Annotated in this window: 105 protein-coding genes, 3 tRNA genes, 2 pseudogenes and 1 riboswitch (2 of these 111 cut by a window edge); of the genes and pseudogenes, 60 read left to right on the top strand and 50 right to left on the bottom strand. The window is 71.3% G+C overall.

Annotated features, from left to right (window positions below):
* Together IE290_RS18715 and IE290_RS18710 are read right to left on the bottom strand one after the other, a co-directional pair.
* Positions 1-164, bottom strand: the start of a protein-coding gene (locus tag IE290_RS18715) for a YciI family protein (protein WP_191245919.1). The gene continues 259 nt to the left of window position 1, outside the view; 164 of the gene's 423 nt are visible here — the first part of the coding sequence; its start codon is at positions 162-164; its stop codon lies beyond the left edge, outside the window.
* Between the two features lie 103 nt (positions 165-267).
* A complete protein-coding gene (locus IE290_RS18710) occupies positions 268-1674 on the bottom strand; it encodes an aldehyde dehydrogenase family protein (protein ID WP_191245918.1) in 1407 nt (468 codons plus the stop codon).
* A gap of 83 nt (positions 1675-1757) precedes the next feature.
* On the opposite strand from IE290_RS18710, the gene IE290_RS18705 reads away from it, so the two are divergent.
* From IE290_RS18705 to IE290_RS18695, 3 genes are all read left to right on the top strand, one after another.
* Entirely contained in the window at positions 1758-3164 is a 1407-nt protein-coding gene (locus IE290_RS18705) for a PucR family transcriptional regulator (RefSeq protein ID WP_444541894.1), read from the top strand.
* Positions 3151-4086: a ribonuclease Z gene (locus IE290_RS18700; RefSeq protein ID WP_191245916.1), complete on the top strand. Its 936-nt coding sequence runs from the start codon at positions 3151-3153 to the stop codon at positions 4084-4086. Before IE290_RS18705 ends, IE290_RS18700 begins: the two co-directional genes overlap by 14 nt.
* Positions 4087-4895: 809 nt before the next feature.
* A complete protein-coding gene (locus IE290_RS18695; protein ID WP_191245915.1) occupies positions 4896-5735 on the top strand; it encodes a mechanosensitive ion channel family protein in 840 nt (279 codons plus the stop codon).
* Between the two features lie 49 nt (positions 5736-5784).
* Here the strand turns inward: IE290_RS18695 and IE290_RS18690 are convergent, their stop codons facing one another.
* Positions 5785-6177 carry a DUF6401 family natural product biosynthesis protein gene (locus IE290_RS18690; protein ID WP_191245914.1) on the bottom strand — a complete coding sequence of 131 codons (393 nt, stop codon included), beginning with the start codon at positions 6175-6177 and terminating at the stop codon, positions 5785-5787.
* 150 nt (positions 6178-6327) lie between these two features.
* Here IE290_RS18690 and IE290_RS18685 point away from each other — a divergent pair, with 150 nt between their 5' ends.
* Positions 6328-7185 carry an alpha/beta fold hydrolase gene (locus tag IE290_RS18685; protein ID WP_191246312.1) on the top strand — a complete coding sequence of 286 codons (858 nt, stop codon included), beginning with the start codon at positions 6328-6330 and terminating at the stop codon, positions 7183-7185.
* Positions 7186-7213: 28 nt separating this feature from the next.
* On the opposite strand, the gene IE290_RS18680 is transcribed toward IE290_RS18685, so the two are convergent.
* The 3 genes from IE290_RS18680 to IE290_RS18670 are packed head-to-tail and all read right to left on the bottom strand — an operon-like array spanning position 7214 to position 8784.
* Entirely contained in the window at positions 7214-7567 is a 354-nt protein-coding gene (locus IE290_RS18680; RefSeq protein ID WP_191245913.1) for a hypothetical protein, read from the bottom strand.
* Between the two features lie 49 nt (positions 7568-7616).
* Complete coding sequence (locus IE290_RS18675; RefSeq protein WP_229874592.1) at positions 7617-8084, bottom strand: hypothetical protein; 468 nt, start codon at positions 8082-8084, stop codon at positions 7617-7619.
* A gap of 25 nt (positions 8085-8109) precedes the next feature.
* Positions 8110-8784 (bottom strand): TetR family transcriptional regulator, encoded by a 675-nt coding sequence (locus IE290_RS18670; RefSeq protein ID WP_191245912.1) that lies wholly within the window; start codon positions 8782-8784, stop codon positions 8110-8112.
* 91 nt (positions 8785-8875) lie between these two features.
* Between IE290_RS18670 and IE290_RS18665 the strand changes: the two genes are divergently transcribed.
* From IE290_RS18665 to IE290_RS18655, 3 genes are read left to right on the top strand one after another with little or no spacing between them, the layout of a single operon-like run.
* The gene (locus IE290_RS18665; protein WP_191245911.1) at positions 8876-9922 is read left to right on the top strand and encodes a ferredoxin reductase; all 1047 of its coding nucleotides are present in this window, start codon (positions 8876-8878) and stop codon (positions 9920-9922) included.
* An 11-nt stretch (positions 9923-9933) separates the two neighbouring features.
* On the top strand, positions 9934-11061 hold the full coding sequence (locus tag IE290_RS18660) for a fatty acid desaturase family protein (protein WP_191245910.1): 1128 nt from the start codon (positions 9934-9936) through the stop codon (positions 11059-11061).
* A gap of 10 nt (positions 11062-11071) precedes the next feature.
* Positions 11072-11266 carry a hypothetical protein gene (locus IE290_RS18655; RefSeq protein WP_094004476.1) on the top strand — a complete coding sequence of 65 codons (195 nt, stop codon included), beginning with the start codon at positions 11072-11074 and terminating at the stop codon, positions 11264-11266.
* A gap of 629 nt (positions 11267-11895) precedes the next feature.
* On the opposite strand, the gene IE290_RS18650 is transcribed toward IE290_RS18655, so the two are convergent.
* Positions 11896-13521, bottom strand: coding sequence for a class I adenylate-forming enzyme family protein (locus IE290_RS18650; protein WP_191245909.1), 1626 nt, complete (start codon positions 13519-13521; stop codon positions 11896-11898).
* Between the two features lie 41 nt (positions 13522-13562).
* On the bottom strand, positions 13563-14570 hold the full coding sequence (locus IE290_RS18645) for a hypothetical protein (protein WP_191245908.1): 1008 nt from the start codon (positions 14568-14570) through the stop codon (positions 13563-13565).
* Positions 14571-14776: 206 nt separating this feature from the next.
* Here IE290_RS18645 and IE290_RS18640 point away from each other — a divergent pair, with 206 nt between their 5' ends.
* On the top strand, positions 14777-15862 hold the full coding sequence (locus IE290_RS18640; RefSeq protein WP_191245907.1) for a calcium:cation antiporter: 1086 nt from the start codon (positions 14777-14779) through the stop codon (positions 15860-15862).
* On the opposite strand, the gene IE290_RS37935 is transcribed toward IE290_RS18640, so the two are convergent.
* Positions 15852-18320, bottom strand: a complete 2469-nt coding sequence (locus tag IE290_RS37935; RefSeq protein ID WP_229874591.1) for a helix-turn-helix transcriptional regulator — start codon at positions 18318-18320, stop codon at positions 15852-15854. The genes IE290_RS18640 and IE290_RS37935 overlap by 11 nt on opposite strands.
* A 108-nt stretch (positions 18321-18428) precedes the next feature.
* Here IE290_RS37935 and IE290_RS18630 point away from each other — a divergent pair, with 108 nt between their 5' ends.
* From IE290_RS18630 to IE290_RS18620, 3 genes are all read left to right on the top strand, one after another.
* Entirely contained in the window at positions 18429-19007 is a 579-nt protein-coding gene (locus tag IE290_RS18630) for a dihydrofolate reductase family protein (RefSeq protein WP_191245906.1), read from the top strand.
* A gap of 112 nt (positions 19008-19119) precedes the next feature.
* On the top strand, positions 19120-21633 hold the full coding sequence (locus IE290_RS18625; protein WP_191245905.1) for a GmrSD restriction endonuclease domain-containing protein: 2514 nt from the start codon (positions 19120-19122) through the stop codon (positions 21631-21633).
* Positions 21634-22001: 368 nt separating this feature from the next.
* Positions 22002-23561: a hypothetical protein gene (locus IE290_RS18620; protein ID WP_191245904.1), complete on the top strand. Its 1560-nt coding sequence runs from the start codon at positions 22002-22004 to the stop codon at positions 23559-23561.
* A 332-nt stretch (positions 23562-23893) separates the two neighbouring features.
* Here IE290_RS18620 and IE290_RS18615 read toward each other — a convergent pair.
* Positions 23894-23966 (bottom strand) — tRNA-Arg (locus IE290_RS18615).
* 211 nt (positions 23967-24177) lie between these two features.
* On the opposite strand from IE290_RS18615, the gene IE290_RS18610 reads away from it, so the two are divergent.
* The 8 genes from IE290_RS18610 to IE290_RS18575 all read left to right on the top strand — a co-directional run bounded on the left by IE290_RS18610 (position 24178) and on the right by IE290_RS18575 (position 31728).
* Positions 24178-24831 carry a response regulator gene (locus IE290_RS18610; protein ID WP_191245903.1) on the top strand — a complete coding sequence of 218 codons (654 nt, stop codon included), beginning with the start codon at positions 24178-24180 and terminating at the stop codon, positions 24829-24831.
* A gap of 41 nt (positions 24832-24872) precedes the next feature.
* Positions 24873-25565 (top strand): response regulator transcription factor, encoded by a 693-nt coding sequence (locus IE290_RS18605; protein ID WP_094004502.1) that lies wholly within the window; start codon positions 24873-24875, stop codon positions 25563-25565.
* 8 nt (positions 25566-25573) lie between these two features.
* Positions 25574-26986 (top strand): sensor histidine kinase, encoded by a 1413-nt coding sequence (locus tag IE290_RS18600; RefSeq protein WP_373300467.1) that lies wholly within the window; start codon positions 25574-25576, stop codon positions 26984-26986.
* A gap of 64 nt (positions 26987-27050) precedes the next feature.
* Positions 27051-27848: a DeoR/GlpR family DNA-binding transcription regulator gene (locus IE290_RS18595; protein ID WP_191246308.1), complete on the top strand. Its 798-nt coding sequence runs from the start codon at positions 27051-27053 to the stop codon at positions 27846-27848.
* Positions 27845-28930 carry a galactose-1-phosphate uridylyltransferase gene (gene galT, locus IE290_RS18590; RefSeq protein WP_191245902.1) on the top strand — a complete coding sequence of 362 codons (1086 nt, stop codon included), beginning with the start codon at positions 27845-27847 and terminating at the stop codon, positions 28928-28930. The genes IE290_RS18595 and galT overlap by 4 nt, the downstream gene beginning before the upstream one ends.
* A 75-nt stretch (positions 28931-29005) precedes the next feature.
* The gene (locus tag IE290_RS18585; protein WP_191245901.1) at positions 29006-30457 is read left to right on the top strand and encodes a trypsin-like peptidase domain-containing protein; all 1452 of its coding nucleotides are present in this window, start codon (positions 29006-29008) and stop codon (positions 30455-30457) included.
* 600 nt (positions 30458-31057) lie between these two features.
* Complete coding sequence (locus tag IE290_RS18580; RefSeq protein ID WP_017984989.1) at positions 31058-31558, top strand: MogA/MoaB family molybdenum cofactor biosynthesis protein; 501 nt, start codon at positions 31058-31060, stop codon at positions 31556-31558.
* Positions 31558-31728, top strand: a complete 171-nt coding sequence (locus IE290_RS18575) for a hypothetical protein (RefSeq protein WP_191245900.1) — start codon at positions 31558-31560, stop codon at positions 31726-31728. The genes IE290_RS18580 and IE290_RS18575 overlap by 1 nt, the downstream gene beginning before the upstream one ends.
* A 765-nt stretch (positions 31729-32493) precedes the next feature.
* On the opposite strand, the gene mscL is transcribed toward IE290_RS18575, so the two are convergent.
* The 4 genes from mscL to IE290_RS18555 form a co-directional block, all read right to left on the bottom strand.
* Positions 32494-32931, bottom strand: a complete 438-nt coding sequence (gene mscL / locus IE290_RS18570; protein WP_191245899.1) for a large-conductance mechanosensitive channel protein MscL — start codon at positions 32929-32931, stop codon at positions 32494-32496.
* Between the two features lie 25 nt (positions 32932-32956).
* On the bottom strand, positions 32957-33433 hold the full coding sequence (locus IE290_RS18565) for a hypothetical protein (RefSeq protein WP_191245898.1): 477 nt from the start codon (positions 33431-33433) through the stop codon (positions 32957-32959).
* A gap of 135 nt (positions 33434-33568) precedes the next feature.
* A complete protein-coding gene (locus IE290_RS18560) occupies positions 33569-33880 on the bottom strand; it encodes an FmdB family zinc ribbon protein (protein WP_191245897.1) in 312 nt (103 codons plus the stop codon).
* Positions 33881-33969: 89 nt separating this feature from the next.
* On the bottom strand, positions 33970-34563 hold the full coding sequence (locus tag IE290_RS18555; protein ID WP_191245896.1) for a 5-formyltetrahydrofolate cyclo-ligase: 594 nt from the start codon (positions 34561-34563) through the stop codon (positions 33970-33972).
* A gap of 24 nt (positions 34564-34587) precedes the next feature.
* On the opposite strand from IE290_RS18555, the gene IE290_RS18550 reads away from it, so the two are divergent.
* The 7 genes from IE290_RS18550 to IE290_RS18520 all read left to right on the top strand — a co-directional run bounded on the left by IE290_RS18550 (position 34588) and on the right by IE290_RS18520 (position 39210).
* Positions 34588-35490, top strand: coding sequence for a UTP--glucose-1-phosphate uridylyltransferase (locus IE290_RS18550; RefSeq protein WP_191245895.1), 903 nt, complete (start codon positions 34588-34590; stop codon positions 35488-35490).
* Positions 35490-36755, top strand: a complete 1266-nt coding sequence (gene glp / locus IE290_RS18545; RefSeq protein WP_191245894.1) for a molybdotransferase-like divisome protein Glp — start codon at positions 35490-35492, stop codon at positions 36753-36755. Before IE290_RS18550 ends, glp begins: the two co-directional genes overlap by 1 nt.
* Before the next feature lie 9 nt (positions 36756-36764).
* Positions 36765-37424, top strand: a complete 660-nt coding sequence (locus IE290_RS18540; protein WP_191245893.1) for a GNAT family N-acetyltransferase — start codon at positions 36765-36767, stop codon at positions 37422-37424.
* 142 nt (positions 37425-37566) lie between these two features.
* The gene (gene sepX / locus IE290_RS18535) at positions 37567-38334 is read left to right on the top strand and encodes a divisome protein SepX/GlpR (protein ID WP_191245892.1); all 768 of its coding nucleotides are present in this window, start codon (positions 37567-37569) and stop codon (positions 38332-38334) included.
* 66 nt (positions 38335-38400) lie between these two features.
* Positions 38401-38473: transfer RNA gene (locus IE290_RS18530), tRNA-Ala, on the top strand.
* A 180-nt stretch (positions 38474-38653) separates the two neighbouring features.
* On the top strand, positions 38654-38896 hold the full coding sequence (locus IE290_RS18525; protein WP_229874590.1) for a hypothetical protein: 243 nt from the start codon (positions 38654-38656) through the stop codon (positions 38894-38896).
* A 176-nt stretch (positions 38897-39072) separates the two neighbouring features.
* The gene (locus IE290_RS18520) at positions 39073-39210 is read left to right on the top strand and encodes an ACT domain-containing protein (RefSeq protein WP_229874589.1); all 138 of its coding nucleotides are present in this window, start codon (positions 39073-39075) and stop codon (positions 39208-39210) included.
* A 9-nt stretch (positions 39211-39219) separates the two neighbouring features.
* Here IE290_RS18520 and IE290_RS37930 read toward each other — a convergent pair whose 3' ends face one another.
* Both IE290_RS37930 and IE290_RS37925 read right to left on the bottom strand, forming a co-directional pair.
* The gene (locus tag IE290_RS37930; RefSeq protein WP_268246378.1) at positions 39220-39723 is read right to left on the bottom strand and encodes a LysR substrate-binding domain-containing protein; all 504 of its coding nucleotides are present in this window, start codon (positions 39721-39723) and stop codon (positions 39220-39222) included.
* Between the two features lie 21 nt (positions 39724-39744).
* The gene (locus tag IE290_RS37925) at positions 39745-40137 is read right to left on the bottom strand and encodes a LysR family transcriptional regulator (protein WP_229874587.1); all 393 of its coding nucleotides are present in this window, start codon (positions 40135-40137) and stop codon (positions 39745-39747) included.
* 168 nt (positions 40138-40305) lie between these two features.
* Between IE290_RS37925 and IE290_RS18510 the strand changes: the two genes are divergently transcribed.
* The gene (locus IE290_RS18510; protein ID WP_191245891.1) at positions 40306-40503 is read left to right on the top strand and encodes a hypothetical protein; all 198 of its coding nucleotides are present in this window, start codon (positions 40306-40308) and stop codon (positions 40501-40503) included.
* Between the two features lie 193 nt (positions 40504-40696).
* Here IE290_RS18510 and IE290_RS18505 read toward each other — a convergent pair whose 3' ends face one another.
* Both IE290_RS18505 and IE290_RS18500 read right to left on the bottom strand, forming a co-directional pair.
* Positions 40697-41566 carry a cupin domain-containing protein gene (locus IE290_RS18505; protein ID WP_191245890.1) on the bottom strand — a complete coding sequence of 290 codons (870 nt, stop codon included), beginning with the start codon at positions 41564-41566 and terminating at the stop codon, positions 40697-40699.
* Positions 41567-41589: 23 nt separating this feature from the next.
* Positions 41590-42705, bottom strand: coding sequence for an amidohydrolase family protein (locus IE290_RS18500; RefSeq protein WP_191245889.1), 1116 nt, complete (start codon positions 42703-42705; stop codon positions 41590-41592).
* Positions 42706-42866: 161 nt separating this feature from the next.
* On the opposite strand from IE290_RS18500, the gene sigJ reads away from it, so the two are divergent.
* From sigJ to IE290_RS18485, 3 genes are all read left to right on the top strand, one after another.
* Complete coding sequence (sigJ, locus tag IE290_RS18495; protein WP_191245888.1) at positions 42867-43739, top strand: RNA polymerase sigma factor SigJ; 873 nt, start codon at positions 42867-42869, stop codon at positions 43737-43739.
* A gap of 80 nt (positions 43740-43819) precedes the next feature.
* Positions 43820-44752, top strand: coding sequence for an ATP-binding cassette domain-containing protein (locus IE290_RS18490; protein WP_191245887.1), 933 nt, complete (start codon positions 43820-43822; stop codon positions 44750-44752).
* Positions 44749-45492 (top strand): ABC transporter permease, encoded by a 744-nt coding sequence (locus tag IE290_RS18485; protein WP_191245886.1) that lies wholly within the window; start codon positions 44749-44751, stop codon positions 45490-45492. The genes IE290_RS18490 and IE290_RS18485 overlap by 4 nt, the downstream gene beginning before the upstream one ends.
* On the opposite strand, the gene IE290_RS18480 is transcribed toward IE290_RS18485, so the two are convergent.
* From IE290_RS18480 to IE290_RS18465, 4 genes are all read right to left on the bottom strand, one after another.
* On the bottom strand, positions 45476-48607 hold the full coding sequence (locus tag IE290_RS18480; protein WP_191245885.1) for an ATP-binding protein: 3132 nt from the start codon (positions 48605-48607) through the stop codon (positions 45476-45478). The two genes, IE290_RS18485 and IE290_RS18480, sit on opposite strands and share 17 nt — an antisense overlap.
* A 101-nt stretch (positions 48608-48708) precedes the next feature.
* Positions 48709-50184 (bottom strand): PH domain-containing protein, encoded by a 1476-nt coding sequence (locus IE290_RS18475; RefSeq protein WP_191245884.1) that lies wholly within the window; start codon positions 50182-50184, stop codon positions 48709-48711.
* Positions 50181-50672: a PH domain-containing protein gene (locus IE290_RS18470; RefSeq protein ID WP_229874586.1), complete on the bottom strand. Its 492-nt coding sequence runs from the start codon at positions 50670-50672 to the stop codon at positions 50181-50183. The genes IE290_RS18475 and IE290_RS18470 overlap by 4 nt, the downstream gene beginning before the upstream one ends.
* Before the next feature lie 16 nt (positions 50673-50688).
* Complete coding sequence (locus tag IE290_RS18465) at positions 50689-51045, bottom strand: ArsR/SmtB family transcription factor (protein WP_191245883.1); 357 nt, start codon at positions 51043-51045, stop codon at positions 50689-50691.
* Positions 51046-51116: 71 nt separating this feature from the next.
* Between IE290_RS18465 and IE290_RS18460 the strand changes: the two genes are divergently transcribed.
* A complete protein-coding gene (locus IE290_RS18460; protein ID WP_191246305.1) occupies positions 51117-52916 on the top strand; it encodes a heavy metal translocating P-type ATPase in 1800 nt (599 codons plus the stop codon).
* Between the two features lie 4 nt (positions 52917-52920).
* On the opposite strand, the gene IE290_RS18455 is transcribed toward IE290_RS18460, so the two are convergent.
* Positions 52921-53487 carry a TetR/AcrR family transcriptional regulator gene (locus tag IE290_RS18455; RefSeq protein WP_191245882.1) on the bottom strand — a complete coding sequence of 189 codons (567 nt, stop codon included), beginning with the start codon at positions 53485-53487 and terminating at the stop codon, positions 52921-52923.
* Positions 53460-54269, bottom strand: a complete 810-nt coding sequence (locus IE290_RS18450; protein WP_191245881.1) for an SGNH/GDSL hydrolase family protein — start codon at positions 54267-54269, stop codon at positions 53460-53462. Before IE290_RS18450 ends, IE290_RS18455 begins: the two co-directional genes overlap by 28 nt.
* Positions 54270-54410: 141 nt before the next feature.
* Here IE290_RS18450 and IE290_RS18445 point away from each other — a divergent pair.
* Positions 54411-55153: pseudogene (locus tag IE290_RS18445) on the top strand (SDR family oxidoreductase).
* On the top strand, positions 55147-56067 hold the full coding sequence (locus IE290_RS18440) for an RNA polymerase sigma-70 factor (RefSeq protein WP_229874585.1): 921 nt from the start codon (positions 55147-55149) through the stop codon (positions 56065-56067). The pseudogene IE290_RS18445 and the gene IE290_RS18440 overlap by 7 nt, the downstream one beginning before the upstream one ends.
* 684 nt (positions 56068-56751) lie before the next feature.
* Here IE290_RS18440 and IE290_RS18435 read toward each other — a convergent pair.
* Together IE290_RS18435 and IE290_RS18430 are read right to left on the bottom strand one after the other, a co-directional pair.
* Positions 56752-58323: a beta-N-acetylhexosaminidase gene (locus IE290_RS18435; RefSeq protein ID WP_191245880.1), complete on the bottom strand. Its 1572-nt coding sequence runs from the start codon at positions 58321-58323 to the stop codon at positions 56752-56754.
* Between the two features lie 241 nt (positions 58324-58564).
* Entirely contained in the window at positions 58565-60478 is a 1914-nt protein-coding gene (locus tag IE290_RS18430; RefSeq protein WP_191246303.1) for a propionyl-CoA synthetase, read from the bottom strand.
* 1277 nt (positions 60479-61755) lie between these two features.
* Between IE290_RS18430 and IE290_RS18425 the strand changes: the two genes are divergently transcribed.
* Positions 61756-63471, top strand: a complete 1716-nt coding sequence (locus IE290_RS18425; protein WP_191245879.1) for a serine/threonine-protein kinase — start codon at positions 61756-61758, stop codon at positions 63469-63471.
* A 543-nt stretch (positions 63472-64014) separates the two neighbouring features.
* Here IE290_RS18425 and IE290_RS18420 read toward each other — a convergent pair.
* Together IE290_RS18420 and IE290_RS18415 are read right to left on the bottom strand one after the other, a co-directional pair.
* Complete coding sequence (locus IE290_RS18420; RefSeq protein ID WP_191245878.1) at positions 64015-64662, bottom strand: class I SAM-dependent DNA methyltransferase; 648 nt, start codon at positions 64660-64662, stop codon at positions 64015-64017.
* A pseudogene (locus IE290_RS18415) lies at positions 64659-66206 on the bottom strand (dolichyl-phosphate-mannose--protein mannosyltransferase). Before IE290_RS18415 ends, IE290_RS18420 begins: the two are co-directional and overlap by 4 nt.
* 64 nt (positions 66207-66270) lie before the next feature.
* Here IE290_RS18415 and rsmI point away from each other — a divergent pair.
* From rsmI to IE290_RS18395, 4 genes are all read left to right on the top strand, one after another.
* The gene (rsmI, locus tag IE290_RS18410) at positions 66271-67098 is read left to right on the top strand and encodes a 16S rRNA (cytidine(1402)-2'-O)-methyltransferase (RefSeq protein ID WP_191245877.1); all 828 of its coding nucleotides are present in this window, start codon (positions 66271-66273) and stop codon (positions 67096-67098) included.
* A gap of 726 nt (positions 67099-67824) precedes the next feature.
* A complete protein-coding gene (locus tag IE290_RS18405) occupies positions 67825-68463 on the top strand; it encodes a DUF1989 domain-containing protein (RefSeq protein WP_191245876.1) in 639 nt (212 codons plus the stop codon).
* Positions 68464-68468: 5 nt separating this feature from the next.
* Entirely contained in the window at positions 68469-69071 is a 603-nt protein-coding gene (locus tag IE290_RS18400; RefSeq protein ID WP_191245875.1) for a flavin reductase family protein, read from the top strand.
* 39 nt (positions 69072-69110) lie between these two features.
* On the top strand, positions 69111-70460 hold the full coding sequence (locus IE290_RS18395; protein ID WP_191245874.1) for an MFS transporter: 1350 nt from the start codon (positions 69111-69113) through the stop codon (positions 70458-70460).
* Positions 70461-70464: 4 nt separating this feature from the next.
* Here the strand turns inward: IE290_RS18395 and IE290_RS18390 are convergent, their stop codons facing one another.
* Positions 70465-71706, bottom strand: coding sequence for an aminodeoxychorismate synthase component I (locus IE290_RS18390; protein WP_191245873.1), 1242 nt, complete (start codon positions 71704-71706; stop codon positions 70465-70467).
* A 27-nt stretch (positions 71707-71733) separates the two neighbouring features.
* On the opposite strand from IE290_RS18390, the gene IE290_RS18385 reads away from it, so the two are divergent.
* Positions 71734-72717: a glycoside hydrolase family 183 protein gene (locus tag IE290_RS18385; protein ID WP_191245872.1), complete on the top strand. Its 984-nt coding sequence runs from the start codon at positions 71734-71736 to the stop codon at positions 72715-72717.
* Here the strand turns inward: IE290_RS18385 and IE290_RS18380 are convergent.
* The 5 genes from IE290_RS18380 to IE290_RS18360 form a co-directional block, all read right to left on the bottom strand.
* Positions 72706-73320, bottom strand: coding sequence for a glycoside hydrolase family 25 protein (locus tag IE290_RS18380; RefSeq protein ID WP_191245871.1), 615 nt, complete (start codon positions 73318-73320; stop codon positions 72706-72708). The genes IE290_RS18385 and IE290_RS18380 overlap by 12 nt on opposite strands.
* 244 nt (positions 73321-73564) lie before the next feature.
* Complete coding sequence (locus tag IE290_RS18375) at positions 73565-75052, bottom strand: alpha/beta hydrolase domain-containing protein (RefSeq protein WP_229874583.1); 1488 nt, start codon at positions 75050-75052, stop codon at positions 73565-73567.
* 312 nt (positions 75053-75364) lie between these two features.
* On the bottom strand, positions 75365-76132 hold the full coding sequence (locus IE290_RS18370; protein ID WP_191245870.1) for an ABC transporter permease: 768 nt from the start codon (positions 76130-76132) through the stop codon (positions 75365-75367).
* A complete protein-coding gene (locus IE290_RS18365) occupies positions 76122-77108 on the bottom strand; it encodes an ATP-binding cassette domain-containing protein (protein ID WP_191245869.1) in 987 nt (328 codons plus the stop codon). The genes IE290_RS18370 and IE290_RS18365 overlap by 11 nt, the downstream gene beginning before the upstream one ends.
* Positions 77109-77194: 86 nt before the next feature.
* Positions 77195-77803: a PadR family transcriptional regulator gene (locus tag IE290_RS18360; RefSeq protein WP_191245868.1), complete on the bottom strand. Its 609-nt coding sequence runs from the start codon at positions 77801-77803 to the stop codon at positions 77195-77197.
* A 62-nt stretch (positions 77804-77865) separates the two neighbouring features.
* Here IE290_RS18360 and metG point away from each other — a divergent pair, with 62 nt between their 5' ends.
* The 5 genes from metG (at position 77866) to IE290_RS18335 (ending at position 84496) form a co-directional block, all read left to right on the top strand.
* Positions 77866-79662 carry a methionine--tRNA ligase gene (gene metG / locus IE290_RS18355; RefSeq protein ID WP_191245867.1) on the top strand — a complete coding sequence of 599 codons (1797 nt, stop codon included), beginning with the start codon at positions 77866-77868 and terminating at the stop codon, positions 79660-79662.
* Positions 79655-80485 (top strand): TatD family hydrolase, encoded by an 831-nt coding sequence (locus IE290_RS18350; RefSeq protein ID WP_191245866.1) that lies wholly within the window; start codon positions 79655-79657, stop codon positions 80483-80485. The genes metG and IE290_RS18350 overlap by 8 nt, the downstream gene beginning before the upstream one ends.
* 273 nt (positions 80486-80758) lie before the next feature.
* A complete protein-coding gene (locus tag IE290_RS18345; RefSeq protein ID WP_191246301.1) occupies positions 80759-82168 on the top strand; it encodes a resuscitation-promoting factor in 1410 nt (469 codons plus the stop codon).
* 106 nt (positions 82169-82274) lie between these two features.
* Positions 82275-83135: a 16S rRNA (adenine(1518)-N(6)/adenine(1519)-N(6))-dimethyltransferase RsmA gene (rsmA, locus tag IE290_RS18340; protein WP_191245865.1), complete on the top strand. Its 861-nt coding sequence runs from the start codon at positions 82275-82277 to the stop codon at positions 83133-83135.
* A 65-nt stretch (positions 83136-83200) separates the two neighbouring features.
* A riboswitch (SAM riboswitch) is annotated at positions 83201-83292 on the top strand.
* A 190-nt stretch (positions 83293-83482) separates the two neighbouring features.
* A complete protein-coding gene (locus tag IE290_RS18335) occupies positions 83483-84496 on the top strand; it encodes a methionine ABC transporter ATP-binding protein (RefSeq protein ID WP_191245864.1) in 1014 nt (337 codons plus the stop codon).
* Positions 84497-84548: 52 nt separating this feature from the next.
* Here IE290_RS18335 and IE290_RS18330 read toward each other — a convergent pair whose 3' ends face one another.
* The gene (locus tag IE290_RS18330; RefSeq protein WP_191246300.1) at positions 84549-85940 is read right to left on the bottom strand and encodes a DHA2 family efflux MFS transporter permease subunit; all 1392 of its coding nucleotides are present in this window, start codon (positions 85938-85940) and stop codon (positions 84549-84551) included.
* A 167-nt stretch (positions 85941-86107) separates the two neighbouring features.
* On the opposite strand from IE290_RS18330, the gene IE290_RS18325 reads away from it, so the two are divergent.
* The 3 genes from IE290_RS18325 to IE290_RS18315 are packed head-to-tail and all read left to right on the top strand — an operon-like array spanning position 86108 to position 89400.
* Positions 86108-86677: a TetR/AcrR family transcriptional regulator gene (locus IE290_RS18325; RefSeq protein ID WP_191245863.1), complete on the top strand. Its 570-nt coding sequence runs from the start codon at positions 86108-86110 to the stop codon at positions 86675-86677.
* A 9-nt stretch (positions 86678-86686) separates the two neighbouring features.
* Positions 86687-87649 carry a 4-(cytidine 5'-diphospho)-2-C-methyl-D-erythritol kinase gene (locus IE290_RS18320; protein ID WP_191245862.1) on the top strand — a complete coding sequence of 321 codons (963 nt, stop codon included), beginning with the start codon at positions 86687-86689 and terminating at the stop codon, positions 87647-87649.
* Positions 87649-89400, top strand: coding sequence for an ABC-F family ATP-binding cassette domain-containing protein (locus IE290_RS18315; RefSeq protein ID WP_191245861.1), 1752 nt, complete (start codon positions 87649-87651; stop codon positions 89398-89400). The genes IE290_RS18320 and IE290_RS18315 overlap by 1 nt, the downstream gene beginning before the upstream one ends.
* Before the next feature lie 42 nt (positions 89401-89442).
* Here IE290_RS18315 and IE290_RS18310 read toward each other — a convergent pair whose 3' ends face one another.
* Positions 89443-90072, bottom strand: coding sequence for a TetR/AcrR family transcriptional regulator (locus IE290_RS18310; protein ID WP_191245860.1), 630 nt, complete (start codon positions 90070-90072; stop codon positions 89443-89445).
* A 90-nt stretch (positions 90073-90162) separates the two neighbouring features.
* Between IE290_RS18310 and IE290_RS18305 the strand changes: the two genes are divergently transcribed.
* Together IE290_RS18305 and IE290_RS18300 are read left to right on the top strand one after the other, a co-directional pair.
* Complete coding sequence (locus tag IE290_RS18305) at positions 90163-90807, top strand: CatB-related O-acetyltransferase (RefSeq protein ID WP_191245859.1); 645 nt, start codon at positions 90163-90165, stop codon at positions 90805-90807.
* Positions 90804-91421 carry a DUF5701 family protein gene (locus tag IE290_RS18300; protein WP_191245858.1) on the top strand — a complete coding sequence of 206 codons (618 nt, stop codon included), beginning with the start codon at positions 90804-90806 and terminating at the stop codon, positions 91419-91421. The genes IE290_RS18305 and IE290_RS18300 overlap by 4 nt, the downstream gene beginning before the upstream one ends.
* Positions 91422-91462: 41 nt before the next feature.
* Here the strand turns inward: IE290_RS18300 and IE290_RS18295 are convergent, their stop codons facing one another.
* Positions 91463-91831, bottom strand: a complete 369-nt coding sequence (locus tag IE290_RS18295) for a YciI family protein (protein WP_191245857.1) — start codon at positions 91829-91831, stop codon at positions 91463-91465.
* Between the two features lie 100 nt (positions 91832-91931).
* On the opposite strand from IE290_RS18295, the gene IE290_RS18290 reads away from it, so the two are divergent.
* Entirely contained in the window at positions 91932-93620 is a 1689-nt protein-coding gene (locus IE290_RS18290) for a fatty acyl-AMP ligase (protein WP_191245856.1), read from the top strand.
* Positions 93621-93670: 50 nt separating this feature from the next.
* Here the strand turns inward: IE290_RS18290 and IE290_RS18285 are convergent, their stop codons facing one another.
* The 3 genes from IE290_RS18285 to IE290_RS18275 form a co-directional block, all read right to left on the bottom strand.
* Entirely contained in the window at positions 93671-94030 is a 360-nt protein-coding gene (locus tag IE290_RS18285; protein WP_191245855.1) for a DivIVA domain-containing protein, read from the bottom strand.
* Between the two features lie 136 nt (positions 94031-94166).
* A complete protein-coding gene (gene pth, locus IE290_RS18280) occupies positions 94167-94760 on the bottom strand; it encodes an aminoacyl-tRNA hydrolase (RefSeq protein ID WP_191245854.1) in 594 nt (197 codons plus the stop codon).
* Positions 94761-95366, bottom strand: coding sequence for a 50S ribosomal protein L25/general stress protein Ctc (locus tag IE290_RS18275; RefSeq protein WP_191245853.1), 606 nt, complete (start codon positions 95364-95366; stop codon positions 94761-94763).
* Positions 95367-96011: 645 nt separating this feature from the next.
* On the opposite strand from IE290_RS18275, the gene IE290_RS18270 reads away from it, so the two are divergent.
* Positions 96012-97001, top strand: a complete 990-nt coding sequence (locus tag IE290_RS18270; RefSeq protein ID WP_191245852.1) for a hypothetical protein — start codon at positions 96012-96014, stop codon at positions 96999-97001.
* Here the strand turns inward: IE290_RS18270 and IE290_RS18265 are convergent.
* From IE290_RS18265 to IE290_RS18245, 5 genes are all read right to left on the bottom strand, one after another.
* Positions 96990-97841 (bottom strand): TIGR03621 family F420-dependent LLM class oxidoreductase, encoded by an 852-nt coding sequence (locus IE290_RS18265; protein ID WP_191245851.1) that lies wholly within the window; start codon positions 97839-97841, stop codon positions 96990-96992. The two genes, IE290_RS18270 and IE290_RS18265, sit on opposite strands and share 12 nt — an antisense overlap.
* A gap of 71 nt (positions 97842-97912) precedes the next feature.
* A complete protein-coding gene (locus tag IE290_RS18260; RefSeq protein ID WP_191245850.1) occupies positions 97913-98893 on the bottom strand; it encodes a ribose-phosphate diphosphokinase in 981 nt (326 codons plus the stop codon).
* Complete coding sequence (gene glmU, locus IE290_RS18255) at positions 98883-100364, bottom strand: bifunctional UDP-N-acetylglucosamine diphosphorylase/glucosamine-1-phosphate N-acetyltransferase GlmU (RefSeq protein WP_191245849.1); 1482 nt, start codon at positions 100362-100364, stop codon at positions 98883-98885. Before glmU ends, IE290_RS18260 begins: the two co-directional genes overlap by 11 nt.
* A 44-nt stretch (positions 100365-100408) precedes the next feature.
* A complete protein-coding gene (locus tag IE290_RS18250) occupies positions 100409-102049 on the bottom strand; it encodes a GGDEF domain-containing protein (RefSeq protein ID WP_191245848.1) in 1641 nt (546 codons plus the stop codon).
* A 139-nt stretch (positions 102050-102188) separates the two neighbouring features.
* Positions 102189-102260: transfer RNA gene (locus IE290_RS18245), tRNA-Gln, on the bottom strand.
* A 185-nt stretch (positions 102261-102445) separates the two neighbouring features.
* Here IE290_RS18245 and IE290_RS18240 point away from each other — a divergent pair.
* From IE290_RS18240 to IE290_RS38270, 3 genes are all read left to right on the top strand, one after another.
* Positions 102446-103372, top strand: a complete 927-nt coding sequence (locus tag IE290_RS18240; protein ID WP_229874581.1) for an acyl-CoA desaturase — start codon at positions 102446-102448, stop codon at positions 103370-103372.
* 81 nt (positions 103373-103453) lie between these two features.
* Positions 103454-104047, top strand: coding sequence for a TetR/AcrR family transcriptional regulator (locus tag IE290_RS18235; RefSeq protein ID WP_017984892.1), 594 nt, complete (start codon positions 103454-103456; stop codon positions 104045-104047).
* A 53-nt stretch (positions 104048-104100) separates the two neighbouring features.
* The gene (locus IE290_RS38270; RefSeq protein ID WP_191245846.1) at positions 104101-106968 is read left to right on the top strand and encodes an AfsR/SARP family transcriptional regulator; all 2868 of its coding nucleotides are present in this window, start codon (positions 104101-104103) and stop codon (positions 106966-106968) included.
* Here IE290_RS38270 and IE290_RS18225 read toward each other — a convergent pair whose 3' ends face one another.
* Positions 106969-107325 (bottom strand): MerR family transcriptional regulator, encoded by a 357-nt coding sequence (locus IE290_RS18225; protein WP_191245845.1) that lies wholly within the window; start codon positions 107323-107325, stop codon positions 106969-106971.
* A 109-nt stretch (positions 107326-107434) separates the two neighbouring features.
* Between IE290_RS18225 and IE290_RS18220 the strand changes: the two genes are divergently transcribed.
* From IE290_RS18220 to IE290_RS18210, 3 genes are all read left to right on the top strand, one after another.
* Positions 107435-107755: a DMT family transporter gene (locus IE290_RS18220; protein WP_191245844.1), complete on the top strand. Its 321-nt coding sequence runs from the start codon at positions 107435-107437 to the stop codon at positions 107753-107755.
* Position 107756: 1 nt separating this feature from the next.
* The gene (locus IE290_RS18215) at positions 107757-108137 is read left to right on the top strand and encodes a DMT family transporter (protein ID WP_191245843.1); all 381 of its coding nucleotides are present in this window, start codon (positions 107757-107759) and stop codon (positions 108135-108137) included.
* An 81-nt stretch (positions 108138-108218) separates the two neighbouring features.
* Positions 108219-109430, top strand: coding sequence for a cytochrome P450 (locus tag IE290_RS18210; protein WP_191245842.1), 1212 nt, complete (start codon positions 108219-108221; stop codon positions 109428-109430).
* Here IE290_RS18210 and IE290_RS18205 read toward each other — a convergent pair.
* Both IE290_RS18205 and IE290_RS18200 read right to left on the bottom strand, forming a co-directional pair.
* Positions 109420-110136 (bottom strand): glycoside hydrolase family protein, encoded by a 717-nt coding sequence (locus tag IE290_RS18205; protein ID WP_229874580.1) that lies wholly within the window; start codon positions 110134-110136, stop codon positions 109420-109422. The two genes, IE290_RS18210 and IE290_RS18205, sit on opposite strands and share 11 nt — an antisense overlap.
* A 236-nt stretch (positions 110137-110372) precedes the next feature.
* A complete protein-coding gene (locus tag IE290_RS18200) occupies positions 110373-110930 on the bottom strand; it encodes a PadR family transcriptional regulator (RefSeq protein WP_191245841.1) in 558 nt (185 codons plus the stop codon).
* Between the two features lie 101 nt (positions 110931-111031).
* Between IE290_RS18200 and IE290_RS18195 the strand changes: the two genes are divergently transcribed.
* Complete coding sequence (locus IE290_RS18195; RefSeq protein ID WP_191245840.1) at positions 111032-112411, top strand: amino acid permease; 1380 nt, start codon at positions 111032-111034, stop codon at positions 112409-112411.
* On the opposite strand, the gene IE290_RS18190 is transcribed toward IE290_RS18195, so the two are convergent.
* Complete coding sequence (locus tag IE290_RS18190; protein WP_191245839.1) at positions 112395-113588, bottom strand: PQQ-dependent sugar dehydrogenase; 1194 nt, start codon at positions 113586-113588, stop codon at positions 112395-112397. The genes IE290_RS18195 and IE290_RS18190 overlap by 17 nt on opposite strands.
* A gap of 4 nt (positions 113589-113592) precedes the next feature.
* Positions 113593-114369 carry a helix-turn-helix transcriptional regulator gene (locus IE290_RS18185; RefSeq protein ID WP_191245838.1) on the bottom strand — a complete coding sequence of 259 codons (777 nt, stop codon included), beginning with the start codon at positions 114367-114369 and terminating at the stop codon, positions 113593-113595.
* A 69-nt stretch (positions 114370-114438) separates the two neighbouring features.
* Between IE290_RS18185 and IE290_RS18180 the strand changes: the two genes are divergently transcribed.
* Together IE290_RS18180 and IE290_RS18175 are read left to right on the top strand one after the other, a co-directional pair.
* On the top strand, positions 114439-114606 hold the full coding sequence (locus IE290_RS18180; protein WP_191245837.1) for a hypothetical protein: 168 nt from the start codon (positions 114439-114441) through the stop codon (positions 114604-114606).
* A 52-nt stretch (positions 114607-114658) separates the two neighbouring features.
* Positions 114659-115343, top strand: partial view of an LLM class flavin-dependent oxidoreductase gene (locus IE290_RS18175; RefSeq protein ID WP_191245836.1) — the 5' portion only. The gene runs 245 nt beyond the window's last position; only the first 685 of its 930 coding nucleotides appear in the window; it begins with the start codon at positions 114659-114661; its stop codon lies off the right edge, out of view.

Genomic DNA, 115343 nt, shown 5'->3' with positions numbered 1-115343 from the left:
ACCCGCGCGCCCTTCGAGGTGGGGTGCAGGCCCTCCCCGGCCAGCATCACGCCGGCTTTGACCAGCTCCTCGTTGAACTTGGTCATCGCGGCCAGCTCCTGCTCGGTCGGCATCACGCCGGCCTCGGTGTTCTCGTCGCCCTTGACCAGAACCATGAACTTCATCGTCTTCTCCCTGCTCTCGTGGTGTCCCCGCGGGACCGTCACGATGACATCGATCGAGCATCGGGCGAATCGACAAGTGCGGACAATTTTCTTTCGGAAATTCTCAGCGGACCCCGGTCAGCACGAGAACGCGCTGCTCAGTGAGGTCGTCCATGGCCGCGCGGAGCCCCTCCCGGCCGGTGCCGGACTCCTTCACCCCGCCGTAGGGCATCTGGTCCGCGCGGTAGCTCGGCACGTCGCCGACCACCACACCGCCGACCTCCAGCCGCGCCGACGCCTCGAACGCGATCCGCAGGTCGTGCGTGAACACCCCGGCCTGCAGGCCGAACCGCGAGGCGTTGACGCGGTCGAAGGCCTCCTCGACCGAGTCGACCGGCGCGAGCGAGAGCACCGGGCCGAAGATCTCCTCGGCGTTGACCGCGCAGTCCTCGGGCGCACCGGCGAGCACGGTCGGCGCCACCGTCGCGCCCTGCCGCGTCCCGCCGGCGAGCAGCTCGGCGCCCGCCGCGACCGCGTCGTCGACCCACGACTGCACCCGCACCGCGGCCGCCTCGTTGATCAGCGGGCCGACCTCGCCGTCCACGTCCAGCTTGCGCACGTGCGCGACCACCCGGTCGGCCAGCTCGGCGTACACGTCGCGGTGCGCGTAGACCCGCTGGACCGAGATGCACGACTGGCCGCCCTGGTAGGTGCCGAAGGTCGCGATCCGCTGCGCGGCGAACTCCAGGTCCGTCCAGTCCGGGCAGACGATCGCCGCCGCGTTCCCGCCCAGCTCCAGCGTCACGTGCTTGCGCGGCACCCGGTCCTGGATCGACCAGCCGACCGGCCCGGACCCGGTGAACGACACGACCGGCAGCCGCGGATCGGCCACTAGTTCGCTCGCCGCCTCGTTCGGCATCGGCAGCACCGACCAGGAGCCGGCGGGCAGGCCGGTCTCGGCGAGGAGTTCACCGAGCACCAGCGCGGTCAGCGGCGTCGCGGGGGCGGGCTTGAGCACGATCGGGCACCCGGCGGCGATCGCCGGGGCCACCTTGTGGGCGACCAGGTTGAGCGGGAAGTTGAACGGGGTGATCCCCAGGACCGGCCCGCGCGGGGCGCGCCGGACCAGCGCCAGCCGGCCGGCCGAGGCCGCGTCGGTGTCCAGCCGCTGCAGCTCGCCGGAGAAACGGCGGGCCTCCTCGGCGGCCCAGCGGAAGGTGGAGACACCACGGCCGACCTCGGCGCGCGCCCACTTCAGGGGTTTGCCGGACTCGGCGTGGATCAGGGTCGCGATCTCGTCGGCGCGCTCGGCCAGGCGCCGGGAGACGTGGTCGAGGGCGTCCGCGCGCACGTACGCGGGCAGCTGGGCGACCTCGTGCCGGACGTCGTGGGCGGCCGCGACGGCGGTTTCGACGTCCTCGGCGGTCGCGTTGCTGGTGGTCCCGGCGAGGGCGCCGTCGCGGGGGCTGCGGACTTCGACGAGATCGTCGCTCGACGCCGGGCGCCCGGCGACCCAGTAGGGGAAGGTCATGCGTCCAGCATCGGCTCGTGTGGACCGGACGGAAATGGCCGGTCTGGCCAGTTCGATGTCCGGGAACTGGACGAAGTGGCAGAGTGGTGGACATGCCGGTGACCCTGCGGCGGCTGCTCGCCGACCCGACGCTCGGCTTGCGCGTGCTGGCCGGGCAGTCCGGTGTGGACCGTCCGGTGGGCTGGGTGCACGTCAGTGAGCTGGACGATCCGACGCCGTTCCTCGAAGGCGGCGAGCTGCTGCTCACCACGGGGCTGCGTCTGTCCGGGGAGGCCGAGTACGTCGACCGGCTGACGGCGCGCGGCCTGGCCGGGCTCGGCTTCGGTATCGGGCTGAGCCACGACGAAGTGCCCGCCGGCCTGGTGCGCGCCGCGGCCGCGGCCCGGCTGCCGCTGCTCGAGGTGCCGCGGCGGACGCCGTTCATCGCGATCAGCAAGGCCGTGTCGGCGGCGCTGGCGGCGGACTCGTACGCCGAGGTCACGGCGACGAACGCGGCGCAGCAGGAGCTGACCCGGGCGGCGTTGCGCGGGCCGGACGCGGCGGTACGGCGGCTGGCGCGGCTGCTCGACGGGTTCGTGTTGCTGGTCGGCCGCAGCGGTGAGCTGGTGCGTGCCGCGCCGGCGGCGGCCGCCGAACGGCTGGCCTCCGTCGCGGGCGAACTCGCGCGGCTGCGCGGCGGGCCGGCGAGCGCGAGCTTCGCGGTGGACGGGCAGCACGTGGTCGTCCAGGTGCTGCGCAACCAGGGGTTCCTCGTCGCCGGACGTCCGCAGCCGTTCGACCGGACCAGCCGGCACGTGCTGAGCGCGGCCGCCTCGCTGCTCACCCTGACGTTGACGCGGGCACACGGCGTGGAATCGGAGCGGCGCAAGATACATACGGCATGTATGTCTTTGCTGCTGGCCGGGCAGCACGAGCTGGTGGCGGGAATCGTCGATCTGCCGCCGGAGCCGCTCGAGGTCTTCGCGTTCACCGGGCCGGCCGGGCGCGTGCTCGACGCGCTCGAGGGGACTCCGGTGTTTCCCGCGGAGGTGGACGGGGTCGTCGTGGCGATCGCGCCGGCGGGCTGGCCGGCCCCGTCCCTGACCGGCGGGGTGGCACCGGCGGCCGGGTACGGCGAGCTGGCTGCGGCGCACCGGCAGGCGGTGGGCGTGGCCTCGGCGACCGAGCTGGTGCGGTTCCGCGGTGACCTGGTCTCGCTGTTGTCCGCCGAGGAGGCGCAAGCGTTTGCCGCCACGGTGCTGGAGCCGTTGGTGCGCCACGACGAGGCCGGGCGGGGCGATCTGGTGACGTCGTTGGCGGAGTGGCTGCGGCGGCACGGGCAGTGGGACCCGGCGGCGGCGCGGCTCGGCGTCCACCGGCACACCCTGCGCAACCGCATCGCGAAGGTCGCCGAGCTGACCGGCCGGGACCTCGACGACCCGGACGTGCGGGCGGAGCTGTGGATGGCGCTGCGGCTGCGCGGCCTAGGGTCGGGGAGTGTCCGTGCGTGAACTGGTGGTGCTGGGGACCGGGAGCCAGGTGCCGACCCGCACCCGAAACCACAACGGCTACCTGCTGCGCTGGGACGGCGAGGGGCTGCTGTTCGACCCCGGCGAGGGCACGCAGCGGCAGATGTTGTTCGCCGGGGTGGCGGCCAGTTCGATCACGCGGATCTGCCTGAGCCACTTCCACGGCGACCACTGCCTGGGCGTGCCGGGCGTGGTGCAGCGGCTGTCGCTGGACGGGGTGCGGCACCCGGTGGTGGCGCACTACCCGGCGTCCGGCGCGGAGTACTTCGCGCGGCTGCGGCACGCGAGCGTCTTCCACGAGACGGCCGAGCTGGTGGAGTCGCCGGTGGCGGAGCCGGGCGTGATCGCGCAGGGGCCGTTCGGGCAGCTGGTGGCGCGGCGGTTGTCGCACCCGGTCGAGTCGTTCGGGTACCAGCTGGTCGAACCGGACAGCCGGCGGATGCTGCCGGAGCGGCTGGCGGAGCTCGGCGTGCGCGGGCCGGCGGTCGGGCGGTTGCAGCGGGAGGGCTCGATCGAGGTCGACGGGCGGCGGGTGGAGCTCCCGGAGGCGAGCGAGCCGCGCCGGGGCCAGCGGTTTGCGTTCGTGATGGACACCCGGCTGTGCGACGGCGTTTTCGAGCTGGCCGACCGGGCGGACCTGCTGGTGATCGAGTCGACGTTCCTGTCCGCGGACGCCGCGCTGGCCACCGAGTACGGCCACCTGACGGCCGCGCAGGCCGGGCGCGTGGCGGCGGAGTGCGGGGTGCGGAAGCTGGTGCTGTCGCACTTCTCGCAGCGGTACGCGGAGCCGGAGGCGTTCCGCGCGGAAGCGGGGGAGTTCTTCGGCGGCGAGATCGTGGTGGCGTCGGACATCAGCCGAGTGCCGGTACCGGCGCGGCGGCCGGAGCCCTCGACGGCGGGCTGACCGCGACGGAAATGCTCGGGGCGGCGGGTTTTGGTGCGGCTGGTGCCTCTCTCGGTGGTCTTCGGCATCGGCGTGCGTGGCGGCGGGGGCCCGTGGTGGCGGGGTGACTGCGCCGGAAAGGCTCGGGCGGCGGGTTCCGGTGCGCTCGCGCTTCTCCGGCATCAGCGGGCGCGGCGGCCGGAGCCCCCGGACGGGGCTGATGGTAGGCCGTGCGGTGGCCGAGATCAGCCCGTCGGCAGTCGTGTCGGGGCCGAGGTCGGGGTTCGTTCAGCGCGGTCCACAGGGCGGCCGAACCGCGGGGCTGCCGGGTTCGGTGCCGCTCGCGCTTCTGTCGGCTGTGCGGGCGCGGAGTCGTTCCGCCGCGGCGGCCCGATCAGTCGGCGGCGGGCTGGCCACGGCCGCGATGGTCGAAGCCCCCGGCAGGGGCTGATGGTAGGCCGCGCGGTGGCTGAGATTCGCCCATCGGGCCGCAGTTCGCGCCGAGGCGGGGTTGGTTCAGTGCCGCCCGCCGGGGCGGCCAAAAACCGCGCCCCTCGCCCGGTGATACGCGGTCCCCGGCAGTCGCCGGGCGTGGCGCCCGGCTGATCGGCGCACTCTTTTTCCGCCGTTCGGCGCGGCCCCCAGAACAACCGAAACCCGCCGGTCGAGCGCATCTTCGTACCCCCTCAGCGGTGGGCTCTACATCACACTTGTGGGGGATATTCGCAGGTCACTCAGGTGTGGCCCTCCCGGGGCTGGGTAGCCAGTCCAGCGGAAGCGCTTCAGAAACGGGGCGCAGGTTGCTCCTGCAACGGAAGGGAGAGAGGCCAGTGGCAACGTCCAACCTGGCGGCCGTCGACTTCGGCCAGGGTGTGTCCAACGCCTGGAGCGCGGTGGCGACCTTCGTGCCGAAGTTCGTCGCGTTCCTGGTGATCCTCGCGATCGGGTGGTTCGTCGCGAAAGCACTGGGCAAGATCGTCAACAAGGTGCTCGAGAAGGTCGGCTTCGACCGCGTCGTCGAGCGCGGCGGCATCAAACAGATGCTCGCCAAGAGCAAGTACGACGCCTCGGACATCATCGCCAAGCTGGTGTACTACGCGGTCCTGCTGATCGCCCTGCAGATCGCCTTCGGGGTGTGGGGCCCGAACCCGGTGAGCGGCCTGCTCGCGGGCATCGTGGCGTGGCTGCCGAAGGCCGCGGTCGCGATCATCATCGTGGTCATCGCCGGCGCCATCGCCCGTGCCGTCAAGGACCTGATCAGCAGCGCCCTGAGCGGCCTGTCCTACGGCAAGACCCTCGGCACGATCGCTGCGGTGTTCATCTGGGCGCTGGGCATCATCGCGGCGCTGAACCAGATCGGCGTGGCCACCACGGTCACCACTCCGGTGCTGATCACCGTGCTCGCGACCGTCGCCGGTGTGGTCATCGTCGGCGCCGGTGGCGGCCTGGTGAAGCCGATGCAGCAGCGCTGGGAGCGCTGGCTGGGCCGCGCCGAGGAGCAGATCCCGGCCGCCAAGGCGCACGCCGAGGCCTACCAGCGGGGCCGTGAGGACGCCACCCGCGCCACCACGCCGACCGCGGAGGAGGCCACGCAGGAGATGCGCCAGCCGACCGGTTCCGCCGGCTCGGACCGCGGCGCGACCATGCGGCCGCCGGAGAGCTTCCGGTAGCACACCGGGGAACGGCCGGTCCGGCGACGGACCGGCCGTTCTCTCGCGTCTAGCGCAGTTCCAGTTCGAAGCCCTGGCGGTAGTGCGGATCGTCCATCGAACTGGCCAGCGTGCACACCGCGAGCAGGCGGAAGGTGAGCCAGTCCATCGGCCCGGACTCGGGCCCGTGCGGCACGGTCAGCCGCCACCCGGCTTCACGGGCGTGGTCGAGCAGGCCGCGCGCGTAGCCGGCGAGCAGCACGACACCCGCCACGGCCGCCGAACCCTCGACACCCGCGGCCAGGATGTCGCGCACCGCGGCCGCGTGCTGGTCGACCACCGCGGCCAGGCCGGGCGCGGTGGCCACGGCGGCCACGAGCCCCGCGGCACCCAGCTGGCTGTGCAGATGATTCAGCGTCCGGCGGGACGACCGTTCCGCCCAGACCGCGGCCAAACCGAACATGCCTCCCACGGTAGCCCCCGGATTCGACCTTGTGGACGGGGGCGGCGACGATCGACATGGCCGTTTTCCTCGGTGCCGGGACGCGGTGTCAGCGTGGCGTCACTCACGGCTTCCGTTACAGGTGCCGAACTTCACGATGGCGAGGTGGAAATGGGGCGCGTCGGCGGGTTTCGGTCGCCCAGCAACCGGGCACGCTACGACGCCGTTTACGACGAAGGCCTGCGCGCCCTGCCCGAGCCGGCCGCGGTGCACGACGTGCCGACGTCCTTCGGCACGGTCCGCGTCTACCGCTTCGGCGCCGGCGACGACCCGCTCGTCCTGCTGCCCGGGCGCTGCGGTACGAGCATCCTGTTCCGGACGCACCTCCCGCGACTGGCCCGCCGGCACCGCGTCCACACCGTCGACCTGCTCGGCGAACCGGGCCGCAGCGAGCAGACCGCGTCCATCCGCGACGCGGAGGACCAGGCGCGCTGGCTCGACGAGACCCTGGCCGGACTGGGCCTCGACACGGCGCACCTGCTCGGTGTCTCCTCCGGCGGTTGGCTGGCCGCCAACCTGGCGATCCGGCGGCCCGCCCGGGTCCTGTCGGTGACGCTGGCCGACCCGGTCGCCACCTTCGCGCCGCTGCCGCCCGCGCTGGTGCTGCGGGCCATCCCGGTCGGCCTGCCGTACGTGTCCAGCTGGGCCCGCCCGCGGTTCCTGGCCTGGATCACCGGCGCGGACCCGGCGGACGCCGTGGAGGGGCGCCTGGTCAGCGCCGGGTTCCAGCACTTCCGGATCGCGCTGCCCCGGCCCGTCCCGTTCACCGGCGAGCAGCTGCGTGGGATCGGCGCGCCGGTCCTCGCGCTCATCGGCGGCCGCAGCGTGGTGCACGATCCGCGCCGCGCGGTGGCCCGGGCCCGCGAACTCCTGCGGCACGGGGAGGCCGAGCTGTGGCCGGACGCCGCGCACGCCATGGCGGCGGACGAGGTCACCGAGCGGACGCTGCGGTTCCTGTCCGGCGGCTGAGGTGTCGCGAGTGGACGGTCACGGAACGTCACCGCTGCCGGCCGGGTGGCCGGGGTTCCTCGAGCAGCATGGCGCGCAGCAGTTCGCGTGCCTGGCGGCGGATCTGTACCGAGTCGCCGTGACCGCCGATGGTCCACAGCAGCTCGGCCAGCGCGCAGCCCGCCGTCTTCTGCAATGAACCCAGGTACTGCGCGAAATGCTGGGCCCAGCGGCCGTGCAGGGTCACCAGCAGCTCGTCGCCGAACTGGTTGCGCAGCACGATTTCGTCGCCTTCACGCGTCTCCGTCCAGAACGGCAGCGCGCCCGCGAGCGAGCGCCACTGGTCCGCCAGCTCGGCGATCCGTTTCCGCTCCAGGCGGTCTTCCTCGTCCTGCCGGTTCATCGTGCACTCCTCACCCTCCGTGCACGACGCTAGAACAGGTGTTCGATGATCACAAGCTCGGGGTGGGAGCCGTCTCAGGCTCGCCCGGCTGCACCTGGACCTCGAAACCGTAGCCGGGCGAGGGCGGGAAACCGGCCTCGCCGACGGCCTGGATCGAGACGCTGTCCCCGGGGAAGAGATAACCGGATCCCTTGATCGGCTCGGGATTCGTGCCGCACGGGAACATTTCCGTGTGCCAGTTCTCGCGCGGCGATCGGTATCGGACACCCATTTTCGGGGTGCTCAGCATGTGCGCCGCCGGGCACGCGCCGGAGACGGTCAGCTCGATCGAGTAGGCCTGGTCGCCGTCCTTGGTCACGGTGCCCGCGACCTGCAGGCTCCACCCGTTTCCGTAGTAGGACGTCAGAAACGCCGGCTCGGCGGCGGCGGGCGCCGTGGTCAGCAGGAACGCGGCGGCGGTCAAAGCGGCGATCTTTCGCATGAATTCGACGTTCGCAAGCGCGATCGGAGTGCGCAAACCGCCGGTGTCCCTCGAATGAGGGTCACGTCCAGTGCGCGGCGCCCCGGGCGATCAGTTTCAGCCGGTTCTCCGCGGTGGCGAGAATGCGTTCGTCGGATTCCGCGCTGCGCGGCACGGTTTCGATGAGTTCCACCGCGGTGGACAACAGCATGGTGACGATCATGTCGGCGAGCATCCGCAGGTCCTCGGTCCGCCAGCGGCGCAGGCAGTCGAACCGGGCGAGGTCGACGGCCAGGTCGCCGGCGAACATGCGCAGCTCGGTGCGCGCGGCCTGCGGCACCGCGCCCCCGCCGCCGTGCCGCTCGCGGGTCAGGAAGCGGAAGTGGGCCTCGTGCGCACGGGTGTACTCGTGCAGCGTCCGCACGACGGTGTGCACGACCCGGTCGAAGTCGGTGCCGGTGTCGCGCGCCGCGTCCAGCATCCGGCGCAGGACGTCCATCGACTCGCCGAGCAGCACCAGGCCCAGCTCGTCCATCGAGGTGAAGTGCCGGTAGAAGGCGGTCGGCACGATGTCGGCCTGCTTGGTCACCTCACGCAGGCTCAGCACGGCGAACGGGCGGTCCGCGAGCTGGGCGAGCGCGGCGTCCAGCAACGCCTGGCGGGTGCGCTGCTTGCGTTCCTGCCGGCTCACGGGCTTGACGGACTCGGCCGACACATCGCCGATCTTACGTCCGGTTCCGGGTGCGACCTGCGTCACGCCCGCACCTCCTTCGGTTGACAGCGCCCCCGGCGGGTACGCCACCATTGAGTGTACAAGTGTTCTCCGAAAATGATCCCGGGGAGGAATCATGCGGCTCGCCGCGTTCGCCGAGGCGCTGCTCACCCCGCACGGCATCGACCGCTACCTGGAACTGATCGACCCGATGCTGGTCCGCCGCGAGATCCGCGGCGAGGTCACGGCGGTCGAGCACCAGACCGCCGACACCGTCACGCTGACGCTGAAGCCCAGCGCGGCCTGGCGCGGCTTCCAGGCCGGCCAGTACGTGCGGGTCTCGGTGGACATCGACGGCGTGCGGCGCACCCGCTGCTACTCGCCGGCCGGCTCGCAGCACCGCGACGGTTGGGTGGAGCTGACGATCAAGGCGCAGGGCCTGGTGTCGCAGCACCTCAACCGCGCCCGGCCGGGCTGGGTGCTCGGCCTGTCCCAGGCCGAGGGCACGTTCACCCTGCCCGAGCCGCGGCCGGAGAAGCTGCTGCTGATCAGCGGCGGCAGCGGGATCACCCCGCTGATGTCGATGCTGCGCACCCTCGCCGACGAGGGGCACACCGGCGAGGTGGTGTTCCTGCACTACGCGAACACCCCCGAGGACGTGCTCTACGCCGGTGAACTGGCGCGGCAGGCGCCGAACGTGCGGGTCGTGCTGGCGTGCACCCACGCCGAGGGCGGCGAGCTGAGCGGGTTCTTCTCGCGGGACCACCTGGTCGAGGCCGCGCCCTGGTACGCCGACGCGCTGACGTACCTGTGCGGTCCGGCGCCGCTGATGGACTCGGTGCGCGCTGTGTACGACAGCGAACAATTGGGTGAACAACTGATCACCGAAGAGTTCACGCCGCCGGAGCTGGTGATCGACGAGTCGGCGGCCGAGGGGACGGTGCGGTTCGCGCACAGCGGTGTCGAGTTCCCCAACTCGGGCCGCCCGCTGCTGGAACAGGCCGAGGAGGCCGGGCTCAGCCCGGAGCACGGTTGCCGCATGGGCATCTGCTTCTCCTGCACGAAGGTCAAGGCCCGCGGCCGGGTGCGCAACGCGAAGTCGGGCGAGGTGTCCGGCGAAGAGAACGAAGAGATCCAGCTGTGCATCTCCGTCCCCGCCGGGGACGTGGAGATCAACGCGTAGAGGAGCTTCCCATGACCGGCTTGCAGGACCGGCTCACGCCGGAGCAGATCGAGGAGTTCGGCCGCGAGATGGACGCGATCCGGCAGCGGATCGTCGCCGACCTCGGCCAGGACGACGTCGACTACATCAGAAACGTCATCAGGACCCAGCGGGGTCTGGAGGTCGCCGGGCGGGCGCTGCTGTTCGGCGGGTTCTTCCCGCCGGCCTGGCTCGCCGGGGTCGGCGCGCTGTCGCTGGCGAAGATCCTGGACAACATGGAGATCGGCCACAACGTGATGCACGGCCAGTACGACTGGACGCGCATCCCGGAGCTGAGTTCGCAGAAGTTCGAGTGGGACACGATGGCGCCCGCCGAGAACTGGCGGCACTCGCACAACTACATCCACCACACGTTCACCAACGTGCTCGACAAGGACCGCGACATCGGGTACGGCATCCTGCGCATCGACCCGGCGCAGAAGTGGCACCCGTACTACCTGGGCAACCCGGTGTACGCCACGGTGCTGGCGTTCATCTTCCAGTGGGGCGTGATGCTGCACGACCTGGAGTTCGACCGGATCGTGCGCGGTGAGCGGAAGTGGTCGGACCCCGAGCTGAAGGAGATGCGCTCGCGGATGGTGCAGAAGGCGGTGAAGCAGGTCGGCAAGGACTACGTGCTGTTCCCGCTGCTCACCGGCCCGCTCGCGCCGCTGACGTTCCTCGGCAACGCGACGGCCAACCTGACCCGCAACCTGTGGGCGTTCGCGATCATCTTCTGCGGCCACTTCCCGTCGGACGTGGAGAGCTTCACCGAGGAGGAGACCGAGAACGAGACGCGGGGCCAGTGGTACCTGCGGCAGATCCTCGGCTCGGCGAACATCACGGGCGGCCCGTTGTTCCACATCCTGAGCGGGAACCTGTCGCACCAGATCGAGCACCACCTGTTCCCGGACATCCCGGCGCGGCGGTACCCGGAGATCGCCGCGGAGGTGCGGGCGGTGTGCGAGAAGTACGGGCTGCCGTACAACACCGGGCCGTTGCACAAGCAGCTGTGGTCGGTGGCGAAGAAGATCGTGAAGTTCGCGCTGCCGCCGCGGCCTCGGCGGGAGGAGCCGTCGCCCGATACGCTGGCGTCCGACAGGATTTCCGCGGCGGCGTGAAGGACGTGTGATGGTCGACCCGATCGAAAGCGGCAAGGACACGGTCCAGGTGCTCACCGAATCCGCGGCCACGCACATCGGCAACATAGCGACGATCATCACCGGCGCGGTGCGGGACATCGCCCGGGAGACGGGCGATTGGCTGACGGACCTGTTCGAGATGAGGGAAGCAGCAAGGCGCGCCAACGCCGACGAGCGGGAGTAGGGCGGGGGCCGGAAACGGCAGTGGACCGGGACCAACCCGGGCCGCACCCCACCTCACCAACCGCAAGCCGGCAACGGGAGCGGGCCAAGCACGACCCGGGCCGCACCCCACCTCACCAACCGGCGGCCGGCAACGCAACGCCACCGACTACCCCAACCAGACCTCCCCCGCCCCCGATCCACAGCCGATCTTTGGTCGCCGATCAGCGGGGTCAAGGTACTCTTTCCCGCCTTGACGCCGCTGCTCGGCGACTGAAACACAATCAGGCATCGGGGGCGGGGGTGGTCGTAAGGTGACCTTTGGCGCCGTGAGGCGCTTTTTATCCGCCCGCAGGGCGGGCTCTTCGCCTGCCCCAAGGCAAGACTAAAGATCAAAAGATGTCCTCGCCGGACGGGCAGGCTCCGGGATGACAGAAAAGCCCCTCGTCTCACCTTGTCGAGGTGGTCGCTGGGTGGTCATCCCGTCGCCTTCCGGTTTGTGCATATCACCTTGAGCCAGGGCCGCAAGGTTGGCATGTCAACTCGCGCTGGCAGCGGAGGTTGCGGCCCTGGCTCAAGGTGATCGTCACGTGTCAGGCGACGGGATGACCACCCAGCTCCGGGTTGGTGCAAAGCGCCGGCTGCGCGCCGTCAGCGGAGTGCGCGCCGCAATAGCTTTCCCGATACCGTTTTCGGTAGCTCCTCCAGGAATTCCACCTGCCGTGGATACTTGTACGCCGCCATTCGTTCCCGGCAGAAATCGATCAGTTCCTCCGCCGTGGCCGAAAAACCCGGGCGCAGGCTGACGAAAGCCTTCACCGTCTCCCCGCGGTACTGGTCCGGGACACCGATCACCGCGGCTTCCCGGACCGCCTCGTGTTCGTACAGCACGTCCTCGACTTCGCGGGGCCAAACCTTGTACCCGCCCGCGTTGATCTGGTCCTTCTTCGGGTCCACCACGTAAAACCAGCCCTGGGCGTCCATGTATCCCACATCGCCGGTGTGCAACCGCCCGCCGGGGAGCGCTTTCTCCGTCTCCTCCGGCTTTTCCCAGTACCCGGCCACCACCTGCGGGCCGGACGTCACCAGCTCGCCCACCTCGCCGACCGGCACCTCCCGGCCCTCCTCGTCGACGACCCGCACCACCGTGTCGTACACCGGCACCCCGACCGACAGCGCGCCGGAAGCCGGGTCCACCGGTGCCTCCGCGCCGAACGGGACCGCGTGCGACGGCGACGTCGTCTCCGTCAGGCCGTAGCAATTGTGGATGTACGTACCGAACGCCGCCTGGAAAGCCTTCACCGTGCTCGGCGGGATCGGCGCTCCGCCGGAATAGATCTTCCGCAACGAAGCCAGCGCCTCCCGCTCGACGCCGGGCACGTTCATCAACGCGATGAACACCGTGATCGACCCGACGGTGAACGTCGCGCGCTCCGCACGCACCGTCTCGATCGTCCGCGCCGCGTCGAACCGGCCCATCAGCACCAGCGGCGCGCCCACCAGCAGCGCCACCGCGATGTGCCCGATCAGCCCGGTGATGTGGAACAGCGGCGCCACCCCGAGGATCACGTCGTCGCCGCTCAACCCCACCCAGTCCCGGTACGTCTGCGCGTTGAAGACGACGTTCCGATGTGTCGTCATCGCACCCTTCGGCGGGCCCGTCGTGCCCGAGGTGTACGTCAGGAACGCGATGTCGTCCGGCCCGAGCGTCACTTCCGGCGGCGCCACCCCGCGAAACCGCGCGAGCATCCCCGCCAGGTCCACGGTCCCCGGACACTCCACCGGCGAGCCGGGCTCGGCACGGTACTCCAGTTCGGACGTCGTCAGCACCGTCCGTACCGCGGTCTCCGGCACGACCTTCGCCGCCACCTCCTGCCACAGCGACTGCAGCGTCACGAGCACCGTCGCCCCGGAGTCGGCCAGCAGCTGGCCCAGTTCGCGTTCCCGGTTCATCGGGTTGACCGACACCGCGATCCCGCCCGCCTTCCACGTGCCGACCTGGGCGATCACGAACTGCGGCACGTTCTGCGCGAAGATCGCGACCCGCTCACCCGGCCGGAACCCGGCGTCGGTGATGCCCACGGCGAAAGCGTCGGTCAGCTCGTCCAGCTCGCGCAGGGTGATCCGGCCGCCGCAGTACCGCAGGATGTCCCCGTCGGGATTCCGGGCCACCGCGGCGCGGAACATCGCCAGCGCGCTGTCGTGCTCGACGGTGATCCCCGCGGGCTGCCCCGGCGCGTACCGCGCCAGCCAGAGCCGGTCGTCGTAGACGCTCATCACCGGCGATGATCCGCCGCCGCCGGTGGGGCGTCAACAGCTCAGCGGTGCCGGTGGCCGTGCCGGTCGTCGTAGCGGTCCCGGCCGTAGTCGTAGTCGTGCCCGTAGTCGTAGTCGAACTCGCGCTCGTACTCGCGCCAGTCCCGGTCGTAACGCGGGATCTGGTACTGCGGAACGGAGAACTGTGGCTTCGGCGCCTGCTGGGTCTGCTTCGGCGCCGCCTGCCGGGTCGGCTTCTTCGTGGTCGGCGCGGCGGCCTTCGGCGTGGCCGTCTGCGGCGCCGCCTGCTTCGTCGCGGCGACCGGCAGGATGCCGGTGAACCGGCCCTGCGGCGGGACCGCGTCGGCCTGCTCGCCCTGGTCGGCCACGGTCGGCTCCTGTGGCGCGGCGTGCCCACCGGACAGGCTGACCGGCTCGGGCGCGTCACCCGGCCCGGCGATCCAGCCGCCGACGAGCATCGCGCCGGCCAGCGTCAGCCCGGCGCTCGCGGTGGCCAGGATCAGCGGCCGGTTCCGCCGCTCCTTCGCCGGCTGCACGTCGGCGTCCTCGTCGACCGGCACGATCAGCGGCTCGGCCGGCTCGTCGTCCACGACGCAGGCCTCGAAGACGATCGTCTGGGCCGCCTTGACCTCCGCGACCGGCGAATCGGCAGGCGGGTCGGCCGGTGGCGGCGGGGCGACCGGGGTCGTCGCGAGCGCGGCCGGCGTCTGCTCGCCGGTCATCGCGCCAGGAGCCGTCGTCCGTCCGGCGCGGCCACCTTGGTCGCTGCCGCGCAGGGTGGCACCGACCGTCCCGGCCGAACCGAACGAGCCGGTCCCGAACACGCGCATCCCAGCGGTGCTCGCCACCGGCGGGCGCTCCAGGCGGCGCGGGGACTTCGAGTCGAGCACGGAGATGGCGGCGACCATGTTCGGCATCGTCATCTCGACCGGGGAGGGTTCGGCCGCCCGGGAGTGACGCTGCCGAACCGGGCGATCACTGCGCGCGAGCAGTTCGGCGACCGTCGTCGCCCCGCTTCCGGTTCCCAGGCTGTGGGCACCTGTCGTCACAGGGCGTACCTTCCTCGTCACTCGTCCAGTGTCGTTCCGCGCCGAGTCGTCGCGCTTTCTATCGGCCGGGACCCCAAGATCGGTACCCCGGTGTGATGCAGATCGCTCGATCGCGTGATAACAACCACCCAGGGGTGACAGGGCACCACAGACCGGCGGCGCGCGCAAGCCCGGCTGGGAGTTGATCGCTGTGGCAGGGTGGGCCTGTGGGCGCCCGAATTCGATCCCGGCTGACCGACTGGACCGTACTGGGCCCGCTGGTGGCCGTCCTCGCACTGGTGCTGAGCTGGGGCCGGAAACTCCCGTTGCCGCTCGTCATCGTGGTCGCGCTGTGCCTGGCTGCGGCCGTCCTCGCCGCGGTGCACCACGCGGAGGTCGTGGCCCACCGGATCGGTGAACCGTTCGGGTCACTCGTGCTGGCCGTCGCCGTCACGGTGATCGAAGTCGCGTTGATCGTCACTCTGATGGCTGACGGCGGCGGGAAGACCGCCACCCTGGCGCGGGACACGGTGTTCGCCGCCGTGATGATCACCTGCAACGGCATCCTCGGCGTGTCGCTGTTGGTCGGCGCGTTGCGGCACCGGGTCGCGGTGTTCAACGCCGAGGGTGCCGGCGCGGCGCTCGCGACCGTCGCGACGCTGGCCACGCTGAGCCTGGTCCTGCCGACCTTCACCACCAGCCGTCCCGGCCCGGAGTTCTCCCCGGCGCAGCTGGCGTTCGCGGGCGTGGCGTCGCTCGTGCTGTACGGCCTGTTCGTGGCGATGCAGACCTACCGGCACCGCGACTACTTCCTGCCGGTCAAGCAGGGCGCCGACGAGCACGCCGAGCCGCCCAGCTCCGGCGCGGCCTGGTTCAGCCTGGTCTTCCTGCTGATCGCGCTGGTGGCCGTGGTCGGCGACGCGAAGGTCGTCTCCCCGGCGATCGAGGCGGGTGTGGACAACGCCGGTCTGCCGCACGCGGTGGTCGGTGTGGTGATCGCGCTGCTGGTGCTGCTGCCGGAGACCATCGCCGCGCTGCGGGCCGCCCGGCGCGACCGCATCCAGACCAGCCTCAACCTCGCGCTCGGCTCGGCGATGGCGAGCATCGGGCTCACCATCCCGGCGATCGCGCTCGCCTCGATCTGGCTGCCCGGCACGCTCGTGCTCGGCCTCGGCAGCACGCACCTGGTGCTGCTCGCGCTCACCGTGGTGACCGGCGTGCTGACGGTGGTGCCGGGCCGGGCGACACCCCTGCAGGGCGGCGTCCACCTCGCCCTGTTCGCGAGCTTCCTCTTCCTGGCCGTCAACCCTTGACCGGGGCGTCGGGTGCCGCCGAGCGGTCGGCACTGGCGGCCGCCAGCTCGGTGCGGTTGGTGACGCCGAGCTTGGCGTAGATGTGCGACAGGTGCGTCTTGACCGTGCTGCGGCTCATGAACAACCGGGCGCCGATCTCCGGGTTGTTCAGCCCCTGCGCGGCAAGGCGCACCACGCTCTCTTCGGTCGGCGTCAGGCTCGCCCAGCCGCTCGCCGGTCGGCCGCGCTTCCCCCGCGCGCGACGGGCGTAGTCGATGGCCTCCCGCAACGGCATCGCGTTGTCGGGCACCGGGCCGTGTGGCAGGCCCATGTCCCGCTTCGCGCGCTCGCACGCCTGCTGGAGCGGCTCGCCGGAAAGCGCTTCCAAGCTGCTCACGCAACACAGCCACAGCCCGTGTTCCGCCCGGATCGCCAGCGCTTCGTGGTGCAGATCCGCCGAGTCGGACAGGATCGCGGACTGCTCCAGCGCGTCGGCGATCACCTTCGGCATCCCCGCCTGCCGGGCGGCGGCGAGGGCGCGCTCGGCCACCTCCGCCGCCTCGTCGAGGTCCCCGGCCAGCCGCAGCGCTTCGGCGAGCCCGACCAGCGCCGTCGGGGTGCTCTCGCGCCGGAACCAGCCGATCGCCTCGGCCGGCGAACCGGACCACAGGTGCAGGTACCCCACCGCGCGCGCCAGCCCCGGCACGAACGGCGGCGATTCGGCGCCGTGGACGAGCCGGACCATCGGATCGAGCACGGCCCGCGCCTCGTCGAGGTTGCCGGCGGTGCCCTCGACCACCGCGAGGACGCTCGTCGCGGAGCCGATGCGGTGGTAGTCCTCCAGCGGCCGGGCCACGCGCACGCCCTCGGCCGCGAGCTCGCGAGCCCGCGCGACCTGCCCGGTGTACAGCGCGCTCGTCGCGAGGAAGGACAACGCGGTCGACGCGACTCCGCGGTCCCGCCGTCGCAGCAGTCCCTCCACTGCGGCTTCCAGCAACGGAACAGCAACCGCGTGGTCGTCGCGCAGGTGGGCGATGATGCCGAGCAACGCCGTCGCGCCGTCCTGGACGAAGCCATCCTCGCTCACCCGCGCCCGCTCGGCGAGCTTCGCCGCGGTGTCGAAGTCGCGGACCAGTTCACCGAGCGCGCACAGCAGCGTGGCCAGGCCGTCGTCCGGGACGATCTCCAGCGCCGCCCGCGCCGGGTCGTGGTCCAGGCCCATCGTGTCGGCGACGAGCGCGAGCCCGGTCAGCAGCCGGGCCTGCAGCTCCGTGCCGGCCGGGCCGCGGTCGACGGCCTGGCGCAGCAGGGTCATGCCCTCGTGGCCGCGGCCGTTGAGGTGCCACAACCAGGCCAGCCCGGCCGCCAGCCGCCGGCCGCGGTCCGGGTCCTCGGCGGCGAGACCGTGCTCGATCGCGGCCCGCAGGTTCTCCTGCTCGGGGCCCACCACCGCGCGCCAGGCGTCCTTGTCGGTGCCGAGCAGCGGCGCGGCTTCCTCGACGATCGCGAGGAACGTGTCCAGGTGCCGGTCGCGGATCGCGTCCTCCTCGCCGGAGGCGGCCAGCCGGGCCAGGGCGTACTGACGGATCGTCTCCAGCATCCGGTACCGGGTGGCCGGCCCGGTCGTGTCCGCGATGACGAGCGACTTGTCGACCAGCCGGCCGAGCCCGGTGAGCACCGCCATCCGGGACCCGCACACGCCGGCGGCCGCGTCGAGCGTGAAGCCGCCGTGGAAGACACCGAGGCGGCGGAAGAGGACGCGGTCGGGTTCGTCGAGCAGGTCGTGGCTCCACGCCATGGACGCCGCGAGGGTCTGGTGCCGCGCCGCCACGCCGCGCGGGCCGCGCACCAGCAGGGCGAACCGGTCGTCGAGGCCGTCCAGGATCTCGGGGACGGACAGGGTGCCCGACCAGGCGGCGGCCAGCTCGATCGCCAGCGGGATGCCGTCCAGCCGGGCGCACAGGGTGCTCGTCGCGGTGGTCTCGCCGGTGCCCGACCGGGCCTGGAAGAGCGCGACGGCGTCCGCGGCCTTGAGCGAGGGCACCCGCCAGACGCGCTCGCCGGGCACGCCGAGGGGTTCGCGGCTGGTGGCGAGGACGGTGACGTTCGGGCAGGTGGTGATCAGCTCGAGGGCGGCGTCGGCGGCGGCGGTGAGGACGTGTTCGCAGTTGTCCAGGCAGACCAGCATTCGGCGGTCGCCGATCTGCCGCGCGAGTGAGCCGTGGTCCGGGGTGAGCAGGGTGTCGGTGGCGGCGGCGAGGAGCTTCGGCACGACTGTTCCGTCGGTGGTGGCGGTGAGGTCGGCCCAGCGGACGTCGTCGTGGGTGCCGGCCACCTGCAGGGCCAGCCGCGTCTTGCCGCACCCGCCCGGCCCGGCGACCGTGACCAGGCGATTCGCGGCGAGTTCCGCGGCGAGCGCGCCCAGTTCCTCGTCCCGCCCGACGAACGGGGTGAGCTGCGGCGGCAGGGTGGCTGACATCGCGGATCAGTGTGCCACCCCGGATGGTGGCCAGGTGGCCGATATTTCCGGCGCGCCCGGGCGGCAGAGTCATGGCTGTCCGGTTCACGCGACGAAGGAGAACGGAAAATGAGCAAGGTCATCGCCAACATGTCCATGTCCCTCGACGGTTTCATCGCCGACCCCGGCGACGGCATCGACCTGCTGTTCGGCTGGATGGGCAACGGCGAGGTGGAGGTCCCGACCGCCGTGGAGTGGGCGACGTTCCGCATGTCCCCGGCGAGCGCGGAGTACATGACGGCCGCGATGTCCCGGGTCGGAGCCCTCATCGCGGGCCGCCACCTGTACGACATCACCCACGGCTGGGGCGGCAAGCACCCGATGGGGGTCCCGGTGGTGGTGGTGTCGCACTCGACACCCGCCGACGCACCGGCGGGCTTCACGTTCGTGTCCAGCGTCGAGGAAGCGGTGCGGGTGGCGTCGGAGCTGGCGGGTTCGAAGGACGTGGTGATCGCGAGCGCGAAGATAGCCCAGCAAGCCCTCGACGCGGGCCTGCTGGACGCCATCAACGTGGACCAGGTACCCGTGCTGCTGGGGGAAGGCGTCCGCTGGTTCGAGAACCTGGCAAAGACCCCCGTGCGGTTGAGCAACCCCACGGTGGTGGAGGGCAATGGGGTGACACACCTGGCGTACGAGGTGGTGCGTTAGCGGCCGGCCCGTGCGTAGAACGTTGTTATGATCTTGTGCCCGTTTTCGTGCTAACGGCGTCCACGGGTTTCTCCGACAGATTCATCGTCGGTCGTGGACGAAGGGGGACCAAGTGGTTGCGGCGCGTGAGACGACCCTGCAGGAACTACTGGAGGGTTCCAAGCAATACCAGGTGCCGCTGTACCAACGGACCTACTCCTGGACCAACGATCAATTGCAGCGGCTCTGGGACGACATCACCCAGCTCGCGGACGACCGGGTGCAGGATCCCGAGTTGACGCACTTCATCGGTTCCCTGGTCCTCGCTCCCAGTCCGAACAACGGTCCGGCCGGTGTGCAGGAGTTCCTCGTCATCGACGGGCAGCAGCGCCTGACCACCTTGTCCATCCTCCTTTGCGCTCTGCGTGACTACCGGGCGGAAAAGGAGAGCGCGGAACATCGGGAGCGCATCGACCAGCAGTACCTGATCAACAAGTGGAAGCCCGAGCAACAGCGGCTCAAGCTCGTGCCGACCCAGGCCGACCGGCCCGCATACCTGGCGTGCTTGACCGGCGCGCCGGACAAGGGTGGGGCTGACCGGGTCGGCGCGGCCTACCGCTTCTTCTCGGCCCAGCTGGCTGGCATTGATGACCCCGACGACCTCGATGACATCGAGCGGATCGAGAACGCCGTGATCTCCGGCCTCGCCCTGGTGTCGGTGACAGCTCAACGCGGCGACAACGCCCATCGGATCTTCGAGTCGTTGAACAACACCGGGTTGCGGTTGACGCAGGGCGACCTGCTGCGGAACTACCTCTTCATGCGTTTGCCCACCCGCGGCGCAATGGTCTACGAGTCCCTGTGGCTCCCGCTGCAGGAGCGCCTCAGCAGCAGCGAACTCGAGTTGTTGTTCTGGCTCGATCTCGTCCAGCAGGACCCGCGGATCAAGCAGGCCGACACCTATGCCGGACAGCAGCGCAGGCTCGACAAGTTGCGGACCGAGGAGGAGATCGAGAGCGAGGTCGCCCGGTTCGGTCGTCTTGGTGAGCTGTTGCGGACCATCCTCGACCCTTCGCGGGAGGAGGACGTTCTGGTTCGCCACCGGCTGCAACGGCTCGGAGCCTGGGGCACCACGACTGTTTACCCGCTCCTGCTCCACCTGCTTGACCGCCGGCAGCGTGGCACCGCCAGTTCGGAAGAGATCGCGTCGGCGATGCTCTACGTGGAGAGCTACTTCGTCCGGCGGTTGTTGATCGGTCGGGCGACCGCAAGCATCAACCGGGTCCTCCTCGCCGTCGTCACCGAGATGGACACGGACGTACCAGTGGACGAAGCGGTCCGCCGGTACTTGTCGACGGGGCGCAAGTACTACGCCAGCGACGAAGAAATCCGGGCGGCGGTCCGGAGCGTCCCGTACTACCTCAACGGGCGTCCGCACCAGCGTGCTCTGGTGCTCCGCTGGCTGGAGGAGACGTACGGCAACAAGGAGCCTGTCGACCTGACGTCACTGACGATCGAGCACGTGCTCCCGCAGACGCCGACGCGCGAGTGGCGGGAGATGCTCGGAGCGGACCTGGCGCCGGGCGAGAGCTTCGCCCAGGTGCACGAGTCACTCGTCCACACCCTGGGGAACTTGACTCTGACGGGCTACAACTCGAAGCTCAGCAACAGTTCCTTCGCGGTCAAGCGGAAGCAACTGTCCGCCAGCGGTGTACTGATGAACCAGGAAATCGCGCGGCAGGAACGCTGGAGTCGCCGTGAGATCGAGGACAGGGCGAGCGCCCTGGCCGAGCGTGTGATCGCCGAGTGGCCGGGCCCGAAGGTGGAGGTCAAGAGCCCGTCGGGGACGGCTTGGGACGTGATGAACCGGGCGCTCGCCGAGCTTCCCGCTGGCTCGTGGACGACCTATGGCGATCTGGCCGCGTTGATTGGCACCCACCCGGTCGCCGTCGGGCAGCGGCTGGCCACGACCACCGCGCCCAACGCACACCGGGTGCTGCAGTCCGATGGCAAGGTCTCGCCCAACTTCACCTGGCTGAACGCGGAGCGCGCCGACGACCCGCGGGAACTCCTCGCCGCCGAGGGGGTTGCGTTCGACAGCCACGACCGGGCTGACGACGCGCAGCGCATAACCACCGACGAGCTCGCGCTGCTGCTCGACGCCGAGGTACCGGGGCCGGTCCCCGATCTCGATCCCGGACAGGATCCCCAACTCCGGGACCGATTCCTTGCTCAGCTCACGGAACAGCAGGGCGTCGAAGTGGCCCAAGCCGTGGTCGCGCTGCTCAGTTCGTGGACTTCTCTCGGCGGGCACCTTTCCTACGGCCTGGGCGGGGAGACGTCGTGCTTCCTGATGTCCCGCGCAAAGGACGACCCGCGCGGCGACATCTGGCCTGCGACGATCTACCCGAGCGGGAAGTTCGAGGTGGTCTTCCAGCACCTCCGCAGTCGCTCGCCGTTCGAGGACATCGCTCAGCGGGAAGAGCTGCGCCTGCGGCTGAACAAGGTCGACGGGGTCAACCTCCCCCTTGCGAAGCTCGACCTGCGCCCCGGGTTTGGACTGGACGTCCTCGTCAAGCCCGAAGCACGCAGCGGCCTGGTCGAAGCGCTCGACTGGTTTCACCAGCAAGCGGTAGGGGATCGATGACTGACCTCAAAAATTGGCGGCTACAGCGGCGACGCTGGTGACTTGTGCGCGTTGTCGCGGCGGTCCTATAGACCCTGATCTTCACTCAGACCCACGTTGCGAGATCACGGTAGTGATGACTATTGGGGGGCCGGTGATGTTGCAATATCGGCTGTTTGTCGAGGTCAACAATGCTCGACGCGATGTAAAGAAGATGACCGTTGAACAGCTTCACTCGTGGCTTCGGAAGAAGGATCTTGCTGCTGACGCTCTGAAGATCGGATCGGAAACCGTCCTCGGTGCACGCGCTACTGGCTCACTTGCGGTGTCAGAACGTCGCGATGGCTCCCGGTCCCTGCGTGCGGTGATCACTGAGCAGAACACTGCTGGTGCGTGGGTTACGCAGCTCACTCTGGACGTTCCAGGAAACGTTCGATCCAAGCCTTGGCTTTGGCTCGATCTCGATGGCCCGGACAACATCAACGCCAAAGTGCCCGGCCTGGCGCGACAGCTGCTCGAGGTTTTCGATGCGTCCCGCTCACGATATTCGGCATGGACAGGCGCAGCCTGTCCAGACGCGCGAGGATGTCCACGCACTTGTCGAGGCGGTTTGCGATCCAAATCGCCGCACCCTTGTCTTTGTTGCTGGATCTGAGCCACGTCTGCCTTTCGACAGATGGCTCCTGCTCGTACGAAACCTGCTCAGCGAGACGGTTGGTCTTGCCGGCGCCTACGTATTATCTCCAGAAGCAACGAGAATCTTCAACAACGCGATCGGGCCGGCTCACAACATAGATCCCTGGACAGTTCGTACATTCAGGCCCGGCGTCGAACCAGATGATGTCGAGGATGCAAGGCGTCACAAGGTTCTCGGAATGGATCGTATCGCCAATGATCCGGTCCGCCGTCTTGCGCCTATGCTTGGTCGACGTGCGCGAGAAGCCGCACTCCAGACGCCACTTCCGGGCGTTGCGATGAAGGTCGACCGCATATTTGCGCAGATGACGAACGCCAGCCTTCTCGCCAAGCTTGACACGCCTACCCCATCGCGGTCAGCAGCGCAACGGGCCGTTTCTCAACCGGAACGCGATCGTGAAACGAAGGCGGCGCCGGCGGCGCTTCTGTCCGAGGACATAATTCACGCCTTGGATCTTGTCCTGGGGGGATCGATCACCGTCGAGGGCGTACTTGAGCTTGGAGAGCTAGCTGCTGTCGCTCGAAGTGCACAAGCCGGCCGCGGAGCTATTGAGGCTCGGCTGAACACGTACGAATCCCAGGTGGCCGGCCTCCGTGGCGACCTTCGTGAGGTGAGTAGGCGGCTGGAAGACACGCAGCTCGACGCAGCAGTCGCGGAAGAGGGATATGCGAAGGCCGCTGCCGAAGTGCGCAGGCTGCAAAAGTTACTAATTGTTACTGACCAGGCGGCGCGAATCTGGGTTCCGGACGAGGAGTCAACGGAACGGCGGCCTGTGGCGTATGAAGAATTGGCGGACAGGCTCGAAGAATGGTCGAACGTATCATTTACAGGTGAGGTCGACAAGTTGCTCGAGCTTGATCAGTACGACGAATCCGGCGGGTGGGCGGGTAAGATCTGGGACATTTTTGGAGCGCTTAACGACTATGCTCAGGCTATACTTGAACAGAAGTTCACCGGTGGCGTTCATCTCTACCTAACCGACACGCCGCCGGGATGTCGTAGCTACTCTGCTACGCGTCACGCGCCTGATGAGAGCGAAGATGTGACAAACAACCCGTATTATCGCTTGCGAATGCTGCCAGTACCTCTTGATGTTTCTCCCGATGGAGAAGTCTTTATGGGGGCGCATTTCAAGATCGCTCAGTACGGCATGATAAGTCCCCGTCTGCACTACTACAACGATGTGCGCGCAACAGGGCGAGTTTACGTCGGATACATTGGAAAGCATCTCAGGACGTCTCGCACGAACTAATTTCCACGTCGGCCAATACGAGAAAGCGAAGCGGGTCTTCCCTGTCCTGGATCGAGGAGTCAGCCGGTTGTGGGGTCGCAGCATCCCGTAGCGCTGCCTCCTCGTCGCGTCGACATTCAGCACCGCCAGCTACCGCTGGCACACGGTTGCGCGCTCGTCCGCGGGTTGCGGCCCAGGCGCACGCGCTGATCGACAGCTTTCCCTATTTGGCCTCGCGACCATTCGCTGAGCACGACCCCCAGCAGTGGTCATTGTGCGAGGATACGTGGTTCGCACCACATGCGGCACCACGTGCAAGCGGCTTGATCAGCAAAAACCGCCTCTGAGCTGTGTGCCCCCGGCAGGATTCGAACCTGCGACACCCGCTTTAGGAGAGCGGTGCTCTATCCCCTGAGCTACGAGGGCTGGCTGCCTCAGGGTAGCGGGTCCGGGGCGCCTCCATGTGCGTGACCTCCGCCTCCGCCGGGCTCGGCTCGCCGCAGGCCGGCCGCGCGAGCACCGACGAAAGGCGCAACCACCCCGGGTGATCAGCGTATCGACGGCAGCGCTACCACTGGGTAACCTTCCGTGACCGGGACGCGGAAACCCCGCTCCACCGACCGTTCGGAGGGCTTAGTTGATCAAGCTCATGTTCGCCGACGACGAGGATCTCGTGCGGGCCAGTCTCCGCGGCATGATGGTCGGCGCACCGGACATCGAGGTGGTCGGCGAGGCGAACGACGGGCGTTCGGCAGTCGAGACGGCACGGCGTCTACACCCGGACGTCGTCCTGCTCGACATCAAGATGCGGGCCCCCGACGACGGCATCCGCGCGCTCCGGGCGATCCTCGAGCTGCCCAACCCGCCCGCCGCGGCCATGCTCACCACCTTCGACATGGACGAGTACGTCAGCCTGGCCCTCCGGCTCGGCGCCAACGGCTTCCTCCTCAAGGACATCGAGCCCGCGGCGCTGCTCCGCGCGGTGCGGGACCTCGCGCGGGGCGGCGCCGTCCTGGACCCCGGCGTCGCGGCGCGCATGGTCCGCGCCCACCGCGAGGGACAACGCGCCGCCCAGCCGGCGCGCAAGTTACTCGCCTCACTTTCCGAGCGGGAACGCGAAGTGGTCGCCCTGATCGGGCAGGGCCTGTCCAACGCCGAGATCGGCGGCAAGCTCCACCTGTCCGAGGCCACCGTCAAGGGCTACGTCTCGGCGGTCCTGTCCAAGATCGGCGCCGCGAACCGGGTCCAGGCCGCCCTGCTCGCCTACCGCGGCGGGCTGCTCGACCAGTGACTTCTTAGGCGGGTCTCAGCACCGTCGGCGACACTGTCCACATGCGCATTCTCGTTGTCGACGACGATCGGGCGGTCCGGGAGTCGCTCCGGCGGTCGCTGGAGTTCAACGGCTACCAGGTGGAGCTCGCGGGCGACGGCGCCCAGGCTCTGGAGCGCGTGATCGCCGACCGGCCGGACGCCATGATCCTCGACGTCATGATGCCCCGGCTCGACGGGCTGGAGGTGGCCCGGCGCCTGCGCAGCACCGGCGACGACCTGCCGATCCTGGTGCTCACCGCGCGCGACACGGTGTCCGACCGCGTCTCCGGTCTCGACGCCGGCGCCGACGACTACCTCCCGAAGCCGTTCGCGCTGGAGGAGCTCCTCGCCCGCCTCCGCGCGCTCCTGCGCCGCGCCTCCCGCGAGGCCCAGACGCCGCCGGACGCCGAGAAGCTCACCTTCGCCGACCTGACGCTGGACCCGGGCACCCGCGAGGTCCGCCGCGGCGACCGCGACATCAGCCTCACCCGCACCGAGTTCGCGCTGCTCGAGCTGTTCATGTCCTACCCGAAGCACGTCCTCACGCGCGGCCGCATCCTCGAGGAGGTGTGGGGCTACGACTTCCCGACCTCGGGCAACGCGCTGGAGGTCTACGTCGGGTACCTGCGCCGCAAGACCGAGGCCGGCGGCGAGCCGCGCCTGATCCACACCGTCCGCGGCGTCGGGTACGTCCTGCGGGAAACCCCACCGTGAGCCAAGCCGTGACCGAACCGGTGCCCGTGATCCGCGTGGACGGCGGTTCCGCTCCCCGGCGGATGTCGCTGCGGGCGCGCGTCACCCTGCTGGCCGCGGCGTGTGTCGCGGGGGTGCTGGCGCTGGTCTCGCTGGGCGCCTACATCACCGTCTACAACAACCTGTACCAGCAGGTCGACGACGAGCTGATCCAGCAGGCGAACAGCGTGATCAACGATCCGCAGGTCGTGCAGACCGGCGGTCTGCGCATCCCCACCTACATCACGCGCCTGGTCGACGTGCGCTTCGACCTGATCGTGGGCGACGGCTCGTCCGCGTTCGAGTCGGCGCCGTCGATGCGGCCGCCGATCGGGCTGGACGAGCGCGAGGTCGCCAGCGGCCAGAAGACGTCGTCGATCCGCACCGACCAGAACACCGACTCGCGCGTGCTCGCCGTGCCCTACCGCTACCAGCCGGGCGTGGCGCTGGTGCTGTCGCAACCGCTCGACGCGACCAAACAGACCCTGCGCGAGCTGGCGGTGGTCCTCGCGTTGATCGGCGGTGGCGGGATCGTGGTCGCCGCGCTCGCCGGAACGGCTGTGGCCCGCACGGGGCTGCGGCCGGTGGAACGGCTGACGTCGGCGACCGAGCACATCGCCCGGACCGGTGACCTGCGCCCGATCCCGATCAGCGGCGACGACGAGCTGGCCCGGCTCACGCACAGCTTCAACACGATGCTCGGCGCCGTCGCCGAGTCGCAGGACCGGCAGAGACAGCTCGTCGCCGACGCCGGTCACGAGCTGCGCACCCCGCTCACCTCCCTGCGCACCAACCTGGAGCTGCTGCTGTCCGCCAGCCGCTCGGGCGCGCCGTCGCTGTCGGAGAAGGACCGCGCGGAGATCGAGACCGACATCAAGGCCCAGCTGGACGAGCTGACCCAGCTCATCGGCGACCTCGTCGAGCTGGCCCGGCAGGACGAGCCCCGCACCGAGTTCGAGCGCGTCGAGCTGGTCGAGGTCGTCGAACGCGCCCTGGACCGGGCCCGCCGCCGGGCCGGGGAGATCGAGTTCGACGTGGCGCTCCAACCGTGGGTCGTCACCGGCGACGCCGGCGCCCTCGAACGCGCGGTGCTGAACCTGCTGGACAACGCGGTCAAGTTCTCCCCGCCGGAGTCCCGCGTGCGGGTCCGGATGTATCCGCTGGGCGACGGCACCGCGGTCATCGAGGTCGCCGACTCCGGTCCGGGCATCGCCGACGAGGACCTGCCGCGCGTGTTCGACCGCTTCTACCGCTCGTCCGAGGCCCGCACCCTGCCCGGATCCGGCTTGGGGCTGGCGATCGTGAAGCAGGCCGCCGAACGCCACGGCGGCGCGGCGTACGCCGGCCGTGCCTCGGAGGGTGGCGCCCTGCTCAGCCTGCGCCTGCCCGGCACGCCCGGCTGATCCGCGACGTCCTACGTGTGTTGATTCGTGTAGGATTTTGTGTAGTTGTTGGGCGATGGGAGCGATGGTGCTGGCGCGGCAGCGGCAGGCGATGATCCTCGAAGAGGCGCGGCGGACCGGCGCGGTCCGGGTGAGCGACCTCGTCAGCAGGCTCGGCGTATCCGACATGACCATTCGCCGCGACCTGGACGTGCTCGCCGGCCGCGGTCTGGTGGAGAAGGTGTACGGCGGCGCGACCGCGGTCGTCGGCCCGAGCACGGAGGAGCCCGGGTTCGAGGCCAAGTCCGTGCGGCAGCAGGCCCAGAAGGAGGCCATCGCGAGCGTTGCCGCCGAACTGGTCCAGCCGGGCACCGCGATCGGCCTGTCCGCCGGCACCACCACGTGGACGCTCGCCCGCGCGCTGGACGGTGTGCCCGGGCTGACGATCGTCACCAACTCGATCCGAGTCGCCGACGTGCTGCGCGCGTCGTCCGCGCCGGACCGCACGGTGGTGCTCACCGGCGGCGTCCGCACGCCCTCCGACGCGCTGGTCGGGCCGGTCGCCGTGCACAGCCTGCGCCGCCTGCACCTGGACCAGGTGTTCCTGGGCGTACACGGCATGGCAGAGGGCGCCGGGTTCACCACCCCGAACCTGAACGAGAGCGAGACCGACCGCGCGCTGGTGGAGTCCGGGCGGCGGCTGGTCGTGCTCGCCGACTCGTCGAAGTGGGGCGTGGTGGGCATTTCCACGATCGCCGAGCTGGACGAGGCGCACGTCGTGGTCAGCGACGACGGACTTTGCGAGGCGGCCCGCGACGTTCTGGCCGAGCATGTGGGTGAGCTGAAGGTCGCACCCGTCAACGAGGACACGGAGGAAGAGTGAGGCGAACGCTTCGCCACCTTGCCGACGGCAGGGAGATCATCTACTTCGACGAGGGCGAGAACACCCCCGCCCGCACGGCGGAGGACACGCGCGACCTGCCCGCGGTGGCCGCCAGCTCGGAGATCCGCCTCGACCCGCTGACCGGCGAGTGGGTGGCGATGGCCGCGCACCGGCAGACCCGCACCTACAAACCGCCGGCGGACCTGTGCCCGCTGTGCCCCAGCAAGCCGGGCAAGCCGAGCGAGATCCCCGAGCCCGACTACGACGTGGTCGTGTTCGAGAACCGCTTCCCGTCCTTCGAGGAGGGCGCCACCGGCGAACGGTCCACGTTGGACGGTCTCGGGCTCGTGCAGACCGCGCCGGGCAAGGGACGCTGCGAGGTCGTCTGCTTCACCAGTGACCACAATGGATCCTTCGCGCAGTTGACCCCGTCGCGGGTGCGCACGGTCGTCGACGCCTGGGCCGACCGCACGGCCGCGCTGTCCGAGATCGACGGGCTGGAGCAGGTCTTCCCGTTCGAGAACCGGGGCGAGGAGATCGGCGTGACGCTGCACCACCCGCACGGCCAGATCTACGGCTACCCGTTCGTGACGCCGAAGACGCGCCGCATGCTCGACGTCGCCCGCGCCTACCAGGAGGAACACGGCCGCCCGGTCCTCGGTGACGTGCTCGCCGCGGAGCGCGAGGCCGGCACGCGCGTGATCGCGGAGGGACAGCACTGGACGGCGTTCGTCCCGCCCGCGGCGCGGTGGCCGGTGCACGTGCAGGTCGTGCCGCACCGCCAGGTGCCCGACATCCCGGCCCTGACCGACGCCGAGCGGGACGACTTCGCCGAGGTCTACCTGGACGTGCTGCGCCGCTGCGACGGGCTCTACGACCGGCCGCTGCCCTACATCGCCGGCTGGCACCAGGCGCCCGTCCGGATCGACCGCGAGCTCGGCTGGCTGCACCTCGAGCTGTTCTCGATCCTGCGCGCGCCGGACAAGCTGAAGTACCTCGCCGGGTCCGAATCGGGCGAGGCGGTGTGGATCAACGACGCCACACCGGAGCAGATCGCGGAACGTCTCCGCGCGGTGGGCTGACACCGGCGGCATACTCATGCGTGACCCTCAGGCTGGGCTCAGCCCGCTCTCAGGACCGACACGCATGGTAGGGACATGACCGAGAACGACCCCAGCGCACCGCACGACGGCGGTGCCCAGCGGGACCCCGGCGCGCAGCAGTCGCCGGAGGACGCGAAGACGCCCCCGCGCGGAACGCCGCTCGGCTCAGGGCCGCAGCCGAGCCCGTGGTCGGCGCAGGGAGCCGCGCAGCAGGCCGCCCACGCGCAGGCCGGGCACGCCCAGGCCGCGCATTCGCCGTCCGGGCATGGACAGTCCGGCGCTGCGCAGTCTGGGCAGGCGCAGGGCGCGTACGCGCAGAGTGGGCAGCAGCAGGCTGGTGGGCACCCGTGGACGCCGCCGGGTGCGCAGCAGCAGTCGCCGTACGCGACGGCGACGATGCCCGCGCCGGCCGTGCCGCAGCAGCGTCGTGGCCCGGGCAAGCTCGTGGCCGGCGTCGCGGTGCTCGCGTTGATCGTCGGTGGCGGAGCGGGTGCCGCCGGGGGGTACCTGACCGCGCAGAACAGCGGTGGCGCGTCGTACAACGCGCTCGAACAGCCAGTGCCCGCGCAGCAGACGGCGTCCGCGCCGGCCGGGTCGGTCGAGGCGGTGGCGCAGAAGCTGTCGCCGAGCGTGGTGGAGCTGCAGGTGTCCGGGCGGAGCGGGCAGGGCGAGGGCTCCGGGTTCGTGCTGTCGACCGACGGCTACATCCTGACCAACAACCACGTCGTGGAGGTCGCCGCGGAGGGCGGGTCGATCCAGGCGGTGTTCCAGGACGGCACGAAGGCGGCCGCGTCGATCGTGGGCCGCGACCCGACGACCGACGTCGCCGTGGTGAAGGTCGACGGGGTGAAGAACCTGACGCCGGTGGCGCTGGGCAATTCCGACGACCTGAACGTGGGGCAGTCGGTGGTGGCGATCGGGTCGCCGTTCGAGCTGGCCGGGACGGTCACGTCGGGCATCGTGAGCGCGTTGCACCGTCCGGTGCGGGCCGGTGGCAGCGAGGGCGACCAGACGACGGTGATGAGCGCGATCCAGACGGACGCGGCGATCAACCCGGGCAACTCGGGTGGTCCGCTGGCGAACCTGTCGGGTCAGGTGATCGGCATCAACTCGGCCATCTACAGCCCGCAGTCGTCCGGAATGGGCCAGACGGAGGCGACGAACGCCGGCATCGGGTTCGCCATCCCGATCAACCAGGCGCGGCGCACGGCGCAGGAGATCATCGACACCGGCAAGGCGACGCAGACGTTCATCGGGGCGAACGTGAGCGATGCGCAGCAGGGTGGCGCCCTGATCGCGGGCGTGCAGGCCGGGAGCCCGGCCGAGCAGGCGGGCCTGAAGCAGGGCGACGTCGTGACGAAGGTCGAGGACCTGGTCATCAACGACGCGGACGGCCTCATCGCGGCCGTGCGAACCCGCGCCCCGGGCGACAAGGTGACCTTCACGCTGAGCGATGGGCGCACGGTGCAAGTCACCCTGGGCGGCCAACCGGTGCCAACGAACTGACGTCGCGGTGCCCGGCCGCTCGGGGTGGCTGGAGGGGCGTTCGGCCGCTCGGGGTGGCTGGTGCTTGGCCGCTTGGGAGTGGCTGGAGGAGCGCTCGGCTGGTTCGGGGTGGCTGGAGGGGTGTTCGGCCGCTGGGGGCGGCTGGAGGGGAATGACAGGCGCTCGGCCGCTTCGGAGTGGCTGGAGGAGCGTTCAGCTGGTTCGGGGTGGCTGGAGAGGCGTTCGGCCACTCGGGGTGGCCGGAGGGGTGTTCGGCCGCTCGGGGTGGCCGCAGGGGAATGACAGGCGCTCGGCCGCCCGGGGCGGCCGAGACCACTTGGCCGGCTCCACGGGGTTGAGCCGGCAACCGAACCGCGTGCGACTGGAGAACTCCGGTCGCGCGCGGTTTCTCTTTGGTCCTTGGGGCCGGGCTGTGGCTGGTGACCGTCGTTTGGTGGCAGGTCGCGTCCACTTCGGACAGCAGCTTGCGCAGTGGCCTGGGCCGGAGGTCGGCGACGTGGGAGCCGGTAAACCGGCCTGCGTGACGAGTATCCGCGGGCTACCTCGCAGTAGTGGCGACGTGCCCGTCGGACTTCGGTAACAACCGGATACCGTGTGCTCATGGAACGCAGTGCACAGCGGCTGGGCCGCGCGCTCGTGGTGATCGTGGACGACCGCGCGGCGCACGGCGAGCATGAGGACACCTCGGGGCCCCTGGTTCAGGAGCTGCTGGAGGAAGCCGGCTTCATCGTGGACGGCGTGGTGCTGGTGCACGCCGACACCGTGGCGATCCGCAACGCGCTCAACACCGCCGTGATCGGTGGTGTGGACCTCGTCATCACCGTCGGCGGCACCGGCGTGTCGCCGCGGGACGTCACCCCCGACGCGACGATCGGGGTGCTCGACCGGCCCATCCCCGGGATCGGCGAGGCTCTGCGCTCCTCCGGGCTCGCCGCCGGCGCGGTCGACGCGGGCATCTCGCGCGGCCTGGTCGGCGTGTCGGGCAGCACGCTGGTGGTCAACCTGGCCGGCTCGCGCGCCGCGGTGCGCGACGGCATGGCGACGCTGTCCTCGCTCGTGCCGTACGTGATCGACCAGCTCTCCGGCCTCGACGAGTCCTGATGTCCGGGGAGGACCGGGAGCGCAAGCCGCCCCGCGACCGGCGGAAGCTGGAGGAGATCTTCGGGGAGGTCCTCCCGGACACGACGTCCGACGAGCGCGAGCCGGAGCGCCCGCCCCACGACGAGGACGCCTGGTACCGCGAGAACCGCCCGCCCCACCACGGCGGCTAGGCCGCCCCGGAGGGAGGCCTTCCACCGGGGAGGCGGTGCGGGTGGTGCGACCAGGTGTCCGCGCGCGGGGGGCTTGCTCGCCGCGCGGGTTGGGGCCCGTGGGCGGCGCCTCGGGGCTGGGTCGTGGTCGGGCTGGCCGCGGGGCCCTCAGGGCGCTGACGGGCTCGCCTTCGGGCAACAGCTGCGGGTGTAGAGGACGCCCAGTGGCTGCGGGGCCTCCGGGTGCGGATGGGCCGGCGCGGGTGCGCTCAGGGTTGATGGGGCTCGCCTTCGGGTTGCGGTCGCGGCCTTCGGCGGGTGCCGAGGGGCTTGCGCCGCGGGTGCTGTCGCCGAGGGGGCTTGCGCCCCGCTGGAGCCGACGCCGAGAGGGCTTGCGCTGCGCGGGTGCTGTTGCCGAGACGGCTTGCGGCGCGCTGGAGCCGACGCCGAGAGGGCTTGCGCTGCGCGGGTGCTGTTGCCGAGAGGGCTTGCGCTGCGCGGGTGCTGTCGCCGAGGGGGCTTGCGGCGCGCTGGAGCCGACGCCGAGGGGGCTTGCGCCCCGCTGGAGCCGACGCCGAGGGGGCTTGCGCTGCACTGGAGCTGTCGCCGCGGGGGCTTGCGCCGCGCCGGAGCCGACGCCGAGGGGCTGACGCCGCGTCTGAGCCCGCGCTGTGGTGATTGCGCCGAGCTTTCGCCGGCGGGGCGTGGCGCCCCGGGGCGAGTGCGCGCACGGCACCAGCCCGGCCTGCTCCGGGACGGAAGTGGCCCGGAGCAGGCGGGAGTGCGTCAGTCGCGGGCTTCGGTGCGGCTGCCGGTGACCTGGCCGTTGGCCCCGCTCTGTTGCCGGAGCAGGTCGCGGATCTCCGTCAGCAGCTCGACGTCCGTCGGCTCCGAGGGGCCCTCCTCCTGGCCGCGCTTGCGGCGCTCCTGGATCTTCTTCATCGGCAGGACCAGCAGGAAGTAGACCACCGCGGCCACGATCACGAAGTTGATCGCCGCGTTGATCACGCCGCCGAAGTCGAGGAACGTGGAGTCGTTTTCGCTCAGGACGTTGAACCCCAGGCCCTTCGCGGCGTCCGATCCGCCGATCGCGTTGATCAGCGGCTTGATCAGGCCGTTCGTGAACGCGGTGACGATCGCGGTGAACGCCGTCCCGATGACGACCGCGACGGCCAGCTCGATGACGTTGCCGCGCATCAAGAAGTCTTTGAAGCCCTTGAGCATGTGCACTCCTCTCCTCCGGAAACGGCTAACGGAGGGTAACCGCTACCGGGTTCAGGAGTGACATCGCGGCCACCTCCCTGGCCGTGTCCTCCGGCAACGACAGGACGACCAGCGGGCCGTCGCGCGCGCTCGTCAGGCGTCCGGCCGAGGCCGGCGGCGGTCGCACCGTCAGCACCGTTGCCATGCTGGCCAGCACTTTTCTGCTCCGCGCGGACTCGTCAAGCGTGACCACGTCGACGCGCATGCCGGGGCTCAGCAGTTCGGCGACACCGGTGTCCGCGAGCCGGACCGGCACCGCGGCCAGCGCAAGATCACCCGTGAAGGGGACAGGTGCGGAGGGTGGTGGCGGCGCGGCCCGGGGCTCGGCCGCGTCCGGGCGCGCGGCCAGCACCGCCGCGGTGATGAGCAGACCGGCGGCGACCAGCTTGCGCAGCCGGTGCCACCGTCGTCCGCCGAAGCGTGGCCGGAGCCGGTTCCAGCGGGCACGCGGATCGAAGCGCATGGCGAAGCACCCCCAGTCGTCGAGTGCGACGGCGGCGTGCCGTCGACGGAATCGACGCTAGGGGTGCTGACACCCGGCGGAAAGACGCGGATCTGGCAGCTGTGGATAACTGGGTACTTGTGGATAACTCGGCGGTCAGGAGGCCGCGGCGGCCGCCGTTGTCGTACCGCTCGACGAAGATGAGGACGCGGAGCTGCTCTTGCTCTCGCTGGACGTGCTCGACGAGCTGGACGAGGAGGTGGACGACGTCGATGACGACGACGAAGACGACGAACGCGAGTCGGTCCGGTAGAAGCCGGAGCCCTTGAAGATCACGCCGACCGCTCCGTAGAGCTTGCGCAGCGGGCCGGTGCACTCGGGGCACTCGGTCAGGCTGGCATCGGAGAACGACTGCACGGCCTCGAAACGGTGGCCGCACTCCTTGCAGGCGTACTGGTACGTGGGCACAGGTGCTCCTTCGCGCATTGGCACTCGATCCGCAAGAGTGCTAACGCAATTGTGCTGGACACCATTCCCTCAGCGCAAACAAGGGTTGGTCACAGTGGCAGCCGCACGTGCCCGCGGCCGGGGGTGAGGGCCCCGGTCATGAGCACGTCGTGCTCCTCCGCCGGCAAGCGTTCGACCAGCTCAGCGTCCCGGACCACGGCCACCAGATCGGCGTCCGGCGCGGCGTGCGCCAGGGACCGGTCGTAGAACCCGGCGCCCCGGCCCAGCCGCACGCCGCGGTGGTCGACGGCCATGGCCGGGAGTAGCACGAGCCCGGCCTCGGCCAGCGCGTCCGGGCCCAGGAACGGGCCGGTCGGCTCGAGGATGCGGCGCAACCGGCCCGCGCGCAGGCTCGCGGTGCCGGTGTACTCGGCCCACTCCAGCGGCCCGGGTTCGGCGGGAATCGCCGGGAGCAACACCCGCGCGCCGCGCTCGCGCAGCACGTCGAGCAGGCCGATCGAGCCCGGCTCGGTGCCGAACGGGACGTAGCCGCACACCGTGTCCGGGAGTGACATCGCGGACACCGCGCGGACCAGTGCGGCGGCCTCAGCGACCCGCTGCTGCACGGAGACGGCGGCGCGGGCCGCGGACAGCTCGGCGCGCCACTCGGCCTTCGTCACCTCGTCATTGCGCTGCGCACCCATGTACGCAGGTTAGGCTTGGCGCCTATGACGGGCGCCTTCGACAACCATTCGTTCCGAACCGCAATCGTCCCCGCCGCAGGCCTGGGGACCCGGTTCCTGCCGACGACGAAAGCGGTTCCCAAGGAGTTGCTCCCGGTGGTGGACACGCCGGGGATCGAGATCGTCGCGAGCGAAGCCGCGCAGGCGGGGGCGAAACGGCTGGTGATCGTCACCTCGCCGGGCAAGGAGTCGGTCGTCAACTACTTCCGGCCCGCGCCCGAACTGGAGGCGAACCTCGAGCGCAAGGGCAAGTCCGCGCTGCTGGAGAAGGTCCGGCGCGGTCCGGAGCTGATCGAGGTCGAGGTCGCGATCCAGGAGGAGGCGCTCGGCCTCGGACACGCGGTCGCGCAGGCCGAGCCGAACCTGACCGATGAGGACGAGGCCGTCGCGGTGCTGCTGCCCGACGACCTGGTGCTGCCCGCCGGCGTGCTCTCCAAGATGGCCGAGGTGCGTGCCGAGCACGGCGGCAGCGTGCTGTGCGCGTTCGACATCCCGAAGGAGCAGATCTCGCCCTACGGCGTGTTCGACGTCACCGACACCGGCGACCCCGACGTCAAGCAGGTGCACGGCATGGTCGAGAAGCCCTCGCCCGAGGAGGCGCCGTCCACCTACGCCGCGGCCGGCCGCTACCTCCTCGACCGGGCGATCTTCGACGCCCTGCGTCGCATCGAGCCGGGCGCGGGTGGTGAACTGCAGCTCACCGATGCCGTCGCGCTGCTGATCGAGGAGGGCCACCCCGTGCACATCGTCGTCCACCGCGGCGGACGGCACGACCTGGGCAACCCCGGCGGTTTCCTCAAGGCGGCCGTCGACTTCGCCCTCGACGACCCGGACTACGGGCCCGAGCTGCGCAACTGGCTGACCGAACGACTCGGGACCGATCGCTGATGACCGACCCCATCCCGGAGCCCGACCAGGCCGAGCAGGACCTCCGCTCGGTCGACGAGCAGATCGCCCGCGTCCTGCAGGCCGCGGTGCGCCCGCGACCCGTCCGCGTCGCGATTTCCGAGGCGCAGGGCCTGCTCTGCGCCGAGGAGGTCGTGGCCGAGCACGCGCTGCCCGGCTTCGACCAGGCCGCCGTCGACGGGTACGCGGTGCGCAGCGTGGACGTGCGCATCGACGGCGACGAGCCCGTCCAGCTCCCGGTGGTGGGGGAGATCCCGGCCGGCTCACGGCAGCCCCGGCGGCTGCAGCCCGGGCAGGCCGTCCGGGTCGCCACCGGGGCGCCGCTGCCGACCCTCGCCGACGCCGTCGTGCCGACCGCCTTCACCGACGGCCACCCGGCCAAGGTGACGATCCACCGGTCCGTGCCGTCCGCCGCCTACGTGCGGCGGACCGGCGAGGACGTGCAGATCGGCGACGTGGCCGTCCGCCAGGGCGACACGATCGGCGCGGCGCAGGTCGGCCTGCTCGCGGCCGTCGGCCGCTCGAAGGTGCTGGTCTACCCGCGGCCGCGGGTTTCGATCGTGTCCGTCGGCGACGAGCTGGTCGACATCGACCGCACCCCGAGCACCGGCCAGGTCTACGACGTCAACTCCTACGCACTCGCGGCCGCCGCGCGCGACGCCGGAGCCGAGGTCAGCCGGGTGGGGATCGTGCCGAGCGACCCGAAGCGGCTGCGTGAGGTGGTCGAGGGCCGGCTGCTGATGTCCGAGGTCGTCGTGGTCGCGGGCGGGGCGGGCGGCACCGCGGGCGACGAGGTCCAGGCGGCCCTGTCCGACCTGGGCGAGATCGACATGACCCGCGTGGGCATGCACCCGGGTTCGGCGCAGGGCTTCGGGCGGCTCGGCCCGGACTCCGTGCCGACCTTCCTGATCCCGGCCAACCCGATGAGCGCCCTGGTCGTGTTCGAGGTGCTGATCCGGCCGCTGATCCGCGCCGCGCGTGGCACCCGCAACCCGCACCGCCGCACGGTCAGCGCACGGCTGCTGTCGCCGGTGTCCTCGACCAAGGGCCGGCGCGGCTACCTGCGCGGCCAGCTGCTGCGCGACGAGAGCACCGGCGAGTACCTGGTGCAGCCGCTCGGCACGTCCGGCGCGCACCTGCTCGCGTCGCTGGCCGAAGCGAACTGCCTGGTCAACGTGGACGAGGACCTGACCGAGGTGCCCGCGGGCGAGCAGGTCAAGGTGACCTTCCTGGCCCAGCGGGGTTAGAACTGTCCGGTGCAGCCAGCAGCGTATGACCTGGAGTCCCGCCACCCCGGGTGGCCGGCCCGGCTGGGTCCGCTCCGCGTGGCGGCCGGTGAGGTCGCGGTGCGGCCGATCCGGCTGCGCGACGCGGGTGACTGGAGCCGGATCCGGCTGCGCGACCAGGAGCACCTCGAGCCGTGGGAGCCGACCGGGCCTGGGCCGTGGCGCGACCGGAACAGCTACTGGTCCTGGCCCGCGCAGTGGACGGCGCTGCGGTCGCTGGCCCGGCGCGGTCAGTGCCTGCCGTACACGATCACCGTGGACGGCGAGTTCGCCGGTCAGATCACGATCGGTAACGTGATCCGCGCCTCACTCCGCTCGGCCTGGGTCGGTTACTGGGTGTCCTCGCCGGTCGTCAAGGGTGGTGTCGCCACGGCCGCTGTCGCCCTGGTGGTGGACCACGCGTTCACCTCGGCCGGACTGCACCGGATCGAGGCGACCGTGCGGCCGGAGAACACGCCGAGCATCAAGGTGCTGACCAAGGCCGGGTTCCGGCAGGAAGGCCTGTTCAAGCGGTACCTCGACGTGGCGGGCGACTGGCGCGACCACTACTGCTACGCGATGACCGTCGAGGAGGCCGGGCCGGGGCTGGTGGCGCGGCTGGTCGCGGCCGGTCGCGCGGAATACCTGTGACCAAGTTCGTTACCCAACGGCGAGATTTTCACTAGATCAAGTGACCCTTTTTCTGGTCACGAGCGGCGTGGCTCCGTCCCATCTGTTACTCCTGTGACTAGCGTGACGACATGTAGCAGTGAACGGGGGAGGTGAGAGGGGATTGCCCAGCTCGCTGATCATCGTCGCCTTGGCCGCGGCCTGGCTCGTCGTGCTCGTGCCGATGGTCGCCCGCAAGCGCCAGGCGGTCACGCGGACGGCCGACGCCGAACTGGCCGCCCGCGTGGTCCGCAGCGGCGGCGGCGCAGACGACGCGGAGGAGGAGTTCGCGATGTCCGAGACCACCCAGCAGGTCGCTGAGGCCGACGACCGCGTCGACTACGACGACGTCGAAGAGTACGAAGAGGAGCCGGCGCGCCCGCCGCGCGTCCACGAGTCGGCGTCGGAGCGGCGCTACCGGCCGGGTCGTGGAGGGTTCGACCCGGAGGCCGCGGAGATCGCCGCGCGCGCCAAGTACGCGTTCCGCCAGCGGGTCGTCCTCTGCCTGTTCCTGCTCGCGGTCGTCACGGCCGCGGGCGCCGGGTTCCTGACCTCGTCGCTGTGGTGGCTGCACGGCGCCGTCGACCTGATGCTGGTCGGGTACCTCGCCTACCTGCGACGGCAGGTGCGCATCGAGGCCGAGATCCGCCAGCGGCGCCTGGCCCGGCTCGGATCCCGCCCCGCGACGCGCCCCGCCCGCCGCGAGCGCCCGGCCGAGGACTTCGAGGTCGTCGAGCCGCCGCGGGAGGTGCCCGGCGTCGAGCGCCGTCCGTCGCCGGCGGCCCGCCTGCGCGGCCGTGCGGTGGTCGTCGACGTCGAGGACGAGGACCCCGCGTTCCACGACCTCGACGACCCGGACCAGCTCCCGTTCCGGCGGGCGGTCGGAGAGTAGACCCCCTCGCCGACCGCGTCCGGGCACTTGCTATGCTTCTGGAGCTTCCTTCGGGAAGTCCAGTAAGGGGCTGTAGCGCAGTTGGTAGCGCGTCTCGTTCGCATCGAGAAGGTCAGGGGTTCGATTCCCCTCAGCTCCACTGTAGAAGTTTTACGAGAACGCGACGCCTGAAGGCGAGCAAGAGCCACCCGTATCGCGGGTGGCTCTTTTGTTTGTGCCCTCCGCGCTGGTTGACCTTGGATGGCGTGGAGGCGAGGCCGGCGTTGTCAGTGTCCACAGCAGAGCGACCCCGTGGGGCGACCGGTGCCACAATGCCTCCGTGATCACGGACCTTCCCGAGGGCTTGGTGGCCCGGCATCCCGTACCGGACGACCACCCGCGGGTGCTGGCGGTGCTCGACAGGTGGTGGGCGGACCTCAAGGGTGACGCGGGCGCGCGGGAGCGGGCCCTGCTGCTGCCGCGGCTGTACTTCCAGCACTTCACCACCACCAGCTTCGTGGTCGAGGACGGGAGCGCGCGAGCCCTGGACCGTCGTAGTCGGGGACGACCTCGCTCGCGGTGAACCCGACACTGGCGACGCCGAAGAACGCGCGGTAGAGCGCCCGTCCCACGCCTGCCCCTGCAGGGCGGGGTCGACGCCGACGAAGTGGATGTACGCCGTGTCCAGCTCGGTCTGCGACAGGAAACCCACGAGGAAGGCCGCGAGCTCCCCGCGACGAGCCGGGTCTGCTCGCCGCCGTGCTGACGCCGCTGGCGCGGGCGGCCGTGCCGGTCTTCGTCGCCTCGACCTACCTCGCCGACCTGGTCCTCGTCCCCGAGGAGCGCGTGGAGGCCGCCCTGTCGGCGCTGCGCTCGTCCGGCTTCGCGATCGCCTGACCCCCGGGATCAGGCCACCCGCACCCGCCGGCCCTCGCCCAGCACGCTGCGCACTTCGGCGACGAGCCGCCCGACCAGCGCCTGCGGGGCGCGGTCGGTCCACACCACGGCGAGGTCGAAGGGCTCGGCGTCCTCGACCTCGACCCACCGCAGGCCGCCGAGCGGGATCACGGCGCTCAGCGGCTGCGGCGCGAACCAGACGCCGCGACCGCGGGCGACCTCCAGCAGGGCGTCCTCCACGCAGGGCAGGACCGGCCCTCGCGGCGCGGGCCGGCCGCCGGGGCGGGGGTCCGCCAGCCAGAACCGCTCGGCCTCGGCGGAGGTCAGCACCGCCGGACGGACGACCGGCTCGTCGGCGAGGTCGGCGAGCGTGAGCGTGGCGCGGCCGGCCAGGCGATGGCGCGGGGGAAGCGCCACGGCCCGGCGGTCTCGGCGTACCACCGCGTGGTGGAGCCCGACCTCGCCGAGCGGCAGCCACATGAACGACGCGTCCGCACGACCGGCATCGAGCAGCTCGAGCTCCTCCCGAGGACTCTACGCGGTTGTCATCGTGACCTGTAGTCCCGGGACCGTCGCCTCCAGCGACTCGACCACGGCAACGGCGAAGAGGGCGGTGGTCGCGGGACAGCACACCAGCCGCAGCGTGCCGGACTCGGCGCCGCCCGCCGCCCGCGCCCGCTCGGCCACCCGGCCGACGTCGTGGAGCAGGGCCGGTGCATCGGCGGCCAGCTGCTCCCCGGCCGCGGTCAGCAGGACACCGCGAGAGGTGCGCACCAGCAGCGTGACGCCGAGCGAGCGCTCCAGTTGCCGCACGTGCTTCGACACGGCCTGCTGCGTCAGGTTGAGCGCCACGCCCGCACGGGTGATCGAGCGCTCCCGCGTCACGGCCAGGAACGATCGCAGCTGCCCGAGGTCGAGGTCGTCCACAGTCGACACCGTAGCCGCCACACCGATGCGTGGTGCCCCGCACGCCAGATCGTTGTTTCCCTTCACGGCACCGCCCGCCGCAGACTTCAGTCGACGGCCGTGCCCGACGCCGCATCGGCGTACCGCACGACCACACGGACCGCAGTGATCGAAAGGAACCCCATCCCCGTGACCACCGACCCCAAGATCGAGGCCATCGCGCGGTTCTTCTCCCCCTACGCCGCCGGCGACCTCGACGGCATCCGCGCCGTGCTCAAGTGGACAAGGTGCAACCTCTCCGGCGACCAGCACCAAATGGACGCCTTCGTCTGGGCCAACTACGCCCTCGCCCCCATCCCCGCCCGGCTGGCCGACGGGACGCGGTGACCCACGACGCTTGGGCGAGCACCTCGTCCATGTTGTCCTGAGGCCTCGCGCCGGTGCCGGCATCGCCGTCGGCATCTTGGTCACCGGCTGCGGCCCCACGGCTCGCGCGCCTCGTCGTCGACGCCGCGGGGTCCACTGTGGTCGGTAAGCCCCGGCGATGGCGACGAGGCTCAGCAGCTCCCGCTCCGGTCCGTCAACGACGCGGCCGCTCGCGGCCGGTGGTGAGTGCGCTGCCGGCTTCGGCCACGTAGGTTACGTGGTGGGGGCGGGTGTAGCGGTTCAGTGCGGCTGGGTCGAAGCGGCCCGCTTTACTCACCTCCGTCCGGTGTTCGATGAGTGCTTCCACCACGTGTTCCCAGCCGCCGGGTGCGGAGATCTGCACGACCCGCGGCGGTGGCGCCGAACCCGGCCGCAGCGCGTGCGGTTGTCCGTGTGGCAGCAGGACGAACTGGCCCTTCCCGGCGGTGTGGGTCCGGCCGCCGAAATCGATCTCCAGTGCCCCGTCGAGGACGTAGACGCACTCGTCGGCGACGTGGTGCGTGTGGCGCGGAATCGGCTGGGCCACGGTGACCTCCAGCAACGAGAACAGCCCGCCGGTGTCAGCGGCGCGGGCCTTCACGCTGAACGCGGGCGGCACCGGGATCCGGCCCGGCCGCGCCTCACCTCGCGCCAGCACGTAGCCGCGATCCACCTCGCCCCACTCCTCGCCCGTGGCGTCACCCTCGATACGCGCAGCACCGGGCGAGAGCAGGTGCAACGCGCGCGCCGGCGCGACCGGGGTGCGGATGGCGTGGGGCACGCCGCGCGGCACCATCAGGCACATCCCGGCGGTGAGGTGGTGCGTGGTGCGGTGGATGTCCACGTCGAGTCCGCCGTCGATGACGTAGACGAACTCGTCGGCGACGTCGTGCACGTGTTCGGGCAGCTCGACCTCGCCGTGGACCTCCAGCAAGGTGAAACGGCCCTGGGTGTCCTCGGCCGTGGCCTTGACCATCGCCCAGGACGGGGCCGGAGCCGGTCGTGAGCCGTCGGCGGGCAGCAGGAAGAAACGGTTGTCGGGCATGGGGGTTCCTCTCGGGATGGTGGTCAGCGGGACTGGCGAACGCCGCGCCGCCAGACGTCGACGATCGAGCGGGTGGCGGTGATGTCGTGTGTCGGGTCGCCGTCGACCAGCACCAGGTCGGCGCGCAGGCCCGGTGCGACGCGGCCGCGGTCGCTCAGCCCGAAGTGGCGAGCCGGCACGCTGGTCGCCGCGGCCAGTGCCTCCTCCGGGGTGAGTCCCGCTTCGGTCAACAGGACCAGTTCGCGGTGCAGGCTTTCGCCGTGGATCGGCGCGAACGGGGTCGAGTCGGTGCCGGCCAGCAGCGGCACACCCGCCGCGCGAAGGGCGCTCGCCACCCGCACCGCGCCCGTCCCGCTGCCGGGAAGTGCGTGATCCGCGCCTGCCTGACCGCTGATCACCTCGAAGTACACCAGGGTGCTCACCACGAACACACCCTGCGCCGCCACCCGTTCCGCGAGGTCGGCAGTGCCCGGTCCCGCGTCGACCCAGACGTGCGCGAGGCCGTCCACACCGGCGTCGAGCGCGATCTCGACCTCGGCCGCGGTGATCGCGTGTGCGATCACCGCCAGCCCCGCCGCGTGCGCGGCCTCGACGAGCGCGGCCACCACCTCCGGCGCCAGTACCGGCAGGTCGGCGCCGTGCACGGTGCCGTCGTCGACGACCACCTTCAGGTAGTCGGCTCCTTCCGCACGCCGGGCCGCGACGAACGCCGCCGCCTGATCGGCCGTCGCGACGGTGTCGAACGGCCCGGCGGCGTCCCCCAGCGCGTCGCCGAGCGCGGACATCAGCTGGCTGGGGTGCCCGCCGGGCGCGGTCGCGAGAACGCCGGAGCTGCGGATGTCCGCGACGTCGTCGCGCTCGGCGGCCAGGGCGCGCTGCCGGGACAGGTTCGCCGGCAGGCAGAACATGTCCAGTTCGGTCGTCACGCCGAACTCCAGTGCCTGTGCCAGGTTCCCGTCGAACGTGTGGGTGTGCGCGTCGATCAAGCCGGGCAGCAGGGTCCGCCCGGTTCCGTCCACCAGGACGTCGGCGGGCCTGCCGTCGGGCTCCGCGATCCGGTCGCCGTCGATCAGCACGTCGGTGCGGGTCGTGGTCTGCTCGCCGTCGAACACCCGGACGTCGCGAATGAGGGTTCGCATCATCGCCTCCTCGAACACGGCCGGGTCCGTCCCGGCTCGCGTCAACCAAGTGCTCGGCGGGGCGGCGGGACGTGACACGACGAGACGTGGGCCACATTCGCGACCGGGATGTCACGTTCCGGACGCCGGCGCCGCTCTCAGACCTGCAGGAGGCAGACACCATGACAGACCCGGATTTCGCCACGCGGACGTTCGTCGAGCACCGCGAACTGCTGTTCGCGATCGTCTACGACATGCTCGGCAGCGTCGCCGACACCGAAGACGTGCTCCAGGAAACCTGGCTCGGATGGGAGGCCGCCGACAACGCGCAGGTCGGGACTCCCCGCGCCTACCTGGTGCGCATCGCGGTCAACAAGGCCCTCGCCCGCCGGACCGCGCTGAGCCGCCGCCGCGAGACCTACGTCGGCCAGTGGCTGCCGGAACCGGTCGTGACCGATCCGCCCGACCCCGTGCTGCGCGCCGAATCGTCCTCGATGGCGCTGCTGGTCGTACTGGAAACACTCAGCCCAGCCGAACGCGCGGTGTTCGTGCTGCACGACGTGTTCGGCTACCCGCACGGCGAGATCGCGGACATCCTTGGCCGCAGCCCCGAAGCCGTGCGCCAGCTCGCCCACCGCGCCCGCGAGCACGTCCGGGCCCGGCGGCCGCGATACCGCGTCGACGCCCGCGTGCAGCAGGAGGTCACCGAACGGTTCGTCGAGGCGGCCATGGGCGGCGACCTCGAAGCGCTTCTCCGTGTGCTCGCCCCGGACGTGACACTGTGGACAGACGGTGGCGGCAAGGGCGCGGCCACCAGCCGGCAGCCGGTGCACGGCCGGGACGCGGTCGCGCAGCTGCTCGTCGGCGTCACGGCGAACGCGCGGGGGACCTTCGACATCCGGTACCGCCGGGTGAACGGCGACCCGTCCGCGTTGTTGTTCTCCGGCGACTCGCCGTTCGCCGTGCTGGTCCTCGACCTGACCCCGGCCGGCGACCGGGTGCGGGGCATCTACTCCGTGACCAACCCGGACAAGCTCACGAGGATCCCGCGGTAGCGAGTCGGCTTCCGCCGGTGTCAGGACCGGTGTCAGGGCGGGGACAGGGTGGTGTCAGCGCGCGCCCCGACAGTGGTCCCATGACAGACGCGATCACCGCTTCCGGGCTCCGGAAGGCCTACCAAGACAAAGTCGTGCTCGACGGCATCGATCTGAACGTCCGGGCGGGCACCATCTTCTCCCTGCTCGGCCCCAACGGCGCCGGCAAGACCACGACCGTCAACGTGCTGACCACGCTCATCAAGGCCGACGGCGGCACCGTCCGCGTCGCCGGGCACGACATCGCCACCGAGGCCAAGGCGGTGCGCGCCGCGATCGGCGTCACCGGCCAGTTCGCCGCCGTGGACGACCTGCTGACCGGCCAGGAGAACCTGCAGCTGATGGTCGACCTCAACCGCGCGAAGGGCGGCAAGCGGATCGTCGCGGACCTGCTGGAGCGCTTCGACCTGGTCGAATCGGCCCGGAAGCCCGCGTCGACCTACTCCGGCGGGATGCGCCGCAAGCTGGACCTGGCGATGACGCTCATCGGCAACCCGCGGATCATCTTCCTGGACGAGCCGACGACCGGTCTGGACCCGCGCAGCCGCCGCACCATGTGGGACATCATCCGCGACCTGGTGGCCGACGGCGTGACCATCTTCCTCACCACCCAGTACCTCGAGGAGGCCGACCAGCTCGCCGACCGCGTCGCGGTCCTGGACAAGGGCCGCCTGGTCGCCCAGGGCACGCCCGACGAGCTCAAGCGGCAGATCCCCGGCACCCACGTCCGGTTCCGGTTCACCACGGCCGACGAGCTCGACTCGGCCGCGCGGATCTTCCCCGGCTCCAGCCGCGACGACGACGCCCTGACGCTGCGGGTGCCCAGCGACGGCGGCACGAAGTCGCTGCGGTCCCTGCTCGACCGGCTCGACGAGTACTCGCTCAGCGCCGAAACCTTCACCGTCCACACGCCGGACCTCGATGACGTCTTCCTCGCCCTCACGGGCCACACCACGGAGGTGGTCGCGAAATGAACTCCCACTCGCTCGTCATGTTGCGCCGCAACTTCAAGCACATCGCCCGCAACCCGGTCACCGTCTTCAACGCGGTCCTGATGCCGGTCGTGGTCATGGTGATGTTCGTGTACATGCTCGGCGACGCGTTCAGCGTCGGTGTCGACTACGTCGACTACGCGACGCCCGGCCTGATGCTGATGGCCGTCTGCTACGGACTCGGGGGCGTCGCGACGGCGGTGAGCTCGGACATGACCAAGGGCATCATCAACCGGTTCAAGGTCATGGACGTCTCCCGCGGCGCGGTGCTGAACGGCCACGTCATCGCCAGCGTGCTGACCAACCTGCTCGCCATCGCGGCACTCGTCGGCGTGGCGTTCCTGCTCGGGTTCAGCCCGTCGGCGAGCTTCCTCGACTGGCTCGGCGTGCTCGGCGTCGTCGTCCTGCTCGGTCTCGCGACCGGCTGGCTGACCGTCGCTCTGGGCCTGGCGGCGAAGTCGGTGGAAACCGCGGGCATGGCGTCGGTGCCGCTGGTGATGCTGCCCTTCTTCAGCAGCGCGATCGTGCCGGCCGAAAAGATGGGGCCTGGCCTGCGGGAGTTCGCCGAGTACCAGCCCTTCACGCCGATCATCGAAACCCTGCGCGGGCTGCTGAGCGGTGGGCCCGCCACCGGTGACCTGATCGCCGCCCTCGCCTGGTGCGTCGGGATCGCCCTCGTCGGCTACCTGTGGGCGTCCGCCACGTTCAAGAAGCGAGCGTGACCGCGACCAACTCGCGCCAGTCCGCGTCCCGCCCCTCGCCAGTCGCCTCGGTGAACCGCGTGTCACCGAGGCGACTTCGCGTTGCCTGCTCGATCCGCGCCACGTCCGGCTGGGCGCGGTCCAGCAGGCCGCGCAGGCCGGTGCTCGCCCCGAGCAGCCGCGCGGCCCGCTCGGGCTGGTCGTCGCGCAGCGCGAAGTCGGCGACCCCGACCAGCACCTGGGCGATCATGAGCGGGTGCCCCGGCTCGGACGCCGCCTCGACGGCCGCGCGGCGGTGCTTCCGGGCCTCGCCGAGATCCTCGGCGAGGTAGCCGAGCAGGTCGTGCCACACGGCGCGGTGGTTCGGCCGCTCGGCGTCCTCGCCCAGCAACTCCATCGCGACGTCGAGCTCCCGGCGGGCCTGCTCGGCGTCACCGCGCCAGCGCGCGAGTTCCGCTTTCGCCAGCGCCAGCTCGGCCAGCGCTTCCGGCCAGGCCACCCGGTCCGCGTACTGCTGCGCCTCGGCCATGGCGGCCGCGCTCCGCTCCGCATCGCCCAGGAACCAGTACAGCTGCGCCTGCCGCGACCGCATCCGCACGACGTCCTCGATGGCGCCGACCTCGGTGACGACCACGATCGCCTGTTCGTAGTGCTCACAGGCCCGGGCGAACTCGCCGCGCGTGGCGATCCGCTCCGCCAGCTCGGTCAGGGCGAACGAAATCCCCCACCGTTCGCCGAGCGCGCGGAATTCGTTGAGGGCCGCCTCCAAGTAGGTGTCGGCGTCCCAGCCGCCGTGGCCGAGCTGGACCCGCATCTTGCCCAGCTGCAGCCGGGCCAGGGCACGCACCCACGGGTCGTCGTCGGTGAGCTGGGGCTCGAACGCGGTCAGCATCGCGTCGGCGCCCTCCAGCAGGCGTTCCATCGCGCCGGCGAACCTCATCGACGGGTGCTGGTTGCGCACCCGCAGGCTGATCTCGTACGCCTTGTGGATCCACTCCACCGCGTTGAACTGGTCGCTGCCCCGGCCGGACGTCATGAACCCGGAGACGAACGCGTACACCACGCCCCGGATCTCGTCGTCCACCTCCCCGGGCAGCGTGGTGGCGGCCAGGATCAGCTCGTTGCCCTCCGCCTTGTGCCCGGCGAGCCACCAGTACCAGCCCGCGGCGGCGGCGAGCCGCATCGCCCCGGCCGCCTCCCCGGCCGCGAGCGCGCCACGCATCGCCGCGGCGATGTTGTCGTGCTCGGCCTCGAGCACCGCCAGCCATTCCAGCTGCTCGGCGCGGCGGAGGTGCGGCTCCGCGGTTTCGGCGAGTTCGGTGAAGTACGCCAGGTGCGCGCGGCGCGTGGAATCGTTTTCCCCCGCCTCCGCGAGGCGCTGGTCGGCGTACTCCTTGATCGTGCCGAGCATCCGGTAGCGCGGCGCGCCCTCGCCCTCGGCGACCACCAGCGATTTCTCGCTCAGCGCGGTCAGCAGCTCGAGGACCTCCCACGACTCGATGGCGTCGTCGGAGCAGACCCGCTCGGCCGCTTCCAGGCTCGCGCCGCCGGAGAACACCGAGAGCCTGCGCAGCACCGTCCGTTCGGCGTCGCTGAGCAGTTCCCAGCTCCAGTCGATCAGGGCCCGCAGCGTCCGTTGTCGCGGCAGCGCGGTGCGGCTGCCGCCGGTGAGCAGGCGGAACCGGTCGTCCAGGCGGTTGGCCAGCTGGTCCAGCGACATCGTGCGCAACCTGGCCGCGGCGAGTTCGATGGCCAGCGGGATCCCGTCCACCGCGCGGCAGATGCGCGCCATGGTCGCCAGGGTCCCGGCGTCGTCCGGGAGGTCCTTGCGCACCGCGCCGGCCCGGTCCCGCAGCAGCTGGACGGCGGGAGCGGATTCGATCTTGCCCGGGTCGGCGTCCTCGGCGGGCAGGGCCAGCGGCGCGACCGGCCAGAGCGCTTCCCCGGTGATGCCGAGGGGTTCCCTGCTGGTGGCGAGGATCCGCAGCCGGCGACACTCGCCGAGCACCCGGTGGGCGAACTTCGCCGCGGACTCGATCACGTGCTCGCAGTTGTCCAGCACCAGCAGCACCGCCCGCTCGCGGAGCGCGGCGACGACCCGGTCGGCCGGGTCCGCGTCCGGCGCGTCGCCGAGCAGCGCGTCACGCAGCTTGAGCGCGGCGAGCGTGGCCTGCGCGACGTCCCCGTCCGGGCCGAGCGGGGCGAGTTCCACCAGCCAGGCCCCGTCCGGCAGGTCACCGAGCAACGTGCGCGTGGTTTCCGCGGCCAGCCGGGTCTTCCCGGCGCCGCCCGGGCCGATCAGGGTGGTGAGCCGGTGCTCGGCGACCAGTTCGCGGACCGCGGCGACATCGGCGTCCTTGCCGACGAAACTGGTCAGCTCGGCGCGCAGGTTGGTCTTCTGCTTCTCCGCCGGCCGCTCCACCTCGCCCCGCAGCAGCGCGACGTGCAGCGCGGAGAGCTCCGGCGACGGGTCGACGCCCAGCTCGTCGGCCAGGGTTTCCCTCGTCCGCTCGTACACCCGCAGCGCGTCGGTGTCGCGGCCGGTCGCGACGAGGGCACGCATCAGCGCGGCGACGAGCCGTTCGCGCACCGGGTGCGCGGCCACCAGGTCGGTCAGCTCGGTGACCAGGCCGGCGGCGTTGCCGAGGCGGATCTCGGCGTCGAACCGGTCCTCCAGCGCGGCCAGCCGCAGGCCCTCGAGCCGGGTGATCGCCCCGTCGAAGGCGCCGCTGTCCGGCAGGCCGACGTCCTGCATGGCCGGACCGCGCCACAACGCGAGGGCCTCACGCAGCCGCTGCGGCTCGTCGTCCGCGCGGGCCTTGGCGACGAGGCGTTCGAACTTGACCGCGTCGACGTCGTCGGGCTCGATCCGCAGCCGGTAGCCGTCCGGCTGCCCCTCGACCAGTCCGGCGGGCAACGCCTTGCGGAGGCGGGAGACCAGGCGTTGCAGGGCGTTGGCCGCGTCCGCGGGGGGCTGCTCACCCCAGATCCAGTCGATGAGCGCCGCCTTGGGCACGACCCGGCCGGCTTGCAGCGCGAGGGCAACCACCAGCCCGCGCAGCCGGGCGCCCGGCACGTCGGCGAGGGCGCCGTCGTCCGTGCGCACTTCGAAGGGGCCAAGCATCCCGACCTGCACCCGGCCGATTCTGCCAGTTGATCGACGCGTGGCGCTGTCCGCTCGAGCAGATCAGCGCAAGGAGCTGCACGGCCTGCCGCACCTCGCTCGGTGTGCTCCGGTTAGCGGCGGAGATCCCGGACGGGCTCGGCGACTGACCGGATGAGGAACGGCTCCAGCAGACCGGGTTCGGCGGCGTCGGCGAGGGCGATGGCTTCGGCCGCCGGGATGTCGACGCCGGTGTAGTGCTGCCGGCCCGCGGCGGTGGTCGCGGTCAGCGAGATCAGCCCGGCCCGCCGCTGGAAGAACGACCGGTGGAACACCCAGCCGATCACCCCCTCGGCCGACAGCACCTGCCGCCGCCGCACCAGGCTGCCCTGCCGGAACACCAGCTTGCCGTCCCGCAGCGCGTGCCCCAGGTTGCGGTAGCGGTCCTCGGCCAGCAGCGCGCCGGCCGGGAACAGCGCCAGCGCGACCTGCCACAGCCACGCCGGCCAGTCCGCGAGCCACCACAGCAGCACGAACAACCCGGTGACAGCGGCGGCGAACAGGAACGCCCGCGTGTAGCGCCTCAGGTGGGCCCGCGGACCGTGCCGGATCAGCTCGGCGGAGGCCGCCGCGGGATCCTCGAGCACGTCGCCCGCCACCCGGTGCGCCACCGCGCGCGGCGCGGGCGGCAGCAGCACGGAACTGCTGTGCTCACCACGCAACCCGGTGGTGATCGCCGAGCACCGGGCACCGCGGGCCGCCCGCAGCAGCAGCGGCTCGCTGATCTCGGCCCCGCGCAGGCGGCGCAGTTCGATCGTCGTCTGGCGGGTGGTCAGCAGGCCGCGCGTCACGCGCAGCGTGCCTTCGCCGCGGGCGAGCCGGAAGTTCCAGAACGCCAGGACGTAGGCGATCACCGACAGCACGGACACCAGCACCGCGGTCAGCACCACCAGCCCGGCCACGATCACCCACACCGGCGCCGAGGCGACCTGGCCGATCAACGACTGCAGCGTCCCGAAGTCGTCCTCGTCGATCTGCACCTCGTTGAACAGGTTCGCCAGCGACCCGGCCACGACACCGATCGCGGCGATCCCGGACAGCGTGAACGGCCCGAACCGCACCCACGACAGCTGCAACTCGGCCAGCACGTCGACCAGGCCCGCGGACTGCTCGGTGCGCCGGTGCAGCAGTTCTTCCCGCAACCGCGCGGCATCCGCGGTCGCCAGGGAGTCCAGCGTGACGCCTGCCGCGCCCTGCCAGTCGCCGCGGCCGGTGCCGATCACCACCCGGCTCAGCCCGAGGATCCGTTGCAGCGGACGGGAAGTCAGGTCGACCGTGCGGATCCGGTCGCGCGGCACGGACAGCTCCTTGCGGCTGAGCAGCCCGCGCCGCACCCGCACGTGCTCGGCGGTGATCTGGTAGGTCGTGGTGAACCAGCGCAGCAGCCCGGCCGCGATCGCCAGGCCGAGGCCGACGAGGCTCCAGATCTGCCCCTGGCCGCCGCGGCCGATGAACAGCACGCCGATCAGCACCGGCAGCAGCCGCACGACCTCCTGCACCGGGTGGACCGCGAGCATGCGGGCGCTGAGCCGGTGCCAGTCCTCGCTCACGTCGCGTCCCCCGGCGTGGCCTGCGTGAGCGTGGCGAGTTCCTGGGTCAGCCGCTGCGCGACCTCGTAGTCCAGGCCGTGGATCTGGACCGGGCCACGCGCCGACGCCGTGGTGACGGTCAAGTTCGCCAGCCCGAACAGCCGCTCCAGCGGGCCGCGCTCGGTGTCGACGGTCTGGATCCGCGACACCGGCGCGATGCGGCGCTCCTGGTCGATCCAGCCGGACTGCGTGTAGACGACCTGGGGCGTGGTCTCCCAGCGGTGCACGCGGAAGCGCCACTGCGGCATGACGGCCAGGTGCGCGACCGCGAGCACCCCGGCCACGACGAGGGCGACGACCAGCGGGAACCAGCCGGTCAGCGCGAGCCACACCCCGCCGCCGGCGAGCACGACGACCCAGCCGATCGCCGCGCGCGTGGCCCAGAACAGCACGGCCTTGCGGCTGACCAGGTTCGCGGGCGGGCGCAGATCCACCACGGGCGTTGTCACGCCACCACTTTGCCAGTCAGGCGCTCGTGCTGTCCGGAACGCCGAGGCGGAGGTGCTCGATGTGGTAAACGGCCTCGTCGAGCAGCTGGGCGACGTGGTTGTCGTAGAGGCTGTAGACGATGCTGCGGCCGGATCGCTGCCCGGTGACCAGGCCGAGGTTGCGCAGCAGCCGGAGCTGGTGGCTCACCGCGGACTGCTCCATCCCGACCGCCTCGGCCAGCTCGCCGACCGCGCACGGCCCCTGCCGCAGCCGGGTCAGCATCAGCAGGCGGCTCGGCGTGGCCAGCGCCTGCAGGGTCGCGGCGACGGTCGCCGCGCTCTGGGCGTCCAGCGACGCCGCCGGCCTGTCCTTGCCGTTGACTCCGTGACCCACGAGACGATTCTAGTCGAAGAACACATGTAGACGTCTTCATGTGTTCCGGTATGCTTCGGCTCGTGGTTCAGGTGATCGACAAAGCGACCCCCGTCCGTCCGGTCCGGCGGCTGCTGCTGCCCGAGGTCCGGTGGGCGCTGGCCGCCCTGGTGCTGTTCCTGGCCGGTCTCGCGGCCGACCTCGGCGGTGGCCCGGTGTGGCTGTACTGGGCCCTCTACCTGGGCTGTTACGCGGCCGGCGGGTGGGAGCCGCTGCTCGCCGGGCTGCAGGCGCTGCGGGAGCGGACGCTGGACGTGGACCTGCTGATGGTCGTCGCCGCCGTGGGGGCGGCGGCGATCGGGCAGGTGCTCGACGGCGGCCTGCTGATCGTCATCTTCGCGACCTCCGGCGCGCTGGAGGCCGTCGCGACGCAGCGGACCGCGGATTCGGTGCGCAGCCTGCTCGACCTGGCCGGGGAGGCGGACAGCTACGAGGTCGGCGACGAGTTCGTGGTCCGGCCGGGGGAGCGCATCGGCGGGGACGGCGTCGTGCTGGACGGCGCGAGCGAGGTGGACCAGTCGTCGATCACCGGTGAGTCGATGCCGGTGCCCAAGGCCGTCGGCGACGAGGTGTTCGCCGGCACGCTGAACGGCACCGGGGTGCTGCGGGTCCGGGTCACGCGTGATTCGTCGGACACGGTGCTGGCGCGGATCGTCACGATGGTCGAGGAGGCGTCCGCGACCAAGGCGAAGACGCAGATGTTCATCGAGAAGATCGAGCAGCGCTACTCGGTCTGCGTGGTGGTGGCGACCCTGGCGTTGTTCCTGGTCCCGCTGGCCTTCGGCGCCGGGCTGCAGGAGACGCTGCTGCGCGCGATGACGTTCATGATCGTCGCGTCGCCGTGCGCGGTGGTGCTGGCGACCATGCCGCCGCTGCTGTCGGCCATCGCGAACGCCGGACGGCACGGCGTGCTGGTCAAGTCGGCCGTGGTGCTGGAGCGGCTCGGCACGACCGAGCGGGTCGCGTTCGACAAGACCGGCACCCTGACCGAGGGATCACCGCGGGTGGTCGAGGTCCGTCCACTGGGGATGTCCGAAGAGGACGTTCTGCGGTACGCGGCCGGTGCGGAGCAGTCGAGCGAGCACCCGCTGGGCCGGGCGATCGTGGCGGCCGCGGACCGGGTGCCGGTGGCGCGGGACTTCCGCGCGGAGCCCGGTCGCGGCGTGCATGCGGTGGTCGACGGGCGGCAGGTGTTCGTCGGCCGGGACGACAGCGACGTGGTGCGTGAGGTCGAGGCCGGTGGACGGACCGCGGTGCTCGTGCGGGTCGACGGCGAACCGGCCGGGGTGCTCGGGCTGGCCGACCGCGTGCGCCCGGACGCGCGTGCCGCGGTGGCTGCGTTGGCCGGGACGTCGCCCGTGCTGTTGACCGGGGACAACGCGCAGGCCGCGGCCCGGGTGGCGGCCGAGGTGGGCATCACCGACGTACGGGCCGGGCTGCTGCCGCAGGACAAGGTCGCGGCCGTCCGCGAATTGGGCGAACGGGTCCTGGTGGTCGGCGACGGGGTGAACGACGCGCCCGCACTGGCCGCGGCGAGCACCGGCATCGCCATGGGACGCGCCGGCTCGGACCTGGCGCTGGAGACGGCCGACGCGGTCGTCGTGCGGGACGAACTGACGGCGATCCCCGCGGTCGTCGCGCTGGCCCGCCGCGCGCGCCGGCTCGTGCTGGCCAACCTCGCGATCGCTGCCGCGTTCATCGTCGGGCTGGTGCTGTGGGACCTGTTCGGCGAGCTGCCGCTGCCGCTCGGCGTTGCCGGTCACGAGGGCTCGACGGTGCTGGTGGCGCTGAACGGCTTGCGGCTGCTGCGCGAGAAGGCCTGGCGCGGTTGAGACGTCAGGGGCGCAGGTAGGTGTTGAGCGTGACGGCCAGCGTGTGCTCCACATCGGACGATTCCGCCGCCGAGGGGAGCCCGCCGCGCAGCCACAACGCGGCCAGCCCGTGCAGGGACGCCCACAGCGACGCGGCCAACGGGCGCGAAGCGGTGCCCCGGCGCCAGCCGCCGGCCTGGGCCTGGGTGACCAGGTCCAGGAACTGCTCGAACACCGCGTTGGAGAGCCGGGCCAGTTCGGGTTCACGCACGTCGATCAGGTCCGGCCGGAACATCAGCTCGAACATGGCCGGGTTCGCCAGCGCGAAGTCGAGGTAGCGGCGGCACGCGGTCAGCAGCCGTTGCTGCGGACTGTCGTCGGGCAGGTCGGCCGCCCGGTCGCGCAGCTCCGCGAACCCGGACGCGGCGACCGCGGCGAGCAGTTCGGCCCGCCCGGCGAAGTGCCGCAGGGGCGCGCCGTGCGAGACGCCGGCTTCGCGTGCGATCCGCCGCAGGGTGACGGCCTCGACACCCTCGCTCGTCAGAACGGCGATCGCGCTGTCGATCAGGCGCTGCCGGGGATCGTTTTCCACGACGCCAGCTCGTCGGCGATGACGGGGAGCAGGTCGGGGCGCTTGGGCGCGAAACCGTCGCCGGGGGACCGGCCGGTGAACCAGTTGCGGGTGCGCGTGACCATCACCGGCAGGACTTCGCGCCACACCCAGCCGGCGTGCGCGCGCAGGCCGGGGCGCAGGGGTTCGCCGGGCAAGGGCGCCAGCCAGGCCGGGTCGTAGTCGACGCCCAGGCTGGTGAGCAGGTGCGCGGCCAGGCGGCGGTGTCCGTACTCGGAGAGGTGCAGCCGGTCCGGGCCGAAGTAACGCAGGTCGTGCACGGCTTCTTCGCCCCACAGGTCGACCACTCGGGCGCCGTACTTGGCCGCGGAGGTGTGAATCGCCTCGTTGAGCGCTTCCAGCCGGTGCCGGATGCGCAGCAGGCCGGGCACGCGGCCGGAGACGTCGCTGAGCGTGAAGACGACGACGGTCGGCGTGGCGCGGGTGAGCATGCGGATCGCCGCGTCCACCCGCTTCGCCACGACCTCGGCGCGGTAGGTGCGGGTCATGACGTCGTTGGCGCCGCCGAAGAGGGCGACCAGGTCCGGCTTGAGGTCCAGGGCCGCGGGGATCTGCTCGACGATGATCTGGTCCAGGCGGCGGCCGCGGACGGCCAGGTTGGCGTACCGGAACGAAGGGTCGTCCTGCGCGAGCGTCGCCGCGGCCAGGTCGGCCCAGCCGCGGTAGACGTTGGTCCCCGGGTACGGGTCGTGCAGGCCTTCCGCGCAGCTGTCGCCGAGGACCACGAACCTCTGATAGCCCATTCAGCTCTCCGACATCCGGTGTTCACCTGGTAGACACTGTCTATCAAGATTTGTAGACGGTGTCTACTCGACCGGATGTCACAGGGCGGCCTGCTGTCTCGTCTCGGGTTCCGAGCACACTCGCCGAGCAAGGAGCTGATGATGAGCGAACAGCCGAAGGTCGCGCTGGTCACCGGAGCGAACAAGGGAATCGGCCGCGGGGTGGCCGAGCAACTGGCCGCACTCGGCATGACGGTGTTGATCGGCGCCAGGGACCGGCAGCGCGGCGAGGAGGCGGCCGCGGCGCTGGGCGGGCACGCGGTGACCCTGGACGTCACCGATCCAGCGACGATCGAGCAGGCCGCGCGGCAGGTCGAGGAGCGGTTCTGCCGGCTCGACGTGCTGGTGACAACGCCGGCATCACCGGGTCCGGGCAGGTCAACCCCGAAGACGCGCGCGACCAGATCCCCAGCTCGGTCGACCTGGACATGGTCCGCGCGGTGTTCGAGACCAACGTGTTCGGTGTGATCGCGGTGACCAACGCGATGTTGCCACTGCTGCGGCGGTCGCCGGCGCCGCGCATCGTGAACGTCAGCAGTCACGCCGCCTCGCTGACCTTGACCAGCGACCCGGACGGCCCGTTCGCGGCGCTGGTGCCGTCGGCGGCGTACAGCCCGTCCAAGACCGCTCTGTGCGCGCTGACCGTGCAGTACGCCAACGAGCTGCGCAAGGACGGGATCCTGGTCAACGCGGTCGCCCCCGGTTTCGTCGACACCGACAGCAACAACCACACCGGGTTCCTCACGGTCGCGCAGGGCGCCGCGGTCGTGGTGCGGATGGCGACGCTCGGCCCGGACGGACCCACGGGCGGGTTTTTCGCCGAGGAGGGCCCGATGCCGTGGTGAGCCGTGCCGAGGAGTTCCAGGAGCTGCGGCCGCTGCTGTTCTCCATCGCCTACCGGCTGCTGGGCAGCGTGAGCGAAGCCGAGGACGCGGTGCAGGAAACCTGGCTGCGCTTCGCGGCGTCGCCGGCGCGGCCGGAGTCGGTCAAGGCGTTCCTGTCGGCGACCGTGAGCCGGGTCGCGATCGACGTGTTGCGGTCGGCTCGCGTCCGGCGGGAGGAGTACCTCGGGCCGTGGTTCCCCGAGCCGCTGCTGGCCGATCCGTACCAGGACCCGCAGCGGTCGGCGGAGCTGGCGGACTCGTTGTCGATGGCGGCTCTGCTCCTGTTGGAGCGGCTCAGCCCGTTGGAGCGGGCGGTCTTCGTGCTGCGCGAGGTGTTCGGGTTCGGCTTTCCCGAGATCGCTTCCGCGGTGGGTCGCTCGGAGGCGGCGTGCCGTCAGCTGGCGGTGCGGGCGCGCCGGCACGTGGAGGCGGGCCGGCCGCGGTTCGAAGCCGACCGGGCCAAGCGGGAGGAGCTGGCCGGCCGGTTCCTGGACGCCTTCCGGGAGGGGAACGTCGACGGCTTGACCGAGTTGCTGGCCGCGGACGTCCAGCTGGTCGGCGACGGCGGCGGGAAGGCCCCGCAGTGGGCCGAGCGGTTCACCGGAGCCCAGGCGGTGACCGAGGTCCTGGCGACGCTCATGCCGCTGTTCGCCCGGATCGCCGCGCAGGTCCAGCCGCACCCGGTGAACGCCCAGCCAGGCGCCATCTTCCGCGATCGTGCGGGTGGGGTGATCAGCATCTGGGCGTTCGACATCGCGGACGGTCAGATCCAGAACATCCGCACGGTCAGCAACCCGGAGAAGCTCGGACACCTCGCGCCGGTCGCGGACGCCTGGACAGCCCTCCGAGAAGCCGAACGCGCCGCGGATGCTTGACGGGCTCGCCGCCGGCCGCTCGATCCCGCCGGACCCAGGACTTGCCGCGGCAAGCCCTGGGCAGTGGTCGGCTCTCCAGTTGGCTGAACAGGCCGCCCCGGCGCGCGCCCGGCCCGGCTGAACAGGCCGACCGTCACGCCACCCGGTCCGGCCGAACAAGCACCGTGCCACGCCAAGCCCCGGGCACCCGCCGGCCCTCCAACAGGGCGGCCTTCCCAGCCCGCGGCCCGGCGCTGCCGAACCCCGTCGGGCCCGCGCTGCGGCCTGGTTTCGTCGAACCTGGCCGGGCCCGCGAGCACCCCGCCTCGGGAGCTCGTTGGCCGTCCAGCAAACCGGCCCGGCCTGCCGGGCCAGCGGTCTGGTGCCGCCGAACCCGGCCAGGCCTGCAGGCGTGCCCCGCCCCAAACACCTGGTGGCCCGCCAGCAACCCGACTACGCCTCCCCGGGCACGCGGCCTGGCGCCGCCGAGCCCGGCGGGGCCCGCGAGCGTGCCCCGCCTCGGGCGCTCGTCGGCCCGCCAGCAACCCGACTACGTCTCCCCGGCTCGCGGCCCGGCCCAGCCAAACTGCGCCGGGCCCGCGAGCCTGCCCCAGCCCAGGCACCTGCCAGCCCACAGGCAACCCGACCAGGCCCCCGCCCCGCAGGCCCGGCGCGACCGAACCGCGCCGGGCTCACGTTCCGGTGCTACCGCCAGTCCACCTGCGGCGAGCGGTAGAAGTCGATCCCCTGGACCTCCCACCGCGGCGCCTGCTTCGCCAGCCGCTCGCGGTAGCCGTTCCAGTCGTGGCTCGCCTTCGGCGACCACCCGATCTCCGCGATCCCCGGCAGCCGCGGGAAGGCCATGAACTCGATGTCGTCGCTGTCGGTCAGCGTCTCCGACCACAACGGCGCCTCGACGCCCGCGATCGACGCCTCACCCACGCCCTGCACCGCCGTCGACGGGTCCCAGTGGTAGGCGTCGGCGACTTCGACGTACCCGGCCCAGTGCAGGCCGAGCGGGCTGTTCTCGTGGTACTGCATGTCGAGGTAGGCCTTGTTCGCCGGCGACATCACGATCTTGTTGCCCGCCGCGGCGGCCGCGGCCGTGGCGGCGTCCACCCCGTCGGTGTCCCAGAACTGCGGAACGGCGCTCGCCGGCAGCCCGGTCTTCGCGATCTCGTGCCAGCCCTGCACCAGCTTGCCGTGCTCCGCGACGATCGGGAGCACCTCGCCCATGAACTTCTGGTAGTCCTCCGGCGTCGTCGCGTGGGCCTCGTCCCCGCCGATGTGCAGGTACCGCCCCGGCGTCAACGCGGCCACCTCGCCGATCACGTCGTCGAGGAACTCGTAGGTGATGTCCTTGTCCACGCACAGCGAGCTGAACCCGACCTCGATGCCGGTGTACAGCGGCGGAGCCACGCCGTCGCAGTTCAGCTCCGCGTACGACGCCAGCGCGGCGTTGGTGTGGCCCGGCATGTCGATCTCCGGGATCACCGTGATGTGCCGGGACGCGGCGTATGCCACGAGGTCTTTGTACTGCTCCTGCGTGTAGTACCCGCCCGGGCCGCCGCCGACCTCGGTGCTGCCGCCGTACGTCGCCAGGCGCGGCCAGCTCTTGATCTCGATCCGCCAGCCCTGATCGTCCGCGAGGTGCAGGTGCAGCCGGTTGATCTTGTACTGCGCGATCTGGTCGATGTACCGCTTCACCTCGTCGACCGAGAAGAAGTGCCGTGCCACGTCGAGCATCGCGCCGCGATAGCCGAACCGCGGGTAGTCCACGATGGTGCCGCCCGGCACGACCCACGGGCCGCGCACGACCTGCCGCGACTCGACCCGCGCGGGCAGCAGCTGGCGCAGCGTCTGCACGCCGGCGAACAGCCCGTCACTGCTGTTCGCGCGCACGGTCACGCCCTTCTTCGTCACCGTGAGCTGGTAGCCCTGGTCGCCGACCTGCGCGGTCGGGCCCAGCTCGAGGGCGATGGACGGCGCCGAGGTGCGCTCCACGACCGGCAGGCGGTAGCCGGTCGACGGGCGGAGCAGGCCCGCGAGGTAGTCGCCGACCTGCCGGGCATCGCGGTCGGCTTCGATCGCGGTGGCGGGGGTCAGCCGGAAGTCGGCCTCGGGGTCGGCGCTCACCGACACTGGAACGGGTATTACGTCCGCCAGAGTACGCGCGCCCGGCTGGTTCGCGGCGGGCTGGCTGGCGAGAGCGGGTTGGGTGAGGGCGGTCAGCGCGAGCGCGGTGGCGCCGAGCAGGCCGGCCAGGGATCTGCGCATGGGTCACTCTCCGCGGGGATCGGGAGCAGGTCTTTAAAGGTATAGACCAGTGCTCCCACCCGCGCAATGCTCCAGTCGCCGTCGCACTGCTCCGGCCGGGTGAATCGCCACGTTCGACTCGATCGGGTGGCGATTTCCCGGCCGGAACGTGCTTTCTGTCGGTGGCCGGGTCTACCTTGTCGGCATGAACATCAACTCACTGCCGAACGTCGTCATTCGTCTGATGTGGACAGTGCGCGGGTCAGCCCTCCCGGAGGATCGTGCGCAGGCTGTCGAGCACCGACGGGTCCTCGATCGTCGAGGGCACCGGCTCGTCGCGGCCTTCCGCGAGTCCGCGCATGGTCTTGCGCAGGATCTTGCCCGATCGCGTCTTCGGCAATGCGTCCACAATAGACACTTGGCGGAACGCCGCCACCGGGCCGATGTCCCGCCGGACGGCGGCGATCAGCTCCGCCTTCAGCGTCTCCTCGTCGACGTCCACACCGGACTTCAGCACCACCAGTCCGCGCGGCAGCTGGCCCTTGAGCGAGTCATGCACGCCGATCACCGCGCACTCGGCCACCGCGGGGTGCGCCGCCAGCACGGCTTCCATCGAGCCGGTCGACAACCGGTGCCCGGCCACGTTGATGACGTCGTCGGTGCGGCCCATGACGAACAGGTACCCGTCCTCGTCGAAGTAGCCCGAGTCGCCGGTGAGGTAGTAGCCCTCGTAACGCGACAGGTACGCCTCCACGTAGCGCTCGTCGTCGCCCCACAGCGTCGGCAGCGTGCCCGGGGGCATCGGCAGCTTGATGCAGATCGCGCCCTCCTGCCCGGCGGGCAGCGGATTCCCGGCCTGATCGAGGATGCGCACGTCGTAGCCCGGCACCGGCACGGTCGCCGAGCCCGGCTTCACCGGCATCGGCTCCAGGCCGCGCGGGTTGGCCGCGATCGGCCAGCCGGTCTCGGTCTGCCACCAGTGGTCGATCACCGGCACGCCCAGCTTGTCCGCGGCCCAGTTCAGGGTCTCCGGGTCGAGCCGTTCCCCGGCCATGAACAGGGTGCGGAAGGCGGACAGGTCGTACTTCGCAAGCTCTGTCGCGTCCGGGTCGACGCGCTTGATCGCCCGCAGCGCGGTCGGGGCGGTGAACAGGGCCTTCGCCTTGTGCTCGCTGATGACGCGCCAGAACGCGCCGGCGTCCGGCGTGCCGACCGGCTTGCCCTCGTACATCACGGTCGTCGCGCCGATCAGCAGCGGCGCGTACACGATGTAGGAGTGGCCGACCACCCAGCCGACGTCGGAGGCGGTCCACCAGATGTCGCCCGGCTGGATGTCGTAGACCGCGTTCATCGAGTACGCCAGCGCGACCGCGTGCCCGCCCGTGTCGCGCACGACACCCTTCGGCTTCCCGGTCGTGCCGGACGTGTACAGGATGTAGAGCGGATCGGTCGCCGCCACCGGCACCGGGTCCACCGGGCTCGCCCCGGCCACCAGGTCCTGCCAGTCGACATCCCGTTCGCCGAGCGTCGCCTGGGCGGCGTCGCGCTGCAGCACCACGATCCGGTCCGGCTGGTGCTCGGTCGTGGCGAGCGCTTCGTCGATGATCGGCTTGTACTCGACCACCCGGTTCGGCTCGATGCCGCAGGACGCCGCGACGATCACCTTGGGCTTGGCGTCCTCGATGCGCGCGGCCAGTTCCTTGGGCGCGAACCCGCCGAACACCACCGAGTGCACGGCGCCGATCCGCGCGCACGCCAGCATCGCGATAGCCGCTTCGGGCACCATCGGCAGGTAGACGATCACCCGGTCGCCCTTGCCGACCCCGAGCGAGCGCAATGCTCCGGCGAAGCGGGCGACCTCGTCGCGCAGCTGGGTGTAGGTGAAGGTGCGCTTGCCGCCGGTCACCGGCGAGTCCCAGATCAGCGCCGGCTGCTCCCCGCGGCCGCGTTCCACGTGCCGGTCCAGGGCGTTGTAGGCGGTGTTCAGCTCCCCGTCCGGGAACCAGCGGAACAGCGGGGCGTTCGACGAGTCCAGCGCTTGGGACGGTTCGCGCGTCCAGTCGATCGCCTTGGCGGCGGCCAGCCAGAACCCCTCCGGATCGGTCAGGCTGCGCTGGTGTTCCTCCGCGTGACGGCCCATGGGGCAGACCTCCTCGTCGTCGAGCTCGTGCCCCACATCATGGCTCAAAACGCCTCCGGTGACCCGGTGCGGCCGCACGCTTTCGTCAGCCGCCCCCGCCTCACCCGGCCGGCGGGGCGCGCGGCCGACCGAAGCGACCAGCAAGCCGGGTCTCGCCCTTCTCCCGCGCCCACGTGTGGCCACTGGCCTGCGGCACTCATCGCCGCCGTCGCCCGCGCTGCGCCGACACGCTCGACCGCGCCACGTATTGCCGCGAAACCGGCAGCTCCGATGGATACGGCTGGGGGTGGCCGCCGATCCACCCCGACGCGTTCCCGCGCAGCTCCGCCGAACCCCTCAACCGCACTCACCTCAAGCAGCCGTCACCGCCCAACCGACCGGCGAGCCGCGCGCCAAGCTGGAGCAATCCGCGATCCTGTTCTCGCCCTCCTCTCGCGCCCGCGTGTGGCCGCTGGCCTGCGGCGCTCATCGCCGCCGTCGCCCGCCCTGGGCCGACACGCTCGACCGCACCACGTATTGCCGCACAGCCGGGAGCTCCGTTGGCCCGCGCGGCACAGACAAGCCCCTCAACCGCGCAACCCTCAAGCAGCTCAAACCACCGCCGCCACACCGCACCCGGCGGCCGACCACCCAGGGGCGTCAGCAATCACACCGAGTACCACACCCAGGTGGTCGGCACGCTCGGTCCGCGACGGCTCGCCCGGCATGCAGGTCGCATCACCGTGCCCGCGTTGCCTGGTGACAGCCGGCCGGCGCCGCGGCCAGCCATCGATCGCCCGGAGCCGGAACCCGTCACCGGCAGCGCCGGTATCGACCCCGCTCGGCGGGCTTGCCGTGGTTCAGCGCTCGCCCACGGCTCAATGGCAGATTTGAACGTCATTCAAACACTCGAAAAGCAGCTTGCCGCCGCTTCCTCGGACGTCGACCTTCGGCTTGGCGCTCGAAACGTTGGCCGAGTCCGCACGGAGTGTGACCAAAGAGGGGGTAGGCGTTGTCACCTCGGCGCGCCCGCGTGAGCTGGGGGCCGACCGCGATGGCCGCGATCGTGCTGGGTGGGCTGACCGGCGTCGTCGCCGTTGGCGCGGCTGGCGCGGTGGTGAGCACTGCCCTGCTGGTGCTGCGGTTCCGGCGGGAGCGGTGGCCCGTCGAGGCGGAGCGGGCCGGCCCGGGTCATCTGGCGGCCGGGGACCTGATGGCCATCACTCCGCCGGGTGGCCGGAACCCGACCGCAACCCGCCCGCGCCCTGCCGCGTCCAAGGTGCGAATAGGGTGGGAGACCGGAAGAAGACCCCGACCACGAAGGGACCCGGGCGGTGAACGCGTTCGCGGACTGGCTGCTGTCCCTCGCGCATGCCCTGTTCAACCCGGGCTTCTGCCCCGGCGACTGGGTGTGGGCCACGGTGGCCGCGGGGGCGTTGACCGCCCTGTTCCCGGTGGCCGGTGCGGTCCTCGTCGCGCTCATGCGGAAGTTCACCGGCAACCGGTACGACACCGGCACGATCGCCGCCATCGGGGTGATCGCGTTCGTGTTCTCGTTCGGGCTGCCGTGGATGGCCTTCAACGGCATCTCGAGCATCTACCGGGCCGCCGCCGTGGGCACGTCGTCGCTGTCCAAGGCGGACCTGGCGACGCTGAACCGCGAGTACTGTTCGTTCATCGGCACCCAGAGCGACTACCTGGGCGGCGGGCAGAACGTCTTCGAAACGATCTTCTACCCGTCCGGCAACGTGCTCGCCTACGGCTACTACCTGGGCGCGCTCGTCGGGCTTCCGGTACTGGCGCTGCTGTTCATGATCCTGCAGGCCCGCACCGCGATGCGCCGCGGTCCGAAGTGGCCGGGCCGCCTGCTGTGGGCCGGGTTCGTGCTGTTCGTGGTGTTCTCGGTGGGCGTGTCGGCCAACGCGGGTGTGTTCCTGTGGCTCGGGTTCCTGCCGATCGCCATGCTCGGGATCATCCCGATCGCGCTGGTCGGGCCGCCGTCGTGGTCGGTGATCAACAAGCCGGAGCGGCCGCGCCCGGAGCCGCGGCGCGAGCCTCCGCCGCAGGTGCCGCCACCGCCTCCGCCGCAGCCGCCCAGGCAGTACACGCCGACCGCGGTCGCGCCGGCGGCGCAGGAACTCGCCGCCGTGCCCGGCCCGGTTCCGGTGCCGCCGGGGTCGACGGCCAACGGTGGCGGCCGGTACCGGCGGATCAAGCGTCTTGGCCACGGCGGGTTCGGCACGGTGTGGCAGGCGGTGGACAACCAGCTGGGCCGCACCGTCGCGCTGAAGATCGCGCACGCGCCGGACCGGGACACCGAGGAGCGCATGCGCCGCGAGGCCCGGGCGCTCGCGATGGTGGACCACCCGAACTGCGTGCGGGTCTACGACTTGGTCGAGGAGCCGGACGGGCTCGCACTGGTCATGGAGTACCTGGAGGGCCAGTCGCTGTCCACCGCGGTGGACACGATGGGCCCGCTCGACGACATCGCGGCGGGCCGCCTCTGGGCGACGATGGCCGGCGCGCTGGCCGCGGCGCACGAGAAGGGCGTGCTGCACCGGGACGTGAAGCCGTCGAACGTGATCCTCGATCCGCAGGGCATGCCGCACCTGATCGACTTCGGCATCGCCCGCAGCCGCGGCGACTCGACGATGACCGCGACCGGGATGATGATCGGCACTCCGGACTTCGTCGCGCCGGAGCAGGCGGCTGGCGCGGCGGCCTCCCCGGCGTCCGACGCGTGGCAGCTGGCGGCAACCGTGAGCTACGCGTTGTCCGGCTACCCGCCGCGAGGCACCCGCGAGACGCCGATGGCCGCCCTGATGGCCGCGGCCCGCGCCGAGCCCGTGTCGAAGCTGCCGCAGCGCTCCGCGCACGCCCGGCTGCTGATCGCCTCGCTCGACAACGAACCCCGCCGCCGCCCGACGCTGCACACGGTGGTCCGGGAAGTGGAGGGCTTCCTGGCGAGGTCCGGCAAGTCGACGGACGGCCCGGTGACGCGCATAGTGCCGCGCCAGGGCGGCACCACCCGGGCGATGCCGCCGCGGTGAGGTACTCGCCAGCGGTGGGGGTTGTGGTTCGGGCTGGGGAGGGTCTGCTGATGTGGATCGTGCGGTGCTTGGGTGGTGTCGCGTGGGCGATGCCGTCGCGGTGAGGTACTCGTCAGCGGTGGGGGTTGTGGTTCGGGCTGGGGAGGGTCTGCTGACGGGGATCGTCAGGTGCTTGGGTGGCGCCGTGTGGGCGATGCTGCCGCGGTGAGGTACTCGCCAGCGGTTGGGGTTCGGGCTGGGAAGGGTCTGCTGACGGGGATCGTCCGGTGCTTGGGCGGCTCCGTGTGGGCGATGCTGCCGCGGTGAGGCACTCGCCAGCGGTGGGGGTTGTGGTTCGGGTTGGGGAGGGTCTGCTGACGGGGATCGTCCGGTGCTTGGGCGGCCCACCCGGGCGACACCCCGCGCTGAGGTACCCCCCAGGGGCGGGGGTTGTGGTCCGGTTGTGGACGGCCCGCTGACGCGGGATCGTTCAGCGCCTGCGCGGCACCACCCGGGCGATGCCGCCCCGTTGCTGATGCGGATTCCCGGGCGCGGCGCCAGACGCTACCGATGAGGCATCGAGGAACGCCGAGTGGTGTTCTTGCGGCCGAGCAGGATCGCCTGCGGGTGTTTCGCACCCTCCAGCTCGACTCGGGCGGCGATGTCGAAACCGGCCCGTTTCAGCAGTTTCGCGACGTGGTCGGGCGGCAGCAGGTAGGCGTCGTAGTCCACCGGGTGGCCGTAGGCCGTCTCGGGCCGCAGTTGCGTGTTGCCGGCGTGGAAGCCCATCACGGCGTGGCCGCCGGGGGCCAGTACGCGGGCGAACTCGCCGAAGACCGTGGGCAGTGCGGCCGGCGGCACGTGGAAGATCGACCACCACGCGACGATCCCGCCGAGGGAACCAGCCTCCACGTCGAGCGCCGTCATCGAGCCCACCTCGAACCGCAGGTGCGGGTACGAGCGACGGGCGATCTCGATCATCCGGGGTGACAAGTCGATCCCGAACGCTTGCGTGCCCAGCTTGGCGAGGTGCGCCGTCACATGCCCCGGGCCGCAGCCGACGTCCGCCACCGGGCCGGTCACCAGCTCGGCGAACGCGCTCAGCATGCCGCGGCCCACCGCGTCCGCCGCGAAACGCGGGCGGACGAACTCGGCGTAGTCCTCCGCGACCCGGTCGTACGACTCCCGCGCGCGGTCCAGGTACCCGGTCATCGCCAGGACGGCAGCCAGAGTTCCGCCTGCCAGCGGGCGTTGCTGATCGGATCACCGTTCAGGATCGGCCACAGCCAGGCGAAGTTCGCCACCACCAGGCCGGCGTACAGGGCCACCACCAGCAGCCCGGTGCCGCGGCGTTCGAAGCCTCGCCGCGCGCTGCCCAGGATCTGGCCCAGCGCGAGCGTCAGCCCGAGCACCAGGAACGGCGCCATCGGCGTGGCGTAGAAGAAGTACATCTGCCGGTCGATGTTGGTGAACCATGGCAGGAACCCGGCGAGGTACCCGACCAGCACCGCGGCGTAGCGCCAGTCGAACCGGAACAGCCACCGCCACAGGCCCCACGCGAGCATCGGGAACGCGAGCCACCACATCGCGGGCGTGCCGATCAGCATCGTTGCCTGGATGCAGTCCGACCCGCCGCACGTGCCGTTGCCCGACTCGTAGTAGTAGAGCATCGGCCGCAGGCCCATCGGCCACGTCCACGGCTTCGACTCCCACGGATGCGGGTCGTTCTTCGGCGTGACCAGGCTTTCGTGGAAGTGCAGCACGTTCATCGAGTAGTCGCCCAGCGACCGCAGCGCGGGCGGCACCCAGCTCCAGAAGCCTGGGTCGATGCCCTGCATCTCGACGTAATGCCGGTCGGTGCCGGACTCGCTCGCGAACCACGCCCACCAGCTCGCCAGGTACATCAGCGCGGGGATGGCGATGATCGCCTACAGCGCTGGCAGCACGTCCCGGCGCAGCGTCCCGACCCACGGCCGCGGCACCCCCGCCGCCCGGCGCGCCGCCACGTCGAACCCGACACACAGCAGCCCGAAGAACGCCATGTAGTACAGGCCCGACCACTTCACCGCGAAAGTCAGGCCCAGGCACACCCCGGCCGCGAACCGCCACCAGCGGAAACCCAGCCGCGGCCCCCACGGCGACTCGTCCGCCCAACCTTCGGTGACCGCCACCGCCAGCCGCCGCCGCACCTGGTCGCGGTCGCACAGCAGGCAGGCGAACGCGGACAGGGCGAACAGGGCGATGAAGATGTCCAGCATGCCCATCCGGGCCTGCAGGAACAGCACGCCGTCGCAGATGACCAGGATCCCCGCGATCCCGCCGAGCAACGTCGACCTGGTCAGCCGCCGCGCGATGCGGATCGTCAGCAGCACGATGATCGTGCCGGCCAGCGCGGCGCTGAACCGCCAGCCCCAGCCGTTGTAGCCGAACATCCACTCGCCCAGCGCGATGAGCTGCTTCGCCAGCGGCGGGTGCACCACCAGCTCGTAACCGGCGTTGTCCTCGAACCCGCCGTTGCGCAGCATCTGCCACGCCTGGGGCACGTAGTGCTTCTCGTCGAAGACCGGGGTGCCCTTGTCGGTGGGGGAGCCGAGGTTCTGGAAGCGGGTGACCGCCGCGACCAGCGTCAGGACGATCGTGACCACCCAGCCGCGCAGCCGGTCGCCGGGCATCGGGCGTCCGAGCAGGGTGGCGGCACGGTCCGTCGGCGGGCGGAGGTGGTCCACCTCATCCGGTCGTGTCAGCAGAGCGGTCACGGGGGTGATCCTAGGGACCCACGGGTGAACTCGGAGTTCCCGCGCGGCTAATAGGGTGAAGGCCATGCCGCTCGTCCTCGCCGCGACCCCCCTCGGTGACTCCCGCGACGCTTCGCCGCGCCTGGTCACCGCACTGGCCGAGGCGGACGTGATCGCCGCCGAAGACACCCGGCGGCTGCGGTCGCTGGCCACCGCGCTGGACGTGACCCCGCGCGGGCGGGTGGTCAGCTTCTACGAGGACGTCGAAACGTCCCGCCTGCCGAAGCTGCTGGAGGCGCTGCGGGCGGGCGAGACGGTCGTGCTGGTCACCGACGCCGGCATGCCCAGCGTGTCCGACCCGGGATATCGGCTGGTCGCGGCGTGCGTGGCGGAGGACCTGCCGGTCACCTGCCTGCCCGGCCCGTCGGCGGTGACGACCGCGCTGGCGCTGTCCGGGCTGCCCAGCGACCGGTTCTGTTTCGAGGGGTTCGCGCCGCGCAAGCCGGGTGAGAAGGGCCGCTGGCTCCGGGAGCTGGCGCACGAGCCGCGGACCGTCGTGTTCTTCGAGTCGCCGCACCGGCTGGCCGCGACGCTGTCGGAGGCCGCGGCGGTCCTCGGTGACGAGCGGCGGGCGGCGGTGTGCCGGGAGCTGACGAAGACGTACGAGGAGGTCCGGCGCGGGACGCTGCCCGAGCTGGCCGAGTGGGCGGCCGAGGGCGTACGCGGCGAGATCACCGTGGTGCTGGAGGGCGCCCGGCCGCGAGCGGTGTCGGTGACGGACCTGGTGGCCGAGGTCTCGGCCCTCGTGGCGGCCGGCGAGCGGCTGAAGTCGGCGGCGGCGGAGGTCGCCGAGGCGGCGGGGGTGTCGAAGAAGGAGCTCTACGACGCGGTGCTGGCGGCGCGGCGCGCTTGACTGGTGGTGCTGGGCGGCCGGTTGTGTGTCTGGGGTGTGTGGCTGCGGGTGGACCGGTGGTTCCGGGCGGCGGGGCGCGCCGCGCTTGGAGTGGCGGGCGTTCGGGCGGCCGGTTGTGTGGCTGCGGGTGACTGGTGGTGCCGGGTGGTCCGGGTGTGCTTCTTGGGTGCGCGGCTGCGGGCGGGCCGGTGGTTCCAGGCGGTGGGGGCGCGCCGCGCTTGAGTGGCTGGGGTTCGGGCGGCCGGTTCTGCGGCTGCGGGTGACTGGTGGTGCTGGGCGGCCGGGTTGGCGTCTGGGGTGTGCGGTTTCGGGTGGGCCGGTGGTTCCAGGCGGCGGGGCGCGCCGCGCTTGAGCTCGGCGGCCGGTGGTGCGGCCGCGGGTGACTGGTGGTGCCGGGCGGCTGTGTTCGCGTCCGGGTGTGCGGCTGCGGGTGAGCCGGTGGTGCCGGGTGGCCGCGGCGCGCGGTGCGCTTGAGTAGTGGTGCCGGGTGGCCGCGGCGCGCGGCGCGCTTGAGAAGTGGCCCTGGGCGGCCGGGGTGCGGGGCGCGCGTGAGTGGTGGTGCCGCGGCCCGGTGCGCGGCCGCCCGGCGCGGCGCGGCCTCGGTGGCCGGCGCGGGGAGGTGTGGCCGCTCCCGCCGAAGTCCATCCCCGCTGAGCAGCGCTGACCGGGCTGGTCCCGGTGAACCGGCACCGTACCTGTTGACCCAACCCCAACGTTTGGGTAAGGATGCTGCCAGTACTTACCCAAACGTTTGTGGAGGCTCCGGTGGACCTTGCAGCGCGCTCCGGTATCGCGATTCGGCTCTCGGCGGGGGAGCACCTCGTCGTGACGAACACGCACGGCCAGCAGGTGGTCGACACCTGGGCGTTGTCGGCGCAGGACACGTCGCGGTTCCTGTCGGCACCCCACACCTGGATGCACACCGGCCGCCTCGTGGTCCGGGCCGGGGACGACCTGGTGGACAACACCCGGCGGCCGCTGTTGTCGTTGTCGGAGGACACCAGCCCCGGCGACCACGATCTGCTCATCCCGAGCTGTGATCTGCCGCGTTACCGGCAGCTCGGCGTGCAGGAGCACCACGACAACTGCCACGACAACTTCTACGCGGCTCTGGCGGCGCTCGGCGTCCCGGCCCCGCAGTTCGTCCCGCAGCCGTTGAACCTGTTCATGCGGGTGCCGATCGCCGCCGACGGGGCGATCTCGATCGAGTCGCCGCGCGCTCGCGCTGGTGACCGCGTCCGGCTCACCGCGGTCGAGGACGTCGTCGTCGTGCTCTCCGCCTGTCCGCAGGACCTGGCACCCACGAACGGCGTGGGACGCACGCCGACCGGCGTGGCCTACGACATCGTCGGGGCCACCGTGTGATGCCGATGATTCCCCTCGATCACCTCGATCCGGCGGAGCTCTTCGCGATGGTGTCGTGGACCATCGCGCCTCGGCCGATCGCCTGGGTCACGTCGGTGAACCCGGCCGGCGACCACAACCTCGCCCCGTTCAGCTTCTTCACCATCGCATCGACCGATCCGCTCATCCTCATGATCGCCATCGAGCCGCGCGAGGACGGCAGCGTCAAGGACACGCTCGGCAACGTCCTGTCGACCCGGCAGTTCGTCGTGCACATCGCCGAGCTCGACCGCCTCCCCGAGGTCGCCCGGAGCGGCGACCCCAGCCCACCCGACTTCGACGAGCTGGCGGACCTGGCCCTGCCCACCAGCGCGGCCACGGTCGTGCGGCCGCCGGTCATCGACGGTTGCGCCGCGGTGTTCGAGTGCGAGCTGCTGACCACCCACCGCCCGGGACTGGAGACCCTGGTCTTCGGGAGAGTCGTCGCCGCGCGGGTCGCCGAACACCTGATCAGCGGGTGTGGTCGCATCGACGTCGCTGCCCTGCGTCCCCTCGGCCGCATCGGCAACGTCTTCACCGCGAGCACCCTCCTCGAGCGGCCCGACCGCCCCGTCGGGACCGCGAGCTGACCCCCGTCCCCACCAACCCCTCAACGGAGAGGAACGCTCATGGCCGGCCATGATGCCCAGTCCTTCATCGACCGCGCTCCGCTCACCCGGTTCCACCTGAAACTGACCCTGTTCTCGGCCGGGGGCCCCTTGCTCGACGGCTACGCGGTCACCATCATCGGGCTCGCGCTGCTGACGCTGGCTCCCGCGCTGCACCTCGACACCACCCAAACCGGTCTCACCGCGGCCGCGGCCCTCGCCGGAATCCTCATCGGCGGGCTGGTGTTCGGGCGCCTGACCGACCGCATCGGCCGCAAGGTCATGTACATCGCGAACCTCGTCGCGCTCAGCGCGGTCTCGATCCTCTGCGCTTTCGTCGTCGACGCGTGGCAACTGATCGTGCTGCGGTTCGTGCTCGGCATCATGATCGGCGCCGACTACCCCATCGCGAGCTCCCTGCTCGCGGAGTTCGTGCCCAGCCGGCACCGCGGTCGTCTCCTCGGGGCGCTGTTCGCCGCGTTCGGCGTCGGGGCCGCACTCGCCGCCGGGGCGGGCTGGGCGCTGTCGGCGCTCGGGCCGGATGCCTGGCGCTGGATGCTCGCCTCGCCCGCCGTCATCGGCGTGGTCACGCTCGTCCTGCGCCTGAACGCACCGGAATCACCGCGCTGGCTGCTCAACCACGGACGGCGCGACGAAGCCGAACGCGTCGTCCGGAAGATCTGGGGTCCGGACGCGCAGGTGGACGAACTGCGCGAGCCCGAAACCGCTCCGGCGACGGCGTTGCTGAACCGGCGCTCGGTGCGGCGCATGGCGTTCGTCAGCGCGTTCTTCATCGCCCATGTCGTCCCGCTCTTCGCTGTCTACAGCTTCGGGCCGACGCTGCTGCACCGGCTCGGCATCGGGACCGATTCCCCCTATCTGCCCGAGGTGATCATCGCGTTGCTGTTCGTGGTGGGCAGCGTGCCCGGGCTGTGGCTGGTGGACCGGATCGGGCGCATCCCGCTGCTGGTCGGCACGTTCGCGATCATGGTCGTCGTCTTCGCGTTCATCGCCTTGGCCCCCACCGCTCCGCCCGGGTTGCTCTTCGCCGCACTGGCGTTGTTCGCGATCGCCTCGGGCGCGTCGAACTTCATCGAGATCATCGTTCCCAACGAACTGTTCCCGACCTCGGTCCGGGCCACGGCCACCGGAATCGTCGTGGCGGTCAGCCGCGTCGGCGCGGCCATCAGCACGTTCCTGCTGCCGACCGTGCTCGCCGGGTTGGGCACCAGTGCGGTCATGTGGTTCCTGGCGGCCGTCAACGCGGCGGGCCTGCTCGGCACGGTCGTGCTCGGGGAGGAGACGATGGGCCGTCCGCTCAGCGCGCTCCCGGCCGGTGCACGGCTTCCCGAGCGCGGCGGACGGGTGTAGCCGGTCAGCCGAGCAACGCCTCCAGCGGCGCGGCCTTGTGCAGGCATTCCTGCCATTCGGCGTCGGCGGCGGAATCCGCGGTGATGCCGCCGCCCACGCCGAGCGCGATGCGGTCGCCGTGCAGTTCGAACGTGCGGATCGCGACGTTCAGCTCCAGCCCCGCCACCGGCGAGGCCAGGCCGATCGCGCCCGTGTACACCCCGCGCGGGCGGGGTTCCAGCTCCGCGATCAGCTCCAGCGCCCGGATCTTCGGCGCCCCGGTGACCGAACCCGGCGGGAACGTCGCGGCCAGCAACTCCGCGTCGGAGGTGACCACCCGCCCCTCCACCGTCGACTCCAGGTGCCACACCCCGGGCGCGGGCCGGACGCGCAGCAGTTCGGGCACCCGCACGCTGCCCACCGCGCACACCCGGCCCAGGTCGTTGCGCACCAGGTCGGTGATCATCACGTTCTCGGCGACGTCCTTGACCGACTCGCGCAGCCGTTGCGCCAGCGCGTTGTCGGCGGGGCCGCGGCGGGGGAGCGTGCCCTTGATCGGCGTGGAGCGGACGCGGTCGCCGTGGCGGGCGAGGAACAGCTCGGGCGACAACGACACGACGCTGCCCCAGTCCCCGGTCAGGAACGCCGCCCGGCGTGGCTGCAGGCCGCGCACCCCCTCCGCGAACAACGCGGCCGGTGACCCCTCGAACGTGCCCTCGAAGCGGGTGCAGATGTTGGCCTGGAACAGCTCGCCGGCCTCGATCGCGTGCACGCACGCCTTGACCGCGTCGCCGTGTTCGGCCGGCAACGGACGGTGCAACGGCCCGGCGTGCCAGGTCGGCGACGGCGCCGGGAGGCTCAGCAGGCGTTCGAACTCCGCGGCCGTGGCGTCCGCGTCCAGCGATTCGAACCACCACCAGCCGTCCGCATCCAGTCGCAGGACGTGGTCGGCCCAGCCCCAAACCGCTCCCGGCAGGTCCGCGCGGCGGCCGGAGGGGTCGGTGAGGTCGTAGGACAGGTACCCGAACCAGCCGCCGCCGACGACGCCGTCCGCGGGCTCCACCAGCGGTTGCAGGTCCGGGACCTCGAACGGGTCGGTGACCGGGCGGAGCTGCACCTCGGGCGCGAGCACCGCCCGGGAGCCGAACCAGTCGCCGCACAGACCGGCCGCCGTGCCGATCCCCCGGAAGCGGGCGCGCTCGTCGAGGAGCAGCAGCACCTCATCCGGTGTTCGGCCGCGGCCCAGTCTCGTTCGTGTCACCCGCACGGGAACATTGTGACTTACGGTCGGAGCATGGTTCGCATCGCGGAAACGGAGCAGATCTGCAAGGTGACCGGCGCCGATTCGATCAACCGGACCGACCGGTTCGCCATCCACGGCACCGATCTCGGCATCCTGTGGGACGGCGGTGACGGCCGGGTCTTCGTGCTGTTCGGCGACACCTTCGGCGAGGGCTGGGGCGGCGACGGCGGCGGCCCGAACAGCGCCGACTGGCGCTGCAACGTCCTGGCCTTCTCCACCACGACGGACCTGGCCGCCGGCCTCACGCTGGACGGCGTCGTCACCCGGCCGGACGGGACCGCCGCCCAGGTCATCCCGCGGGACGAGCGTCGCGACGAGGTCACCGTCATCCCGAACTCGGGCCTGGCCGTCGACGGGCTCCAGGTGGTGCACTACATGTCCGTCCGGCAGTGGGGCCCGCCCGGGAAGTGGACCACCAACTACTCCGGCCTCGCGGTGTCGCGGGACGGGGTGACCTGGGACAAGCCGTGGAGCGCGCGCTGGATCAACCGCGCCGAGCGGGACGATCCGTTCCAGATGTGCGCACTCGCCCGCGAGGGGGACCACCTCTACCTCTTCGGCACCACCAACGGGCGGCACGGCGACGCCTACCTGGCCCGCACGGCGATCCCGCACCTGCTCGACGCGTCCTCCTACGAGTACTTCGACGGCCGCGGCTGGTCCCGCGACGAGTTCGCGGCCGCGCCGGTCATCCCGGGCCCGGTCGGGGAGCTGTCGGTCGCCTACGACGTCCACCTCGGACAGTGGCTGGCGATGCACCTGGACGATCCGGGCGGCGCGATCCTGCTGCGCTCCGCCGACCGGCTCACCGGACCGTGGTCCCCCGGCCAGGTCGCCGTGCCCGGGCACCAGTACCCCGGCCTCTACGGCGGTTACCTGCACCCGTGGGCGCTGGACGGCCCGGACGTCTACTACCTGATGTCCCAGTGGGGGCCGTACAACGTCTTCCTGATGCGCAGCCGGCTAGAGCAGTAGGTCGGCCAGCGTGAACGGGTACACCAGCGCGTCCATCCCGATCGGACCGGACACGCCGGGCATCGGCGGCACCGAGCTGTGCTCGTGCAGCGCCAGGCGCGGGTGGAACCAGCCCGGACGGCCCGGGATGTCGTTGTGCCGCGCCACCCACAGCACGACCTCGCGGTCGGCCCACTTCTCCGGGTGCAACCGGCGCAGCCAGAGCCCGTAGTCGGCGTAGACGACCACCCGCTCGATGCCCGCGGACTGCCGCACGGTCTTGATCCACGCCTTCACGAACCGGTCGTCGACGCCCTCCGCCTCGACCTCGAGCGTCGGCGCGAGCGAACCCGGCCCGAACACCCCGAGCCCGCGCCCCGCCCGCACGCACAGCTCGGCCTGGTCGTGGGGCGCGCCCGGGCGCGCGTAGTGGCGGATGCCGGTGCGGATACCCGCCTGCTGCGCGGCCTCGATCTGCTTGCCGGCGCCCCGGTCGAGCCAGTTCGTGTTCTCGGTGACGGTGATGGAGGCGAACGAGACAGCGCCGGAGCGGACCGCGTCCCAGTCGGCCACGGTCGCGTGCAGCGCGAGGTTGATCCCGCGCTCGGTGCTGCCCTCCGTCAAACCGCCGCCTTCACATCGCCGAAATGCGTCTCCTAGGACACTGCGTAGTCACCATAAGCGCGAAAAGCCCCGGTTGCCGTATCGACGCACCACCCGAAAAGGGTGTGACACACGGCAAGTACACAGCGCCGGCAGGCGGCGAGGGCCGCGCGCTGTCGAATGTGGAGCTTGTAGCGGCCCGGCCGCCGGTCCACCGCGGGTGCGGCGGAACGACGGCCGGGCCGGTGGGGAACGGCAGCCGCGGCTAGCCGCCGATGCCCGAATCGCGTGCGGCCTCCACGATCGCCGCCGCGTCCTCCGGCAGCAGGTGCCCCGCGGTGACCGAGGACTGGGCGGCCGCCTGGACCTTGCTCACGTAGTCGGCGTTGGTCGGGTACAGGCGGCTCAGCACCGGTTCCGCGGTGGGCGGGAACGACGGGTCGGACGGGTCGCCGGCGTTGTGCTGGTCCCACGGGTCGGCGTCGCCGTTCCACGGGTCGCGGGCGCCGTAGAGGCCGCAGAACACCCCGCTGCCCGAAGTGTCCCGCTCGCCGCTGAGCGTGCGGGTCGGCACGGCGACGTCGGGCAGCCGGATGCCACCGAGCGCGAGGCCGGTGCGCGGGTCGCGGCGGTCGGCGTCGAGCAGCGCGCCGCTCGCCGGGCGCGGACCGCCCTGGGCCCACGTGGTGAGGGAGCGCAGTGCGGCGTTCATCGAGTAGTGGCCGGGCCCGTCGTTGTACGGCGCCGAACCCGCGGCGCAGTCCGGCTGCGGCGCGGCCGAGCCGACGGACTTCTTCAGCGTCGGGTCGCCGAGGTCGAACGCCCACTGGTCGCCGTGCGCCGTGCCGGCCAGTTCCCAGTGCACGACCCGGTCCGTGTCCGGCTGCCGCGCCGCGGACGCGCCCGGCACGTCGGTCTCGGTCAGCACCACGAACACCGGCACCGCGGTGTCGGTGCGGATCCGGCTCGGGTTCGGCATCGTCAGGACGTCGGCCAGCCGCCCGCTGATCGGCGCGCCGACCGCGCTGTTGCTGTGGATCAGGAACCCGTCGTAGACACCCGACACCGGTTGGACCGCGTTGGCGTAGGTGGTCACGAGCCCGGCCGACTGCGATTCCCCGTCGGCGAGCAGCGTCCGGATCCGCAAGCCGCCCAACGGGTCGGGCCCGTTCGGCGTGCGCAACGCCTGCCCGGCCTGGGAGAAGATGTCGTAGGCGTACGCGTCACCGGGGTGCACGAGGCTGCCGTAGCGGGCCGGGTCCCAGCCGCGCAGCCCGGCGATGTCGCCGAGCCCGCCGTTGACACCGACCGACTGCGCGGACACACCGACCCACGCGTAACCCCGGCGCAGCAGCTCGTCGCGGGTGAACCAGTAGTCCGGCGACAGCTCCAGCTGGGCGCTGACGTTGAGCCACTCCACGACGACGGTGCCGTTGAACCGCGCGGGATCGCTCGGCCGCCGCACCAGCAGCCGGGTCCGGTAGTCGGCGCGGGTGGTGGGGCGGACGGTCCAGCGGCCGTCCGAGGTCCAGAAACCGGACTTGGCGTAGGCGGTCGCGGTGCCCGAGATGAAGTACTCGCTCTCGGTGTAGCCGAACGAGCCGAGGTCCTCGGCCGCGGCGAGGAACGGGAACCCGTGCGTCCCGGCGGGTGGCACGGTGATCGTGGGATTGGCGGCCGCGGCGTGGGCCGCCGTGGCGGGCAGGAGCGCGGCGAGCACCGCCACGAGTACGGCGAGAACGGCTGTGCGCACTGGTCACCTCCGTGATCTGGGGAGAGCCAGTGTGGAGCGGCCGCGCGCGCCGCGGCATCGGCGAAATCGCCGGTGCGCGCAGCACGCGAGCACGCCGGCGCCGAAACCGACAAGACGTGGAGACGAACGCGACCACCTCGCCCTGCGCCTGATCGCCGACAGGGGCTGGCCGAACCTCTGGCGCACGCCGCGACGACCGGCCGCATGTCCTCGCTCAGCACTGCCGGGTCGGGCCGCAGGGCGGTGGCTCGGCCGGCGGGTGTGCCAGGGGACGGTGCCGGGGTCGGGCAGCCCGGCACCGCCCCCCGACAGTTACGCGTTCTCCTTCTGGAACGTCCGCGTGCCCCAGAACACCGCCAGCGCCGCCATCACCACCAGGATGATCGAGCCGGTCATCAGCGCGTCCATCGTGAGGTCGCCGCGGAAGGTGGCTCGTTCGGCGTCGACCACGTGGGTGAACGGGTTGATCCGCGAGAGGGTGTAGAGCCAGTCCGGCGCGAGGATGCTGGTGATCGGCAGCAGGATGCCGGACAGCAGCAGCACCGGCATCAGCACGGCGTTGAGCAGCGCCGGGAACGCCTGCTCGCTCTTCAGCGTCAGTGCCACCGCGTACGACGCCGAAGCCAGCGTCGCCGCGACCAGGCCGACGATCACCAGGCTCAGCAGCACCCCGCCGACCGGCGCGTCCAGTCCAAAAGCGACATACGCGAGCACCGTGATCAGCACGGCCTGGATGACCGCCTGGATCACGTTGTTCGCCACCTTGCCCAGCAGCAGCCCGGCCCGGCTGGCCGGCGTCACCCGCAGCCGCTCGAGCACCCCGCTGCGGTAGTCCATCAGCAGCGAGAACCCGGCGAACGACGAGCTGAACAGCGCGAGCTGGATGATCAGCGCCGGCGTCAGGATCGTCCAGCTGCTGCCCGGCGGGAAGCCCGGCGTGCTGCTGACGACCTTCTCCATCAGCGGCCCGAACAGCACCAGGTACAGCACCGGCTGCATGATGCCGATCATCACCCACGCGGGGTTGCGCATGGACAGCGTCCAGTCCCGCTTGAAGATCAGCCACGTGTCACGCAACATGGGCGGCCTCCTGGTGGGCCTGGGACTGCTCGGCGTCCCGCAGGGAGCGGCCGGTGAGCGTGAGGAACACGTCGTCCAGCGTCGGCCGGTGCACCTGCATCGAGGTCATCGCGATGCCGTCCGCGTCGAGCCGGCGCAGCAGCTCCGGCAGCGCGGTGTCCCCGCGCGGCACCCGGAACCGCACCACCCCGTCGCCGGTGGTCACCTCGTGCGCGCCTTCGAGGCGCCCGGCCACCTCGGCCGCGGCGCCCACGAACTCCGGCGCCACCCCGATCGTCACGCCGTCGCCGGACACGCGCGCCTTGAGCGAGTCCGGCGACCCCTCGGCCACGATCTGCCCGTTGTCGATCACCAGGATCCGGTCGCACAGCGAGTCGGCCTCGTCCAGGTAGTGCGTGGTGAGGAACAACGTCACGCCGTGGTCGGCGCGCAGCCGCCGGATGTGCTCCCACAGGTTCGCGCGGCTCTGCGGGTCCAGCCCGGTGGTCGGCTCGTCGAAGAAGATCAGCTTCGGGTCGTGGATCAGGCTCAGCGCGATGTCCAGCCGCCGCCGCTGCCCGCCGGACAGGGTCTTGGTGAGCCGCTGGTCCAGGTTGACCAGGTCGAGTTGCTCGACCAGCTCCCGTCCGCGGCGCAGCGAGTTCTCCTTCGACATGCCGTAGAGGCGGCCCTGCAGCTCGATCTCCTCGAGCACCTTCATCTCCGGGGTCACGCCGCCGCCCTGGGCGACGTACCCGATCTGCCTGCGCACGCCGACCGGATCGGCCAGCAGGTCGCGCCCGGCCACCCTCGCCTCGCCCGCGGTCGGGCGCAGCAGCGTGGTCAGCATGCGCAGGGTCGTGGTCTTGCCGGCGCCGTTCGGGCCGAGGAACCCGACCAGTTCGCCCTCGGCGACGTCGATGTCGACGCCCTTCACGGCTTCGACGCTGCGACCGCGCGCGGTGAAGGTCCGCGCGAGGCCGCGTGCCTTGATCATCCGAAAATCCCCCTTGGTTCAGTAGTCAAATTTGACTAGTGACGGCCGCCACTCTCCCTCAACTATCGCGCCGTAGTCAAATTTGATTACTTGATCACCGGAGGCGGTTCGCCGAAGCTGCGGCCCGGGTCGTCGGCCATGACGTACTCGCCGTCCTCCAGCCGCTTGATCAGGGTGCGCACCCACTCCATCGTCGCCGAGACGTTGGTGGCCCACAGCCGGTACAGCTCGTTCACGTGCGCCGGCTGGCCCCACTCCACGCCGTGCCCGAGCACGTGCCGGACCGACGCGAGCTGGCCTTCCATCTGGGTCAGCCGGTGCTGGAGCAGGGAGGCGGCCCGTCGCCGGGGCAGGCAGGGCAGGAACGTCAGCGCCGCGGCGAAGCCGAACGCGTTCTGCGCGTCGTTCTCGCCGAGCTGGCTCAGCATCTGGGCCAGCCGGACCTGGAACTCGGTCTCGCCGTCGTCGGTCAGCCGGTAGGCGACCCGGTCCGGGCCGCGCCCCTCCGGCTCGTCGGGCACCGCCTCCAGCAGGCCCTCGGCCGCCATCTTCTTCAGCGCGTGGTAGATCGACCCGGGCTGGACGTTGGCCCACCGGTCGGCCGACCAGGTCAGCAGCTCACGCCGCACCTGATAGCCGTGCGCCTTGCCGTACATCCGTACGACGCCCAGCACCAGCAGCCGCGTCGGCGACACCCGACCTCCTTAAGCCTTCCCAGGTAACAATGCACGAGACGGCATCCGTACGCTAAACAGGCATGAGCATCCCTGTGTTGACGGCGGTGGCCTGGCCTTATGCCAACGGGCCCCGTCACATCGGCCACGTCTCCGGCTTCGGCGTCCCGTCGGACGTGTTCTCGCGCTACCAGCGAATGGCCGGCAACCGGGTGCTCATGGTGTCCGGGACCGACGAGCACGGCACGCCGATCACCGTCCAGGCGGACAAGGAGGGCCTCACCTCCCAGCAGACCGCCGACAAGTACACCCGCCAGATCGGCCAGGACCTGCAGGGTCTGGGGCTGACCTACGACCTGTTCACCCGCACCAGCACCGGCAACCACGCCGAGGTCACGCAGCAGATCTTCCTCGCGCTGCACCGCAACGGCTACGTCGTGCCCAAGACCACGACCGGCGCGATCAGCCCGTCCACCGGCCGCACGCTGCCCGACCGCTACATCGAGGGCACCTGCCCGATCTGCGGGTACGACGGCGCGCGCGGCGACCAGTGCGACAACTGCGGCAACCAGCTGGACGCCGCGGAGCTGATCAACCCGAAGTCGCGGATCAACGGCGAGACGCCGAAGTTCGTCGAGACCGAGCACCTGTTCCTCGACCTGCCGGCGTTCACCGAGAGTCTCGGCAAGTGGCTGTCGACCAAGACCGACTGGCGGCCCAACGTCGTCAACTTCACCAAGAACCTGCTCGACGACATGCGGCCCCGGCCGATCACCCGCGACCTGGACTGGGGCGTGAAGATCCCGCTGGACGGCTGGCGCGACCAGCCGCTGAAGCGGTTCTACGTGTGGTTCGACGCGGTGATCGGCTACTTCTCGGCCAGCGTCGAGTGGGCCCGCCGCAGCGGCAACCCGGACGCCTGGCAGGAGTTCTGGAACAACCCGGACGCGCGCGGCTACTACTTCATGGGCAAGGACAACATCACCTTCCACGCCCAGATCTGGCCCGCGCTGCTGCTCGGCCACAACGGGGCCGGGGACAAGGGTGGGCAGGTCGGCCCGTACGGCAAGCTGAACCTGCCGGACGAGATCGTGTCGTCGGAGTTCCTGACCATGAGCGGGTCGAAGTTCTCCACCTCGCGCGGCACGGTCATCTACGTCAACGACTTCCTGCGCGAGTTCGGCCCGGACACCCTGCGCTACTTCATCGCGGTGGCCGGCCCGGAGACCCAGGACACCGACTTCACCTGGGACGAGTTCGTCCGCCGCACCAACTTCGAGCTCGCCAACGAGTGGGGCAACCTGGTCAACCGCTCGATCTCGATGGCGCACAAGAACAACGGCGCGATCCCGGCCCCGGTCAAGCCGGCGGCCGCGGACGAGGAGCTGAAGGCGCTGTCCCGCAAGGCGTTCGAGACCGTCGGCGGGCACCTGCAGCGGTCCCGGTTCAAGCTGGCGGCCACCGAGGCGATGCGTGTCGTGTCCGCCGCCAACCGGTACCTGTCGGACCAGGAGCCGTGGAAGCTCAAGGACGACCCGGAACGCCGCGACGCGGTGCTGCACACCGCGCTGCAGGTGGTGTCGGACGCGAACACGCTGCTCACCCCGTTCCTACCGCACTCGGCGCAGAAGGTGCACGAGGCGCTGGGCGGCACCGGCGTGTGGGCCGCGCAGCCGGAGCTGCGGGACGTCGAGGACCTCGACATCCCTGGCCGGATCAACCCGATCCTGACCGGCGACTACGCGGCCGAGCAGGCGCGCTGGGAGTCGATCCCGATCGAGGTCGGCCGTCCGCTGTCCAAGCCGACGCCGCTGTTCGCCAAGCTCGACCCGAAGCTGGGCGAGACCGGACCGGAGTGGGCCCCGATCGTCAGTGAGTAAGAAGGAACGACCGCCGGTGCCGGACCGCCTCCCGGCGCCGGTGGTCGACTCGCACACGCACCTGGACGCCTGCGGGGCGGTCACGGCGGCCGACGTCGCCGAGCTGGCCGACCGCGCCGCGGCGGCCGGGGTGACCCGGATGGTGACCGTCGCCGACGACCTGGACGCCGCCCGCTGGGCCGCGCGCGCGTCCACTTGGGACGATCGGGTGTGGGCCGCGGTGGCGATCCACCCCACGCGCACCAAGGACTTCGGCGAGGCGGAACAGTCCGAAATAGAGCGGCTGGCGCGCCAGGACCGGGTGGTCGCGGTCGGCGAGACCGGCCTGGACTACTACTGGGACTACTCGCCGCCGGACGCCCAGCAGGAGGCGTTCCGCTGGCACATCGACCTCGCCAAGCGCATCGGCAAACCGCTGATGATCCACGACCGGGACGCGCATTCCGACGTGCTGCGGATCCTGGACGAGGAGGGCGCGCCGGAGACGGTGGTGTTCCACTGCTTCTCCGGTGACGAGGACATCGCCCGCCGCTGCGTGGACGCCGGGTACGTGCTGTCGTTCGCCGGCACGGTCACGTTCCGCAACGCCCGCGCGCTGCAGGCCGCGGCGAAGCTGGTGCCGTCCGGGCAGTTCCTCGTCGAGACCGACGCGCCGTTCCTGACGCCGCACCCGTTCCGCGGGCGCCCCAATGAGCCGTACTGCACCGCTTACACGGTCCACTTCCTCGCCGACCTCCGTTCGGAAGACCTGGAAGGCGTCTGTTCGGCGGTGTCGCAGACCGCCGAACGCGTCTTCCGGCTCCCGTCCGTCACCTCGGGTTGAACGGACTGCGACATTCGTGGAAGGCAACCATCCACACGGAGGAGTGACGAACGCCACGACATTCCGCCCGGTGTTTGCGCAACCTCGCGGGGTCCGTTACTGTCCCGTGACCGTGCCGCATGATCGCTCCAACCGGGCGAAGGGCGGAACACCCGGAGTCAAGCCAGTGCAGGTCGGATCGGGGATGGCGACGACTTCCGGGAGCCGTAGTGCGAAAGGGATCGACCTGCTGTGACTGGTAGTAGATGGGCCGACGCGCGCCCGACCGAGGCGGTGGACTGGTTCGAGTCCAGCCGTGGTGGCGCGGTGGGCACCCTCGACTGGCCCGACGCCGACGCGTTCTCGGACGACCTGGCTGTCACCGAGCACGACATCCGCACGGTTCTGGGTAGCGACGCGGACGATCTCATGGCCGAGGCCGAGATCGACGTCGACGAGCTGATCCGGCTGATCAACGCCGAGACCACGATGCTCCCGGCGCTGGCCATCCCGGACGCGGTGTCGGAAGACCGCACGGCCGCCGTGGAGGCGGCGGGGTCTTCGGAGGAGCCGGAGAAGGCCCTCGTCACCGCGGTCAAGACCTGGAAGCGGCGGTTCCTCCGCGGCTCGGTCCTGGCCCTCCTGATCAGCCTGACCGGTGGCGGCGCGGCCGCGCTGGCCATGAACAAGAGCGTGACCGTCGACGTCGACGGTCACACGCAGACCGTGCACAGCTTCGGCAAGACGGTCGGCGAGGTCCTCGAGGACGCCGGTCTCACCGTCGGTGAGCACGACGCGCTGTCCCCCTCGCCGCAGGCGCCGGTCGGTGACGGTGGCGTCATCAAGCTGGAGCGCGGCCGCAAGCTGAACCTGGTCGTCGACGGTGTGGCCCGCGAGTCGTGGGTCCGCGCGACGAGCCTCCAGGAGGCCATCACGCAGCTGGGCCTGAGCGGCCAGTTCGGCCCGGGCACCGCGTACTCGATGCCGCTGAACGCGGAGCTGCCGCTGGACGGCGCGACCGTCGAGATCAAGACCCTCAAGAACATCACCGTCTTCGACGGCGACGCCGCCCCGCGCCAGGTGAGCACCACCGCGATCACCGCGGAGGAGTTCCTGGCCGAGCAGGGCCTGTCGCTCGGCCCGGACGACGAGATCGACGGCGGTCTCGGCCTGAAGCTGGCCAACGGCGCCGAGGTGCACATCTCCCGCACCGGCGTGTCCGTGATCAACCAGGAAGAGGAGATCGAGCCCGAGGTCCAGGAGATCAAGGACGCGACCCTCGACGCCGGCGACGAGGTCGTCCAGGATCCGGGCACCGCGGGCAAGAAGCTGGTGACCTACCGGATCACCAAGCGCAACGGCAAGGAGACCGCCCGCGAGGAGCTGTCGACCAAGGTGCTGGTCGAGGCCAAGCCGAAGATCGTGCGGGTCGGCACCAAGCAGCCGGTGGTCAGCGACGGCGCCATCTGGGACGCGATCGCGAAGTGCGAGTCCGGCGGAAACTGGTCGATCAACTCCGGCAACGGCTACTACGGCGGCCTGCAGTTCAACAAGAGCACGTGGGACGCCTACGGCGGCGACCAGTACGCGGCGTACCCGCACCAGGCCACGCGCGAGCAGCAGATCGCGGTGGCGACGAAGGTGCGCGACGACCGCGGTGGCTACGGAGCCTGGCCGGTCTGCGGCGCCAAGGCGACCAGCTGACCCCCCAGCGACACCATGATGACCCCGGCCGGCGGCTGGGGTCATCTTGTTTTCCGGGGGCGGCCTTCCGCGAGTGCGGTAGTCGCGGGCCAGTAGCATCACCGGGGTGACCGCACTGCTCGGACCAGCCGAGATTCGTGGCTTGGCCGCCGAGCTGGACGTTCGTCCCACGAAGAAGCTCGGCCAGAACTTCGTGCACGACCCCAACACCGTGCGCCGCATCGTGGACCTCTCCGGCGTCGGCCCGGGGGACCACGTCCTGGAGGTCGGTCCCGGGCTCGGGTCGCTCACGCTGGGCCTCCTGGACTCCGGCGCGCACGTGACCGCCGTCGAGATCGACCCCGTCCTCGGGCAGCGCCTGCCCGCCACGGTCGCCGAGCGCGCCCCCGAAGCCGCGAGCCGGTTCACCATCCGGATCCAGGACGCCCTCAAGCTCGACGCCCAAGACCTCGCGGACCAGCCCACGCACCTGGTCGCCAACCTGCCCTACAACGTCGCCGTCCCGGTGGTCCTGCACCTGCTGGCCGAGCTGCCCTCCCTGGCGCACGGCCTGGTGATGGTCCAGACCGAGGTCGCCGACCGGATGGCCGCCGGCCCGGGCAGCCGCATCTACGGCGTCCCCAGCGTGAAGCTCGCCTGGTACGGCCCGGCCCGCAAGGTCGCGCCCGTGCCGCGGGCGGTGTTCTGGCCAGTGCCCAACGTGGACTCCGCGCTCGTCGCGTTCGAGCGGTCCGCGAAGCCGGTGTCGGACGCGGACCGGGACGAGGTGTTCGCCGTCGTGGACGCCGCCTTCGCCCAGCGCCGGAAGACCCTGCGCGCCGCCCTGTCGTCGTGGGCCGGTTCGGGGGAGAAGGCCGAGGCGATCCTCCGCGCGGCGGGTATCGATCCGCGCACCCGGGGTGAACAGCTCGGGGTAAGGGACTTCGCCCGGATCGCTTCGAGCAAGTCCTTACCACCGTTGGTGTGATCTCGCACCCTGATCGGCACCGGGGACTTGCCAAAAAGATGTGAAGTCCGTTCTACTCTTTGAGGTATCCATCCCGAGCGGCTGAGAGACCTGGCTCGCCGAAGCCGCAGCAACCACCCCACCCGGGCGCAGGTGCTAACGCCAGGACCGATGGAGGATTCCTGTGTATCGCACGATGCTCACGAGGCGCCGCGTCGTCGACGAATGTCGTCGCACGGTCTGTGCGTGTCGTCGCTGACCGCTTTCCCTTTCACCACTTTTCTCCTGTCTTCGCCTGACCGTCCTCAGTAGACGGTCTCCTTGGTGTGCGGTCGGCGCGTTCGCGCCACGTTGTGCTGGAGCCATTCGTGATCACTGTCGAAAACCTGACCAAGTCCTTCCCCGGTGCCGCCAAGCCCGTCCACGCCCTGCGGGACGTGAGCGTCGAGGTGCCCGCCGGCGCCCTGTTCGGCGTCGTCGGCCCGGCCGGCTCCGGCAAGTCCACCCTCACCCGGTGCATCGCGTTGCAGGAGAAGCCGGACCGCGGCGTCGTGCGCCTGGACGGCCTGAACACCACCGGCCTCGACGGGCGGCGGCTGCGTGAGGTGCGCCGCCAGGTCGCGGTGCTGGACGCGCAGCCGGTGCTGCACGCCGAGCGCACCGTCGCCGGCAACGTCGCGGCCCCGCTGGAACAGCTCGGCCTGGACGGGCCGCAGCGCCGCAGCCGCGTCGGCCGCCTGCTCGACCTCGCCGGCCTGACCCAGCGCGCCGCGCTGCGCCCCAGCGAGCTGACCCCCGGGCAGCGCCGCCGCGTCGCGCTCGCGCGGTCGCTCGCCGCCGGCCCGGCCGTGCTGCTCGCCGACGACCCGACCGCGGGTGTCGGCGTGGAGGAGACCGGCGCCGTGCTGACCGTCCTGGACCGCGCCCGCGCGGAGCTGGGCGTCACGGTGCTGTTGACCACCCAGGACGGTGCCGCGGTGCGGCGCGTCTGCGACGGGGTCGCGGTGCTGGAGGACGGCCGGCTCGTCGAGCAGGGCACCGTGCTCGAGCTGCTGGCCAACCCGGCGAGCAAGGTCGCGCAGAGCCTGCTGCCCCCGATCGACACGCCGCGCAGCCAGTCCGCCGGCTACGACCGGTCGGTGGACGTCGTGCTGATCGGCTTCGCGGCCGTCGGCGCCCTGCTGCCGGAGGCCTCCGCGCGGTTCGACGTCGACCTCGCCACGATCGGCGGCGGCCTGACCCGCGTCGGCGACACCCCGGTGGCCCGCTTCCGCGTCGGCGTCAACGGCAGCCAGGCGGACGCGGCGCTGGCGTGGATCGCCGACCGCGGCGCCCACGTCGTGCACCCGAAGGAAGGTCCGAAGAGCATCGTCGCGGCCTGACCCGGCAGCCGAAAGGGAGGGGCGTCCCGGCTGGGGCGCCCCTCCCTTCGTCTCACTTGCGGCGGACGAGGCCCCCGACCGCGATCGCCCCCACCGCCACGATCCCCGCGGCCCAGCCGTTCGCCACGGCATACCCGTGCACGGTCGCCGCCGGCAGGGCCAGCCCGGCGGCCGAGGCGGTCGCGCTCGCGGCGATCGTGTTCAGCGACGCCGTGCCGATCGACGCCCCGACCTGCTGGGACGTCGTGATGAACGCCGACGCCACGCCCGAGTCCTTCGCCTCCACCCCGGCGGTCGCGATGTTCATGACCGTCGGCATCGCCAGCCCGGCACCGGCCCCGAGCACCAGCGTCACCGGCAGGATGAGGGTCAAGTAGGACGTGTCGACCGACAGCTGGGTCAGCCCGGCGAGCCCGGCCGCCATCAGCAGGAGCCCGATCACCAGCAGCGGGCGCGGCCCGGTCCGCGGGATCAGCCGTCGCGTCAGCAGGGTCGAGACCATCACGTTGGCCAGCAGGAACGGCAGGAACGCCAGGCCGGCGCCGAGCGCGCCGAAACCCATGATCGCCTGCAGCTGGTAGGTCACGAACAGGAACATCCCGAACATCCCGAAGGCCGCGATCGCGATGGTCAGGAAGCCCGACGAGCGGGTGCGGTCGGTCAGGACGTGCAGCGGCAGCAGCGGGTTCCCGACCCGGGCCTGCCGGAGGACGAACCCGGCCAGCAGCGCCACCGCGGCAACCAGGGTGCCGAGCACCACGGCCGAACCCCAGCCCCGGGTCGCCGCCTCGGACAAGCCGTAGACGAGCCCGGCGATCCCGGCGCTGCCCAGCACTCCGCTGAACCAGTCCAGCCGCGTCGACCGGTGGCCGGGCACGTTGGGCAGCACGAACCATCCCGCGACCGCGGCGGCGATGGCGATCGGCAGGTTCACGTACAGGCACCAGCGCCAGGACGCGTACTCGGCCAGCGCGCCGCCGGCAACCAGGCCGAGCGCACCGCCGGACATCATGATCGCGCTGAAGATCCCGAACGCCTTGGCCCGTTCCTTCGCCTCGGTGAAGGTGATGGTCAGCAGCGAGAGCGTGGACGGCGCCAGCAGCGCGGCGAAGACCCCCTGGGCCGCGCGGGCGGCGATGAGCAGGCCCGGCCCGGAGGCCATCCCGCCCAGCGCGGAGGCGGCGGCGAAGCCGAGCGCGCCCACGATGAGCGTGTTCTTGCGGCCCAGCCGGTCGGCCAGCCGCCCGCCGAGCAGCAGCAAACCGCCGAAGGCCAGCGTGTAGGCGCTGATCGTCCACTGCCGGGCGACGTCGGACATGCCGAGGTCGGCCTGCGCGGTGGGCAGCGCGATGTTGACGATCGTGGTGTCGATGATGACGAGCAGCTGGGCGAGCCCGACGACGGCCAGCGCCCACCACTTTCTCGAGTCCGTGGGCGCCGACACCGGCGCCGGAGTGGTGGTCGTCATGGTGGAAACCCCCTGGTGGAGAACTGGGTTAGACTGGGAGCGACCATTACTAGTCGGCCGACAAGTAATGGCGCTGACGACACGGTAGGCCGATGCCTAGCCGGGCGTCAAGCAAGTTTGAGAGTTCCTCAGGAAGGACGGTCATGGCGGGGCGGCGGACCGACACGCGCGAGCGCATCCAGCAGATCGCGCTGGACCTGTTCGTCGAGCAGGGCTACGAGAAGACGTCGTTGCGGGAGATCGCGGAGGCGCTGGGCGTCACCAAGGCCGCGCTCTACTACCACTTCCGCACGAAGGAGGACATCGTCCACAGCCTGATCGAGGACATCGGCACCTCGCTCGACGAGATCATCGAGTGGGGACAGGCTCAGGACGATCCCGAGCGGGCTCGCGAGGAAGTGCTGCGCCGCCTCTCCGACCTGATCCGGGGCCGGTTCGGGCCGATCATGCGGTTCATGCAGGACAACCAGCCCGCGCTCAAGGAGCTGCACGCCGGGCACATCCTGGCCAAGCGGATGAAGGACCTGTTCACCATCCTCGTCCCCGCCGACGCCGGTCCCGAGGACCAGTTGCGCGCCCGGCTCGCGCTGATCGCGCTCATGGCCGGCAACAACCCGCAGTTCCTGGACGAGAACCCCACGGCGGAGTCGGCCGAGGTGGCGTTGCGCGTCGCACTGGAGCTTGCCTCTCCGCGCTCTCCGGCGGGCACGTAGGCTTGACTGGTGCTCGCCGTCGTACCGCCACCTGTCACCGTCAGGGTGCCCTCCAAGATCAACCTGCACCTGTCGGTCGGCGACCTGCGCCCGGACGGTTTCCACGACCTGACGACCGTCTTCCACGCGCTTTCGCTGACCGACGAGGTCACCGTCGCGCTGGCCGAGGAGCCGGGCGTCGAGGTCTACGGCGAGGGTGAGCAGGTCGTGCCCACCGGCGCCAGCAACCTGGCCTGGCGCGCGGTCGAGGCGCTGGCCGCCCACGTCGGCAAGACCGACGGCGCGTCGAACGTGCGGGTGGTCCTCCGCAAGGGGATCCCCGTCGCGGGTGGTATGGCGGGCGGCAGCGCCGACGCGGCGGGCACGCTGGTCGCGCTCGCGGCGTTGTGGAAGCTGGACATCGGCCGCGACGAGCTCGCCGGGATCGCCGCGAAGCTCGGCTCGGACGTGCCGTTCGGGCTCTACGGCGGCACCGCGCTGGGCACCGGCCGCGGTGAGCAGCTGGTCCCGGTGCTGTCCCGGCACACCTTCCACTGGGTGCTCGCGTTCGACCAGCGCGGGCTGTCCACCGAGCGCGTCTACAAGGAACTGGACCGGCTCCGCGAGACCGGCAACCCGCCGCGCGTGGGTTCGCACGCGCCGGTCGTCGAGGCGCTGGCCTCCGGCGATCCGCGTCAGCTGGCCCTGCTGCTCGGCAACGACCTGCAGGCCGCCGCGGTGTCGCTGCGGCCGGGCCTGCGCCGCACGCTGCGCGCCGGGGTGAACGCCGGCGCGCTGGCCGGCACCGTCTCCGGCTCCGGCCCGACGTGCGCTTTCCTGTGCGCCGACGCCGAATCCGCCCTCGAGGTCGCGGCCGAGCTGGCCGGGGCCGGGGTGTGCCGGACAGTGCGGGTCGCGCACGGCCCGGTGCCGGGCGCGCGGCTCGTCGGCGGCGACGAACATCGACCGACTCCTCCGCAGGTGCACGCGTAGTGGCAAACTTGATCAACCTCGAGGCGGTTTCCAAGTCCTACGGGGTCCGCCCGCTGCTGGACAGCGTCTCCCTCGGCGTCGGCGAAGGCGAACGCATCGGCGTCGTCGGCCTCAACGGTGGCGGCAAGACCACGCTGCTGGAAGTCCTTTCCGGACTGGCCGAGCCGGATTCCGGGCGGGTGAGCCAGGTTCGCGGGCTGCGGCTCGCGGTCGTCACCCAGCGCACCGAGCTCGCCGAGGGCAGCACGATCCGCGACGCCGTGCTCGCCGGCTTCGACGCCGAGCACGAGTGGGCGGCCGACGCGCGGGTGCGGTCCATTGTGGAGGGTCTCGGGATCACCGAGCTGGGGCTGGACAATCCCACCGGGACACTGTCCGGAGGGGAGCGTCGCCGGGTCGCTCTGGCCGCCGCGCTGATCGGCGACCTGGACCTGCTCGTGCTCGACGAGCCGACCAACCACCTGGACGTGGAAGGCGTGCGCTGGCTGGCCGACCACCTGCTGGCGCGGCGGTCCGCGCTCGTGGTGGTCACCCACGACCGGTGGTTCCTGGACACGGTGTGCGGGCGGACCTGGGAGGTCGCCGACGGCCGCGTCGAGCAGTACGAGGGCGGGTACGCGGACTGGATCTTCGCGCGCGCCGAGCGGGCCCGGCTCGCGGCGTCGATGGAGGAGAAGCGGCGCAACCTCGCGCGCAAGGAGCTGGCCTGGCTGCAGCGCGGTGCGAAGGCCCGCACGTTGAAGCCGCGGTACCGGATCGAGGCGGCCGAGGCGCTGATCGCGGACGTGCCGGAGCCGCGGAACACAGCCGAGCTGATGTCGTTCGCCAAGCGGCGGCTCGGCAAGACCGTGCTGGAGCTGGAGGACGTGACCCTCAAGGCCGGGGACAAGACGGTCGTCGAAGGGCTGACCTGGCGGATAGGGCCGGGTGACCGGTTCGGCCTGGTCGGCGTGAACGGCTCGGGCAAGACGACGCTGCTGAAGCTGCTGGCCGGGGAGCGGGAGCCGGTCGCGGGCAAGCGGATCGAGGGCAAGACGGTGCGGCTGGCGCACCTGTCGCAGGAGCTGGACGAGCTGCCCGGGCAGCTGCGGGTGCTGGAGGCCGTCGAGGAGGTCTCGGCGCGGGTCGTGCTGGGCAAGCAGGAGCTGTCGGCGTCGCAGCTGGCGGAAAAGCTCGGGTTCCCGCCCGCGCGGCAGTGGACGCCGGTCGAGGACCTCTCCGGCGGCGAGCGGCGGCGGCTGCAGCTGGCGCGGCTGCTGATGGCCGAGCCGAACGTGCTGCTGCTCGACGAGCCGACGAACGACCTGGACATCGACACCCTGCAGCAGCTGGAGGACCTGCTGGACTCCTGGCCGGGGACGATGGTCGTGGTCTCGCACGACCGTTACCTGGTGGAACGCGTGACGGACGCGGTTTACGCCCTGTTCGGCGACGGGCGGATCACGCACCTGCCGGGCGGCATCGACGAGTACCTGTCCCGCCGGGCGGCCGCGCGTGTCCCGGTGGCCGCGAAGCCCGCGCCGAAGACGTCCAGCGCGGCGGAGTTCCGGGCGGCGCAGAAGGAATTGTCCCGGTTGGAGCGCCGGCTGGACCAGCTGCACACGCGGGAGACCAAGCTGCACGGGCAGCTGGCCGAGCACGCCACCGACCCGGACAAGCTGGTCGAGCTGAACACGGAGCTGAAGACGGTCCGCGCGGAGATCGAGGACGTCGAGGCGCGCTGGCTGGAGACCTCCGAACTGGTGGAGTAACCGCGCCGGGTTGCTCCGGAGCCGGCTGCGTGGGATCGCCGGTCAGGCGCGGGCGTAGTCGCCGAGCGAGGGTTCCAGCAGGGCGAACGCCTGCGCGGCCTCGGGGCCGACCAGGGCGGCGATCTCCGCGTTGCCGAGCCCGGCGAGCGTCAGCTCCTGGATGCGCGCGAACAGCACCCGGTGCACCCCACCGAGCACCGCCGCCGCCGCTCGGGGCGTGATGTCCTCCGGCGCGGCGCCGGCGGCCTGGGCGAGCGCGGCGGCCAGGGCGTCCTCGCGCTGGTCGTGCAGGCCCCGCAGGCACACCGAGAGCGTCGGGCTGTCCGCGATCATGCGGCTGAACTCCGGGCCGGCGAACCCCGCCACCGGGTCCTGCCGCTCGACCGCCTCCAGGAAATCCCGCCGCAGCGCGGACAGGGCCGACTCGCCGGGCTCACGGGCCGCGACCGTGCGGGCCAGGCTCGCGACGAACTCGTCCTGGTGGTCGAAGGCCAGGTCCTCCTTGCGCGGGAAGTAGTTGGTCACCGTCTTCTTGGCGACCCGCGCGGCCTCCGCGATCTCCGCGATGGTCGTCTGCTCGAAACCCTTCGCCATGAAGAGCCGGGTCGCCTGGTCGGAGATCAGCTGCCGGGTTTCCTGCTTCTTGGCTTCGCGGAGGCCGGTGACGGTCATGAGCGAATCTTACCCCCGACGTACATTTACCTTGACAGGCTACTTGCTCTTGGACTAATTTTACGTCGGTCGTAAGTTTACTCCTGTGAGGTGTTCGTGCCAGACCCCACCGTGCTCCACCCGCTCGCCGAGCACCCGCGCGTGGTGTTCCTGAAACCCCTGGTCACCGATCCGCGCATCCAGGTCGGCGAGTTCAGCTACTACGACGACCCGGACGCCGCCACCGAGTTCGAAACCCGCAACGTCCTCTACGCCTACGGGCCGGAGAAGCTGATCATCGGTAAGTACTGCGCGATCGCCTCCGGCACGCGGTTCCTGATGGCCGGGGCGGAACACCCGACGATGGGGGTGTCGACCTACCCGTTCACGATGTTCGGCGGCGGGTGGGCGGAGTCCACGATGGACCTCGTCACGAGCATGCCCAGCCGGGGCGACACGGTGGTGGGCAACGACGTCTGGTTCGGCTACGGCGCGACCGTGATGCCCGGCGTGCGAATCGGCAACGGCGCGATCATCGCCGCGGGCGCGGTCGTCACCGCCGATGTGCCGGCCTACACGATCGTCGGCGGCAACCCGGCGCGGCCGATCCGCGCCCGGTACGGACCCGAGGACGTCGAACTGCTCGAGCGCGCCGCGTGGTGGGACTGGCCGGTCGAGCTGGTCACCCGGCACGTGCGGACGATCATGTCCGGCACGCCGTCCGACATCGCGGCGATCAAGGAGGTGCGGGCGTGACCGCGGAATTCGACCGTCAGGTCGCCAATCTGGTGAACCGCGGCTACCCGGCGCTCGCCGGGCTCGACGAGGACGGCTTCCGGGCCCTGGTCGAGCCGCTGCGCGCCGCGGCCCGGTCCGGCGAGCCCGATCCGGAGGCGGGCCGCGTGCCGTTCCTGCTCGTGGTGACCCGGAAGGTCGCTCCGATCGAGGAGACCATGCCGCGCACCACCCTGCGCAACGGGCGCCTGCCCGGGTTCGTCGACCGCTCCTTCGAACCCGGATCGCTCGAACGGTTCGTGGCCACCGTGGACCTGCCCGCCCCGGACGCCTACCTGCTGTTCGACGTCGAGCGCGGCGAGGAGTTCTGCGGCGCCGTCCCGAACGACGCGATGGAGGTGATCGCGGGCCGGGGCCGCACCCTGCTCACGATCGAGGAGGGCATCGCCCTGCTCACGCACTTCCCGCAAGCGCTGGTCAAGAACAAGTGCTTCTCGCTGGGCGGTTCGCGATGCGGGGACCGGCGGGTGCCGGCGATCTGGATCAGCAAGCGGGCGCCGAAGCTCGGCTGGTGCTGGCAGGGCAACCCGCACACCTGGCTGGGCATGGCCTCGGCAGGCTCGCGCGCGGCGTGAATTCCGGTGCCGGGCGGGCCGCTCCCGCCCGGCATCGGGTGTCACATCTCCTGGCCCGCCGAGAACATCACCGGCCGGACCTCGATGCCCAGGCCCTCGACCCGTGCGTCCGGGATCATCGCGGCCAGTTCGAGCGCGCGTTCCCGGCTCTCGACGTCGACCAGGTAGTACCCGCCCAGGTACTCCTTGGCCTCCAGGTACGGGCCGTCGGTCACCACCGGGGCACCGTCGCGCACCCGCACGACGGCGCTGTTCGACGGGTCGGCCAGCGCCTGGGTGCTGATCAACTCGCCGGACTCCCGGATCGCGTCCATGAACGGTCCGTGCCCGCTCATGATCGCGGTGCGCTCCTCCTCGGTCAGCGACTCCCAGACGGCGGGGTTCACGTGCATGATCAGCAAGTACTTCACGGGTGCCTCCTCACGGGCTGTCTACACCAGGAGATCGGAGCCGCGGCCCGGTTCTCGACATCCCCGCCGGGCTCGCGCGCCCCCCGATAAGGTGAGCGCCATGAGTCGGTTCGTGGAGACGCTCGTCCGCACCGCTGCGGAGGGTGGTCAGTTGCGTGGCATGGTCACCGGGGAGCCGAAGGAACCGGTCCGCCGGACCTGGGCCGAGGTCCACGAGCAGGCCCGGCGCATGGCCGGCGCGCTGGTCGCCGGGGGACTGGAGCCGGGCAGCGCCGTCGCCGTCCTGGCCGGGGCGCCGGCCCTGATCGCGCCGACGGTGCAGGCGGTGTGGCTCGCCGGGGGCAGCGTGACGATGCTGCACCAGCCCACCCCGCGCACCGACCTCGCCGTGTGGGCCGAGGACACGGTCAAGGTGCTGGGCATGATCGACGCGAAGCTCGTCGTCCTCGGCGAGCCGTTCGACGCCCTCGCGCCGGTGCTCACCGAGCACAACATCGGGTTCCGGATGATCAGCGACCTGTTCGGCGGCGAGCCGATCGCCGAGCCGGTGCCGCGCGGCGAGGACGACCTGGCGCTGCTGCAGCTCACCAGCGGCTCGACCGCCGACCCGAAGGCTGTGCGGATCACCCACGGCAACCTCTACACCAACGTCAAGGCCATGGTGGAGCGGGCGGAGTTCGACTTCGCGAAGGACATCATGGTGTCCTGGCTGCCCACGTTCCACGACATGGGCATGGTCGGGTTCCTGACCGTGCCGATGACGTTCGGCGTCGAGCTGATCAAGATCACCCCGGCGGAGTTCCTCACCGGCCCGCTGATCTGGCCCGAGCTGATCAGCAAGTACCGCGCCACCACCACCGCGGCGCCGAACTTCGCCTACGCGATCGTGGGCAAACGGCTGGCACGGGTGGAGGACGAAAGCGCTTACGACCTGTCCACGCTGCGGATCGCGCTGAACGGGGCCGAGCCGATCGACGAGTCCGCCGTGCAGGCGTTCGTCGACGGCGGCGCCCGGTTCAAGATGCCGCCGGAGTGCGTTTTCCCCGCCTACGGCATGGCCGAGGCGACGCTCGCGGTGTCGTTCGCGCCGCTGTTCACCGGCTTGACGCTGGACGTCATCGAGGCCGACGCGCTCGAGGCGGACAACCGCGCGGTGCCGGTGCCCGAGGGCGATCCGCGCCGCGGGACCGAGGAGGTCCGGTCGTTCGCCGTGCTGGGCCGTCCGCTGGACGGGCTGGAGGCGCGGATCGTCGACGACAACGGCAAGGTGCTCGGCGACCGCGAGGTGGGGGAGATCCAGCTGACCGGGCCGGCCGTGACGCCCGGGTACCTGACGATGGAGGGCCCGAAGCCGACGCAGGACGCCGACGGCTGGCTCGCGACCGGCGACCTCGGCTACCTGGTCGACGGGCAGATCGTGATCTGCGGGCGGCGCAAGGACGTCATCATCATGGGCGGCCGCAACATCTACCCGACGGACATCGAACGCGCCGCGACCTCGGTGGACGGGGTGCGGGCCGGCAACGCGGTGGCCGTGCGGATCGACGCGGGCACCCGACGGGAGCGGTTCGCGGTGGTCCTGGAGTCGAAGCTGGCCGGCGACGCCGAAGCCGAGCGGCGGCTGCAGAAGGAGGTCGCGGCCCGGGTGCGCGACGCGGTGGACGCCCGGCCGTACGCGGTGGTCGTCCTGCCGGCCGGCAGCCTGCCCAAGACGCCGTCCGGCAAGGTCAAACGCGCGGCGACAGCGGTGCAGTACGCCGAGGCGATCGCGCGCAACGCCGCATCCTGACGTGCTGGTTCTCCGGGCGAGCGGCGCTCGCCCGGAGAACCCACGACGTTCTACTCGGTGAGGGTCACCTTGGGGATCTCGGTCGGGGCGCCTTCCGTGCGCGGCTCGGTCGCCTGCGTCACCGTCCGCGCCTCGGGCACCGGGTAGGGGCGGCCGCCGCGGCGGGCGAACTCGTCCTCCACCTGGTCGAGGAACTCGTCGACCTCGCGTTCGTCGTAGCCCCGCTTCCCGAGCAGGGGCTTGCTGAACATGACGTGATGCACCTCGGCGGCCGTGAGGTCGTCCTCGCCCGCCAGGGTCCTGGCGATGCGCTCGACGAACTCGTCGACCTCGTGCTTGGCGTACCCGCGCCGGCCGATGGGGGCGTTACCGAACTCGACTCGATAAACGTCTTCGGCGGAAAGGGACATGAGGAGTACTCCAGTTCAGCGTGGACGGGACAATTCCCTGATCCCGTCCTAGCTGCCGGATCAAACCTCCGGAAGGGTTTTCACACCCGTGGAACTCCATGGAGCGGTATGCCGCACACCTGTGGGTGACCCGCGCTCACGCAGCGTGGAAGTCGTTCTGGGCGGCCGTCAGCCCTTTGCCGATCAGCGCCTCGACGGCGTCGGCGCACCGGTCCAGTTCCAGCGGGAGGTCCTTGCGCTCGACCGAGGAGAAGTCCTTGAGCACGAAATCGGCCGGGTCCATCCGGCCCGGCGGCCGCCCGATGCCGAAGCGCACGCGGTAGTAGTCACGCGTGCCGAGCGACTTGCTGATCGACCGCAGCCCGTTGTGGCCGCCCTCGCCGCCGCCGAGCTTGAGCTTCAGCCCGCCGAACGGCAGGTCCAGCTCGTCGTGCACGACGACCACGCCGCTCGGGTCGATCTTGTAGAACTTCGCCGCCCCGGCCACCGGGCCGCCGGAGACGTTCATGAACGACCGCGGCTTGACCAGCACGACGCGGCGCCCGGCGAGGCGGCCCTCCAGGACCTCGGCGCCGGACTTGTGGGCCTTGAACTTGCCGCCGACGCGGGCGGCGAGCTCGTCGAGCACCATGAAACCCACGTTGTGCCGGTTGCCGGCATAACGCGGGCCGGGATTGCCGAGGCCGACGAGCAGAACCTGCTCGCCGGCCCCGGGGACGTCCGAACTCACTTACTCTTCGGTGCTCTCGGCCGGCTCGTCACCGGTCTCCTCGGCGGGCTCCTCGCCGCCGGTGGCCTGCGCCTCGTTCACGGCGACGACCAGGCTCTCCGGGTCGGTGACCAGGGTCGCGCCGGCGGGCAGGGTGACCTGCGAGGCGAGGATCTGGGTGCCGGCCTCGGCGCCCTCGATGGACACCTCGACCTGCTCCGGGATGTGCAGCGCCTCGGCCTCGATGGACAGCGCGTCCAGCTCCTGCACCTGCAGGGTGCCCGGGGCCGGGTCGCCGGTCAGCACGACCGGGACGTCCACGGTGACCTTCTCGCCGCGCTGGACGACCAGCAGGTCGACGTGCTCGATGTAGTTCTTGATCGGGTGCACGGTGACCGTCTTGGTCAGGGCCAGCTCGGTGTCGCCGTCGAGGCTGAGGGTGAGGACGGCGTTGCTGCCGTTCTCACGGATGACGCGGGCGAACTCCAGAGCGGGCAGGGCCAGGTGACGGGGGTCGGTACCGTGGCCGTACAGCACGGCGGGAACCTTGCCGGCGCGACGGGTGCGGCGCGCGGCGCCCTTGCCGAACTCGGTGCGGGGCTCGGCGGACAGACGTACCTCGGACACGGTGTAGCACTCCTTCAAACAATTCGCGTGGCGGCGCAGATGGCGGGTGGTCGTACCGGCGGCGAGTTCCACGGACATGCTCGAGCAGCGGACCTCAAGCCGCCGCGTCGATCACGTCGGGCACCGGGTGCAGCATGGAGCCCGCCTCGCCGAGACAACCTGTTCAGTGTAATCACCCGGCGCGGCGAGGGCGAGGTGGGGTGGCAACCACCTCGGACCCAAAGGAAGCTGGGTGGTCATCCCGTCGCTTGACACGTGACGATCACCTTGAGCCAGGGCCGCAACCCAGGCTCTCTCCGGCGGCCGAAGATGCCAGGGTCAAAGGCGCCTTACGGCGCCGAACGGTCACCTTGGGCGACCTCCCCCGCCCCCGATGCCTGATTGTGTTTCGGTCGCCGAGCAGGCGTGTCAAGGCGGGAAAGAGTACCTTGACACGCCTGGTCGGCGACCAAGGATCGGCTGTGGATCGGGGGCGGGGGAGGTCTGGGGCGTAGTCGGTTGCCTTCCGTTGCCGGCCTGCGGTTGGTGGGGGCTCTCTACCTTCTGTGTAAACCGATCGGATGATGCCTGCGTTGCCTAGGAACTCTGGAACCTGAATGTGCGTCTCATTCACAACTGCCGTTCCAGTGGGGAGCGAGGGGTCGGATGCGCCTGCGCGGTCTCGCGGTGCTCGTCCTCGTTCTGCTCGTCTCCTGTGAGGCTCCCCCGCGCTCCGCGGCGCCGGATCCCCGCTCGGTCGTCGACTCCGCCCTCTCCGCACTCGCTGCTGCGCCGGCCGTCGCCTATCGGCTGAGTGGTGCCACCCTGACCGTTACCAAGGGTGGACTCGCCGAGGGGGAGCTTCCCCTCGAGAGCGAACCCGTCCGGGCCCTCCGCGTGGGGGGCTCGCTCTACGTCCGCGCCTCTCCGGCCTACTGGCAGCGCCAGGGCATGTCCGCGACCCGCGCGGCGCGGTTCGGTGCACAGTGGACCAGGGCCGATCGCGGCATGCCGTTCGATCCGGGGCGTCTCCTCGCGCCGCAGGTGGTCGCCGCGGCGTTGCGGGCCGCCTTGCCCCGGGGTGCGCTGCCGGTGCAGGCGGGCGGCGCGTTCGACCTCGCCGGGTTGCGCGTCAGCACCACCCCGCCCTACCGCGTCCTCGGCTTCCCGCCGACCTTCCTCGGCCCGGTCGCCGGCCAGCTCGGGCCGCACGAGATCGCGCTCGGTGACGTGCGGCTGCCCGACCTGCGGGACCGGCTCGACGAACAACTCGCCGACCTCGGGCAGCCCCTGATCGCCGGACCGGTCGTCGCCGCTCAGGTCACCGATCACGACCTGCGCTGCGCGGCCAACGGCGCCTGCACGGACACCGTCCGCGTCGACAACCGCCTGCTCGGCGCGGCCCCCAGCGCCGCCGCCCGCGTCAACCTCACCTCGACGGTCACCTCCGACACCCTCGGCGCCCGCACCTGCGAACGCGAGGTCGTGCTGCCGCTGGACACCGCCGCCGACGTGTCCTGCTCGGTCAGGTTCACCCTGCCCCGCGCCGACGGCGCGACCAGACTCCAGGCCGCGCCGTCGGTGACCGCCGAACCCGTCGCCGTCGTCGACCCCGGCGCGCTCAAACGGGACGTCGCCGCCGAGCTAGGACCGTAGGAGCGCGATCACCGGCGCGAACTCCTCCAGGAACATCTCGAACACCGTGAAGTAGGTGAACCCGTACCGGTCCCGCATGGCGAGGATCTTCGCGGCGATCTGCTCCGGCGTCCCGGCCAGTACCTGCGGAGCCTCCACCAGCCGCTCCGCCGACCAGCCCAGCTCGGCGGGCACGTCGGCCAGCCACTTCGCCAGCACCGGCACCGGATCGTCGGCCACCACGACGTTCTGGATCAGCATGTTGAACTCCAGCGGCCGCGTGCCCGCCGACCGCACGAACCCCACCCGCTCGTCCAGCTCGTCCGGGCCGGCCAGGTCGAACGTGCCCGGCGGGTAGCCCTTCGCGTGCTTCAGGCCGGCGAACCCGACGATGTCGGCGTGCTCGGCGGCCAGCCGCAGCACCCCGTCGCTGTTGCCCGCGATCAGCAGCGGCGGCACGTCGTCCAGGCGGTCCCGCAGCACGTCGACGGTCCGGGCCAGGTGCTCGATCCGCTCCTTCGGCGGCGCGAACCGCAGCCCGGCGTCGTCGAACTCGGACTTCATGTGCCCGGACCCGAGACCGACGTCCAGCCGCCCGCCGGTGAGCAGCGCGGTCGATTCGATCTCGCGGGCCAGCAGCACCGGGTTGTAGAAGGGCGCGTTGAGCACCAGGTGCCCGACCCGCACCCGCTCGGTGGCCTGGGCGGCCGCGACCAGCGCCGGGAACGGCGCCGGCATGCCCAGGTGGTCGGGGATGGTGATGGTGTCGTAGCCCAGCTCCTCGGCGCGACGGCACTTGGCCGCCCAGTCGTCACGCCCGGTCAGGAACCTCAGGGAAACACCGAAACGGAAGTCGTTCATGCCCCGACGCTAGAACGAAACGGGCCGCCCGCCGCTGGTTTTCGCCAGCGGCGGACGGCCCGGGGGAGAACTCAGGCGTTGCCGTCGAACAGGCTGGTGACCGAACCGTCCTCGAACACCTGCTGGATCGCCTCCGCCAGCAGCGGCGCGATCGACAGGACGGTCAGGTTGGCGAACTGCTTCTCCGGCGCGATCGGCAGCGAGTTGGTGACGATGACCTCGCGCGCCTTGCAGTTGGACAGCCGCTCGGTGGCCGGGTCGGACAGGATGCCGTGGGTGGTCGCGATGACGACGTCCGCGGCGCCCTCGGCGAGCAGCGCGTCGGTGGCCTTCACGATCGTGCCACCGGTGTCGATCATGTCGTCGACCAGGATGCAGAGCTTGCCCTCGACCTGGCCGACGACCCGGTTGGCGACCGCCTGGTTCGGCTTGTCCGGATCACGGGTCTTGTGGATGAACGCGATCGGCCGGTCGCCCAGCTGCTGCGCCCACTTCTCCGCCAGCCGCACGCGGCCCGAGTCCGGCGAGACCACGGCGATGTCGGCGTCGCCGTAGGTCTTCTTGACGTGGTCGGCGAGCAGGGTCTGCGCGAACAGGTGGTCCACCGGTCCGTCGAAGAAGCCCTGGATCTGCGCGGTGTGCAGGTCGACCGTCATGATCCGGTCGGCGCCCGCGGTCTTGAACAGGTCGGCGATCAGCCGGGCCGAGATCGGCTCGCGGCCCTTGTGCTTCTTGTCCTGCCGCGCGTACGGGTAGAACGGCATGACCACGGTGATGCGCTTGGCGCTGGCGCGCTTGAGCGCGTCCACCATGATCAGCTGCTCCATCACCCACTCGTTGATCGGGTTGGTGTGGCTCTGGATGACGAAGGCGTCCGTGCCCCGGACCGATTCCTCGAAGCGCACGAACAGCTCGCCGTTGGCGAACGTGTGCGCCGTCTGCGGGGTGATCGTCACGTTGAGGTGCTGCGCGACCTCCTCCGCGAGTTCCCGGTGTGCGCGGCCGGAGAAGAGCATGAGGTTCTTCTTCGGCGTGCCGGACTTAGGACTCATCAGACGACTCCCGCTCGGTCTCTTCCTTGTTTTCCTGTGCGGCGAGCGCGGCCAGTGCCGCTTCCGCCGCTGGGGTACCCGGCCTGCGGCGCGGCACCCAGCCTTCAATATTGCGCTGTGGTCCAGTCGACACCGCCAGCGCCCCCGGCGGGACGTTCCGCCTGATCACAGTGCCAGCGCCTGAGTACGCACCGTCACCAACGGTGACCGGCGCGACGAACATGTTGTCCGAACCGGTCTTGACATGCGAGCCGATCGTGGTGTGGTGCTTGCGCACGCCGTCGTAGTTGACGAACACGCTGGAGGCGCCGATGTTGCTGTACTCGCCGATCGTCGCATCCCCGACGTAGGTCAGGTGCGGTACCTTCGTCCCGGTGCCGATGTCGGCGTTCTTGGTCTCGACGAACGTGCCGATCTTGCCCTTGGCGCCGAGCTTGGTGTTCGGCCGCAGGTAGGCGAACGGGCCGACGCTCGCGCCCTCGCCGATCTCCGAGTCGTAGCCGTGCGCGCGGATCACCTGGGCGCCGGCGCCGACGGTGACATTGGTCAGGGTGGTGTCCGGTCCGATCACCGCGCCCTCGCCGACCTTCGTGGCGCCCTTGAGCTGCACGCCCGGCTCGATCACCACGTCACGGGCCAGCTCGACGTCCACGTCCAGCCACACCGACGCCGGGTCCACCACGGTGACCCCGGCGCGCTGCCAGCGCTGCACGAGCCGGCGGTTCAGCTCGGCGCCGATCGCGGCGAGCTGCACGCGGTCGTTGACGCCCTCGGTCAGCCACGGGTCGTCCACCACGAGCGCGCCCACGCCCCGGCCGTCGCCGCGCGCGATCGCCAGCACGTCGGTCAGGTACAGCTCGCCCTGCGCGTTGTCGGTGGACAGCCGGGTCAGCGCGTCGGCGAGCACGGCCGCGTCGAACGCGTACACGCCCGAGTTGATCTCGTCGATCTCCAGCTGCTCCGGCGTGGCGTCCTTCTGTTCCACGATCGCGGTGACCGCGCCGGTGGTGTCGCGCACGATCCGGCCGTAGCCGGTCGGGTCGGCGACCACCGACGTCAGGACGGTGACCGCGTGGCCGTTCTCGCGGTGCTCGGCCAGTAGCGCGGCCAGCGTTTCGGTGTCCAGCAACGGGACGTCGCCGTAGCTGACGAGAACAGTGCCCGAAAGTCCTTCGGGCAGAACGGACAAGGCGCACGAAACGGCGTCGCCGGTGCCGTTCTGCTTCTCCTGCACCGCGGTCGCGACCGGCCGCCCGAGCGCTTCGCCGACCTTGCCCAGGTGGTCGGCGACGGCCTCCCGGCCGTGTCCCACGACGACGACGAGGTGGTCCGGCGAGAGCCCGGCTGCGGCCCGGACGGCGTGCTCGACCAGCGGTCGCCCGGCTAGCGGGTGCAGCACCTTCGGGGTGTTCGAACGCATCCGGGTGCCCTCGCCCGCGGCGAGGATGACGGTGCTCAGCGGGCCGGTCACGGCACTCCCAACGAATCCGGGACGGGTGGTGGCGGGGCCCGATCCTACGTGTCTTCCCCGGCAACCGGCGGTGGGTCGCCGTCGGGGCCGGCTTCCGCCTCTGCGGTATGGGGCTCGCCCGCGGCCGACTGGGCCGTCGCCACCTGGTTCCCGCCGCCGCGTTTCGCCTGGTACATCGCCGCGTCGGCGCGGGCCAGCACCTGGTCGGCGCGCTCCTGCGGGCGCAGCGACACCAGGCCCACCGACAGGGTGACCCCGTGCGAGAGGTGGTGCGGCAGCGAGTCGACCGCGGTGACCGCGCGGCCCAGGGCCTGCTTGGCCGCCGACACCGGCGCCCCGGGCAGCAACGCGACGAACTCGTCACCGCCGTAGCGGGCCACGATGTCGTCGCCGCGCAGCGCGTCCCGCAGCGTCGAGGCGACCACGCGCAGCACGTCGTCGCCTTCGGCGTGCGAGTGCTGGTCGTTGACGCCCTTGAAGCCGTCCAGGTCGATCAGCGCGACCGCGAGCGGCTGGGCGGTGGTCGACGCGGACAGGGTGCGCAGGTGCTCGTCGAGCGCACGCCGGTTGGGCAGTCCGGTGAGCGGGTCCTGCAGCGCCTGCTGGCTGATCGCGCCGTGCTGCGCGGACAGCCGCTCGTGCTCGCGGCGCGTGTCCAGCGTGGCCAGCTGGGACTCGCGCATGTGCCACAGCTCGACCTCGAGCGCGGCCGAGTACTCCGCGAGCGATCGGGACGCCTCGCTGTCGCCGTCGGTGTCCAGCCGCGCGATCTCCCGCATCAGGTGCAGGCGCATCGACGGCATCGAGTTGTCTTCGGCCAGGTTGAGCTTGGTCGCATGCAGCGCCTTGAGCGCGTCGTCGCGCTGGCCGGCCTGCTCCAGGCAGCGGGCCAGGGCGATCGTGACGATGACCTGCTCGTGCGGGTAGCCCGGCTCGATCAGCAGCCGCTGCAGCCGGTCGGCGTGTGAACCGTCCGGCGCGGCCAGCGCGAGGGCCGCCGCCAGCACGCCGACCTGGTCGACGGCGGGCACGCCGATCCGCCGCGGGAACAGCGACTCGGCGAACGGCGCCTCGACCGCGACCGCCATCGACGCGGCCGTGCTGAACTTCGCCGCGGCCTCCTCGTGCCGCTCGACGCGCTCCAGCCGCAGGCCCCAGCCGAGCAGCATTTTGATGCGGTTCATCAGCTGCAGCGTGATCTCGTGCGGGCCGGCGGTCTCCCGGATGGCCTGGTGGGCCCGGGCGATGACTTCTTCTGCCGCCTCGTACACGCCCAGCTGGTTCAGCACGATCCAGCAGTCGACCAGCGCGCTGGACTGCGTCTTGGCCCATTCCCGGCGGGACATGTGCATGTCCGGGGAGTTCGAGTCGTCCAGGATCGCCAGCGCGCGGGCGATCTCGGTCAGCGCCGCGTCCTCCTGCTTGGCCAGCACGAGACGGCGGCCGCGCAACGCGTGGGCGTCGGCCCGGAACAGCGCCAGGCCGTGGCGGCGGGTGTGGGCCAGCATCTCGTCGAGCAGGGGCTCGGCCTCGGCCGCGAGACCGCGGGTGACCAGCCGCCCCAGCGCGGTGGCCCGCAGGAGCTGGGACACCAGGACCGGTTCGCCGCGGCGCTGGGCCTCGTCGAGCAGCTCGTCCATCGTGCGGACGATCTCGAGCTGCTCGCCGTGCTCGGTGTGCTGCACGGCCGCGATCAGTTCCCGGGCGCGCCCGGCCAGCCAGGCATCGGAGAGCTCGGCCAGCGCCGGCCGCCTGGTCTTCTGTCCGCTCTCGCCTCGCAGCGTGGCGCACCCCCTTCGGGCACGTCGGGGTAGGGCACGGCAGCTCCGCCGCCAGGACTCGAACCTGAACTATCAGAACCAAAATCTGAGGTGCTGCCAATTACACCACGGCGGATCGTGCCTGGTCAGGATAGCGACGTCGGAAAACCGCGCCAGTCCAGGGGTTGTTCGGGGGGTTTGAACGTCTCCCCAGTGGGCAAAACCTCCTGTACCGTAACTTACGGAAACGTAGGTTAGGACGACCTTTCCCAGGGTTTGCCCAGGTAGGAAGAAGTGTTGCGCATGACATCCACTCCGGTTATGGAACCACCTCAGACCAAGGGCCCGAAGCCGGTCATCGCCGGCCAGCGAGGCGCCGGTGTTCAGTTCTCGGTCTACCTCGGCGTGATACTCCCGCTGGCCGCGCTCATCGCCGCCGTGCCGTTCGCTTGGGGGTGGGGACTCAGCTGGGTGGACGTCGGGCTGTTCATCGCCTTCTACGTCATCAGCGGGCTCGGGATCACCGTCTCGTACCACCGCTACTTCACGCACGGCTCGTTCAAGGCCAAGCCGTGGCTGCGCGTGGCGATGGCCATCGCCGGCAGCTTCGCGGTGCAGGGCCCGGTGATCACCTGGGTCGCCGACCACCGGCGCCACCACGCGTTCTCCGACCGCGACGGCGACCCGCACTCGCCGTGGGCGTTCGGCACATCGCCGCTGGCGATCGCCAAGGGCTTCTGGCACGCCCACATGGGCTGGCTGTTCGAGCGCGACCAGAGCAACGCCGAGCGCTTCGCCCCGGACCTGCTCAAGGACCCGGCCATCAAGAAGGTCGACGAGCTGTTCTGGCTGTGGACGCTGCTCACGCTGACCCTGCCCGGCCTGCTCGGCGGCCTGATCACCTGGTCGTTCTGGGGCGCGGTCACCGCGTTCTTCTGGGCCGGTCTGGTGCGCGTGTGCGTGCTGCACCACGTGACCTGGTCGGTCAACTCGGTCTGCCACATGATCGGCGAGCGGCCGTTCGCGGCGCGTGACAAGTCCGCCAACTTCTGGCCGCTGGCGATCCTGTCCTTCGGCGAGTCCTGGCACAACCTGCACCACGCCGACCCGACCTCGGCGCGGCACGGGGTCAAGCGCGGTCAGATCGACATTTCGGCCCGCGTGATCTGGGCGTTCGAGAAGCTCGGGTGGGCGCACGACGTGCGCTGGCCCACCCCGCAGCGGCTCGCCCGCCTGGCAACCGAATAGTCTCTCCGAGTGGCGGGACGACGTCGAGCGAAGCGTGAGGCCACCGGGGTGCGGCCTCCGGGGCCGGTGCCACGCGTCCGGATGACGGGCGCGGAACGCCGGCAGCAACTGCTCGACGTCGCCCGCAAGCTCTTCGCCGAGAAGGGCTTCGACGGCACCTCCATCGAGGAGATCGCGCACCGCGCGAACGTCTCCAAGCCCGTGGTGTACGAGCACTTCGGTGGCAAGGAAGGCATCTACGCCGTCGTCGTCGACCGCGAGACCCAGTCCCTGCTCGACCGCATGGTGTCCACTTTGCACGGTGGGCACCCGCGGGCGATGCTCGAGCAGGCGGCCAGCGCGCTGCTGGCCTACGTCGAGGAGTCGCACGACGGCTTCCGCATCCTGGTCCGCGACTCGCCGGTGGCCAGCGCGTCCGGCACGTTCTCCACGCTGCTCAACGACATCGCGATGCAGGTCGAGCACATCCTCGCCCAGCAGTTCGACGCCCGCGGCTACGACGACAAGCTGGCGCCCCTGTACGCGCAGGCGCTCGTCGGCATGGTCGCCCTGACCGGCCAGTGGTGGCTCGACGCCCGTCGTCCCAAGCGCGACGAGGTCGCCGCGCACCTGGTCAACCTCGCCTGGAACGGGCTGTCCCACCTGGAGCACAAGCCCAAACTGCGCCTGAACTGATCGAGTTCCCGCTACACTGCGCTACGAGTCGAGGGCACAGCGTTGGGGGCGGCGTGGCGGGTGAGGACCGGCTGCGGCTGAGCGTGCTCGGCCCGCTCCGCGCGTGGCGCGGCGACCAGCCCCTCGATCTCGGCCCGGCCCGGCAGAAGGCCCTGCTCGCCGCGCTCCTGTTGCGCCCGGACGTGGTGGTCAGCGCGGGCGAACTCCTCGACGACGTGTGGGGCCTGGAACCGCCGGGCACCGGCCGTCGCGTGGTGCCCGTCTACGTCCACCGGCTGCGCAAATGCCTGCGCGCCGGCGAGGACGAGCCCGCGGACACCGTGATCGCCCGGACCGACAGCGGCTACCGGTTCGTCGGCGCCGCCGCGGACCTGGACACGGTCGCCCTGGACCGGCTCGCCGCCGAGGCCGCGGCCGCCGCTCGCGCCGGTGATCTCGCTGCAGCGGTGCGCGCCGCCGCCGACGCGCTGGACCTGTTCGAGGGCGAGCCGTTGACCGGACTGCCCGGGCCGTTCCTCGACGGGCACCGGCTGCGGCTCACCGAACGCCGCATCGCGCTGCAGCTCGACAAGGCCCGGTGGCAGCTGCGCCTGGGCCGGCCCGGCGAGGTGATCGACGAGCTGTCGGCGCTCGCCGGCGTGCACCCGCACCACGAAGAACTGGCCGCGCTGCTGATGCGGGCCCTGTCCGCCGCGGGACGGCGGGCGGACGCACTGGCCGTGTTCACCACGTTGCGCCGCCGCTTGGTCGACGACCTCGGCGTGGAGCCGGGCGCCGAACCGCGCCGGGTCCAGCAGGCGGTGTTGCGCGGTGACGACGCGGCGCTCGGGGTGACGCGGAAACGCCCGCCCCGCAACGAGTTGCCCGCGGACGGCGGGGACCTCGCCGGGCGGGCCGAGGAACTGGCTCGGCTCGTCGAACCGGGCGACCCCGGGCTGGTCACCGTCGCCGCGATCGACGGCGTGGCGGGTGCGGGCAAGAGCGCGCTCGCCGTCCGCGCCGCCCACCTGCTCCGCCCCGGCTTCCCGGACGGCTGCCTCTACCTGGACCTGCACGGGCACACGGAAGGGCACGAGCCGGTGCGCCCGGCGCAGGCGCTCCCTCGGCTGCTGCGCGCGATCGGCGTCGATCCCGGGCCGGCCGGATCCGATGTGGACGAGCTGGCCGCGACCTGGCGGTCGGCGACGGCATCCGCGCGGCTGTTGCTCGTGCTCGACGACGCGCGTGGCGCCGACCAGGTGCGGCCGCTGCTGCCGTCCGGCGCGGGCAGCACGGTGCTGGTGACGAGCCGGCAGCGGTTGACCGGGTTGCCCGCCGATCGCCGGATCTCACTCGGCGTGCTGGATTCCCTTGCGGCGGAAGAACTTCTGCGTCGGGTCGTCGGCGCCGAGCGGGTGGACCGGGAGCCGGGCGCGGTCGCGGACCTGGTCCGGTTGTGCGGCGGGCTCCCGCTGGCGTTGCGGATCGCGGGCGCCCGGCTGCAGAACCGTCCGATGTGGACGTTCGAGTACCTGGCGGGCCGGCTCGCCGACGACGAGCGCAGGCTCGGCGAGCTGACCGCGGAGGACCACGGCGTCGAGGCGGCGCTGCGGGTGTCCTACCACCAGCTCCCGGCCGCCGAGCAGCGCACGTTCCGGGTGCTCGGGCTGGTGCCGACGGTCGAGTTCGACGCGCTGGCGGTCGCCGCGATGCTCGGGTGTCCGGTGGCCGAGGCCGAGGACTCGCTGGAGAGGCTGGTGGACGCGAGCCTGCTGCTGCAGCCGGCGCCTGGACGCTACCGGCCGCACGACCTGGTCGCGGTGTACGCGCGGCGGCTGGCGCCGGACGAACCCGCGGCCCGGACCGGGGTGCTGCGGCTGTACGCGGCGGCCGCGCGGATCGCCAGCGACTGGGGCGTGCACGACCCGTCGAGCGGCCCGCCGATGGACGACGCGCCGTTCGCCGGCTGGGCGGAGGCGGCGGGCTGGCTGGACGCGGCGGGCGGCGAGCTGCCGGACGTCGTCCGCTACGCCGTGGCGGCCGGGGAGACCGACTACGCGTGCTGGATCGCCGAGGGGCTCGTCGAATACCTGGTCCGGCAAGACCGCTACGACGAGTGCCGCGCGGCGATCGAGATGGCGCTCCCGCACGCCGAGGCGAGCACGGACCGGCGGATGCGCTCCGCGCTGCGGTTCGCGTTCGGCGTCGCGGAGGGGATGCAGGGGCGCTACGAGCGGAGCCGCCCGTGGTTCCACGAGGCGCTGCGGATCAGCAGGCAGGCCGGTGACCGCCGCGAGGAGGCCCGGGCGCTCACCGGTCTGGGCACACTCGCCGTGGCGTGCGGGGAGACCGGCGAAGCGCTCGCCCTGCTGCACGAGGCGCAGGAGCTGGGCCGTCGGCTGGACGACCCGTTCGTGCGCGGGATGACGATCGCCAACATCGGGATGACGCACGTCCGGCTCGGCCGGTTCGAGGAGGCCCGGGATTGCCTGGAGCAGGGGGTCGCGTTCGCCGAGGTGATCGGCAGGCCGCGGGCGGTGGCGATGGCGCTGGGCAGCCTGGGGAAGTTCCACCTGGTGGTCGGGCGGTACGCGGACGCCGTGGTGGCGTTGCGCCGGGCCGCCGCCGCGGCCGAGGAGGCCGGCGACATCGCGTTGACGGCCGACTGCCTGTCGATGTGGGGCGCGGCGGAGACCGGGCTCGGCCACCCGGAGGCGGCGCTGGACCTGCAGCGGCGGGCGTTCGCGCTGGTCACCGAGCGGACCCGGCCGCAGCTGGAGCTGGAGATCCGCAACCGCCTCGGCGCGAGCCTGCTCGCGGTGGCCGACGTGTCCGCGGCGCGGGAGCAGTTCCAGGTGGTGCTGGCGAGGACCTCGGGCGACCACGTGGAACGGGCCCGCGCCGGTGCGGGCCTGGCGGCGTGCGACGGGCCGGGGCGCTGATCAGGCGTGGCTGGGCAGGGCCGTTTCCTCGCGGAGCGCCCGCAGGAGGTCCAGCTCGCGCTCGATGTCGCGGCGCTTGGCCTCCAGACGCTCGACCTGCTGGGCGAGCAACTCCTCCAGCACCCCCGTGCGCTCCTCCGGCGGGGCTTCCAGGCAGGGCAGCAGTTCGTAGATGGTGGCGCTGGACAGGCCGGCCGCGAACAGGTGCTGGATCATGACCACCCGCTCGACCATCGAGCTGTCGAAGTCGCGCCACCCGCCGGGGGTGCGCGTCGAGCGGATGAGGCCCTGCTCCTCGTAGTACCGCAGGGACCGGGTGCTCACCCCGGTGGCGTCGGCCAGTTCACCGATGCGCATCAGATCTCCTCCAGGCCGTCCGGTGCTCCGCTCTTGCAATTGACACCGGTGTCAAGTTCCACGATAGGGGCCGCACACGCAACTCACCCTCGGTGAAAGGAAATCCGCCGTGCATTGGCTCTACCTCGGCGTCGCGGTCGTCTTCGAGATCACCGTCGCCATCTCCGCGGGCAAGGCACAGGGCTTCACCCGGCCAGGCTGGACCGCCGCCACGCTGGTCAGCGGTGGCATCGCCACCTACCTGCTCAGCCTGGCGCTGCTGACCTTCGACGTCGGTGTCGGCTACGCGATCTGGACCTCCGTCGCCGGCGTCGGGATCGTCGTCCTCGGCGTGCTCCTCTTCGGCCAGCGCCTCGACTGGCGCAAGGTCCTGGGCATCGCCGCCGTCATCGCCGGCGTCGTCGGCCTCCAGCTGAGCGGAGCGGCCTGACATGTCGACCGGCACCGCCACCCGCACGAACACCACCACCCGCCGGAACCGGGCCCGCGCGTGGCTCGTCCTCCTGCTCGCCGGCGTCTTCGAGGTCGGCTACGCCCTGTCCGTGGGCGGCAGCCAGGGCTTCACCGTGCTCTCCTGGTCGCTCGTCGCGGTCGTGTTCTTCCTGCTCACGCTGTTCGCGCTGAGCCTGGCCCTGCGCTCCATCGACGTGGGCATCGGCTACGCGGTCTGGGCCGGCATCGGCGCCGCCGGGGCCGCGCTGCTCGGCCCGGTCTTCTTCGACGAGACCCTCACCGCGGCCAAGGCGTGCTGGCTCGCGGTGATCATCGCCGGCGTCGTGTGGCTCAAGCTCGCCGACCGCCCGCGAACCTGACGGTCGTGTCAGAGCCGTGTCAGCCGGGTGTCAGCCGGGCCGCTGATCGTGGGTGCAGCAACCGCCACGAAAGGACATCCGGTGACTCAGACGGTTCCCATCCCGAACGGCCTGCCCACGGATCGCGACGCCGGTCCCTTCGACCCGCCCAGCGCGTTCACCCGGCTGCGCGAGTCCCGCCCGGTCTGCCCGCTGGTCTTCCCGGACGGCCACGAGGGCTGGCTCGTCACCGGCTACGACGAGGTCCGCCAGGTGCTGGCCGACACCCGGTTCAGCTCCCGGCTGGACCTCGGTGTCATCCACGTGCCGTACCCGACCCCGGGCATGCCGCCGCAGACCGAGCCGTCCCCGCAGATGCCGGGTGTGTTCATCTCGATGGACCCGCCGGACCACACCCGGCTGCGGCGCCGGCTCACCGGCGCGTTCACGGTCAAGCGGATGAAGCAGCTGGAAGAGCACATCAACGAGATCGCCGAGCGGCACCTGGACGCGATGGCGCGCCTCACCCCGCCGGTCGACCTGGTCAGGGAGTTCGCGCTGCCGGTGCCGTCGCTGGTGATCTGCGAGCTGCTCGGCGTCCCGTACGAGGACCGGGCGACGTTCCAGCACAACGCCGCGCGGTTCATGGTCAAGGACATCGAGCTGGAGGAGAAGATCGCCGTGGTCGGCGCGCTCACCGGGTACCTGGCCGAGCTGGTCACCCGCAAGCGCGCCGAGCCCGGCGAGGACATCCTGTCCGACCTGGCCCGCCAGGACGACCTCAGCATCGAGGAGCTGACCGGCATCGCGTTCCTGCTGCTGCTCGCCGGGCACGAGACCACCGCCAACATGCTGGGACTGGGCACCTTCGCGCTGCTGGAGCACCCCGAGCAGATGGCCGAACTGCGGGCGGACCCGGACCTGGTGCCCGGCGCGGTCGAGGAACTCCTGCGTTACCTCTCGGTCGCCGACGTCTTCTACCGCTACGCCACGGAGGACCTCGAACTCGGCGGCGAAACGATTCCGAAGGGATCGACGGTCGTCGTCTCGCTGCTGTCGGCCAACCGCGACCCCCGGCGCTTCGACGAACCCGACGCCCTGGACGTCCACCGCAACGCCCGCGGGCACATGTCGTTCGGGCACGGCATCCACCAGTGCCTGGGGCAGCAGCTGGCCCGCCTGGAGATGCGGGCCGGGTTCGGCGGGCTGCTGCGCCGCTTCCCGGACCTCCGGCTCGCCATCCCCGCGAACGAGGTGAAGCTGCGCACCGACATGAACATCTACGGCGTGCACGAGCTGCCGGTCACCTGGTGAACTCGGTGATCAGCTTCCGGTAGGTGTCGAAGGCGGGCTTCGGGGTGTAGTCGTCCCGCAGGAGGCCGAACTGGTGGAACAGGCCGGGGTTCGCGCTGTCCGCGTCCCGCAGGGAGAAGTGGGTGTAGCAGCTCACGCCCGCGTCCGCGGCGGCCCGGATCACCGTCTCCACCACTTCGGCCTGCCGTTCAGCGGGGCGGTCCGGGCCGGTCGGCCAGCCGTGCTCGGTGATGTGCAGCGGGACGTCACCGAGACCGGCCGGCGTCAGGACGTTCTCGCGGTGGTGGCGCAGCAGGCCCGTCACAGCCGCGGCCAGCTCGGCCGGGTCGACGGGGCGGAAGACGTCCGGGAAGAAGTCCAGGCCGACGTAGTCCACCTGGCGCACGAACTGCGCGCCGCCCGCCTTCGCCAGGTCCGCGACGAACGACTCGCCCGGCCCGAACAGCGGGGTGGTGTTGAAGCCGACCCGGAGGTCGTGTCCGAGTTCGGCCGCCCGCTCCTTGGCCGCGGCGACGCCGGCCACGATCGCTTCGGTGACGCGCGGGTAGTAGCCGTCGAGTGTCGGGTTGCCCGGCACGTTCGGCTCCTCGGTGATCTGCAGCGTGCCGGTCACCGCGCCGTACTGCTCGACCAGCCGCCGCACGAACGCGCGGTAGCCGTCCACATCCCCGCTCGGGGCCTGGTACTGCGCGACGAGGTCCAGCACGCGGCCGTCGCCGGTGTACTGCGCCGCGTCCGCGAGCGCCGCTGTCTCATGTGGACCGTCGGAGGTGGAGTCGTCGAACCCGAGGTAGGCGCGGACGAGGAACGGTCCTTATCCCTGCAACGCGGTGAGCGCCTGGCGGATCCGCGCCGGATCGTCGGGCGGCCCGCCGGCCAGCTCACCGGAGCCGGTTCCGGTGACGCCGCCGGGGTAGATGCCGAAGAGCATGGTCGGTCCTTTCACGGCCAGGTCAGCGAGCCTTCACGGATCTCGCTGACGAGGTTCTCCACCCACGCGATCTCGGCGCGGGTCTGGTGGAGCGCGTACTCGGCCTCGATGACGTGCAGGCGCGGCACGCCGCTGTCCAGCACCGCGGTCAGCCGCTCCTGATCGGCGTCCGCCCGTTCGGACAACCGCTGCGCGCGCTCGGTGAGCGCGGCGACGGCGCCCTCCGGGCCGAGCGCGCCGACGTAGGCGATCGCGCCGAGGAACTCCGGGAACTCCCGCTTCGGCTCGCGGATCCGGCTGTCCAGCCTGCGCACCAGCTCGTCGCGGCCACCGTCGGTGAGCGCGTAGACGGTCCGCTCCGGGCGGTTGCCACTGCGCTCGGTGCCCCGCGGGGCGATCCACTCCGCGGCGGCGAGCGCCTCCACGACGTCGTACAGCGTGCCCCGGTTGATGGCGCTCGCGCTGCGGGCACGCAACTCCGTGAACACCTGGTACGGGTGCATCGGCGACTCGAGCAGGAGCCCCAGAACCGGGAGGACCAGGGGGTTTTCCAGTGCGCGACGTGGCATAGTCGAAATCTATCATCAGAATTCGACCATTACAAACCGCCCCAAGCCGCCGCCCGTGAAGCCCGCGTTAGGGTCTGGACCAGCCGTTAGACGGGAGGGCCATGAGCGACCAGGGAACCGACGAGGGTTACGCCCGGGGGCTGAAGAACCGGCAGATCAGCATGATGGCGATCGGCGGCGCGATCGGGACCGGGCTGTTCCTCGGCGCCGGTGCGGCGATCGAGACGTCCGGGCCCGCGCTGATCGCCTCCTACGCCGTCGCGGGCGTGGTCATCTTCCTGATCATGCGCGCGCTCGGCGAGCTGCTGATGTACCGGCCGGTGTCGCGCAGTTTCGTCGACTACGCCGAGGAGTTCGTCGGCCGCTTCGCCGGGTTCGCCACCGGGTGGGTGTACTGGCTGATGTGGGTGGTCACCGCGATGGCGGAGATCACCGCGGCCGGGATCTACGTGCAGTACTGGTTCCCGAAGGTGCCGCAGTGGGTCACCGCCGCCGTCGTGCTCGGGCTGTTGTTCCTGGCCAACCTGATCTCGGTCAAGGTGTTCGGCGAGTTCGAGTTCTGGTTCTCCATGATCAAGGTGGTGACCATCGTCGGGGCGATCGTCCTCGGCCTCGCGGTCATCGTCTTCGGCATCGGCCCGGCCGGTGAGCACGCCTCGTTCGCGCACCTGGTCAGCGACGGCGGGTTCCTGCCGCACGGCGCGGGCAGCGCGCTGCTGGCGTTGCAGAGCGTCATGTTCGCCTACCTGGGCGTCGAGCTGATCGGGTTGACCGCGGGGGAGGCGGAGAACCCGCGGGTCGTGCTGCCCAAGGCGATCAACAGCGTCATGGTGCGGATCGGCGTGTTCTACGTCGGCGCGCTGGTCGTGCTGCTGTCGCTGGTGCCGTGGACGGAGTTCCACGAGGGCGAGAGCCCGTTCGTGCGGGCCTTCGACGCGGTGGGCATCCACGGCGCAGCCGGGATCATCCAGTTCGTCGTGCTGACCGCCGCGCTGTCGTCGTGCAACTCGGGTATCTACTCGACCGGCCGGATGCTGCGCACCCTCGCGATCCACCGGTCCGCGCCGTCGGCGTTCACCCGGCTGTCGAAGCGGCAGGTGCCCGCGGTGAGCATCACGGCGTCGGCGGTCGTCATGGCGGCGGGCATCCTGATCAACGCGTTCGTGCCGGAGAAGGCGTTCGCCTACATCACCAGCGTCGCCACCGTCGGTGTGTTGTGGACCTGGGGCATCATCGTGGTCTGCCAGCTGCGCTACCGCCGCCGCAGCGACCGCGGCGAGCTGCCCGCGTCGGAGTTCCGCATGCCGGGCGCGCCGTGGACCGGTTACCTCGCGCTGGCGTTCCTCGCGCTGGTCGTGGTGCTGCTCGGGTTCAGCGAGGACACCCGGGTCGCGCTCTACGTCACGCCGATCGTGGCGGCGGTCATCGCGGTGGGCTACCTGCTGAGCAACCGGTCCGCGCGGGTCAAGCAGCCGGTGTGATGCGCAGGACCTTGTCGTCGCTGCCGTCGGACGTCGTCACGTACAGGGCGCCGTCCGGGCCGCTGCGCACCGCGCGCAGCCGGCCGTAGGTGTCGTCGAACTCGGCGGGCAGGTAGACCTCGGTGACCGCGCCCGCCGGGTCCAGGGTGAACATCAGCATCTTCTGGCCCTTGAGCGCCACCACGGCGAGCCTGCCGTCCAGCGCGCCCCACTGCGGCCCGGAGACGAAGGCCGCGCCGCAGATCGCCTCGGTGATCTCGCCGGAGGTCCACAGTGGCCGGACGGCGTCCGGGAACCGCTGCAGGTCGGTCATCGGCACGTCCTCGTCGTAGGAGTCGACGGTGCCGCCCCGCGACGGGTCCCAGCCGTAGTTGCCGCCGGCCCGGATCAGGTTGACTTCGTCGTCGAACGTCGGCCCGTGCTCGGCGGCGAAGATCTGGCCGGTGCCCGGTCGCACGGCCACGCCCTGGATGTTGCGGTGCCCGTAGCTGTAGATCCGCTGCTCGTTGGGGTCGGCCGAGGAGATGAACGGGTTGTCCGGCAGCGGCGCGCCGGTGTGCAGGTCGATGCGCAGCACCTTGCCGCCGAGGCTGTGCCGGTCCTGCGACACGTCCGGCCGGGCGGTGTCGCCGGTGCCGACGAGCAGCGCCCCGTCGGCGGCGATCTCCGGGCGGCACCCGGAGTGCCGTCCGCTCTGGTTGACCGGCAGCCCGGTCAGCAGGTCGCGCACCTTGGTGGCGCTGCGCTTGTCGGCCGACAGCGACCAGGTGACCAGCCGGATGTCGACCGCGCGGCCGTTCTCCTGGTGCGTCTGGCAGGTGGTGAACTGGCGGCTGGTGGCGAAGTCGGGGTGCACGACCATGCCCATCAGGCCGCCCTCGCCGCGGGCCCACACGTCGGAGAAGTCGGCGGCGACCTGGCTGACCGCGGTGCCCTCGACCAGCGTGAGCCGCCCGGGGCGCTGGGTGACGAGCATCGAGCCGTCCGGCAGGAAGCCGACGTCCCAGCCGTGCTGCAGGCCGCCGGCGACGACGTCCACCTTCAGCGCGAGGCTCTGCCCGCTGACCGTGGTCGGCGCGGCGACCGTGACCGGCGTCGAGGGCAGATCCTGGGCGGGCGAAGACGAACAAGCCGTGACGGCGAGCCCGGCGAGCAGTACGAGCCCAATGCGGCGCATGCGGTCATTGTGCCCGTTGCCCGGTGAAGATGTGGGCGGTCTCGTCGTCGGCGGGCAGGAACGTTTCCAGCCGCAGCTCCGAGACCGTCACGTCGACGGCCGTGGCGAACGTGGTGATCGCGGTGAGCAGCCGCATCTCGCCGCGCGACGTGCGCAGCACCAGCGGCACGGCGAACCCGAGGTGGTCGGCGTCCAGGTTCGGCGGGCCGGGCAGGTAGCTCTCCAGCTCGGCGAGCAGCTCCGCGTGCCGCGGGTGCGGCGCCTTCGCCTGTTCCTGGCGCGGCCGCTCCAGCACGTGCCGCGCCCAGTCGTCGAAGTTCACGATCCGCGGCGCCATGCCCCGCGGGTGCAGGGCCAGGCGCAGCACGTTGACCGGCGGCTCGAGCAGCTCGGGCGCGGCACCCTCGGTGAGGATGCCGGCCGCCTTGTTGATCGCGACCAGGTCGCCGAACCGGTCCACCACGATCGCCGGGTACGGCTCGTGCCCGTCGAGGAGCCGCTCCAGCGCGTCGAGCACGGGCCGCAGCGCCGGATCGGACAGGTCGGTCTCCGGGTAGGTGGGGGCGTAACCGGCGCTGAGCAGGAGCGCGTTGCGTTCGCGCAGCGGCAGTTGCAGCGACTCGGCGACGCGCACGACCATGCCCCGCCCGGGCACCGACCGGCCGCTCTCCATGAAGCTGACGTGCCGCTGCGTGGTGCCCGCGCGCAGGGCGAGCTCCAGCTGCGACAGGCGCCGCCGGGTGCGCCAGTCCTTGAGGGCACTTCCGAATGCCGTCGTCACCCCGCATGCTTACTCCCGGGAGCGCACTGCCCGCCATTCCCCGCGGGGAATGACCGACTGGAGGTGCCGGTGTCCGAGCGGTTCACTGACGAAGAGCTGGACTTCCTCCGCTTCGCGCGGTTCGGCGAGCTGCCGCCGCGCGTCCGGCCGGACGAGCTGGTGGAGGTCGTGGAGACCGAGCAGCCCGACCTGCCGGTGCGGCAGCCGTTCGACCTCGGCCCCGGCGGGCCCGCCTGATCATTCCCGGGCGGGAATTGCCGTCATACCGCGGCGCGGCGAGTCTCGGGGCATGCAGATCGGACTACTCCTCCCCGCCGGGCAGGCCCAGCTCGAGGCCGGCGGCTCCGTGGGCGACATCGTGGACATCGCCGTGCGCGCCGAGCGCCTCGGCTTCGACTCGGTCTGGGTGGGCGACTCGCTGTCGCGCGCCCGGGTCGAACCGCTGACCCTGCTCACCGCCGTCGCGCAGGCCACCGAAACCGTCCGGCTCGGCACCGCGACCCTCATCCCCGCCTACCGCCACCCCGCCCAGGCGGCGCTCACGATCTCCTCCCTCGACCTCGTCTCCGGCGGGCGCCTGATCCTCGGCGTCGGCGCCGGCTTCCCCGGCCGCAGCGAGCACGAGTTCGACCTGATCGGCGTGGACTTCAAGACCCGCTTCTCGCACCTCGACGACACCGTCGCGCTGTGGAAGCAGCTGTGGACCGGCCACCCGAAGTCCTTCCACGGCAAGGTCCTGCACTACGACTGGCTGCCCGAGGTGCCGCGCCCGGCCCAGCCGGGCGGCCCACCGGTCTGGCTCGCCGGCTTCACCCCGGCCGCGCTGCGCCGCGCCGGACAGCTCTACGACGGCTGGCTGCCCTACCCGCCCGACCCGGCCGACTACGCGAGCGGCCTGGCCACCATCCGCGAGCACGGCCGCGACGTCACGCCCGCCCTCTTCGCGACCGTCCACCTCGGCGAGGGGACCGGCG

Origin of the sequence: Amycolatopsis deserti (assembly GCF_014653945.1) — a bacterium.
Lineage (GTDB): Bacteria > Actinomycetota > Actinomycetes > Mycobacteriales > Pseudonocardiaceae > Amycolatopsis_E > Amycolatopsis_E deserti.
This window is presented reverse-complemented; position numbering and strand designations above follow the sequence as displayed.

Excerpts from the sequence above, each read along its gene's own strand:
- IE290_RS18395 (WP_191245874.1), top strand. The coding sequence starts at position 69,111 with ATGGCCGGCCATGATGCCCAGTCCTTCATCGACCGCGCTCCGCTCACC.
- IE290_RS18325 (WP_191245863.1), top strand. The coding sequence starts at position 86,108 with ATGGCGGGGCGGCGGACCGACACGCGCGAGCGCATCCAGCAGATCGCG.
- IE290_RS18685 (WP_191246312.1), top strand. The coding sequence starts at position 6,328 with ATGGGGCGCGTCGGCGGGTTTCGGTCGCCCAGCAACCGGGCACGCTAC.
- IE290_RS18660 (WP_191245910.1), top strand. The coding sequence starts at position 9,934 with ATGACCGGCTTGCAGGACCGGCTCACGCCGGAGCAGATCGAGGAGTTC.
- IE290_RS18655 (WP_094004476.1), top strand. The coding sequence starts at position 11,072 with ATGGTCGACCCGATCGAAAGCGGCAAGGACACGGTCCAGGTGCTCACC.
- IE290_RS18555 (WP_191245896.1), bottom strand. The coding sequence starts at position 34,563 with ATGGGTGCGCAGCGCAATGACGAGGTGACGAAGGCCGAGTGGCGCGCC.
- IE290_RS18235 (WP_017984892.1), top strand. The coding sequence starts at position 103,454 with ATGACGGGCGCGGAACGCCGGCAGCAACTGCTCGACGTCGCCCGCAAG.
- IE290_RS18265 (WP_191245851.1), bottom strand. The coding sequence starts at position 97,841 with ATGAACGACTTCCGTTTCGGTGTTTCCCTGAGGTTCCTGACCGGGCGT.
- glp (WP_191245894.1), top strand. The coding sequence starts at position 35,490 with ATGACCGACCCCATCCCGGAGCCCGACCAGGCCGAGCAGGACCTCCGC.
- IE290_RS18215 (WP_191245843.1), top strand. The coding sequence starts at position 107,757 with ATGTCGACCGGCACCGCCACCCGCACGAACACCACCACCCGCCGGAAC.
- IE290_RS18225 (WP_191245845.1), bottom strand. The coding sequence starts at position 107,325 with ATGCGCATCGGTGAACTGGCCGACGCCACCGGGGTGAGCACCCGGTCC.
- IE290_RS18580 (WP_017984989.1), top strand. The coding sequence starts at position 31,058 with ATGGAACGCAGTGCACAGCGGCTGGGCCGCGCGCTCGTGGTGATCGTG.
- IE290_RS18310 (WP_191245860.1), bottom strand. The coding sequence starts at position 90,072 with ATGACCGTCACCGGCCTCCGCGAAGCCAAGAAGCAGGAAACCCGGCAG.
- IE290_RS18630 (WP_191245906.1), top strand. The coding sequence starts at position 18,429 with ATGAGCAAGGTCATCGCCAACATGTCCATGTCCCTCGACGGTTTCATC.
- IE290_RS18240 (WP_229874581.1), top strand. The coding sequence starts at position 102,446 with ATGGAACCACCTCAGACCAAGGGCCCGAAGCCGGTCATCGCCGGCCAG.
- IE290_RS18565 (WP_191245898.1), bottom strand. The coding sequence starts at position 33,433 with ATGCGCTTCGATCCGCGTGCCCGCTGGAACCGGCTCCGGCCACGCTTC.
- mscL (WP_191245899.1), bottom strand. The coding sequence starts at position 32,931 with ATGCTCAAGGGCTTCAAAGACTTCTTGATGCGCGGCAACGTCATCGAG.
- IE290_RS18190 (WP_191245839.1), bottom strand. The coding sequence starts at position 113,588 with ATGCGCCGCATTGGGCTCGTACTGCTCGCCGGGCTCGCCGTCACGGCT.
- IE290_RS18370 (WP_191245870.1), bottom strand. The coding sequence starts at position 76,132 with ATGTTGCGTGACACGTGGCTGATCTTCAAGCGGGACTGGACGCTGTCC.
- IE290_RS18585 (WP_191245901.1), top strand. The coding sequence starts at position 29,006 with ATGACCGAGAACGACCCCAGCGCACCGCACGACGGCGGTGCCCAGCGG.
- IE290_RS18385 (WP_191245872.1), top strand. The coding sequence starts at position 71,734 with ATGGTTCGCATCGCGGAAACGGAGCAGATCTGCAAGGTGACCGGCGCC.
- metG (WP_191245867.1), top strand. The coding sequence starts at position 77,866 with ATGAGCATCCCTGTGTTGACGGCGGTGGCCTGGCCTTATGCCAACGGG.
- IE290_RS18260 (WP_191245850.1), bottom strand. The coding sequence starts at position 98,893 with ATGAGTCCTAAGTCCGGCACGCCGAAGAAGAACCTCATGCTCTTCTCC.
- IE290_RS18290 (WP_191245856.1), top strand. The coding sequence starts at position 91,932 with ATGAGTCGGTTCGTGGAGACGCTCGTCCGCACCGCTGCGGAGGGTGGT.
- IE290_RS18710 (WP_191245918.1), bottom strand. The coding sequence starts at position 1,674 with ATGACCTTCCCCTACTGGGTCGCCGGGCGCCCGGCGTCGAGCGACGAT.
- IE290_RS18195 (WP_191245840.1), top strand. The coding sequence starts at position 111,032 with ATGAGCGACCAGGGAACCGACGAGGGTTACGCCCGGGGGCTGAAGAAC.
- IE290_RS18405 (WP_191245876.1), top strand. The coding sequence starts at position 67,825 with ATGCTGCCAGTACTTACCCAAACGTTTGTGGAGGCTCCGGTGGACCTT.
- IE290_RS18650 (WP_191245909.1), bottom strand. The coding sequence starts at position 13,521 with ATGAGCGTCTACGACGACCGGCTCTGGCTGGCGCGGTACGCGCCGGGG.
- IE290_RS18680 (WP_191245913.1), bottom strand. The coding sequence starts at position 7,567 with ATGAACCGGCAGGACGAGGAAGACCGCCTGGAGCGGAAACGGATCGCC.
- IE290_RS18450 (WP_191245881.1), bottom strand. The coding sequence starts at position 54,269 with ATGGGCTATCAGAGGTTCGTGGTCCTCGGCGACAGCTGCGCGGAAGGC.
- IE290_RS18400 (WP_191245875.1), top strand. The coding sequence starts at position 68,469 with ATGATTCCCCTCGATCACCTCGATCCGGCGGAGCTCTTCGCGATGGTG.
- IE290_RS18365 (WP_191245869.1), bottom strand. The coding sequence starts at position 77,108 with ATGATCAAGGCACGCGGCCTCGCGCGGACCTTCACCGCGCGCGGTCGC.
- IE290_RS18270 (WP_191245852.1), top strand. The coding sequence starts at position 96,012 with ATGCGCCTGCGCGGTCTCGCGGTGCTCGTCCTCGTTCTGCTCGTCTCC.
- IE290_RS18575 (WP_191245900.1), top strand. The coding sequence starts at position 31,558 with ATGTCCGGGGAGGACCGGGAGCGCAAGCCGCCCCGCGACCGGCGGAAG.
- IE290_RS18435 (WP_191245880.1), bottom strand. The coding sequence starts at position 58,323 with ATGCGCAGATCCCTGGCCGGCCTGCTCGGCGCCACCGCGCTCGCGCTG.
- IE290_RS18550 (WP_191245895.1), top strand. The coding sequence starts at position 34,588 with ATGACGGGCGCCTTCGACAACCATTCGTTCCGAACCGCAATCGTCCCC.
- IE290_RS37935 (WP_229874591.1), bottom strand. The coding sequence starts at position 18,320 with ATGTCAGCCACCCTGCCGCCGCAGCTCACCCCGTTCGTCGGGCGGGAC.
- IE290_RS18200 (WP_191245841.1), bottom strand. The coding sequence starts at position 110,930 with ATGCCACGTCGCGCACTGGAAAACCCCCTGGTCCTCCCGGTTCTGGGG.
- IE290_RS18665 (WP_191245911.1), top strand. The coding sequence starts at position 8,876 with ATGCGGCTCGCCGCGTTCGCCGAGGCGCTGCTCACCCCGCACGGCATC.
- IE290_RS18505 (WP_191245890.1), bottom strand. The coding sequence starts at position 41,566 with ATGCCCGACAACCGTTTCTTCCTGCTGCCCGCCGACGGCTCACGACCG.
- rsmI (WP_191245877.1), top strand. The coding sequence starts at position 66,271 with ATGCCGCTCGTCCTCGCCGCGACCCCCCTCGGTGACTCCCGCGACGCT.
- IE290_RS18500 (WP_191245889.1), bottom strand. The coding sequence starts at position 42,705 with ATGCGAACCCTCATTCGCGACGTCCGGGTGTTCGACGGCGAGCAGACC.
- sigJ (WP_191245888.1), top strand. The coding sequence starts at position 42,867 with ATGACAGACCCGGATTTCGCCACGCGGACGTTCGTCGAGCACCGCGAA.
- IE290_RS18490 (WP_191245887.1), top strand. The coding sequence starts at position 43,820 with ATGACAGACGCGATCACCGCTTCCGGGCTCCGGAAGGCCTACCAAGAC.
- IE290_RS18285 (WP_191245855.1), bottom strand. The coding sequence starts at position 94,030 with ATGTCCCTTTCCGCCGAAGACGTTTATCGAGTCGAGTTCGGTAACGCC.
- IE290_RS18605 (WP_094004502.1), top strand. The coding sequence starts at position 24,873 with ATGCGCATTCTCGTTGTCGACGACGATCGGGCGGTCCGGGAGTCGCTC.
- IE290_RS18690 (WP_191245914.1), bottom strand. The coding sequence starts at position 6,177 with ATGTTCGGTTTGGCCGCGGTCTGGGCGGAACGGTCGTCCCGCCGGACG.
- IE290_RS18420 (WP_191245878.1), bottom strand. The coding sequence starts at position 64,662 with ATGACCGGGTACCTGGACCGCGCGCGGGAGTCGTACGACCGGGTCGCG.
- IE290_RS18485 (WP_191245886.1), top strand. The coding sequence starts at position 44,749 with ATGAACTCCCACTCGCTCGTCATGTTGCGCCGCAACTTCAAGCACATC.
- IE290_RS18595 (WP_191246308.1), top strand. The coding sequence starts at position 27,051 with ATGGTGCTGGCGCGGCAGCGGCAGGCGATGATCCTCGAAGAGGCGCGG.